The following is a 112,573-nucleotide window of genomic DNA, read 5'->3' as shown; positions in this document are numbered from 1 at the left end:
CCTGGACCAGGGCGGGGCGCCCCACCTCTTCCTGGGCCCCCATGTACCCCACGTACACGGCATCCACCCCGCTGAGTTCGGCCAGCACCTCGTTGACCCCCTTGTTGGACGCCACAATGCGGTACCCGGACTCGGGCTTCAGGGCCTTGTCCAGCTCCGCCTCTTTTTTTTGGATCACATCGACCACCGACGGATCAAAGACGATGCCCACTTCCTCAAAGGAGGTCAGACGGCGAAACAGGAGCAGGTCCTCGGTGATGGAGTGGTTGAAATGGACATAGGTAAGGTTTGCGATGCCGGATCGGTCTTCGTCCCCGTCCCGGACCCCCTGGAGCACCGAATCCATGATGCCCACGGCAATCACGGGCTTGGTGTAGGGACCGGAGTCGGCAACCACCGAGGAACTCACCACCCCGATGGAGACAATGAGGTCCACCTCGGGGTCGGCCACCAGCTCCCGATAAAGCGCGCGCGCCTTATCGGCACTCCAGTCGATGGTCCCGCCCTTGCCCTCCCCAAGGGTGTAGGTGTACCGGGCACCGGCCAGCAGGTCCATTTCCTGGTGAACGAGCTCCAGAAACCGGGCCATGTCGCCGCTCGTATCGTCGGCGATGAGCCCCAGGGTGAGGTGGCGGGGCGCCAAGTAGCCAAACCGCATACCAGAAGCAGCACCACGATGAAAAATCTCTGTTTCACGTTATGGACTCCTTAACTTATCAAAAGACATTCCGATCAGTTATCAACCGCGTCGCAGGATAACCATTGTCCCCGGCCAATTCGCAAGGGTTCTCACTATTGTTATGCATGATCAGGTTACTTAAACGATGGTCATCCTATCTCAACTCACCTCTTGAGGCAACGTCCCCTGACCCGTAAGGCGCAGGCGAACCTCGACAATCCGGCGCATTAAAGATAAAATGACACCGTCATATGCCCGTTTCACACCGCAATGTCAACCGGGAGGAGACATCATGTCCGAAGAACAATGGAATCCGGCCTCACTCATGGAAGCCTCAGGCGCGTACTGGCAGAGCTGCACCATCCACACCGGGGTCAAACTCGGTATCTTCACCCTCATCGGAGGGGAGACCCTTTCGGCCCGGCAAATCGCGGATCGGATCCACGGCGACCCCCGGGGGCTTGGGATCCTTCTCAACGCCCTGTCCGCCATGGGGCTCCTTGCCAAGGCCGGGGAGACCTTCACCAACCCACCCTTTGCCCTGAAATACCTTACCCGGGAATCCCCGGACTACATGGGCCACATCCTCATGCACCACCACCACCTGGTGGCCTCCTGGGAACGGCTGGACGAGGCGGCCCTCACCGGTGGCCCGGTCCGTCACGAGGAGACAAACCGCAGCGATGAAGAGCAGGAGAGTTTTCTGCTGGGGATGTACAACAACGCCTCCCTTTCGGCTCCGGCTGTTGCCGACGCCGTGGACCTCTCCGACTGCGCCACCCTTCTTGATCTGGGGGGAGGCCCCGGCACCTACGCCATCCAGTTCTGCAAAAAGAACCCCCAGCTCAGGGCCTGGGTGTACGATCTGGAAGGCACCGAACCCTTTGCCGTGAGCATCATCGACAAGCACCTCATGGGAGACCGCGTGGGGTTTGTCCCCTTTGATTTCATCCGTCACACCTTTGGCGACGCCGACCGCTTCGACGCGGCCTGGCTCTCCCATATCCTTCACGGTGAAAGCGAAGGCCAGGCCCTCTCCGTCATTGCCAAGGCCTCATCCGCCCTCCACCCCGGCGGCAAGCTCCTCATCCATGAATTCATTCTGGAAGACACCAAGGACAGCCCGCTCTTCCCGGCTCTGTTCAGCCTCAACATGCTGGCCGTCACCGACCACGGAAGGGCCTACAGCTATTCGGAGCTGGGATCGATGATGGAACAAAGCGGGCTCACCGCCATCCGCCGCATCGACTACGGAAGCCCCAAGGGCACCGCCGTCATCGAAGGCATCAAGGCCTGACCGCCCGCAAATCGCCGGACATCAGTCCCCGGTCACAAGTTTCTGGGCAAAAAGCACCGCCAGAATGGCCAGGGACTCGGCATCGAGCCAGGCCGACACATCCGAGGCAAACAAGAGGGTGCATGAGGCTGGGAACTCTTCGTCGGCATCATTGAAACGCAGGCCCAGGGGGATGCGGGGAAGAAGGGAAAAGGTGGCGGCCAGGTCGTAACTTTCTGCCCCGGCGTCCTCCCTGCCGCCGAGCAGGGCGCACGCCTCCCTCAACCCGGGCAGGTGCCCGGCGAATCGGTGTTGAATGGGTTTTAAGGCATTGTCGGAAAAATAGACAGCCAGGGGGCCGGAGCCCTCGACCTCCCGGTAGGTGATCCAGTCACCGCGGACGGGAAGCGCCTCCGGACAGCGGAGGATGTAGTTCATCAGGACGATGCTTTCGGAAAACCCCGGGGCCTTGCCCCCGGGCCCGACGACCCCGATGCGCGAGACCGACATGGAATCGTTGAGGAAAGAAAACACCAGGGAGTCGTCGTGCACCGAGGCACCCAGGCGCTCTGCCCGGCTCAGGTAATCACACGTCGCAAGCTGCTTCAGGTACCAGCCGTAGGTCTTCTCAAACACCGTCAAGGAATCGCTCATTTCGCCTCCTCTCATCGCTGTGGGTGCCCACGGACGTTTTCCTCCGCGAAGAAAATCACCTCCACCATACAGGCCCCTCCCTGGCGCGCACAAGTCACTTTTTTTCCTGGTTCAAAAAGAGGGCACATGAAAAAGCGCAGGATTTTGGAGGGGCGTTCGTTGTATGTATAACCATGGTAGCTTGAAAAACGACCAAGAACCGCATGCCGCCGGCCACTGTTCAGGGCCACGCCCCCTTGCGACGCCAGCAGCCTGCAATACATTGACCTCAATCCGCTGAACCAGGCCAAAGCCCGAGGTGACCGCTATGGAACACCCTTTAGACGAAACCCTCCACGCCTATGTGGACAACGCCCTTGACAGGCAGGGTGAAAAAGCTGTCGAAGCCCATCTCTCCCAGTGCCTGCGCTGCCGCCGGGAAGTTGATGAGCTGGCCCTTCTTTTTGACGACCTCAAGGGCCTGCCCTCCCTCCCGCCGGACAGGAAGATGGTAACCCGGATCCTTCTTGCCCGACGCCGTGAGGAGGCAAGCCGCCCCGTCACCTTCAACCTCATCGGTGCTCTTTTCGGCCGCGTCGGCTGGGCGGCCGTGGCCGTGGGGCTCATGGCCGGAGGGCTCCTTGGGTATGCGTCCCTTACCACCCGGGGCCTTGACCGCCCCGCGTATGAGGCGGCCCAACCCCTGGCCCAGGAGGACCCCTTCCTCGGCTACCTGATCAGCGACAACGGGGATGTCCTATGAACCGACGAATTATTCTCCTTCTCCTGGCCTTCTCCCTCTGCCTCAACGCCGGATTTCTCGTTGCGGCCTTTGTGTGGAGCCCCCCTTCGGAGCACGGGGAGGCAAAGCACCCGTTCCGGGCGTACTCGCGTCACCTGGAGCTGCTGAAAGGCCTCGACCTTCCCGAAGCGACCCTTCGACAAGCCACGGACCTGCTCGAGACCTTCATGGAAAAGCGCACCAGGCTCATCGTGAAAAAACTCGACCACAAACTCGAGACCCTGGCCCGGCTTGAAAAAAACCCCGCCCTTTCCCGGGCGGATTTAAAGACGTTCCACGCGGAAGAAGAGCGCATCGAAGCCGACATCTCCGCCCCAACTATGAATTATTCTTTAAGCATGCGCCGCCTGTTGCCGCCGGACAAAATGGCCATGATGTACGCCAACGCTGCTGAACTGATTCGCCCGCACCGGGAGAGAATGGCCGCCTGGAAAAAGACGGCTCACTAAAGTCTTTGGACACCCCGTACCATGAACCTTGGAACACCGTGGAAAGCACTGGACGATGCCGACCTGATGAGGGCCCTTGCCCTTGAAAAGGAGCGGGCCTTTCGCGAGCTGGTGGAGCGCCATCAGCCCGGTCTCTACAGCTTTGCCCTGCGGTTCTGCAAGGTACGGGAGGAGGCCGAAGATGCCGTCCAGGAGACCTTTTTGCGCCTGTTCAGAAACCGGCACCGCTTCGACACCTCGGGCAGCGTGAAAGCCTATCTGTATAAGGTCTGCCGCAACCTGCTCATCGACGCGGCCCGAAAAAAGCGCCCCGAGCCCCTCAACGGCACCGTGGACATGGACCCCGGCCCTTCGGCCTTCGACACCCTGAGCCGCAAAGAGGGGCAGCACTCCCTCTCCCGTGCCCTGGACAACCTCCCGGAAAACCAGCGCACGGCCATGGTGCTGCGCCACACCCAGGAGCTCAGCTACGCGGAGATCTCAGAGGTCATGGGCCTCTCCCTCTCCGCCGTGGAATCCCTCCTCGTGAGGGCCCGGCGCAGCCTTCGCAAACGACTGCAGGCCTCGGCCGCTTAATTTTTTTCTTTTTTTAAGGATCCGCATGCCCCTTTTGTTTCGACATCTGCATTTCAAGGCCTGGCTGGCCGTCCTTCTCTTGACCGTTGCAGCCTGCACCCCCTTTGCGCCCCAGCAAACGGGCCCGGCTCCCCTTCCCCTTCCGGAGCGCTATACCCTCTACCCCCAGGACTCCCCTGCGGAAGGGAGCCGCTGGTGGCTCTCCTTTGACAATGAGGAGCTCAACGGGCTCATGGACGACGCCCTTTCAGACAGCCTCACCCTCCAGGAGGCCTGGGCCCGCCTGAAGCAGAGTGCGGCCCAGCACAAGGCCAAAGGGGCGGCCCTTTACCCGACCCTTTCCGGAGAAGCCGGGGCCGAAACAACATGGCGGGGAGGAGACGACACCACCGAGGAGAGCACAGATACCGTCTCCCTGGGCCTTGCAGCCTCCTACGAGGTGGACCTCTGGGGCCGCCTGAAGTCCCTGGAAGAGTCCGAACGCCAGCGCCTCCTGGCCAGCCGTGCCGACGTGGAGACCGCGGCGGTCACCCTCACCGGAGAGGTGGCGGAAACCTGGCTGGCGCTGGTGGCCATCCGAAACGAAATCGCCCTGGTGGAAGAACAGATGGATCTCAACAAGACCCTGCTCACCGCCCTGACGTGGCGGTTTGAAAATTCCCTGGTCTCTGCCGTGGATGTGTTGAGGCAAAAAAAGGTGATTGAGCGCCAGCTCTCGGAGCTGCCTTCCCTCAGGCTCCAGGAGAGCCGCCTTGAAAACAGCCTGGCCCTGCTCCTGGGCAAACCACCCGGGGCGGCACCCGCTGTCCGTACCACCTCCCTGCCCGACCTGGGCCCCCTTCCGCCCACGGGGATCCCGGCGGACCTTCTGGCCATGCGGCCCGATGTCCGGGCCGCGGGCCTCAGGCTCAAGGCCGAGGAGTGGGAGATCTCAGCGGCCAGGGCAGACCGCCTCCCCGCCCTCTCCATCACGGGCAGGGCCCGATACACCTCGGACGGGGTGGACACCCTCTTTGACAACTGGCTGGCCAACCTCGCCGCCAACCTCACCGGCCCCATCTTCGATGCGGGCAAACGCAAAGCCGAGGTAGAAAGGGCCCAGGCCCAGGCAGAAGAGCGCCTGGCCACCTACCGCCGCACCGTGCTGACGGCCCTGTCCGAGGTGGAAAACAGCCTCGTGGGCGAGGTGCGACAAAAAGAGACCGTGGCAGCCCTCACCCGGGAGGTGGAAACCGCCCGGATCACCCTGCTTGAAGCAGAGACCCAGTACACCCAGGGGGTCTCCGACTACGTCAACCTCCTCGACGAGCTTAAGGACCTCCAGGAGCTTCAGAGAAAACTGGTCCAGGAAAAAGCCCGCCTTGTCAAAGAACGCGTCGCCTTGCACCGGGCCCTGGGCGGCAGCTGGCCCCAAGTCCTTGCCCCCGAACCGGCCCGTGACACCGCCACCGCCGAAGGTACCAACGAACAGACCAAGGGAGTTCCCACCGAATCATGATCCGCACCCCTCAACCGAACCCAAAGGCCCCGTTGTCCCCTCTCCTTGTGCGTGTGGGCCTGCCCCTTTTCATCCTGGCAGCAGCCTTTCTCTTTGCAAGCCATCTCATGGAGACCAGGCCCAAGGCCGAAAAACGCCCCCGCACCTCCCTGCCTCCCCTGGTGCGCTGGGAAGAGACCCGGCTCAGCGACCACCCGGTGACCGTCACGGCCATGGGAACGGTGCGCGCCTCCTCCCAGATAGACCTCAAGGCCCGTGTCGGCGGCCAGGTGGAGTGGCTCGCCCCCGCCCTCGTGCCCGGGGGACGATTCAAAAAAGGGGACACCCTGGTCAAACTCGACAAGGCCGACCTGGACATCTCCCTGGCCCTGGCCGGGGCAAAGCTCCAGCAGGCCCGAGCAGACCTCTCCCTGGAGCAGGGAAGCCAGGAAGTGGCCCGAAAAGAGCTGGCCCTCATGGAGACCACCATGGGGCACCGGGTAAAAGACCAATCCCTGGCCCTGCGGCTTCCCCAGCTTAAGATTGCCGAAGCAAACCTGGCCCTGGCCGAGGCTGACCTGGACAAGGCCCTCCTGGACCTGGCCCGAAGCGAGATCAAGGCGCCCTTTGATGGCATCGTGCTCTCCCGCAGCGCCTCCATGGGCACCCTGGTCACGGAGGGGCAGACCGTTGCCACCCTGGCCTCGGATGCGGTCTGGTGGGTGGAGGCGACCCTGCCCGTCTCAAACCTGGCCTGGCTGCGCATCCAAAAGGACAACGGCGACCAGGCAAGCCGGGCACGCATCCTGCCCCGCAGCGGCGGGACATTTCAGGGACAGCTGCTGCAGGTCCTGGGCGATTTGAACGACACGAGCCGCATGGCCCGCGTACTCATTGAGGTGGCCGATCCCATGGAACAGGCCGCTGCCACGGGTGCCCCGCCACTGCTGCTCAACAGCTACGTCACCGCGGAGCTGGAGGGCACGCCCCTGCGCGGTATCATCGCCCTGCCCGACCGGGCCCTCCGGGACGGAAACGAGGTGTGGGTGGCCGAAGGGGACACCCTGCGCATCCGCACGGTCCGCATCGCCTGGCGGGAAGGCTCCACGGTCTTCACGGACCGGGGCCTGGCCCCGGGGGAACGCGTCATCCTCTCGGACCTCTCGTCCCCTGCCGACGGCATGAAGATCCGCACCGGAGAAAAAAAGACGCCGGCGGCCCAGCCGGGGGCCAAGCAACTGAAAAGTCCGGCAAACAGCTAAAATAGAAACGTTTCAATGCATGCACTGGGCCATAGCAGGAACCAGCGTTCAAGGTGCCCACCTTGCCGCCGGAGAGACGTGATGGCTTTTCGTCTGTTTTCATTGTCCAACCACCCCCAACGATACGCAGGTTTTTTTCATGACACACGATCCAAACAGAGACCCGGGCCGCGGCCCCATCGCCTGGATGGCGGGCAACGCCGTTGCCTCGAACCTTCTTATGGTGGTCCTGCTTGTGGGCGGCCTCATTGTGGGGGCATCCATCAAGCAGGAGGTCTTCCCCGAGTTTGACCTGGACTTTGTCAACATCAGCGTCCCCTATCCCGGCGCCAGCCCCGAGGAGGTGGAACGCGGGGTCTCCCTGGCCGTGGAAGAGGCGGTCCAGGGTATCGACGGAGCGGCCGAGGTTACCGCCGTCTCATCCGAAGGGGGTGCCACCATCTCTGTGGAGGCCCTGGAAGGGGCCGACATCCAGCAGCTTTACCGGGACATCGAACGGGAGGTGGATGCCATCACCTCCCTTCCCGTGGACGCGGAGAATCCCAAAATCGCCATTGCGGCCCGCCACCGGGAGGTCATTTCCTTTGCCGTCTACGGGGACCAGAAGGACTCGGTGCTCAAAGAACGGGCCGAAGAGTTCCGCGCCCGGCTCTTGGAGTCCCCGGCCATCACCCAGGTGAGCCTTGAAGACATCCGCGACCGGGAGATCCAGGTGGAGGTTTCCGAAGCCGACCTGCGTCGCTACGGCCTCACCCTGGCTGAAGTGGCCCGTCGCATCCGCGACGCCTCCGTGGACCTGCCGGGCGGCAGCCTGAAAACCGACGGGGGCGAGCTCCTGGTCCGCATGAAGGAGAAACGCTACACCAACGAGGCCTATGCCTCCCTGCCCCTCATCACCCTTGCCGACGGTTCCCGCATCACCATAGGGGATGTGGCCACCGTGCGGGACGGGTTCGCCGAGACCACCCGATACGCCACCTTCAACGGCTCTCCGGCCGTCATGGTGGAGGTCTACCGGGTGGGGGAACAGACACCCATCGATGTGGCCGAAGCAGCCAAAGCAACCCTGGAGCAGTTCAGGCAGACCCTGCCCGAGGGGATCTCCGCGGCCATGGTGCGGGACCTCTCCGAGATCTTCAAGCAGCGCGGGGAGCTGCTCATCAAAAATGCCTTCATCGGCCTGGCCCTGGTCTTCATCATCCTGGCCGTCTTCCTTGAGATCCGACTCGCTTTCTGGGTCTCCCTGGGCATCCCCATCTCGTTTCTGGGGGCCTTTCTCGTGCTGCCCTTTTCGGATTTTACCATCAACATCGTCACCATGTTCGCCTTCATCGTCACCCTGGGCATTGTGGTGGACGACGCCATCGTGGTGGGGGAGAACATCTACCACAAACGGCAGCAGGGCATGGGCCTGCTCCCGGCGGCCGTGGAAGGGGCCCGGGAGATTGCCAAACCCGTGGTCTTCAGCGTGCTCACCAACATGGTAGCCTTCATGCCCATCTACTTTGTGCCGGGGTTCCTGGGCAAGATCTTCAAGAGCATCCCCATCGTGGTGATGATCGTTTTTGCCATCTCCCTGGTGGAGAGCCTCTTTATCCTGCCGGCCCACCTGGGCCACAGCCGCAGGGAAGGCTTCGGAGGTTTCCTCAAGCCCCTGTCCGATGCCCAGAGCCGTTTCAGCAGCGCCTTCACCCGCTTTGTGGACCGTCGTTACGGGCCCCTGCTCTCCCTGTGCCTCCGGCATCGCTACGTCACCCTGGCCACGGGGGTTTTCATCCTGGCCGTCACCGGCTCCTGGGCCCTGTCCGGCCGCATGGGCATGGAGCTCTTTCCCCGCATCGAGTCCGACTACGCCTACGCCAACCTCTCCCTGCCCTACGGCACCCCGGCCGCCGAGGTGGACCGCATCGCAAGTCTTGCCGTTTCCGCGGCCAAGGAGGTGGTGGCGGACAACGGCGGGGAAGCTCTCTCCCGGGGGATCCTCACCCGCATCGACGAAGAGGAGATCCGCATCCGGATCCTCCTGACCCCACCGGAAGTCCGCCCCATGAGTACCACCGAGGTAACCCGTGCCTGGCGCGAGCGCGTGGGGACCCTTCCCGGTGTGGAGTCGGGCCTCTTCGAGGCAAACCGGGGAGGACCGGGCTCCGGCAAGGGGCTGACCATCGAGCTGCGGCACCGGGACACCGACACCCTGGAACGGGCCAGCCGTGAGCTGGCCGAGGAGCTGGCCCTGTTCTCCAACGCCCGGGACATCGACGACGGCTCCTCCACCGGCAAGATGCAGTTCGACCTGATCATGCGCCCGGAAGGCGAGCGCATGGGGTTCTCCGCCGAAGAGATCTCGCGGCAGGTGCGAAACGCCTATTACGGTGTTGAAGCCCTGAGGCTCCAGCGAGGCCGGGACGAGGTCAAGGTGATGGTGCGCCTCAAAGGGGAGGAGCGCAAAACCGAAGGGGACCTCTTCAGCCTGACCCTGCGTTCCCCCGAAGGCATGGAAGTGCCCTTGAACGAAGCCGTGGACATGAGCAGGGGGCGGGCCTACACCACCATTTACAGACGGAACCAGAAACGCATCACCGATGTCACCGCCAACATCATCCCCGAGGCCGAGGCCGGACAGGTGGCCAGTGCCCTGGAAGACGGCGGCCTGGCCGACCTTGTGGCCGCCACCCCCGGCCTCACCTACGTCTTCCAGGGCAAACAGGCCGACCTTAAAGAGAGCGTCGAGAGCCTGATCCAGGGCCTGCTCATGTCGCTGATTCTCATCTACGCCCTTCTGGCCGTGCCCTTCAGGAGCTACGCCCAGCCCCTGATCATCATGATCTGCATTCCCTTCGGCATCATCGGAGCGGTAATGGGGCACCTGCTCATGGGCTACTCCCTTTCGGTCATGAGCCTCTTCGGCATCGTGGCCCTGGCAGGGGTGGTGGTCAACGATTCCCTGGTCTTCATTGACTTTTCCAACCGAAAACGCCAAGAAGGGATGGCTGTGGTCGATGCAGTGAAGGCGGCGGGCATCCAGAGGTTCCGGCCCATCCTCCTCACCACCGTCACCACCTTCGGCGGCCTGGCACCCATGATCTTCGAAACGTCCAGACAGGCACGGTTCCTCATCCCCATGGCCATATCCCTGGGGTTCGGAATCGTCTTTGCCACCCTCATCACCCTGCTTCTCGTCCCCAGCCTCTACATGATCCTGGAGGACATCAAAGCACTTGTGGGCCGTGGCAAAGCATCAACAGACACCACCGGCGAAGAAATGCCGAGGTTATAAGAGACCGGCACAGGCCCGTTTTTCCACAACACCACCAGACCAGAGGAATGACCAGACATGCTTACTCGGAAAACTCACCTTTTTACGTTGCTGCGACACCTCCCCCTGACCTGCCTTCTCCTGGCCCTGACGGTCCCCGCTGCCTGGGGGGGGAATCCCATGAAGACACCCACCCCCGGCTTTCAGGGCGACATCACCCTCATGCCCGGAGTGATCCACGCCACCAAAGCCCTCAACGACGTCGGAGACGACAACGAGCGCATCGACAGCCTGGACCAGTCGGCCTCCTCGGAGACGGAGGCGATTCCCATCGTCCTGTGGCACCTCAACTACACCTTTGACAACCTCAAAACAGAGCTTTTCGCCGGTACCCCCACCTCCAATATTGTCAAGGGGACCTACTTCCTTGAAGTGGGCGCCCGGCACCGCCTGGACAACGGCACGGCCTTAAGCCTCGCCTGGATTCCCGAGCTTCCCCTCATTGACGACGAGGTGTGGAAAGATCCCTTCCTCACGGGGGCGGACAGGACAGAGACCGACCGGACCTCCCAGGGTGTCCAGATCAAGGCGGATTCCATCCTGGGGACCCCCTTCTTTGTGAGCTATGCCTTTGCCGTCAACGACATCGATGAAGAGGAGTCGGGCCAGTCCTTCATCACCGAAGGGGGAGACCCCTTAAGCGACGAGGAGCTCTCAAGCCTCAGGCGCTCCAGTGAGGCCCACTTCATCGAAGCAGGGCTGACCCTTCCTGTCACCAGAGCCCTGATCCTGGGCGCCACCGCAGACGCCCTCCGCAACGAGGCCGACGGAAAGGCCCATCAGTTCGACCAGTTCGGGGGAAAACTCTCTGCGATCTTGCGGTTCCCCGCCTGCAAGGCATTTTCCACCGTCTCTTTCCACCAGGCGAACTACGACGGAACCCACCCGGTCTTCGATAAAAAACGGGAAGACACCTCTTACAGCGCCTCTCTGGGCCTTGAAGTGCCCCTGCCCGTGGAGAACCTGGCCTTCTCCCTGCTCATGAGATACGCCCGTACAGACTCCAACATCGACTTTTACGAGGGAGATGCCGTGATGGGTGGCATGGGCGTCAGCTATCGATTTTAGATATGATGCAACGGGGTTGCCCCTGACGGGCCGGAAAAAATCCATTTTGACAGGGCCTGCATTCCTGCTTTAAGATAATGGATTGTATACCCGGCCCGGCTGTTTCCCTTCGCCCTAACCCCTGATCAGGCAGGTGCCATGACTTATGCATACGATCCCATGAACCGATCCTTCTCTGTGATGAGCATCAACCTCCGTTTCGGCCTCGCCGACGACGGAGAAAACTCCTGGGAGCATCGGCGCAGGGCCTACGGCCCTCTGTTTACCGCCACGCGCCCCGATTTCATCGGCATGCAGGAAGCCAACAACTTCCAGACCCGGTACCTCGCCCAGCTCCTGAAGGACTACCGGTTTGTAGGGGTGAGAAACCCGTCGCCCACCACCTGGCAGAACAACCTGATTTTTTATCAGAAAGAGTGGACCTGCCTGAGACACACCCACTGTTTCCTGAGCCACACGCCCCATGAGGAGAGCCAGCTTGAGGGAAGCCAGTGGCCCCGCCAGTGCGTCATCGGAGAGTTTGAACGGGACGACGAACGCGTGGTCTGCGTCACCACCCACTTCGATTTTGACGAGGGGGTCCAGAAACAGAGCGCGGACCTGATCCTGGGGTTCCTGAAAGATTTTCCCGGAGATGTTCCCATGGTCATCACCGGCGACTTCAACGCCCCGCCCGAAAGCCCCGCCCATGAGGCCTTTCAGTCCGGAGGGTTCAAAGACAGCTTTGCAGGCGAGCACTCCTCCACCTTCCACGGCTTCACCGGAAACGACCTGGGAAAACATATTGACTGGATTCTGTACAAGGGAGGATTGAAGGTGGTGGATGCAGAGGTGATCAAGCACCCCTTCGAAGGGATCTACCCTTCGGATCACTACCCCGTGGTGTGCCGGTTTACCTGAGCCGGCAGAAGGCAACTGAATACGAACTGCCAAAAACAAAAAAACCGCCGAAATCGGCGGTTTTTTAATCAGAAAAACGGGAAGAAAGAGGAAGAGCTGATATGATCCGTTCATGGCTCATGGCCATGACCTCTATACGACTCAGTTAGGCAGGATGGACAAGGCAGGACTCTCCCCCCGTCTTCAAAACTTTCCCGTTTTTTATTTTTTATTTCGGGGGAGGGAGTTGCAGGACATCGCGTCTATCCATTCCGCTCAGCTCAGCGTCCAACACCCTGCGAGGTCGGCTCCGAATCCGTTACAGATCCTCCCCCAAGACGGCCACCGGATCGACCGGTTATCTATTTGGTCACATCCATTCTCTGCTCAGCCCCATGCCGCACAACCAAAAAAATCAGTTCAGCACAACAGCGATCAGGCAATCCGGTAAGCATTGCGTCCCCTGAGACATCTCAGCCGGGGAGTAAATCAACAGCAATGTGCCCCCTTTTTCAAATGTGATTTATACAGACTGCCTGACAAAATCAACCCTCGTTGATGAGGTATTTAATGGGTATGATACATACCCACAACCTCGAAACCCCTTGAGTCCCGGGGTCCCCTGAAATTGTAAGGGTTTTCCCATCCCACGGCCCTGCCCCCGCCAAACCCGGAGCATACCCAAAAGTGACCGACGGTTATTCCACGGAAGCCGACGGCAGAGAGGTCGAAAGAAGGGCCCTCAGGTTTGTTTTCGAGTGGGTAAGCCCCAACTTCCGGCGGATATTTTTTCGGTGGGTTTCGATGGTCTTCACGGACAGGGAGAGGATATCGGCAATTTCTTTGTTTGTCTTGCCCTCCCGGATCAGGTTGGTGATCTCAATCTCCGACGGGGTCAGCTGGAGCTGATAAGAGGGAGCCGTCCGCACCAGGGGCCGGGCAATGGTGCTGAGGTTGTTTTCCACCACCTCCAGATAGGCCACCTGGCGTGGCCCCAGCCGGGTGGCTTTGAGTTTCTCGATCCACGGATGGATCATCTCGCGGATGGTGAACAGGATCTCCTCTTCCAGGGCCTGTTTGTCCCCGCTGCGCTTTTTCAGGAGCACCTCCAGGGCGGTGTTCATCTCTTCAAGGCCAGCGCTTTTGCGTTGCAGCTCCTGTTCCCTGTTGCGAAGCGCCTCTTCCACAAGGGCCACGCGGGTGACGTCCCGGACAAAGGCCACCACCCCCTCCCCCCGGCAACAACGCATCATGCGGGCTTCGTAGTACCGCTCTTCCCCCTCCAGCTCCAGGGAATACTCCAGGGTCTGGCGCTCTCCGGTCCGGATGGCTGTTTCGCAGGCGGCGGTGATCTGCCGGGCCAGCTCCCCGGGGAGCACATCAAAGACACTCTTCCCCATGAATCCCTCGGGTGACCGGTACAGGGGAAGTCCCATGGCGGCGTAATCCGTGAACACCCCATCCCGAGACAGGGTAAACATCAAATCGGGCAACCCCTTGATGAGTTGACAGCTCTCTTCAAGCTGCTGTTTCAGGCGCGCGTTCTCCCTTCGGAGCGCATCGAGTTCATTCATGGTCCCTGCCTTGCATGGTCCCCTTGCCCGCAGCCGTCCAAGGCGTCAGGGGAGTATCGGTTCAGAACACGTTCCGTAAACAACCGGGCTTGAGGCACCCCGGCCCGTCCGCCCTTATGTAGGCAAGGCCCTGCGGGCTGTCAAGCAGGACGTGCCGACAAAACACACCATACCTGTGACACGCAAGGTGTTGCCCCAAGGCGCTTCATGGCCCCGCACGAAAAGCCTCCCACAACAAAAACCCGCATCGGCCCTTTGCCGACGCGGGTTTGTCAATGCCAGTTCATCACGGGCAGCATCCCTACCTGGGGTGCCTGAGATTCCTCACACGAAGATCCCAGTTCCAGACGCTCACCATCCCGCCCATCAGCATCTTGTCCACGTTATGGACAAACATCGTATTGCCCCTGACCTTGCCCAGCACCTCCACATCCTGGCTCACCAGAACCTGCTTGGCCCCGCGCCTCATGTTGGAGAGAAAATAGGTGCTGCCGTCTTCGGCAACCAGCACGAAGTCCCGCTCCATGGAGACACGGGGGTCCTTGATGTCTGTGGGACAAACGGTTTCATTCACCACGCAGCTTGCCCCCATGATCTTCCCCTTGACCAGCATTATCTCGGCAAAGGCGGGGGACGTAGAAAAGATGGCCAGAATCGGCAGTACCAGGAAAAGCACATTCACTCGTCGGGTCATGATCTGTCTCCTTAGGTTGTTGGGGGTCTATAAGCCTACATGAGCGGGGCGCCTGAATAGGCGCTGGCCGCAGATGGATCACATCATGGGTTCCCTGAAAAACGCTGAAGAGAGGAATGGGGCCGGGATAAAGTGCAGGAGGCCATCTGAATTACTCCCCATTATCACGAAAAGATCCCGTTATGTCAATTATTCCCGCAGGGTGAACTCACCCCGAAAAAGCTCTGTCCCCGGCTTTTCATTTGCCGGAGATGGTGGTATAGCCCTCTTTTGTAAGGACCGCACGGGACCCTATCGGTGGAGTTCCCGCCACCGGCACTTACGGGCACCATGCGCCTGACTTTTCTTGGTATGTAGGTAGCTTTTTGAGTGTATTTGAAATCGCCATGCTGGTCTGCTTCGGTTTTGCCTGGCCCGCCTCCATCTGGAAGTCCTGGACCTCGCGGAACAACTCTGGAAAAAGCCTTCAGTTTCTCTGCATTGTCCTCGTGGGCTATGCAGCAGGCATCACCCACAAGCTTCTCTACAGCTTTGATGCCGTCATCGTCCTCTACGCCGTCAACGCCCTCATGGTCACCACCGACATTGCCCTGTGGTTCCGCAACGGGCGGCTGATGAAAAGGGACGCTGCCGCGGATTTCTCCGCTCAAGCCCCCCACGCCCATGGGTAAAAGCCCCCTTTACGGCACCCGTCACACCAAATAACGCCTCCCCCACGGTGAGGTCCACAGGATGTCCTGTGCCCGCCCACTGCATTTTTTCTATACATCTTCCTCTTTTTTAGCTATTTACTATCGTTTGTTATATTAACACTGTTCATTAATCAAGAGATTCGTGCTTTATATTGATATTCGCGTCGACAGCAAACCACCTATTCACACCACATAAACGTATCAACATGTCACAGGAGGAAGATGTGAAAACGCAGAATGTTGTGATGGTCAGTGCCTGCCGAACCGCCATCGGCAAATTCCAGGGAGCCCTGAAAAACGTCTCGGCACGGGATCTTGCCGTGCATGTGGGCAAGGAAGCCGTCGCCCGCGCAGGCATCGACGTGGAAACCATCGACGAACTGGTCCTTGCCCAGTGCCTTCCCGGCCTGCAGGGTTCCCTGCCCGCCCGGCAGGTCTCCAAGCGCATCGGGTTCTCCGATGCCAGCAGCGCCGTCTCCATTAACCAGAACTGCGGCTCCGGGATGCGCGCCGTGGAGATTGCCGCCCACAGCATCATGCTCGGCAAGAACGACATTGTCATGGCCGTGGGGGCCGAGAGCATGACAGGCGCCCCGTACATGCTTCCCAAGGCCCGATCCGGGTACCGCATGGGCCCCGGTTCCATTGAGGACTCCATGCTCTTCGACGGGCTGGTGGACGAACTGGCCGGGGGCCACATGGGCACCACCGCCGAAAACGTGGCGGAAAAATACGGGATCACCCGTGAGGAGTGCGACGAGCTGGCCCTCATGAGCCACACCCGTGCCCTGGACGCCATTGCCGCCGGCCATTTCAAGCGGGAGATCGTCCCCTATGAGATCGTCACGCGAAGGGGGACCACGGTCTTCGACACCGACGAGCATCCCATCGCCGGCAGCACCCCCGAGAGCCTGGCCAGACTGAAGCCCGCCTTCAAGAAAGGGGGCGTGGTCACCGCGGCCAATGCCTCGGGCATCAACGACGGAGCCGCCGCCGCCATCTTCATGAGCGAGGCCAAGGCCAAAGAGCTCGGCATCCGCCCCCTGATGAAGCTCATCAACACCGCCTGTGCGGGCGTGGACCCCAAACTCATGGGCCTGGGGCCCGCCGTGGCCATCCCCAAGGTGTTGTCCGGCACGGACATGGGCTTTGAGGACGTGGAGTACTGGGAGATCAACGAGGCCTTTGCCGCCCAGTTCCTCGGCGTGGGCCGCATGCTCCGGGAAGACCACGGCATGGCCCTCTCCATGGACAAAACCAACCACAACGGCTCGGGCATCGCCCTGGGCCACCCCGTGGGCTGTACCGCCCTTCGGATTCTGGTGAGCCTCTACTACGAGATGGAACGCCTGGACCTCACCGTGGGCGGGGCCTCCCTGTGCGTGGGAACGGGCCCTGCCATCGCCTCCCTCTGGACAAGGGAAGTGTAAGGCCGTATAACGGATTCAGAAAGCATACATGAAAGGGCTCGCCGCTCACCCCCGCCTTCACCGCGCCACAGGACCCGGCGACCCCACATGATATCCCCGGCAGCCGCCTTCCCCAGGGGCTGCCGGGGCCACATCATCAACACCCCCTTGCCCATGCATTTCTGGAGCCGCCTGTGAAAACCTTTGCCCTTTGGTTTGCGTCCTTTTTTATTTCTGATCACACCCGCACCACCGACCCGGATGTCCGGTCACGCTACGGGGTCCTGGAAGGGTGGGCGGGTGCACGTTCGTGGGAAATGCCCTCCTGTTCGCCGTCAAGCTGGTCATCGGCCTCTCCGTGGGAAGCGCGGCCCTCATCGCCGACGCCATCCACACCCTCTCGGACTCCGCCACATCGGCCGTTGTCATCGTGGGGTTTACCATGTCCCGGAAGCCCTCGGACAGCGAGCACCCCTTCGGCCACGGCCGCATCGAGCCGGTGGCCACCCTCATCATCGCCATTCTCCTGTTTGTGGCCGGGTTTGAACTCCTCAAACACAGCATCACCGCCACCCTGAACCCCACCGTGGCCAAGGCGAGCTACGGAGCCATCGCCATCGTCGCAGGAACCGCCCTGTTCAAAGAACTCATGGCCCGCTTTTCCTTTGCCCTGGGGGACCTCATCGACTCGGCCACCCTCAAGGCCGACGCCCTGCACCACCGAAGCGACGCCTTCTCCACCCTGCTGGTGGTGGTGGCCCTGGGCGCCTCCCACCTTGGCTATGCCAAGGTGGACGGTATCATGGGCATCGGGGTCTCTCTGGTCATCTTCGCCTCGGCCTGGGGCATTGCCCGGGAAGCGGTGAACCCCCTCATCGGCGAAGCCCCCTCCCAGGCCTTTCTGGATGAAATCGAAGGGGCCTGCCGCAGCGTCACCGATGTGCTGGGGGTCCACGACATCGTCGTCCACAACTACGGAGAAAACCGCATCGTATCCCTGCACATCGAGGTCTCCCACCACCTCTCGGCCCTTGCCATCCATGAGATCGCAGAGGATGTGGAAAAAGCCGTGGGCCGCATCACAGGCGGCATGGTGGTGGTCCACATGGACCCCATCAACCGGGACCACCCCCACTACAACACCGTCCTCACCGAAATCCAAAAGGTGGTGGCCGAAGACGAACGGGTCCTCACCTTTCACGATCTGCGCATCGTGGGTACCACCCTGGACCGCGGCACCATTTTGTTCAACATCACCCTCAACAACAGCGACCGCCCTGGGGATCAGCGCGAGGTCCTCAGGGAGACCCAGGAAAAAATTCAAGCCCGGTTCCCGGGCCTCGATCTCCTCATTAAAATCACCCCCATGTTCAGCTACAACCCCTAAAGGAGACGCTAAAATATGTCCACCATACCCGAACGACACGATATACCCGACGCTCACAAATGGGACCTGTCCCCCATGTTCGCCGACGACGCGGCCTGGGAGACCCTCTTCAGGGAAACCGAGGCCAGGATTTCGGGCTACAAAACCTACCAGGGCCGCCTGGGAGAATCGGCTTCGGTCCTCAAGGAGGCCATCGATTATGACCTTTCCGTCAACCGGTCCCTGGAGCTTCTCTACACCTACGCCCACCTGCGCAACGACGAGGACAAGACCAACCCCGACTACGACGGCCTCTTTCAGAAAGCCGTGAACCTGTACGCCCGCATCGCCCAGGCCTCCAGCTTCTTCACCCCCGAGGTCCAGGCCATCGACAGCGCCACCATGGAAGGGTTCCTTGCCCACAAGGAGCTGGCCGACTACCGGTTCTTCCTGGAGAAGATCCTGCGCTTCAAGCCCCACACCCGAAGCGAAGAGGTGGAGGAGCTGCTGGCCATGTCCGCCGAGGCCATGGCAGCCCCCTCCCGCATCTTCAGCCAACTGGACAACGCGGACCTGCGCTTCGGCACCATCCACGACGAGGCCGGCACCCCCCACGAGCTCTCCCACGGGAATTTCATCGCCTTTCTCATGAACCCGAAGCGCGAGGTGCGTAAAAACGCCTTTGACACCTACTATTCCGCCTACGAGGCCCACAAGCACACCATCGGCGCCTCCCTTTCAGCAGCCATCAAAAAGGACCTGTTCATCTCCAAGGCCAAGCGATTCGACGCCACCCTCTCCCGAGCCCTGTTCACCGACAACGTGGACAAAGAGGTCTACACCGGGCTCATCGACAGCGTGCGTAACGGCTTTGCCCCCCTCTTCGACTACCTGAACCTGAGGAAAAAAGCCCTGGGCGTCGATGACCTTCACATCTACGACACCTATGTGCCCCTGGCCTCGGACGTCACCTTCCACATGGACTACGACGAAGCCGTGGAGGTCACCCTGGCCGCCCTGGCACCCCTGGGCACGGCCTATGTGGACACCTTGAAAAAAGGGCTCACCGGCGGCTGGGTGGACCGGTATGAAAACCGGGGCAAGCGAAGCGGGGCCTACTCGTCTGGCTGCTACGACTCCAACCCCTACATCCTGCTCAACCACGACGCCAACAGCATCAACAGCCTCTTTACCCTGGCCCACGAAGCGGGCCACTCCATGCACTCCCACTACTCCCGCACCACCCAGCCCTACATCTACGGGGACTACACCATCTTTGTGGCCGAGGTGGCCTCCACCTTAAACGAGGCCCTCCTCGGCCGATACCTCCTGGAAAAATACAAGGGGGACAAAAAGATGGAGACCTACATCATCAACCGGGAGATCGACAACATCCGGGGGACCCTCTACCGCCAGACCATGTTTGCCGAGTTCGAGATGCGTATCCACGCCATGGCCGCCGACAACCAGGCCATCACCCTGGAAACCCTCACCGACCTGTACGCAAGCCTCCTTGCCGACTACTTCGGAGACACCCTTGTCGTCGACGAGGCCCTGAAGCTGGAGTGCCTGCGCATCCCCCACTTCTACTCCTCCTTCTACGTCTACAAATACGCCACGGGCATCTCCGCGGCCCTTGACATTGCAGGGCGCATCATCAAAGGAGAAGAGGGGGCGGTCTCCCGATACATGGAGTTCCTCACCCTGGGGGGCAGCATGTTCCCCGTGGATGAGCTTCGCGTGGCCGGTGTGGACATGACCCGCCCTGCCCCGGTGAACAACACCATCGCCCATTTCGGGGGCCTGGTGGAGCGTTTAAAAGCCCTTCTGGCCTGATCCGTGTCACACAATCCGCCCCCGGCCCCCGGGCCGGGGGTATTCCACGTCTCCCTGTTCCATCCATGTGTTCCTTCTCGCATCCATCGGCATTTTCAGGTATAGTGTTTCTAATCATCCCTTTAAAAATCATCAGGGCCCGCCCCGTCACCCGCCACCGGCCAATGCGCCGAATGCCATGGGGGACAGCCCCATACGCCTGCGAAAAAATGCCATACCCAGCCAGGAGGTACCCATGGACGCCATCAAGCAGGAGCGCCGTTTCAACCGATCTGAAACACGCCAGGAATCCCTGACCAATCTTCTCAACTACACCAAAATTTACGGAGGGTTCGCCCACGCCATCATCCTGCGCAAGGGAGAGGTCGTTGCCCGCTCGGACCAGGCAGACCAGACACCGCGCATGAAGGACATCGCCCTGATCCTGGAAAAAACGGCCGGGTACCTCTCCAAGGCGGCCACCTATCCCGACATCCAGACCATCACGGCCCAGACCTCCAGGGGGGACAGCGTGGCCTGCTACTTTTTCAAGGCGGACAACGGGACCCCTTGCGCCATCGTGGTTCTCTCCAAAACCCGCATCCCCCCTTCCGCCGACAAAATCTTCGCCCGGGCCGCCAACGGCTACGAGCGCATCCTGCGGAGCACCACAAGCTGAAAAAAGCCCGTTTGCCGTGCTCCGGCCCGTTGTGCGGGGCCATGGCCGGCCCTCTGTCCCACCGCCTGTTCAGGCAACCTGCCCGTTTTCCCCTCATTTTTTCCAATATTCCCTCTTGAATCAAACCGCCCGAGTATGCTTTAAAGATGAGGCATTTACACGTCATGTTCGGTATCCCGATTCAAACCACCTCGCTCACACCGACCCACAGAGCCGAACCCACGGGACCAGGGAGACTTGTATGATAGAAGTAAACCAGGAACGCCGGATCAAACGCTCAAACAACCAGAAAGAAGCCCTCGACAACCTGCTGGACTACACGCGGCTCAAAGGAGGATTCAGCCACGCCCTTATCGTCGATGACGACGGAGAGCTGGTGGCGGCATCCACTCCCAGGGGCAACGCCGCATCCATCGGCCCCATGGCCTGGGTGCTCCAGCGGACCGCGGCCACCCTTTCAGGCCCTGTGGACTTTACCCAGGCCGAAACGGTGATCATCCAGGTCTCCGAAGGCAACAGCCTGGCCTGCCACTTCATCCGGGGCCGGATCACCGGGGCCATCCTTGCCACAGGCCAGGGAAAGCTCCCCCCCTCCACGGAAAAAATCCTTGCCGGTGCCGCCGAGAGCTACCTCCGCATCATGACAAAACGCTGAAGGGTCGCTGGCCATCGTCTGTCCGTGCGCCGCAAAACATCCGTGTTTAAAGTCCCCGTCCTGTGATATAGGACCGATCAAAACCGTTTTTTCTTGCGACACAACCACCAGCAACCCCAGAGACAGACGCAGCAACCATGGAACAGCCCCCCTTACTGACGCCCATCGGCACCGTGCACTCCTGCTTCACCGAAAAATTCGGCGTTCCCCGGCAACCGGGCATCGTCGCCGAAGCCGTGGGGCACATCGAGCTCATCCCCCCGTACAACCGCGCCGAGGCGGTGCGTGAGCTGGAGGGGTTCTCCCACATCTGGGTAATCTTCCTCTTTGACCGGTCCACCCGGGGAGAGTGGAAGCCCACGTGCGGCCGCCGCGCCTGGGGGGCAACAAAAAGATCGGGGTCTTTGCCTCCCGATCCAATTTTCGCCCCAACCCCGTGGGTCTCTCCGTGGTGCGCCTCCTGTCCGTGGGCGAGGAGAAAGGCAAAATCCTTATCCACGTCAAGGGCCTCGATATCCTGGACGGCACCCCGGTTCTGGACATCAAGCCTTACATCCCTTATGTGGACGCCGTAAGCGATGCCACCGGAGGATTTGCCGCCCACAAGCCCGAACCGAAGCTTTCGGTGAGTTTTTCCCCGGAAGCCGAACAGGCCCTGGCAAGGCTCTCGGAAACCGCCTACCCCAACCTCAAGGGGATCATCACCGGGGTGGTGGAGCAGGACCCCAGACCGGCCTATTACGACGCCCGGAAAAAAGATGCCTCCTTCGGCTTTTGCCTCTGGGACCTGAACATTCGCTGGTGCGCCGAAGGCACCCACGCCACCATCACGGAGATCACCCGATGAGCGATCCTTTCCCATGGGACGATGACCACGACCCGGATGAGTCCCCGAAGCGGCCCCAGAAAATCACCGACATTGACTACAGCGAAAAGCGACCCGGAAAGGCCGACATCTTTCTGAACGGAAAAAAAGCCTTCAGCATGAACGCCTTTGACGCCGCCCTTTTGGAGCGCGGCTCTGTCATGGACCCCGCCGAGGTCAAAAAAAGGGCCTTTGAAGACGAGAAACAGCGTTGCTGGGCCAGCACCCTGCGCCTGTTGGGGGTTCGCTCCCGGAGCCGGGCCGAGCTCATGCGCCGCCTTCGGGAGAAAATTTGCACAGACGAGCAGAGCTCTCCCTTAACCGGGCCGAAAAGGCAGGCTTTATCAATGACGAGGCCTTTGCGCGGGAGTGGATCGACTCCCGCCTGAGAAACCAGCCCAAGGGGCGCTACCTGCTCAAGCAGGAGCTCCGGCTCAAAGGAGTCGATGAAGCCCTCGTCGACCGCCTCCTTGAAGAGGGCCTGGACGAAACCGCAGCCGCCCTCACCCTGCTCCGAAAAAAAGCATGGAAGTGGAAAAAAGCCGAGCCCGCTGTGTTCAAGCAAAAGGCCTATACCTTTCTGGCCGGCAAGGGATTTACCTTCGACATCACACGGGAAGCCGTCGACCAATTCCTCCGGGAGAAGGAAGAGGGAGAGCTGGAATAAGCGCTATTCCTACCCTTACTGTTTCCTCTTTTTGCTTTCAGCCCCACTCGGAATCCATGCCTATTTTCCTTGCTCTTTCACCCCTTGATTGGTATGCATGATGATTTGATCCACACAACGTGATGCGGGGTGGCGCCTTTCGTGCGCCTCAAAAATAGTACGGTCGGTAAAGAGCCAGGTGCCCGACTGGTACGGCAACACGGTTTGACCCCGCGCAGAGCATAAAAGCGATTTTTACGGGCCCGAGTATTTTCCCGGACCCGATTTTCACGGTTCAAGGGGGCAGCAATGGAATTTGAAAGTGTTCTGGAGGTTCAAGAGAGGCTGGAGTCCCAGCGGTATATCTCCTCTCGGGAGATTGCAACGGTGGTCTACCTGGCCGTGGCCATGGAAAAACCCATCCTGGTGGAGGGCCCGGCTGGGGTCGGCAAAACCGAGCTGGCCAAAAGCATCGCCAAGGCCCTTGAGCGGCCCCTGATCCGCATGCAGTGCTACGAGGGCCTGGACGAGTCCAAGTCCCTGTACGAGTGGGAATACGCAAAACAGCTCCTCTACACCCAGATGCTCAAGGACAAGATCAACGACATCGTCTCGGATACCACCAGCCTGGCAGGGGCCGTGGATGAGATCGCCGCCCACGAAGACGCCTTCTTCTCGGAAAAATTCATCCAGACAAGGCCCTTACTCACCGCCATCAAGTCCGAAGATCCCGTGGTGCTCTTGATCGACGAAATCGACAAGTCCGACCCCGAGTTCGAAGCCTTTCTCTTAGAGCTCCTCAGCGATTTCCAGATCTCCATCCCGGAGATCGGCACCATCACCGCCACCACCAAGCCCATCGTTTTTTTGACCTCCAACAACTACCGGGACATGAGCGACGCCCTCAAGCGACGCTGCATCCACCTCTTCATCGACTACCCCAACATCGAAACCGAGATGGACATCGTGCGCATCAAGCTCCCGGACATCGACGAGACGCTCCTTGAAAAAATCGTCACCATCGTCGCCAAAATCCGGGACATGGACTTGAAGAAAAAACCGTGCATCTCCGAGACCATCGACTGGGCCACTGCCCTTCTCACCCTCCAGATCGAAGACCTCTCCCCGGAGATCGTGGCCACCACCCTGAACCCGCTGCTCAAATACAAAGCGGACTACGAGCTGGTGAAACGAAACATCTCCGATCTGTTGCCCAATTAGAAACAGGTGATAGGTAACATAGGTGGCAGACCGGCATTTTCCCTCGCTTCTGCGATGGGTATATCAATGACCGAATCACCGAGACAATAATAACGGGCGCAGCCCGTCAGCGCATGTGACGAACCCGAGGAATGAGGGGGAGGAGCATGTGCGAACCTGAGGTGCAGGGGATGTATCCCCTGCCGCTGGAGGCATCCATGGTCAATCTGACATTACGATTTGTAAACTGTTGCCGGGCAGCGGATTTAAGGGTCTCCACCGCCGAGGTGCTGGATGTGGTCCGGCAGCTGGCCATTGTGGATCCCTTTGACGAGTTTCAGTTCTATACGGTGCTGCGGACCAACTTTGCCAAGAGCCACCGGGACCAGGACCGATTTGACCGGCTCTACAACCTCTTTTTCCATGAGATGCAAAACGACCTCACCGGCGCGGAGGTCACGCCGGAGAGCCAGGGATTCGATGAGGTCGTCGCCCGCCTGGCCGAAGAGATGGAGGCCGACGGAGACGCCATGAGACAGGCCATCCTCGACTTCATGGCCGGAAAGCCCCTGGACTACCTGGACCTCATCAACAAGCTCCACACCCAGGAAGAGCAGGCCGCCACCGGCCTGAAGTCCAACATGACCCAGCTCTCCAGCCGCCTGGAGGTGATGCTCAAGATCAACCAGATGAAGGAGAAGGTGCTCCAGTTCCTCGGGGGCAACCACGCCGTGGTGGACGACTCGGTGAAGGCAAGCATCGAAGAGGAGTTCACCCGCCGCTTAGAGAGCGCCTACGACATCCTCACCAAGGAGCCCAAGACCAAGAACTCCGGCCTCAAGACCGTGGCCCACAACGAGGAGCACTACGACGAAATCGGCCAGGTCCCCTTCTCCTCCCTCTCCGATGACGAGATCGAAGAGGTGCGGGACGTGATCCGACAGCTGGTGAAAAAACTCGAAGAGATCGCCACGCTACGCTACTCCGTGGCCAAGAAAGGGGAGATCGACGTCAAGAAGACCCTGCGCCGGGCTGGAAAATACCTGGGCATCCCCATCGAAATCATCCGAAAGGACAAGCCCCTTCGGAAAGGGAAAATCGTGGTGCTCTGCGACGTGTCGGGCTCGGTGTGGTCCACGGCCCGCTTCATGCTCAACATCCTGTATGCCCTCCAGGAGTGCTTCAGCAAGGTAAAGAGCTTTATCTTTGTCTCGGAGCTGGCCGAGGTCACCGACCACTTCATCGAAAAAGAGGTCAACGACGCCATCGAGGCCATCATGAAGGACGCCCCCATCAACTACTACGCCCAGACCGACTACGGCATGGCCTTCCAGACCTTCAAGAACGACCACCTCCAGGACCTGGACAAAAAAACCACCCTCATCATCATCGGCGACGCCCGCTCCAATTACGAAACGCGACCACATGAGCAACTCCGGGACAAGTGCCACCGCATCATCTGGCTCAACCCCGAACAGGAGAAACCCATCGAGCCGGAGAGGAACTGCAGATGTACACCTACAAAGCCCACTGCCACGAAGTCCGCGCCTGCGGCAATTTGAATCAGCTTGTCGATTTTATTCAGGAGTTGGTGCTTTAAAAAACAGGCAATAGAAGAGAGGGACATAGGTTATAGGAGATAGGTTGTCGGTACGTGCGAATCCGGTCTAACATCCCGACGCCGACCGCCATGCGTCACACGGTAGGGTGCGGCTCCCGCACCGCCTGATACCACGAAGACCAACCGCGCGGCTACGCCCTCACCAAAACCACCGTGATGTTGTCCCGCCCCCCATGCCGGTTAGCAGCAGCCACCAACGCCTCGGCCTTCCACGCCATCTTTTTCTTTTTTCCCAGGATCCCCATGATCTCCTCTTCAGGCACCATGTCCGTCAAGCCGTCGCTGCACAGAAGCAGAAAATCGCCGTCTTCAAGGGATTCGGTATCCATGAAAAGATCGTCCTCAGTGATGCTTTCCGTAACCACCAGGGCCTTTGTGAGGACATGGCTCCGGGGGTGGGTGCGGAGCTCTTCCCTGGTAAGGGAGCCGTTTTTGTAGAGGGGCCAGATCTCGGAGTGGTCTTCGGTGAGCTGGCGCAGGGTACCGTTTCGGAAAAGATAAGCCCGGCTGTCGCCCATGGAGACGAGGCTCAGGAGACCGTCCCGCACGTGGGCGGCCACAAGGGTGGTGCCCATGCCCTTGTAGGCGTCATGGGCTTCAGCCAGGGCGTAAAGCCGTGCGTTGGTCTCGCAGGCCAGCTCCGCCAGGCGCCGAGCCCGCGGGATCTCTTCCTTGGGATCCCCATAAAAATCCCGGGCCAGCCACCCTGACGCCAGGCTGCTTGCCACCTCTCCTGCCTGGCCGCCCCCCATGCCGTCACACAGCAGGTAGAGCCTGCCCCCCGCGTCAATTTTCTCCTCTGTGATCTCCCAGGTGGCATCTGCCTCGGGGAGAAAAAACGAATCCTCGTTGTGGGTGTACTTTTTCCCGATGTCGCTTTTGGCTGCATGGAGAGAAGCCTCTCCCTTCAAAAAAGAAAACATAACGCGTCCATCTCTCTGATCTGCCCACGGCCAAAAAAACCATAGGAAATCCGAACCATTCAGTCCCCGGCAGGGCCGCCCGAGGCAAACGGGTGCTGAACAGCAACAGCCCCTGTCTTCACCAACACCCCACGCCCCTATCTCCTATTACCTATTACCTACTTACTGCCTCACACCTTTTTCCCCCAGATATAGATTCCGTTCAGGGTTTTTTGGTCTGTGACGTACCTGCCTTTTCCCCAGCTGAAGTCGAGCTTGATTTTGATGCTGATGCCGCACGGGGTGGTCTTTGTGCCTTTGAGTTCGGCCCTGAGCCATTTTCGCCCTTTGTAGCTGTCCGTGGTGGGCTTTTTGGCGACGGTGACCTCGAACCCGTTGTCTTTGAGAACCTTTAGCCAGTCGTTGTAGGATTTGTCGTGGTCAAACCCCATGGCCACGAGGCTCTCGTGGAGCATGTCGCCTTTGCTGAAGGGCAGGTAATCCACCACGCCGGAGTCTTTGTCGTACCAAAAGTCGATGCCGTCCACGGTGTAGTAGAGATAAGGCTTGCCCGTGTCGTCGTCGATGCTTTTGCACTGCACACCCGCGGCCCGTAAGTCCCTTACCGTGCTGACGCCCAGGGTGATGCCGTTCATGGGAAAAAGGCAATCGTCCGTGTTTTTCTCCAGGGTCAGGTGAAGCTTGGTGTCGCCCTTTCCATCCAGGGTAACGGATCGTGAGGCAACCCTGTAGGTTTCGGCGCTGGCCACCACCGTGTAGCGCCCCGGTTCCATGCGCATGCCCGGCGTATAGGTCGCCTTGGTTCCCTTGATCCGAATATCGGCATGTTCAGGCGTGGTGGTCACGTAAAGGCGAGGCATGGCAACCAGGTCGATGGAGAGTGCCTCGGCTTTGCCGGCCGTAAGGGTCACCTTGCGCTCCACGGGCATGTGATTCTCAGCGGTCACCAGCACCTTGTAGACCCCGGCCTTGAGCCGGACCCCGGGGCTGTATTTCTCTTTGATCCCCTTCAGGATGACCCGGGCGTCTTCGGGCTGGGTCGTCACGGTGAGGCTGGCGTAAGGCTCCAGGCGAAGACTCACACGCATCTCGCCGCCCCCTTCGGTGATCGCCACCGATGAGGACGCCGGGATATACCCGTCATGTGTCGCACGGATGTCGTAGGTGCCCGGCGTCAACCGGATACCCGAGAAAAAGGCGGGGCGAATATTCGTGATCTTTACCTCTGCGCCCCGGGGCTCGGTCTCCACAAAGAGACGGCACCCATCCAGCAGGGCATCGGTGTCATAGGCCACAATCCCTTCGGCCCTCTCCGGGTACTTGCCGATGAGCTCGTTCCAGGCCGCGGCCTGAAGGCTTCGTCCTTCCTCGGTGGCAACCAGCCCCTTGTAGGTGGCGATGTCGTCTTCCAGGCGTTTTCTGGCCCAGGCCTCCTTTTCCTCAATGAGGGTGGCCATGGCTTCTGTCTTGGCTCTTTTCTCCTTGATCAGGCCCAGCATGGCCTTGGTGCTGTCCCCGTCAAGGGGTTGGCCCGAATCCATGCGGGCCTTCATGTCGCTCACCGCGGACGAAAGACTGGAAATCTCCTCCCGGCAGGCGGCAATCTTCACATCCTGCTGCTCAGGAAAGGAGAGGGGTGCCATGTCCACTGCCCCTTGGGAGTCTTTTTTCTCCGCAACGGGAGCCGACGGATCACCGCCGCCCAGGAGGGCAAATACACCGACGGCAAGGGCAACCACAACGAGAACGGCTGCCACGAGACCGAGGTTTTTCTTGCCTTTGGGTTCCTGAGACCCAGCGGCATCGGCGTCGCGTAAGGGCCCCGATGCCGGTGCAGGAGAGACCTCCTTGCCCTCAAGGGCTGCCAGTACCTCGTCAAAACTCCGAAACCGTTTCGAGTACTCCTTTTCCAGGCACCGTAAGACAAGGGCATTCATGGGCGCACTGGCCCCTTGCAGGGGCGGAACGGGTTCGTTGAGGATCTGATGCTCGATGGCGCCCTTGTGAAAGGGGGGATGGCCGGAGAGAAGCTCGTACAGAAGGGCCCCGAAGCTGTAAATATCGGACTCACGCCCCACGTCCCGTCCCCTCACCTGTTCCGGTGCCATGTAGAGAAGGGTCCCGGACGAGCTGGAGTTGGCGATGCGGCTCATGGAGCTCTTGACGGTTTCTGAGATGCCGAAATCCGTAACCTTGGGGGTGCCGTCCGTGGTGATGAGGATATTCTGGGGTTTGATGTCCTTGTGGATCACCCCCTTTTCGTGGGCGTAGGCAAGGCCCCGAGCAATGCCCTCGGCAACCTTTGCCACCTCGGCTTCCGGGAGCGTTTTGTCCGGGGCATCCATCTTCACCTCGGTGAGGCTCTTGCCGTCCACGAACTCCATGTCGATGTAGGTAACGGCCCCCCGGTCCTGGAACTCAAAAATACGCACAATGTTGGGGTGGTTGAGCTTGGCCATGGTCACGGCTTCCTTGCGGATGCTCTCCATGGCCTCGATGTCCGAGGCCACGGCCTCGGGCAGCACCTTCAGGGCCTTGTCGCACTCCATCTTCCGGTCATGGACCCGGTACACCGCCCCAAAGCCCCCCTGACCGAGCTTTGCCTTGACTTCATAGCGATCATCGATCATGTGCCCTTCAGGCAGCTGCTCCAGGTTCACCACGCCGTAGGCAGGGGCCCCTTTCACCACCGTCTTGTACGGATCCACCGCCCCGGTTCCGCCGCCGTCTCCCCCTGCCGCCGTGGATCCCACCGGCGTACCACAATGGATGCAAAACTTTCCCCCAGCATCCAATTCCTTGCCACACGAAGCACAAAACGCCATCACCCCTCCAGTATCCCATATAAAGTTGACGCATCACTAGTACAAAAGAGCCTCCGGCGGCCCTGCCGGGGGCCAAACTTTTGAAAAGTTTGACAAACAGGCCTTGATAGCTTTGGCATGAATTCCAGCGATTTTGACTGTTCTAATTTTTCTGCTCACTCTCTTCGTTTTCTGCCCCTGCGGGGCAGAAAACGAAGAGAGTGAGCACCCGGAAAGTTTTTTGCGGAGCTTTTTTTCAAAAAAGCGACCCGCCGGAGGCGGCTTTTTGGTACCAACGAGCCATAGAAGGTAAACTGTTGAGCCCCAGATGGATGCCCTATCCCCCCGCTGTGATCACCCAGTTTACCGGCCAGTTGCCCCTGTTTTTTTTGAGGAGCACCCCGTTTATCCCCCGTTTTTCGTCGGTGTAATGATAACAGCCGTCTGCCACCTCGACCTTGTAGTGATCGTAGGCCGGGTCCGGTGCAAGGGTCAGGAGTCCGTCGAGTTTTCGGATATAAAGGACCTGGTCCCCCTCATAAAGAATGGTGTACTGATTCCGAAGGGACTCAAAAGAGGCCGGATCGCCGTTCTTAAGGCACTCCTCCTCGTCCAGGATGGCCGTGAGGCGAAAGGCAAAAAGGCCCGGGCCTTTTTCCAGGGTAAAGGTGAAACTGCCCGCGATGTTGAACTCCCGGACGTCGTACAGGGGCACCTTGCCGATGCGATCGGGGCTGCGGTTGATGTAGGTGCCGTTGGAACTGGAAAGATCCTCCAGAGATCCTTTTGGGCCGTCGATGCGTCCATGGCGAGAGGAGACCCAGGCACAGGTGATGGGAATATCGTTGTCCGGCGCCCGTCCGATGGTGACCCCTTTTCCGGGCCGGAAACGGTAAGTGAGACCTGTCATCTTCTCCTTGATCACCAGCTCTCCGCTGTATCCCAGATCCCGGGCCACGGCCCCTTTCATGGCAAACCACTCATCCATGGAGCCGCCGCAGGACGAACAGATTTTCGCCTCGGCTCCGAGCTGCTGTCCGCACCAGGGACAAAAAAACAAAGCGCCCCTCTCTTTTTTGTAAAGGTCGCCCCCGCACCAGCCGCAAAATGCCGATTCTTTTGCCGCGGGCTTGCCGCAGCCGCAGCAGTACACCGGGTTCTCACAGACCGGCTCGGCAAAGCTCCCCACAATGGTCTTCATGGGTGCCTGGGCTCCGCAGGCCGTACAATACAGGTGAAGCGCCTCGACCTTTTCACCGCATGTCTCACAAAATTGACTCATGATATCCCTTATGAAAAATCCCCCGGCGGCCCTGCCGGGGACAACATTCCTGAAAAATTTGACAATCAGATTGGGGTGGTTTTATGAACATCTTCGCGGATGTTTATCCCCGGGAAACGAAGGGAAGCATCCGCAACCTGGGGCCCTGGCCGCCGGAGGCCTGTATTTTCCACCTGCTATTGAATCCCTTTCATCATCGTTCCCGCAGCCTTGACAATGGGCTCACGGCTTTTGCCGAAGGCATCCCACACGGCGCTTTCCGCTGTCACGCCAAACCCCTCCTGTGGGGAAAGCGTCTCTTTCCGGGTGAGGCTCTTGGCGGGAAGGGTGTAAAGCGAAAGGCCTGCACCGCACCTGGCCGCGTGCATGTTGGCATAGCTGCCCACGGTGCCGCCGCCGCTGGGGTCCACCTCCACGGTCAGGAGGTAATCGGCGTTGAGGGCGTCCCCGTTAACGGAAGCGGGGGTCAGGCCCTGGTCCACGGGAACAACGGTGAGTTTGCGGTTCAGAAGCAGGGAGGTGACGGCGTCGGTGAGGCCGCTCACGTTCAGCCCTTTGTCCGCGTGTTTGCAACGCACCAGAAGGGCCACGGCCCGTTTCCGGGTGAGGTCCACCTTCAGGGGGCGCATGGGGGAGAGGTCGTAGGCTGAAAAATCGCCCAGGGCGGAAAAGTCGGGGGTCACCTTGAGAACCGCGGTTTTCAGGCTGGGGTCCACACTTCCCACGGCCAGTTCGGCCTGGCCGTAGACTCCGGTGACGCCGGGGGCCACCTGCCCTTGTCCCTCGGCAAAGGAGACAGCCAGGGGAAGGTTGGTCACTGGCTGCCCGGAACCCGTGGCCCCTAAGTACCGCGCCATGATCCGGGGCTGTTTTTCCAGGCGGCCTTCGGGGTCATAGAGAAAGGTGTCGTTGAGCAGACTCAGCTGGATGCGCCCGGTGATGCCTGCCACCCGGAAGGCCACGTGGTTGGACAACTCGTCGCGCAGGCCGTCGCCGTCGATCTCGGCATAGACCGGTACCCGCCCGAAAAAGGCCTTCTGCATGGATCCGGCTTCAAGGAACTGCTTGAGGGCCCGCACGTGCTCCCCGTTTTTCAGGGCTTTTTCCGCCTGCCTCACCGCCTCCACCACCATCTCTTTTTTCTGGTTCAGGTCCTCTTTAACCTGCACCTCGTAGGCTTCCTTGGGGATAAACACCAGCACGGTGACGGTGCCGGTTTTGGGGTAATCGATGAAAAAGTCGCTCTCCCGGACATTGGTGAGGACCTGGCTGGTGTAGGTCTCCAGGCGCTGGGTGATCTCCTGCTGCACCGCAGCCGAGGCCCCGGCCCCGCGTTTTTCGGTGATGAGCTGGAAATCAGACTCCACCTTCACGCGGATCTGCCGCGCCAGTTCCTCTCTGGCGCGGTTTTTCGCTTCAAGCTTTCCCTTGCCCAAGTCCGCCCCGATGTTGGCCGTGCCCTCACCGATATAAAGGGATGGGTCCTTTCTCTTTTCCGCGATGAACGCCCTGGCTTCAGCCCGCATGGCCTTGAGGCGGATGCGTTCCGCCGCGGCTTCGGCTGGGGGAACGTTATCCACCGCCCCCTTTTCCGGTGTCGGCTTTGCCCCGAGGCAACCCGCCAGAAGAAGCGCCATCATCACCATTGCCGTCATCCTGAATCCGGTCTTCATGCCGTCACCTCCTTGATCTCCAGGGTGTCCTCCACCCGGTACACGCTTTGTTCTGCGGGGAACACAAGGGAGGTCGGGGTGGCCACCCACACGGTCTCCCCTGATCGCCAGACCGTCATGCTGCCTTCTTTGCACCCTGCGCCGCTATCTGAAAACGAAAGGGCCAGCTTGCTCCGCACCAGGCAGAGGAAAGAATCATCTCCCTGGAGCAGGGCGCCGGTGACACCGTCCCCGTTTGCCTGAACGCACGACACGTCAAAATTGATCACCCGGGAGAGGGTCAGCAGGTCTCCCTCGCTCAGGGTGGCCCCGCCTTCAATGGCATCGCCGTTGAGGTAGGTGCCCCCTGCGCTGCCCAGATCCGATGCCGTAAGCGTCCCCGTGTCCAGGGCCAGGGAAAGATGCTGCCTGCTGACCCTGCGATCGGAAAGTACCACGTCAGGGGCAGTCCCTTCATCACCGCGCCCCAGGGTCAACCGGTCACCGGCCACCACCGTCACCTCGGCACCTTGAGCTGTTTTTAAGGTAAAGTGCCGCCCGCGAGGTGCCGCCAGCGCCCCGTTCATGGAGACGGCTTCGGGATACTGGGGTCAGCCGCCAGAAAAAGAATGCCCAAAAGAGAACGCCCTCTGTCCAGGTCCCCTTGCCGGAAAGCCTCCCGAACCTCGACAAACCGGCCGTCGGCTGCTGCCGCCCGCTCCTGTTCTTCGGCGGGAATAGTTAATGGCCAGGAGCCGGTCAAAGGAATTTTTCAGCTCCGCATGGTAGGGAAGCAGGCCTGCGATGTCGCGCTTTTCATCGGGCAGAAGGTACCTGCCGTTCTCCAGGGGCGCGGCAGAGGCCAGGCGCTGGGCCAGCTTTTTGGCCTCCACCCAGGCAAGCTGGGCCTTTTTGGGATCCCCCCCCGTAAAGTCCACCAGCCTCTCCCTGAAGGCCTTGACGTCCGTGTCTTTGGAGAACACGGCCAGGTACTCGTCGGCAAGGTCCAGGGCAGCCACGTAATGGCCGTTTCGGATCAGCTCTTCCCGTTTTTCGATCTCGTCGATGAGGTATGCGTGGTAGGCCGCCTTTTTCTTTTTTGCCCCGCGGGCATAGAGCCCCCAGCCCAGAAGGTAGATAAGCAGCGCCACACCCAGCAGGACGGTGAGCTGCCGTGCGGCCCGCGCCTTTTCCTCTGCCAGACCGGCAAGGGCCGTGTCCCTTAGTCGCGATGTGAGGGGTCGTCAAGGTATCCGGCGCCATAAAGGAGACCGACACGTCAAAAAGCTTGCTCTGGAGTTTTTCATCGTTGACCGTCACCACCACCCGCCGATCGTTGCCGCCTCCTGTCAGCACCTGGACCGTGCAGAGGGCCGAATACCGGATTTTCATGGCCGCGTCTTTCTGGCTCCGTACGTGGGCGATCATCTCCCGGCCGGTGCCCATGGCACCCCAGAGTTTAAAGCGTTCGTCCCAGCGCTTGATCATGGCCTCTTTTACGCCGTCATCCACGCAGAGCTGCCACCCGGTATGGCCCCCCAGGGCCATGCGCACATCCATGAGAAGATGGGGCAATCCCCGGGCATCCCCAGTCACGGCCTTGGGCAGTCGGAAAACCCCGGCACTCCCGGCCCTCGGCCATAGCCCCTCTCCGGGAGAAGCTCCTCCATGGATTTGCGGTAGGAGGTGTGGTCCGGAATCGGGGCCACCTCTTTGTTCGTCAGAAAATGGTACCGCACCGGCTGCACCGACACGGCTGCCATGGCGGAAAGAAACAAAAGAGCAACTGCCCATCGAACGGTTTTCATGCCCTACTCCACATCATCGTAAAATGAAGGATCACACCCCAAGCCCTATAATTACATTGAACGGACTACGAGCAAACCAATAAAATATCATTACAAACAGTTACCAAGAAATCCTTGGACATTTCACAAATACAAACTGTAATTCACTGTTTACCGCTCGATTTTCTAACCCTTTGGGCAAGCATCATTTCTTCTAAATTCGACCTTTACCCAGACAATTTTTTTGTTCAAGAAGCATAAATAAAGCGAATTTTCATTACCGCGTCAACACCGGAGATTAGCGTATCTCACCGTTTTTGATCGTCAGAACGTCGGCCCGGGCCCCTGAAACCTCAGGCAGGGTCACCACCCGATCCAGCTTGCCGTTGGCGTAAACGCTCACGCGGGCCCCTGCCAGGGAACCTTCACCGGAATAATTGTGAACAAAAAGGCGATAGGAGGCGCCTTTGTCGATGCGGTCCAGGGTGAGGGTCTCGGGACCGAGGCCGTCCATGTCGTCCCGGTCGAGGCGGGCAAGGTCCGGGACGGAGCGCATGTGCCTGTAGGAGATATGGAGGCTGGTGTCTTTGAGAAGATGAAGGTCTAAGTCTTTGGGTCTTTCATCCCACTGGAGCACAAAACGGACACTCGAAAGGGGGATCTTTCTGGAAACCAGAAACCGCCGGTGGCGAATGGTGCCGGCCTCCACAGGAAGCAAGGCCTGAAAAGGGATGTAGCCGTCCTTGGAGAGGGCAACGCCGATGGACCCTTCGTCCATGGCCTCCACCACCTCTTCCGGCATGACGATGTAGCCTTTGGGGCCGGTGCGGAGGGTTCGTGCCTTATCGGGAAAAGAGAGGACCACTTCGGCCCCTGAAAGGGGACGGCAGCTCACGGCGTCTTTAAAGGAGAGGACCACGGCCCCTTCAATTTCGGAGAAGCCCTCCACCTCATGGCGTTCGCGGTCATCCCAGCAGGAGCATTCAGCGGCAAAAGAAATCGCCGCAGTCATCCATAATGAACACAGAAATGCCATCCAGCCCATTGTCCGACTCATTGTCCCCCCTTCATTTTTAGAGTGTCTGCGTGTGCGCATCACGTATCCTGAGAATCAAAACCAACCCACCCATTTCCCTTACACCACAATGGGTCCCATTTACAGTGATTCCTGTCACATCACGCCCGGGTCACCCCCTCCCGGGGAACACCAGGCTTTTTTTTCTCGGGCCGCCCCTTGGGCCGCGGCTGGTTTCCCACCTTTTTCAACCAGTTTGACCCGGCTGTTCAGCCTGTGTTCATTCGCCTGTCCCCAGGGCCTATATTGGTATTGAGGAACCCATAAAATAGGTGTATATTGCCTTCCCATGTATACGTATCAAAAACAGAATCTCTATTATGCACAGGTACTTCCCGGTATTGAAGAGGAGCTGACGCGCGAGCTCTCGTGGCTTGGCGCCGAGGTGATCAAAACCGAATTCGGAATTCTGACCTTCACGACCGACAAGGCAGGGCTCTATCGCATCAACCTCCGGTCACGTCTCGCCACCCGCATCCTGGCCCCCCTGATCTCGTTCCGGTGCCCGGACGCCGATAAACTCTACCGGGCGACACGGACCATGGAGTGGCGCGATTTCCTCCGCCCCACCGGGTCTTTTGCCATTGTGGCCAACGTTTCGGAAACCGAGGCGTTCAATAACTCCCATTTTGCGGCACTCAAGCTCAAAGACGCCATCTGCGACTATTTCCGCGCACGCACCGGGGTTCGCCCGGATGTGGACAAAAAAGCACCGGATGTCATCTTTCACCTTCATATCCGCAAGGGCCGTGCCAGCATCAGCGTGGACACCTCCGGCGGCTCCCTGCACCGGCGCGGATACCGCACCCAGGGTGTGGAAGCGCCCATGCAGGAGACCCTGGCGGCCGCCATCCTCTCCATGACCGAATGGGACCTGGAGACCCCGCTGGTGGACCCCATGTGCGGTTCCGGCACCATCCTGTCCGAAGCCCACATGTTCGCCTGCGGCATCCCGGCAGGCTACCTGCGGAAGCACTTCGGCCTCTCCCGCCTTCCCAACTTCAACAAGAAGCTGTGGGAAGCCGAGCGCCAGAAGGCCACCCGGCGCATCCAGCCCCCGGAAGAGGGCCTGATCATGGGCAGCGATATCTGCAAAAACACGGTGGCCTCGGCCCGGGAGAACATGTCCAACCTTCCCGGCGGCGACCAGGTGCCCATCATCGCCAAGGACTTCCGGAAGCTTGAAATCCAGGAAGAGAGCCTCATCGTCTGCAACCCGCCCTACGGCATCCGGCTCGGCAGGGAAGAGGACATGAAACAGTTTTACAAAGAGTTCGGTGATTTTCTGAAAAACGAATGCAAGGGATCCACCGCCTTCATCTACTTCGGAAACCGGGAGCTCATCGGGAGCCTGGGCCTCAAAGCCGAGTGGAAGCGTCCGCTCATGAACGGCGGCCTGGACGGAAGGCTCTGCAAATACAACCTGTATTGATGGATCGGAAGGTATGGCCAAGAAAAAACTGATGCGTTACGAGGAGATCCACAATTTTCCCAACGTCATCTACACGGAAATCGTGGACGCGGAAAACCGCATTGTCAATCGAAGCTGGGACGATCACGCCTTTGCAAAGGCGCAGGAGACCGTGGTGGAGATCGGCTGCGGAAGGGGCGAGTACTGCATCGACCTGGCCCGGCGCAACCCCCACAAAAACTATGTGGGGGTCGATCTGAAGGCGGACCGCCTTTACATCGGAGCCCTGAAAGCCCAAGAGGAAGGACTCACCAACGTCATGTTCGTGAGGATCCGGGTGGAGTACCTCATCCCCTTTCTGGGGGACCAGAAGCTCTCCGAAGCCTGGATTACCTTTCCCGATCCGTACAACCGCACCGTCAACGGCCGAAAACGCCTGACGGCCGGATCGTTTCTGGACGTATACAGACACATCGTGGAGCCCGGAGCCCTGCTCCACCTGAAAACCGACGACCCCACCCTCTATGAGTTCTCCCTGGAGAGCCTCAGAACAAGTAACACTCCTCTTTCACACCAACGACCTTTACAGCGTAAGCGAGGACCTGGGCGACGCCACCGCCGTCCAGACCACCTACGAGAAGCGCTACATCAAGGAAGGTCGCCTCATCAAGTACATCCGATTCTGCCTGAATTAAACAAATGCCTCCGGCGGGCAGGGGATGATCCCCTGCACCCCAGGTGGCATCCCATAACAGGCGCTCCTGCGGAGCGCCTGTTATGGGATGCAAAACGTGTAAAATCTTTCACCGTTACCGATTATTCTCAGAATCTCGCGTTGCATTGTTACGGCGTTGACCACGGGCGTAGCCCGTCAGCAAATGTGAAGTACCTGAGGAACGAAGGTACGGAGCATTTGCAAACCTGGGGTGCAGGGGCTGTAGCCCCTGCCCGCCGGAGGCACGCTTTTTGGTTTCCCTACGCAGGCATATCGAGAAGCACGCCGGTAAGGGCAGAAATGCTGGAGGTCGAGAGCGGGATTCTCTTGTTGTGCTTGGAGCAGAGTTTCTTCACGCTTCGGCAGGCGTTGTGGCTGTTGCAGGTCACAGGGCAGACCACCATGTCGCAACGGCTCACCTGCTTTTCAAGGCACTTTCTCCCACCGCTCATGGTGCCGTCGTGGTACTCGAACCCCAGGCCCTTGGCTTCGGCCACCCGCCTGTAGTGGGGCTCCATGCGGGAAAGGCCTCCCACCATCAAAATCCTTCGACTGCAGGTCTCCATCTCCGGGCAGGTGCTGCACCCCCGGCCTTCACAGGGCAACGGCGCAGGCCGTCCAATGGCAAGGCTCATCACCTCATCGGCCAGGGCCTTGTTTTCGCTTTCAATCTCCAAAACCCGGGTCTTGAGTTTGCGCTTTTCCCGCTCAAGCTTACGGGCTTCACGGGCCAGGGCGTCCCGCTCCCGCTCCCGCTCTTTCCGCTTGTCCCTCTCCTGCTTCAGCGCATCGGGATCCACAGAAACGGCTTTGGGTTCCGACCGGATCTCAGGGACCACCACTGGCGCTTCGGCCTGTTTTGAAAGGGCCTGGCGAAGCTCCCGCACTTCATCGACCATCGCCTGCAGTTCGCGGCCCAGGCGTCGCCGTTCGCGCCTCTCGGTATCCAGGCTCTCCGTGAGTTCCTTGACCTTTCCCGCGCTTTTCACCTCTTTTTTCCGCGCCTCCAGAAGATCCGTTGCGGTGGTGTGCCCCATCATGTGGGCCTCCCCCACCACGGACACCAGCACATCCACGGCAAGGTTCTTTCGCATGGACACGCAATACAGCGCCTCGGCGGCCTCCCCGTTGGCAATGGCGGCCTTGAGAAGGGGCAGGAGCTCTTTTTCGGGAAGGGCCTTTACCTTGTCCAGAGCGTCGGCGAACTTGCGCTTTAATACAGCGTCCACGCGCCGGGCCACGGCCGTACCCGAGCCCACCTCCTCCATGATATCCCGGTGCACCTCCCAGGGTGCCAGGGCCTTGATCCGGCGACCGCATTTTTTCAGAATGCGCCGCCCCTCCTCGTCGCTGATTCCCAGCCCAACCACCGGGCATTTCAAGGACGTCGGTATATCCCAAAAGGATTGAAAAAGCACAGAGTCCTCGGTCTCCTTTGCCGCAGGTTCCATTCCAATTCCTTCCAGCAGGCCCTCAAACATTTTTTACCTCCTAATAGTTTTAGGCAAACCAAACATTATATACAAAAAAAAGGGAGCAGTCCCCTACTCCCGACCCCGGTCCGTTGCTGCCCTCGACCTGAAGGCAGCAACGACTCTCACGGCATCGTTTATGCTAAAACATTTTTACGACGACCTTTTCGGCATCTTCCTTCCGCAGGTCCAGATGATATCCCATCACCTTGGCCCGGATCACCTCACCGGAATCGTCAACGGCTTCCACTTCAATGATGTTCCCCACGTCCGCCCCGGACTCCTTGAGCTGCCGGGCCACGTTGCCTTTGCCGGCAATTTTGACGATAAGGCCCCGCTCTCCGCTGCCAAGGGAAGACAGGCTCTGGGTCACCCCGGAGTCAGGATCCAGCCCGCCCAGGTCCCTGAGTCCGCCGATGCACTGCTCCAGGCAGCCCTTGCACTCATCAAGGGGAGACTCTTTCTCACAGCGGGCGGCAAACTGGCCGAGCCACTCGGTACCGGCCCGGGGACACAGGTCAATGAACTCCATCAGGGAGATAATGCGGTCCAGGACAGAGCGAGAGACGGTGTGTTCCATCTTACACGCAGTTTCTTCGGCTTCAATGGGCTCGATAAACAGAACCCGGATGAAAAAATCTTTCAGGGCCTCATGGCGCCGAACCACGTCCCGTGCGTGTTTCTGACCTTTGGGTGTCAGGGTGATCAGGTCGTAGGGGGCGTAGTTGATATACCCTTTTTCAGCCAAAGCCCTCAGGGCGCCGGTGACCGACGAGCTGTTCACCCCGGTCTTTTTGGCAATATCTTTGGCACGGGCGGCCTGCTTTTCCGAGACAACGTGATAGATCGCCTCAAGGTAGTCTTCCAGGCTTGCACTGAGTTCTTCAATCTGCGACATCAGAGATTTAACCCCATCTGTATGGTTGATGCGTTTGTAAACAGTATTTTTTACAATAGGCATTTTTTTTCGTCTACCCGAATATAAATCAGGAGTCCCCAGGGCTGTCAAGGGGATTTTCCAGAATTTCCACCACGTGCAGCACCCGGATCCCGGATCCGGCCCCCCTGAGAAGGGCTTCGATCTGGGCCATGCACCCCGGGCAGGAGGTGACCACCACGTCGGCTCCGGTGGCCTCGATGCGTGCAAGGCACCCCTCTCCGATGGCAAGGGAAAGGTCGCGGTTCTTCATGCCGAAGCTTCCGCCCAGCCCGCAACACCCCTGCTCCATCTCCACCAGGGTATGGCCCGCCTGTTTCAAGAGCGACCGTGTATTTTCCGTATTTTTAAGGCTATGGCGCCCATGGCAGGGGTCGTGAACAGTGACGGTGAGCCCGCCTGCCTCTTTTTCAAGCCCGGGGCCTTCCCCAAGCTGTGCCAGCAGGTCACTGCCGTCGCACACCGCCTCTGCGATGCGGTCCACCAGAGCAGCTTCGGCATCGGAGAGCTGCTCCTTTACTTTGGGCCAGAGATGCTTGATGGCGAGGGTACAGGTGGCGCACGGAGTCACCACATGGGTAAAATCCAGAGCAGAAAAAAGGTCGAGATGCCGCTTCACGGCCTGGAGAAAGGCCTCTTCATCCCCTTCGGTGAGAAAGGGGATCCCGCAGCATCCCTGCTCTTTGGGCACGTGAACCCGGGCCCCGGCATCGGTGAGCAGCCCCGCAAGGCCCTCCCCCACAAAGGGGTAAACCTTGTCCACCAGGCACCCGGCAAAGAGAACCACCTCCGCTTTCGGGGCGCCGGCCTCTTTGGCTGCAGGAGCACCGCTCTCGTTCGGGGTGTAGGTATCGGTGAAAAAGGGGCGCGTGATCTTCGGTACCGGATAGCGACCGGCAAGGGCCACCCGTGCATCCTCCGGCGAGGTGATCATGCGCCGCTGCACGGCCGCAAACCGTGCGGCAAGGGTGGCGGTGCGCTTCGGGTCGGCAAAGGCCTGACGAAGCAGGGCGCGCCTGGCGCCGGACAGCCGTGCGGCCTCGGCCAGGGCCTTTCTTGCCAGGAGAAAGGCATCCACCGTGGCCACCCCCCGGGGACAGGTGGCCTTGCAGCCGCCGCAGAGGGTGCACCGGTTCAGACGGGCCAGGGTTTCGGCCGGAGCATCAGTGAGATTTTCGTGAAGGGCCGTGATAAGGGCCAGCTTTCCCCGTGCCGAATCCCCTTCAAGGCCGGTGCGTTTGTAGACAGGACAGACCGCCTGACACAGGCCGCATCGGTTGCACAGGGACGCCATCTTCTCAGCGGCATCGGCAAGGGAGACCAGATCAATGCTCATGGGGCTTATTTTCCTGCAGGGTCCCGATGATGCGGGGAATGTATTTATCGGCCAGAGACGCGTCAAAGGTGCAGGCCGCAGCCCCGAAGTGACCGCCTCCGTTGAACTTCGACAGAAGGTGCCCGGCATGGACGTTGCACCCAACGTTGAAGATGCTGTGCCCCACGCTGAGCACCACACGGGTCCTGGCCCGGTCCACGTAGCGTATCTTCACGCTGACAACGGCGTCGGGGAACATGGCATAGACCAGAAAGCGGTTTCCCTCCGGTGCCTCTTCATAGCCCCTGAAATCGGTAATGGAGACCCCCTCTTTCACATGGGTGCAGGAGTTCAGATGCTCCCGGTACTCCTTGTTCTGGGCCACCACCGCTTCACAGCGACGCTTGACCTCAGGGTCGGCCATGACCTCATGGATGGGCCGTGACCGCAGCAGGCCCACCAGACGATCCCAGTAGGGGGCATCCTTCTGCTTGCGACCGAAGATGGTCATGGAGAGCAGCACGTACGGGTTGGACTCCGGAGTCTCCACCTCGTCCCGGGTCAGGTCCGCCGAGTCGATGCGGTCCGTCTCGCGGATGAGCTCGGAAAGGTCCGCGGACAGGCCGCGACGGTAGTAGTCCCAGACCAGGCCCGCTGCCGAGGGCACCACATCAAAGGAGCCTTCAAAGGGAGCTGTCACGCGGTTGGTGGCATGGTGATCAAACCAGAGGCTGCACCGGGGGTCAAAGGGCAGGTTGGCGATGACATCGCCGTGGCGGACCTCAACCTTGCCCTGCTGCATGTCGTTGGGTTCGACCCAGAGGGTCGGTTCGGTCAGGGCCAGGGCTTCTTCCAGCACGACGGCGCAAACCACCCCGTCAAAATCGGGTCGTGTAACGATTCGCATGGTGTTGTTTCCTGTTATGTTGTGGTGGCAGATCGTATCAGGTTTTCAGAAATTGCGGCCGCAAGGGTCCGGGGGCATCGCGTATTGCCGGGCAGATGGGCCCGGGTGCTGGACTGCACGTATCATTCCGTAGGCGGCCGGTCGGGCACCCTTCGTTCGTCACGCACCCAGACGATAAGGTAAAGGGCAATTCCCAGTACGACACCCACAATATCGCATAAAAAATCCACTCGGTCCATGGACCGCCGCGGGACAAAAAGCTGGTGCACCTCGTCGGCCATGCCGATAAGCACGGCCACCAGAAAGGCAAAGCACACGGCTCTGCGCCATGGGCAGGCAACGAACGCCCCTTAACACAAGGTACCCGGCCGCTGTGTACACAAGGAGGTGGGCAACCTTGTCGTTGAAGGGGCCCCTGGGCATGGGCAGGTGAACCAGGGAAGGAAGAAATATCAGCGCACAGAGAAGAAGCACGGCAAACCAGTTGCGTACCCCTTTTGACTCTGAAATCCTCATCGCTATCTCCCTTCCCATCATCCCAGTACAGGGAGCCCGGTGTCCGGTGACATCACCGCCATCGGGCCGCCCCACAGCTTAGCCGAATACAGGAACGCTTTCGTTTTTCCTGGCACGGATATCCGCTTTCACCACAGAGAGGAAGGCCTCACGGGAAACCCCGTAGGTGACCTTGCCGTCCAGGGTACGGACGGAGAAGACCCCGCCTTCCCGCTCTTTCTCGCCGATGGTGACAATGACCGGAACCTGTTCCAGCTGGGCATCGCGCACCTTGCGCTTGAGGCTCTCGCCCCGGGCGTCCACTTCCACGCGGAGCCCTTCGGCTTCCAGCTCTTTTTTCACCTGACGGGTGTAGTCCAGAAGGTCGTCGTTCATGGGCAGAAGGACCACCTGGACCGGTGCCAGCCACAGGGGGAACCGTCCGGCGTAGTGTTCCACCAGAATCCCGAAGAACCGCTCGATGGACCCGAAGGCCACGCGATGGATCATCACGGGGCGGTGCTTTTCGTTGTCCGCACCGATGTAGGAGAGATCGAACCGCTCAGGCAGGCTCATGTCCAGCTGGATGGTGCCGCACTGCCAGGTTCGCCCGATGGCGTCCTTGATGTGGATGTCGATCTTGGGCCCGTAAAAAGCGCCGTCCCCTTCGTTGATGACATACCCTTTGCCGTAAGCGTCCAGTGCGGACCTCAGGCCTTCGGTGGCCTTTTCCCACTGCTCGTCCGAGCCGATGGACTTTTCCGGACGCGTGGAGAGCTCCAGGTGGAAATCAAGGCCGAAGGTGCCGTAGATCCGCTCGTCGAGCTTCAGGACCCCCAGGATCTCATCGTGGATCTGCTCCGGGGTCATGAAGATGTGGGCGTCGTCCTGGTGGAAGGCCCGCACGCGGAAGAGCCCGGAAAGGGCCCCGGAGAGCTCGTGGCGATGCACCAGGCCGATCTCGCCGGCGCGGTAGGGGAGTTCCCTGTAGGAGGGGCTCTTCATGCGGAAAAGGAGCATGCCGCCAGGGCAGTTCATGGGCTTGATGGCGTAATCGAAGCCGTCCACGCTGGAGGTGTACATGTTTTCCCGATAGTTCTCCCAGTGCCCGCTGCGCTCCCAGAGGGCGCGGTTGAGCATGATGGGGGTCTTGGTCTCCACGTACTCGTCCTTGGCGTGTTCTTCGCGCCAGTAGTCCAGAAGGGCGTTCCACATGGCCATGCCCCGGGCGTGGAAAAAGGGCATGCCCGGCGCTTCGTCATGGAAGCTGAAAAGGTCCAGCTGGGTGCCGAGCTTGCGGTGGTCCCTCTTCTTGGCCTCTTCGATCATGTGCAGGTGAGCCTTGAGCTCCTTTTTGTCGAAGAAGGCCGTGCCGTAGACCCGCTGGAGCTGGGCCCTGGTCTGGTCGGCGCGCCAGTAAGCGCCGGAAACGCGCATGAGCTTGACAGCCTTGACCATCCCGGTGTGAGGAACATGGGGTCCCCGGCACAGGTCCGTGAAGTCGCCCTGCTCGTACAGGGAGATGGTGCCCTCAAGGTCCTCGATGAGTTCGAGCTTATAGGGTTCGTCCTTGAAACGCTCCAGGGCCTCCTCTTTGGAGATCTCCTTGCGCGTAAAGGGGAGCTTGGCCTTGACCAGGCGGTTGATCTCCTGCTCGATGGCGGGGAACGCCTCTTCGCCGATGGGCTCCATGTCGATATCGTAGTAAAAGCCCCCCTCCACCACGGGTCCGATGGTGAGGTGGGCATCTTTATAGAGGTTCGTGATGGCCTGGGCCATGACGTGGGCGGCGCTGTGCCGCATGATCTCGAGGGCTTCCGAATCCTTGGTGGTGATAAGACGGACCGCAGCGCCGTCCGCGACCTTTTCCGACAGGTCCAAAAGGTCCCCGTCGATCTCCATGGCCACGCAGGAGCGCGCAAAGCCTTCGGAGATTGAAAGGGCTATATCGCCCCCTGAGGGGGCCTCATTAAACTCTCGTTTGCTTCCATCCGGTAGAGTGATCTTAACCATATCCGTATCCGTATCGCCTCGAATTATAAAAGGAACCGCGCAACAGGCGATGCCTTGCCAATACCTTTAAATCCAGTGGGGTGCACGCACCACACTGAAAACAGGACTAATCTGTGAATTTAGGGCAATTCCCCGGGAGGGTCAAGACAAAAGCTCTTTCCCTCTCCCGGAAAGTGTATGGTCTTCCTTGGAAAAAAATGATACACAAACATAAATCAAACTCACTCGCACCGTCGGTGGGCCGGCGGTTGTGCTCAAGGTACCATGGCCTCCAAAACGTCTCGGGTTTTTGTCCGGGATCCATGCCGCGCAGCGCACCTTTTTGCCAAGCCGGTTCGGCATCACACCGAGGCCTGATGTGCCTGGATTTTTTTTCGCATGCCCAGCGCATGGAATGGCCGTCGAAACGAGCCCCGATTTTCCCATGACCAATATGATAGACAACCTCCATTACGTGGAGACCGCAGATGCCCTCAAGGAGGTCGCCGATGTGTTCCTGAACGCCGATTGTATCGGCGTGGACCTCGAAGCCGACTCCATGTTCCATTTCCGAGAAAAAGTGTGCCTCATCCAGATGGCTGTCGGTGATTTCATCGCCGTCATCGACCCCTTGAGCATCGAAGACATGGGACCCATTGTCCCTGTTTTTGAGCGCCCCGAGATCCGCAAGATCTTCCACGGAAGCGACTACGATGTCCGTTCCCTTAACCGGGACTTCGGCATCACCATCCGCAACCTTTTCGACACGGAGCTGGCCTCCCGGTTTCTCGGCATCCCCGAAACCGGCCTCGGCTCGGTCATGAAACAGCGATTCGGCGTGGAGCTGGACAAGACCTACCAGAAAAAGGACTGGTCCAAACGCCCCCTCACCGAGGGCATGATCAAGTACGGTGCCGGCGACGTCATCTACCTGCCCCGACTTGCCGCCATCCTCGACCGTGAGCTCGAAGAGAAGGGCCGCACCGAATGGGTGGAAGAGGAGTGCCTCCTGCTGTCCGGCGTCCGCCACCAGGACAACGGCGACGCCCCCCTGTTTACTAAGGTAAAGGGCGCGGGCAAACTCGACAGGCGCAGCCTGGCCGTCCTGGAAGAGCTGCTGAAACTTCGCCTTACCCTTTCCGAAAAGAAAGACCGCCCTCCGTTCAAGGTGTTCAGCAACGCCTCCCTGCACACCCTGGCCAAGGAAAAGCCCACATCCACAAGGCGACTCAAGGCCTGCGGAGCGCTGTCCCCGAGGCAGACCGCAGCCCACGGTGCCCAGATCATCAAGGCGGTGGAACAGGGCATCGCCCTGCCCGAAGAGGAGCTGCCCAGGTACCCCAGGGGCAAACGACCCAGCTTCAACCCTGAGATCCCCAAACGCATGGACGCCATCAAAACCTACCGGGACGACATGGCCCACAGACTGGCCCTGGATCCTCCCATCCTGATCAACAAAGCACTGATGACCGCCATTGCCGTGCGTAACCCCGACACCGTGGATGAGCTTGATTCCATCGACGGACTGCGCCAGTGGCAGATCAGCACCCTGGGCCAGGGCATCATCACCGCCCTGCGCCAGGAAGCTTAAAAAGGCGGAGCCCGTCGCCGTCGGCTGCCGACCGGCGGGCCACCGGAGTAAACGTCACCCCACGACCCGATCACAGGGCGATGCCCGACATCGCCCGCATGAGGAACCCCATGGAACATCGCATCACCTTCACGTCTGAAGGCACCATCCTTGAAGGCATGCTCGAAACCCCCGGCACCAAACGCGGGGTCGTCATCACCCATCCGCACCCCCTCTACGGAGGCGACATGGACAACCCCGTGGTCCTTGCCATCACCGAGAGCTATCGGAAAGCCGGGTTTGCCACCCTGCGGTTCAACTTTCGGGGCGCAGGCAACAGCGAGGGGGACTTCGACGAGGGCCACGGCGCAGTCCGCGACCTCCTGGCCGCTGTCTATCGCCTGAAGTCCGAGGGCATTGAGGACGTCACCTGCGCCGGCTATTCCTTCGGAACCTGGATCTGCCTCTCCGCCTCCCTGGCCCACCCCGTCACCACCGACGTGATGGTGGCCCCCCCGGTCACCTTCCTCGATTTCCAGGCGACACCGTGCCACCGGGGCCCCAACCTTGTCATCTCAGGCACCCAGGACAGCTTTGCCGATTTCGAAACCGTCAAGGGCATGGTCCCTGCCTGGAACCCCGACGCCCGGCTCCACGTCATCGAGAGCGCCGACCACTTCTTCTCCATCCATTTAAATGAGGTGAGCCGCGCCATCGACGAGCACCTTTCGGGCGCATAAAAAGCTCCTTTTCTGCCCTTTGCGGGGCGGCCGTCGGACCGGCGCCCCGCAAGACATTTAATACACAACAAAAAGCCCTCCTTATGTTGCCCAGCCACGGGCCACCTCGCCTTTCGTATTGTTCCCTCACAAAACACACTTTCTATTGACAAACACTGTTCCACACCCTTACACAACATAGTACCCCACAAACATCACCCAACGAGCCACACTCTCACACCTCATTCATACATCGCCGCAGGTCCGCCGAAGACTCCCAGACCCAACGCAGCCCCACCCCTGAGCGGAGCCCCCTGGCCGACCCGCGCCAATCCCAAAGGAGAGCGGCATGACCACCCGCAAGGAGACCGCCCTGCCCTGGAGCAGGGAGTACCGCATCCTGGGCATCCCGGAAACACTGGAGCCCTACCCCGACGCACCGGCATACGCCATCCTCGATCAAGCGGCCCGGCGCTTTCCAAAACGAGGCCTGATCCAGGTGGGTTCCCTGGTCACCTACCCCCGGGTCCGCGAAATGGCCCATCGCCTGGCCACGGCCCTGGCCGGGTTCGGCCTTACCAAAGGCGACCGCGTGGCCACCCTGCTGCCCACCTCCGTCCAGTTTGTGGTGGCAGATTACGCCATCAGCCGTGCCGGCCTGGTCCACGTCCCCTGCTCCACCCTGGAACCCGTGCCCCATCTTCAACAGAAATTCGACGCATGCACGCCGCGGGCCCTCATCACCCTGGACGACGCCCTGCCCCACGCCCGTGCCCTTGCCGAAACAACCGCACTGGAGCAGGTGATCGTCTCCAGACTGTCAGACTACTCCGCCCACCCCGCCCCTCCGGAACCACTGCCCGGGCTCCCGTGCCAGGGCCACTGGCTGACGCAGCTCATCGCAGAGACCCCCTGCGCCCCACCGGACCGGCCCATTGACCCGGAAAAAGACCTGGAGATGATCCTCTTCACCGGCGGGACCACCGGCGTCCCCAAGGGATGCATGCTTACCCACCGCAACATCTACTGCAACTCCCTGCAGAACAGCTGGGCCTTCGGACGCGTCAAAACGCTGCTCCGGGGCAACATCACCGCCCTTATCGGCCTGCCCCTCTTTCACTCATACGGCCATGTCATCATGCACACCATGACCCTGGAGGGCTACAACCAGATCCTCCTCCCCGACGCCAGGGACACCGAGGCCATGGTGAACATGATCCGCGCCCACCGCCCCCTGCTGCAACTCGGGGTCCCGGCCCAGTTCATGAAAATGGCGGAAAAAGAGCTGAAAGGATTTGCCGTCCTGGGGGTTTCCGGCTCGGCGCCCCTGCCCCCGAGCACCCAGAAGCAATTTGAAACCAAGGGCAAGGGAGCCATCATGGAAGGCTACGGCCTGTCGGAGATGTCCCCCAGCACCCACCTGAACCCCTCCCTTCTCCTGCGCATCGCAGGCGGGAGACTGCCCCAGCGTATTCTCACCGCCGTCCTGGGAATCCCGGGCCTCTGCCCTGTGCTCAACCGCGGCCTTGGGCTGCTGGGGCCCAGGGCTATCGGCACCATCGTCACCCGGGCCATCGCCCTTCTCCTCAAATTCTCCCGACCGTCCGACACCGAAAAACCCGCCGTGGAAAAACCGGGGGCTACGGGCATCCCCCTGCCCGACACACGCGTACGCATCACCGACACGGCAACAGGAGAGCCCCTTGCCGATATGGAGAAATTCCCCTCCGGGGCCCGTGGGGAGATGCTCCTTAAAGGCCCCCAGCGCATGAAAGGCTACTGGCCCGACTCGGGAAGCGGCATCGACGAGGCAGGCTATGTCCACACCGGCGATGTGGTCACTGTGGACCCCCAGGGCTACTTCCGCATCGTGGACCGCACCAAGGACATGATCAATGTCTCGGGTTACAAAGTCTACTCCCGGGAAGTGGACGACATCCTCTACAGCCACCCGGCCACAGAACACGCGGCAACCGTCGGGGTCCCGGACGGCAACCGGGAGGGGAGCGAACGGGTGATCATCTGCGTTCAACCCAAGCCTGGGTACAAGGGGCGGGTCACCCCGGAAGACTTCATCGCCTTCCTCAAAGAGCGCGTGGCCCGCTACGCGGTTCCCCGATCCGTCTTTTTTGTGGACGAAATGCCCCTGACCCCCGTGCAGAAACTGGACAAGAAAAAGATACGGGAGCTGGCGCGCGCCCACGCCCTGCGCATCACCCCTTGACATCTTTTTGGAAAGGGTGTTAATAAGGGTAGTTTTTTCGAGGCCGACACCGGCCTACCGATCCTTGCTCTGTCTTAAATTACAGGGCTTTACATCCATAAGGAGGTTACATGAGACGTTACGAAACCGTATTCATCCTCGATCCCGATCTGGGCGAGGAGGTCCGCAACCAGCGTTACGACAAGGTCAAAGAGATCATCGCTGCCTACAAAGGCGTCCTGATCGAGTTCGATGACTGGGGCGTACGCAAGCTGGCTTACGACATCCGCAAAAAAGCCCGTGGACAGTATGTCCGCGTTGATTTCTGCGGCGACGGCACCCTCATTTCCGAGCTGGAACGAAACTTCCGTCTTGACGACAAATTCCTCAAGTTCATGACCATCATCCTCGGCGACGACGTCAACCCCGACGACGTCCTCGCAGAAAAAGAGCAGGCTGAAGCCGCTGCCGCTGAGGCAGAAGCTGCACCTGAAGCTGAAGCAGAAAAAGCCGAAGAAGCTCCCGCTGCCGACGCACCTGCCGAAGAGGAAAAAGCTGAGGAACCTGCAGAACCTGAGACCAAAGAGGAGGACTAAGATGGCCGCACCAGCACGAGGAAAAGGAAAAGGGAAACCCGGACGCAAGGGAGGCCGTAAAAGGACTTACCACCGCAGGAAGGTCTGCCGTTTCTGTGCCGACTCCAGCATCGTCATCGACTACAAGGAAACCCGCGTACTCAAGTACTTCATCTCTGAGCGCGGTAAGATTATTCCCCGTCGCATTACCGGCACCTGTGCCAAGCACCAGCGAATCCTTACCCGTGAGATCAAGCGCGCACGTACCATCGCACTGCTTCCTTACGTCGGAAACCTGGAATCATAATGCGAAGTCGGCCATGCGCCGCTTCGATGACCAACTGAACAACGCCGGAAATCCGGACACGGTTCCGGGTTCACTTTGAAGGGGTGCCCCCCTTCAGCGGAGGATAATATGGCAACGAAAGTTATTTTAACGGAAACCATCGACACTCTGGGCATCATCGGCACCGAGGCTACCGTTGCGGACGGCTACGCACGCAACTACCTCCTCCCCCGCGGGAAAGCCGTTCTTGCCACGCCCCAGAACAGAAAGCTTCTGGAGCAGCAGAAAGCTCGATTTGAACTCCAGATCGCCAAAGAGCGCGAGCAGGCTGAAGAGCTGGCCAAAAAAGTACAGGAGATTTCCTGCACTCTCATGGCCAAGGTCAGCCAGGAAGAGCGTCTCTACGGTTCCATCACTGCCCAGGACATCCTGGAAGCCCTCAAGGGCCAGGAAGTCACCATCGAGAAGCGCATGCTGCTTCTGGCCGCTCCCATCAAGGAGCTGGGCACCTACAAGATTCCCGTCCGTCTCTACAAGGACGTGGAGCCTGAAATCACCGTTGAGGTGAAGGCGGAAGCCAAGGAAGGCGAAGAGGAGTAATCACCTCTCCGTTCCACCAGTGAAAAGCCGCAAAGGGGGGCAGCCGAAGACCGGCAGCCCCCCTTTTTTCGTTTGGCGCCGACCCTGGGAAGCCGCCCCTTACGGACCTTCCCGCCGGGTTGCGCCACAGGCATGAGCAAAAACATTGCCAACACCCCGGGGACCTGATAGCTCTTAACCAGCGCATGTCCACCCCGAAACCCGACAGACCCAAAGACGATAAAAAAGAGACCAGCGCACCATGCTCACGAACTTTGCCCCACCCAAGCCCAGGAAGAAATCCACCGGCAACCGCCCCATGGACGGCTACCCTTCAAGCGACGAAGGCGGCACCCGGGGAAAACTGCCGCCCCACGCCCTGGACGCGGAAGAATCCATCCTGAGCTCTATTCTCATCGACAACGACACCCTGGTGGATGTCATTGAGATGCTTACCCCCCCGGACTTTTACAAGCCGGCCCACGAAAAGATCTTCGAGTCCATGGCCGAACTCTTTGCCCGGTCCGAGCCGGTGGATATCGTGACCCTGGCCAACCGGCTCAAGGAAAAAGGGCAACTCGACGAGGTGGGCGGTGCCGCCTATCTCTCCCAGCTGGTGGACCGCGCCCCCTACTCGGTCAACGCGGTAAAACACGCGGAGATCATCCGGGACAAATCCTCCCTGCGGCGCATGATAGAGACCTGCTCTCACATCATCAACGAGCTGCATGGAAGAGCAGGGAGCCGTGGAGTCCATCATCGACACGGCCGAAGGATCCATCTACGAGATCTCAAACTCGAAGATCAAACCCTCCTTCTCCCATATCAACGATCTCATCAACAGCAACATCACCACCCTGGAGGAGCGCCAGAACAGCGGCAGCGATTTCACCGGAGTTCCCACGGGCTATACCCAGGTGGACAAGCTCACCTCGGGCCTTCAGAAAACCGACCTCATCATCCTGGCGGCCCGACCCAGTATGGGCAAAACCGCCTTTGTTCTCAACCTGGCACGGAACGTGGCGGTCCTCGAAGAGAAGCTGGTGGCCATCTTCTCCCTTGAAATGGGCTGTGAGCAGCTCTCCATGCGACTGCTCACCGCCGAGGCAAGGGTCAACTCCGAAAAACTCAAAAGCGGCACCATCGGCGCCGAAGACTGGGAGCGTGTCACGGAAGCGGCCGGCGTCATCAGCCAGGCCCCCCTCTACATCGACGACACCCCCAACATCAGCGTCATGGAGATCCGGGCCAAGTGCCGTCGCCTCAAAGCCGACCGCGAGCTGGGCCTCATCATCGTGGACTACCTCCAGCTCATGCGGGGATCCGGTACCACCGGTGACCGCCGTGACCTTGAAATTGCGGAGATTTCCCGATCCCTCAAGGGACTTGCCAAGGAGATGGATGTACCGGTTATCGCCCTGTCCCAGCTGAACCGTATGCTGGAGCAGCGTGCGGAAAAACGCCCCCTGCTCTCGGACTTGAGGGAATCGGGCTCCCTGGAGCAGGACGCCGACATCGTCGCCTTCATCTACCGCGACGAGGTCTATAATAAGGAAGAGAACAACCCCAACAAAGGCAAGGCCGAAATCATCGTCGCCAAAAACCGTAACGGTGCCGTGGGCACGGCCCACCTCACCTTTATCGGCAAATACACCCGATTTGAAAACGCCGCCATCGGCGACTACGCCCTTCCGGACAGCGAATGAAAAAAGTACACGGTCACACCGACGGCCTGAAGGCCAACCAGAAAAAACGACTCGAATCCCTCTACCGACGCAGACTCCCCCAGGGCTATGCGGTGAACGCCGAGCTGGCCCACGAGCTGGCAGCCATCAGCCACGACATCCGCAGGCAGGTGGCCGTCCTTGTGAGCCGCGCAGGCAAGGTGGAGTTTGTTATCGCAGGGACCCCGGACCAGATCTACATCCCGGAGCTTAAAGGGTACAGCCCCCTGCCCGGCCGCCTGTCGGGCCTGCGCTACATCCACACCCACCTCCGGGAGAACGAGGGGCTTACCCGGGACGACCACACCGACCTGGCCCTGTTGCGCTTCGACCTCATGGCCGCCGTCACCCTCACCGCAGACGGCTCGGTCCACCGGGTGCACACCGCCCATGTCACCACCGGCGCCACCGGTGAGCCCACCCGGGACTCTCCCCATGGCCCCGGGCCACCTCCGGGACGACCTCGACGTCATCGTCCGCGAAGTGGAAGAGGAGCTCTCCCGCAAAGAGCGGGTCCTCTCCGCCGGAGACGCCGAAGAGCGCGCCATCCTGGTAAGCGTCACCACCCGCCCCAGAAAAGAGGCCATGGCCTCCCTCCGGGAACTGGACGAACTGGCCCGCTCCTGCAACATCGACATCCTGGAGACGGTGCTCCAGATCCGCAAAAAAAGCGACCCCAAGCACCTTCTGGGTCGCGGCAAGCTCAGCGAGATCACCATTGCCGCCATGCAGAAAGGGGCCACCATCCTCATCTTCGATCAGGAGCTCTCCCCGGCGCAGATCCGGTCCATCACCGACCAGGTGGAGATCAAGGTCATCGACAGAACCCAGATGATCCTGGACATCTTTGCCCGGCGCGCCCAGACCCGGGAGGGCAAGCTCCAGGTGGAGCTGGCACAGCTCAAGTACATGCTGCCCCGGCTCATCACCTTGAACACCGCCATGAGCCGCCTCACCGGCGGCATCGGCGGCAGGGGCCCCGGTGAAACCAAGCTGGAGCTCAACCGGCGGCGGGTCAGGGACCGCATCACCACCCTGACCAAGCAGATCGAAAACGTCAAGAAACAGCGCGGCCAGCAGAGGGCCAGAAGAAACCGCAAAGGGGTACCCGTGGTCTCCATCGTGGGCTACACCAACGCAGGGAAATCAACCCTCTTGAACACCCTCACCCAGAGCAAGGTCCTGGCCGAAGACCGCCTCTTTGCCACCCTGGACCCGTCCAGTCGGCGCTTAAGGTTCCCCAAGGACATCGAGGTGATCATTACCGACACCGTGGGGTTTATCCGGGACCTGCCCAAAGAGCTCATGGTCTCCTTCCGGGCCACCCTGGAGGAGCTGGAGTCGGCGGACCTCCTGCTTCACATCATTGATGCCTCCAACCCCCAGTGTGAAAAACAGATCGACTCCGTGGAAAAAATCCTCTCGGACCTGAAACTCGATTCCATCCCGGTCCTCAAGATCTTCAACAAAATGGACCAGACCGATGAAGAGCGGCGTGAAGCGCTTTCACGGGAACACGGTGGCCTGTTCATCTCCGCCCTCAACCGGGCCACACTGACCCCGCTGCTCCACCGCATCGAAGACCAGATTGAGACCCTCATCACCGACCAGCTCCCGGAGGATGACCCGGGCCTTGAGGAGTAGACCGCAACACAAGATGTGCTGTCATGCACCGTGTGCCATCATAGATGTTGACTCGCCGGGACAAAAAGGATACATGTGGTACCCATGAAGATGGAAGCAATTAAAAATACGGCCCTTTCCGCTGTTTTCAAAGGGGGGAAAATCCTCGCCGACATGGTGAACGGCTCCTTCCGCATCGACCGCAAAGGGCGCATCGACCTGGTCACCGAAGCGGACACAGCCTCGGAAAAGGCCATCATCGAGACCTTGACCCGGGCTTTTCCCGACCACGACATCCTGGCCGAGGAGAGCGGGGCAACCGAGAAAAAAAGCCCGTACCGCTGGGTCATCGATCCATTGGACGGCACCACAAACTTTGCCCACGGCCTGCCGCTCTTCTCCATCTCCATTGCCTTCCAGGCCCACGGCGAGACCTGCTTCGGGGTGGTTTTCAACCCCGTCACCAACGAACTCTTCACGGCAACCAAAGGCGAAGGCGCCTTTCTCTGCGGACGCTCCATCTCTGTGAGCGATTCCCCGAGCCTGGAGGAGAGCCTTCTGGTCACCGGGTTTCCCTACAACGCCCGAGAGATCCTGCCCGGACTCATGGCACGGTTCGAGGCCTGCCTGGACGCCGCCCAGGGGGTTCGCCGCCTGGGATCCGCCGCCCTGGATCTCTGCTACCTGGCCGCCGGACGCTTCGACGGCTTCTGGGAAGAGAACCTCAAAGCCTGGGACACGGCCGCCGGGGTCCTCATCGCCCAGGAGGCAGGGGCACGCGTCACCGGCTTCAGCGGCGAGGCCTTTACGCCCGGGGACGCAGAAATGCTTGCCACCAACGGCAAGATTCACAACGACATGATGACACTGCTGACGACATCAACGGCCTGAGGCACCAACAGGGTACCGAAACGCCATTAAACCATAAGGGGACCTATGCATAACGATATTGTCTTCGTCCAGAAATCGGAAGCCTACCTCGACTGCTTCGGCAACTTCGACATCAACGACAAGGTGTGCACCAAACACTGCGCCCTTTGCCTGAAATGCATCATCGAGCGGGACCAGAACGATCGCATGGAGCTCATCGAGGACCTCATGAACACCGAGGCCATGCCCGCACGGCTCCAGTAAGCACCACACGACACACCATCAAAAAAACCCGACAGGACCTCACCCCATATCGAGGTGCCCTGGCGGGTTTTTGTTTTTTCATACGACGCCTCAGCCATACAAAACAAAGTAACGCGCAAAAAGCGTGCCTCCGACGGCGAGGTGAGCCACCTCGAAAGCTATTAACCGCTGAGGGCTTGTACGGGCTGGCTCACAAGCTTCGACGTAACAGGATAGGTTGTCGCTACGTGTCCATTATGGATTTAACCGCGCTGCCTCCGGTGGAACGTTGCGCCTCCTGAAAGCAGATTGGGAATACGTGTTTTAATAATCGAGAAACCTTGGCCAATGGCCTGTCCCCGAGGAACGTGGGAGGCCATCGGCAACCTGGGGTCCAGGGGATTATCCCCTGGCCGCCGGAGGCGAGGCATTTACGCGTCAAAAAATCTTGGACGGATTGAGGATGCCCTTGGGATCGAAGAGTTTTTTGATGCCCCTCATGATCTCCAGCTCTTTCTCCCCGATCTCTCTTCCGATGTACTCCCGTTTGGTGATCCCCACCCCGTGCTCGCCGGAGAGGGTCCCCCCCAGGGCCAGGGTGTGGTCGAAGATCTCGTCGATGACGGCATCGGCCCCCTGGCCCTGTTGGGCTGCTCGTCCTTTTTATCGATCATGACGTTGAAGTGGATGTTGCCGTCCCCGGCGTGGCCAAAGCTCACCATGGGAAGGCCGTACTCTTTTTTGAGGGCTTCGATCTTTTTGACCATCTTGGGAATGGCGCTTCGGGGCACCACGATGTCTTCGTTGATCTTGTCCGGCCCGAAGAGGTAGAGGGCAGGCGACACCTTCTTGCGCACCGTCCAGAGGCGCTTGGCCTCTTCGGCGTCCCGGGCCTCCTCCACGGCCATGGCTCCCGCTGCCTTGACGATCGTTACCACCTCTTCCATGGAAGTGGCCACCTCCGATGCAGAGCCGTCCACCTCGATGAGCAAAATGGAACGGCACCCTTCAGGAAGCTCCAGGTCGGCAATGGACTGGGCGCAGACAATGGAGGCTTCGTCCATGTACTCCACACAGCGGGGCAGGGTCCCTGAAGCGATGATATTTGAGACGGCCTCGGCCGCCTCCTCCATACTTTCAAAGGACACCTTGAGGGTGGCGGTGGCTGCAGGCAGGGGCAAGAGCTTGAGCAGAATCCGGGTGATGACGGCCAGGGTCCCCTCGGACCCCACCAGAAGGCGGGTCAGGTCAGTCTATCCACCACACCCTTGGCGGTTCGCACGCCGGTATGGACGATCTCCCCTGTGGGCAGGACCGCCTCCACGCCCAGGACATAGTCCCGGGTCACGCCGTACTTCACGGCCCGGGGACCGCCCGCGCACTCGGCCACGTTCCCACCCAGGGTGGAGATCCCTGCGCTGGAAGGATCCGGCAGCCGGGGTTGACCTTGGCCTCCACGGCCCTGTGAAAATCGCCGGTGATCACTCCGGGCTCCACTTCGGCGGTAAAATTGTCCGTATCGATCTCGACGATGCGGTTCATGAGGGTGGTCACAAGAACCACGCCACCTTCAACGGCCACCGAGCCCCCGGTGGTTCCCGTCCCGCTTCCCCTGGGTACCACCGGAAACCCCAGCTCAGAGGCCAGGGCCAGGGTGCGGGAGATCTCCTCGGCACTTTCGGGAAACACCACCGCATCGGGGATGCATCGCGCATTTCGCGCATCGTACGCGTAGCAGACGCAGTCTTCCTTTGATGTCTTCAGACGCTCCTTCCCGTATATTTTCGCAAGGGCGGAACGCGCCTTTCTCCTTAATTCCATGTTGTCCCCACTACCAGTGTTTCTGGCGGTCCAACTCACGAAGCCCCTCCTCTTTGAGGCGGATAATTTCGTGAGGTTCAATACCCAGGCCGCGGGCGATGACCTCGGCCCGATTCAACTTTTCCAGGATCTCCTGGATGCGACGTTTCTTTTTATTGTCAGATCCCCAGACGGGTTCATTCGATGAAATCATAAGACCCTCCAGCTGAAGGTGAAAGAAAAAAACCACTCGCTTACACGCGATCATTGTTTACGTGAGAGCACAAAAACAACACGCCTTCAAACGGTCTTCGTCGCAGCAATGCCTCTGGTTGCTTCTTCAGAAAACCGTCCTAAAAATCGCCGTTTTCAATCTTTCTGGAAAGATACTCGATCTGATTTCGCATCTGGACTTCCTGACGGATGTCCTTTTCAATGGTTCCCACGGCATGCATAACCGTTGCGTGGTACCGATTGAAATTTTTCCCAATGGCCTGAAGGGGCTGGTCGGTGTATCGGCGTGAGAGGTAGATGGCCACCTGGCGGGGTTTCACGATGGTCTTTTTTCGTGACTTGGATACAATGTCGGTGGGTGTAATATTGATCCCACAACAAGCTTTTTGATCACATCAATGGTAACGCGCTTCTTCTTGGTGGCGATGTTCTTCACCACGCTTTCCGCCAGATCAAGATCCAGGGGAACACCCATGAGGGAAGACTTGGCCGTCACGGACACCAGGCCGCTTTCCAGCTGCCGAATGTTGTCGGTGAGTTCACCGGCCAGGTACTCAATGATATCCATGGGGAGCTGGTGCCCTTTTTTGGCGGCCTTCTTTTTCAGGATCCGAACACGGGTCCTGAAGTTGGGGTCCTCGATGGGAGAGATCAGCCCGGAGGTAAACCGGGATGCCAGCTGCTCGTTCATCTTGGGAATGTCATTGGGCAGATAGCAGCTGGAGAACATGATCTTCTTGCCGGACTCCATAAGGTAATCCAGGGTCATGGCCAGTTCGATCTGGGTGCGCTCTTTGCCGCCCAGAAAATGGACGTCTTCCAACAGCAATACATCGCACTGGGAACGGTACTTCTCCTTGAACTGACCGGCGGTGTCGTTTTTAAACGAACCGATCATCTCGTTGGTGAAGTCTTCTGCCGTGATGTAGTAGACACGCTCCCCGGGCTTCTTCCGGTTGATGTGGTGACCGATGGCCTGGGTCAGGTGACTCTTGCCCATCCCCGTATCGGAGAGCAGAAACAGAGAGCTGTTCTGTGCCTGGGTGGACGAGGCAAGGGAAAGGGCCGCTGAGTAAGCAAAATCGTTGTTCCCGGAGACCACAAAGTCGTCCAGGGTGAAGTCGGGCCTCAGCATGCGACCGCTGTGCATCACCGGGTTGGCCACGTTGGGAATGACCAGCTGGGTCTCCACCTTCTTCAACCCCTTTTTAACCACGGGGCCGCGGCTTACGCCGTTTGTTCCCTTGCGAACATCAAAACAGAGGCTGATATCTGACCCGAGAAGGGTCCGGACTTCATTCTGAATCATGGAACCGTAGTGATCCTGAACCCGCTTCTTTGAAAACAGGTTGGGGCACGAGACCCGAAAGTCATTCCCGCTCCTGTCCTCGAACTTTACAGGTTCAATCCACATTCGGAAACTGTGTCCGGGCAGTCTTTCCGCCAGCACAGCTTTAACATTATTCCAAACCGATTCCATACAGTATGCTCACCAATAAAAAACAATAAGAGGCTATTCCCTTTACAGGGCTCGTTAGAAAACCACCAAAATTTCTGATTATTCCCGATACATTGTAGAATACCAAGGATAGAAACAGAGGACGGGATCCCCCATAGTGATGTAAAATGGTATTAATCCAACGTGATGACCCCGTCAACCCGAATATCTTCGATTTTCAGGATCCACCGCCCCGCCTTCACACCACGCCACAAGATATTGTTATAACTCACAATACAGCCAACAGATCTCGCAACCCCCCATAAATATTCCCAATTCTTCAACACAGATTTATCTAACTATATTCGAATGATCCACGGTTTCCTTTCCAAAGACGACAAACACAAAAACTCTCGTTTTCTCTGCATTGCTCTGATTTGCTCCATTTTTCAGCATACCCACTCTGCCCCCCCATCTGATCACCCCAAATACTGCACCATTTAGCCCCCTTAGGTGAGTTCCCCTTTTTTCTCCTGCCCCCCCCTGGGGTGTTACCCCCAAGGGCCCCATAAAACACCCCTTTCCCGGCCTCCCCCCAACCTGTTGCCCCATACCCGACACCTACCACAACATAGGGGATGCCCCTGGGAGTTCCTCCCGAGGCAACATATTTCCGCCCCACCCATTGGTCCCTTTCATTCTCTTTTTTGCATTCCCCTGAACCAGCGCTGCTGGTATATATAGATGGAAGAAGCCCGGTATCCGGTCGTTCGCATGCTATCATCACGTATATCGCAGAATTCCGGAATCATACGGCAGAACCCCCAGGGTGTCGGTGCCCCACCATCCGGGCACCCCCCTATATAATAAAGGAGTACACATGACCCAGCCTCCCCTGCTGGCCCTGACCATGGGCGATCCCTGCGGGATCGGCCCGGAAATCGCCGCCAAGGCTTTTCACTCCCCCAAAGCCCATGAAAACATACGGCCCCTGCTTGTGGGTGATGAAGCGACCATGACAAGAGCCATTGAGACCACCGGCGTGCCCTTGACGATCCGGACCGTCAACTCGGTCAGCGAGGCCCGTTTTACCCCGGGCACCATCGACCTTCTCCCTGCGCTTTCCTGGCCCCCGACGAGGTGGTCCCCGGTGCCCCCACAGCCCGCACCGGTCAGGCCATGATCGACGCCATCACCCGCTCCGTGGACCTGGCCCTTTGCGGGGAGTGCGACGCCATGGTCACCGGCCCCATCCACAAGGTGGCCATGAAACTGGCCGGATCCGAATTTCACGGGCACACCGAGCTCATCGCCTCCCGCACCCGGGCCACGGAATTCGCCATGATGATGGCCGGAGACCGCCTGAAGGTGGTGCTGGTCACCATCCACATCCCCCTGCAGGAGGTGGTCCGCCAACTCACACCCGCCAAGATCACTGATCTGATAAGCCTTACGGCCCGGTCCCTCACCGAACGATTCGGGGTGGAGAAACCGCGCATCGGTGTGGCAGGCCTGAACCCCCATGCCGGGGAAGAGGGCCTCTTCGGCGACGAGGAGAGCCGACTCATTGCCCCGGCCGTGGAAGCAGCACGGGCCCTGCATCCGGAATGCACCATCAGCGAGCCCCTGCCCCCGGACACGGTTTTTTTCAAGGCCGCCGAAGGGCACTACGACGCCGTGGTCTGCATGTACCATGACCAGGGCCTCATCCCGTTTAAGATGGTTCACTTCCATGACGGGGTAAACACCACCCTGGGGCTTCCCATCATCCGCACCTCCGTGGACCACGGCACCGCCTACGACATCGCATGGAAAAACATCGCCTCGGAAGGCAGCCTCCTTTCCGCCATGCACATGGCCGCCATGCAGGCACGAAACCGAATCCGCAGATAGCACGCGCAGCGGAAACCATGCGCCGCCCCTTAGGCGGCGCACCATGCCCTTCATCAGGAATCAAACACACCATGGTTCAACCTGAGATCACAATATCCGGAGCCCGGCAGCACAACCTGAAAAACATCGACGTCTCGTTTCCCAAAAACGCCCTGGTGGTGGTCACCGGGCTTTCGGGGTCGGGCAAATCCTCCCTGGCCTTCGATACCCTCTACGCAGAAGGCCAGAGGCGATACGTGGAGTCCCTTTCCACCTATGCCCGCCAGTTTTTAGGGCAGATGGAAAAGCCCGATGTCGACTTTATCGACGGGCTCTCACCGGCCATCGCCATCGAGCAGAAGAGCTCCTCCCACAACCCCCGTTCCACGGTGGGAACCGTCACCGAAATTTACGATTTCCTGCGACTTCTCTTCGCACGTTCGGGCACGCCCCATTGCCCCTCATGCGGCAAGGAGGTGGGCTTCCGGTCCCTGGATGAGATCATCGGCGAGGTCCTTGACGAGCCCGAAGGCACACGTATCCTGATCACGGCCCCCCTTCCGGCCATGGCGCCCGATGCCGCGGCAGCCATGCTCAGGCGCCTCAGGCGAGAAGGGTATTCACGGGTCCGCGTGGGCAGCCGTCTCTACGAACTCGACGATCTCCCCGAGGGCTTTCGTGTGGATGACCACCCCTTTGACGTCATCATCGACCGCATCGTCATCAAAGAGGGCATGCGAAACCGCCTGGCCGACTCCCTGGAACTTGCCGCCCGCACCGCAGACGGCAAGGCGGGTATTGACCTTCTTGCAGAGGGGAGCACGGAGATCCGCCACACCATCCTTTACTCCGAAGAAAAAGGATGCAGCGAATGCGGCATCACCCTGCCGGACTACACGCCGGCGTCCTTCTCCTTCAACTCCCCACAAGGGGCCTGTCAGCGCTGCGGCGGCCTGGGTACCACAGAAGGCTTCGACCCGGGACTCATTGTCCCGGACCCGGACCTCTCCCTTCGGGAAGGGGCCGTGGCACCCTGGGCCTCGCGAAGCTCCGTTCAATTCGCCGAATTCCTGGATGCCCTGACCCATCATTACGGCGCCTCCATCTACACACCGTTTCGAGATCTCTCCGCCTCCTTTAAAAAGGTGGTCCTGAAAGGATCGGGAAAGGAGGCCATCCCGTTTTATTTTGAGAAAAAAGGACGCAAGGTCACCTATGAGACCCCCTTTGAAGGGGTGATCCCCGCCCTTCAGAAGCGGCTGGACGACGCCACCACCGCATCGGAAAAAGAGGACGTGCGCCGGTTCATGACCCAACACCCCTGCCCTGCATGCAGGGGCTCGCGCCTCAACGACCTGGCCCGGGCCGTGCGCATCGACGGCCATTCCATCTCCGACATCACCGCCATGTCCGTAGAAAAGGCCCTTGCCACCCTCTCGGAGTTCTCCTTTTCCGGGAAAACAGCCCTGGTGGCAGCCCCCATCCTTCGGGAGCTCACCAGCCGCCTCACCTTTCTCACCGATGTGGGCCTCTCCTACCTCACCCTCTCCCGGGGCGCCTCCACCCTCTCCGGCGGGGAGAGTCAGCGCATCCGCCTGGCCACCCAGATCGGCTCCAAGCTCTCCGGGGTTCTCTACGTGCTGGACGAACCCAGCATCGGACTGCACCAACGTGACAACCGGCGCCTCATCGACACCCTGAAAAAGATCCGGGACCTGGGCAACACCGTTCTGGTGGTGGAACACGACACCGACACCATCTACGCAGCAGACCACCTCATCGACATGGGGCCTGCCGCCGGCATCCGGGGCGGGCAGGTGGTCTACTCCGGCCCCCCTTCGGGCATCACTGCCTGCGAAGAGTCCCTCACCGGCCTCTATTTTTCCGGCCGCCGGGGCATCGAGCCACCCTTGAAGCGACGTCCCCACGACAAAGGGTGCCTGACCCTCATGGGAGCTCGGGCCAACAACCTGAAAGAGGTCACCGTGGACTTTCCCCTGGGGACCCTCACCTGTGTCACCGGTGTCTCGGGTTCGGGCAAATCCACCCTGGTGCTCACCACCCTGAAGCGGGTCCTCTCCCAGAAGCTTTCGAGCGCCAAGGAGCGTCCCGGCGATTACACACGCCTTGAGGGCCTCTCCCTGGTAGACCGCGTCATCGGCATCGACCAATCCCCCATCGGCAAAACCCCGCGATCCAACCCGGCGACCTATACTGGGCTTTTCAACGCCATTCGCGATATTTTCGCAAAAACCAAGGAGGCCAGGGAACGAGGGTACAAACAGGGACGGTTCAGTTTCAACATGAAGGGGGGGCGCTGCGAAGCGTGCCAGGGAGACGGCATCGTCAAAATCGAGATGCACTTCTTGCCTGACGTCTATGTGCCCTGCGACGTCTGCGGTGGAAAGCGCTACAACCGCGACACCCTCGACGTCCGCTACCGGGGTAAAAACATCGCCGACGTGCTGGACATGACGGTAAACCAGGCCTTTGAATTCTTCAAAAGCTATCCGGTGCTGCGGGCCAAGCTGGAAACCCTCATCGAGGTGGGCATGGGCTACATCCACCTGGGCCAGGCCGCCACCACCCTGTCGGGCGGCGAGGCCCAGCGCATCAAGCTGGCCAGGGAGCTCTCCAAAAAGGGAGGCGGTCACACCGTCTACATCCTTGACGAGCCCACCACCGGCCTGCACCTGGAGGACATCCGAAAGCTCATGCTGGTCCTCAACCGCCTGGTGGACGCGGGAAACACCATCCTCATCATCGAGCACAACCTGGATGTCATCAAGTGTGCCGACCACGTCATCGACCTGGGGCCGGAAGGGGGAGAGGGCGGCGGCAATATCGTGGCCGTCGGCACCCCCGAGGAGATCGCGGCCGACCCGCGATCCGTAACCGGCCGCTACCTCAAGGAGACCCTTCCCAACACCGTGCCTCAGGAGCCGCCTCTCCCACGTGGGGAGGGGCGGCTTAAAAGGCGATACCGCAATGGCGCCTGGCGATCAGGCCCGGGAAACCGATGCATCCAGGGCGTCGTCGTCACCTGGACCATCCACCTTTCGCATGCGCACCTTGGAGAGAAACCGCAAATTGGATTGCCCGAGGGAGACCGTATCTCCGTGGGTCAGTTTCACGGGCTCCTTGCCCACCTTCACCCCGTTGAGCCTGGGCTTGATGAGGCCGGAAACGTGGTTCAGGTAATACCCGTCGTCACGTCGAACCACGGTGGCCGCACGCTTTCCCACGAAAAACCCTTTGACCACCACCTCGTTTGATCGGGCATTTCCCATGCGGGTATAGCGTCCCTCCAGCTCGATGCGTCCCTTGCCTCCCTTCTTAAACACCAGGATGGGCAGGGGCTTTGCCGAAACACCCTTCAACTCCTTTTGCCTGCCATTTTTCAGCTCCGAGGTGTCGATGGCCATGGTCACATCAAGGCTGCCTGCCTTGGTGGCCGTCAGGGGTGTCTCCTGAAAGGTAACATCGGCCCGGTGTTCGGAAAAGAGGAGCTGGTGCTTACCCACCCCCAACTCATCGCCGTTTGTCAACACCGCCTTTTTGATGCGATTTCCGTTGACGTATGTTCCGTTCTTGCTCTCAAGGTCCGATACGACCACGTTGTTCTCACGGAACTCCACACGGGCATGAAAGCCGGAGACGGCCAGGTTGCCGATGATGACATCGTTCTTCTCATTGCGACCGATGGATAAGGGGCGACCATACTCCACGGTATATTGCCGGATCATTTTTCCCTGGTATTTCAATATCAGGAACGGCATGGGCCAGAACTCCAGAGTAACAACACCGCTTCGCCGGAACACGGGTTGCGATGGAATGGTTGGATAGCAGGACGATCAAAAAACAGATGAGCCCGATAAAAAAGGGAGCATGCCCGGAAGGCTCCGTGACCTTACCGATACCATGCCCTTAACTTTCATACTATATATGATTGGCTTTCTGAGGGTCAAGGGATCTTTCCGAGACAATCAAAGCGCCTGTTTTCAATAGCAAAGCGCAAGCAGCCATTGAATTCATGGTTGACTCAGGCGTCCTTGCCGGGGGCCAACCTTTTCCCGATTTTATGGTTTGGATCTGACAAACATCCGGTTGCGCCACTGAGATTGGTGCATCCACTGCTTTGGACGTAACGAGCCAACCAAAACGCTTTTGGCCCAGCTTTTATCAAAAAACCTGGCCGCCGGAGGCAAGCTGACTCGTTCCACCGGCAAAAAACAATAAAAAAAGGGCCGGATCGTTGTATCAACGATCCGGCCCTGAATGTACTCAGAGACAACGAGGTTGCCCGGAATTATCCGAGGAGACCTGCGATGGCTGCAGCCTGGGGATGCGCGTAGATAAGGATCAGCGCGATAACCAGAGCGTAGATACAGAGTGATTCGATCATGGCAAGACCGATGAGCATGGTTACAGTTACTTTACCGGAAGATTCGGGGTTTCTTGCGATCCCTTCAACGGCGGCTTTGAGACCCATACCCTGGCCGATGCCACATCCGAAAGCTGCGATGGCAATGGCAAGTGCTGCAGAAAAAGAGCTGACCACGAAGAACTGTAATGCTTCCATTTGTTTCTCCTTAATGTAGAGTGTATTGATATTCGGCTTCTTCCATTATCCCAATGTGTAAGCCGTGTAATCCCAAAACAGTGTGCGATGCCGATCAGTGTGCGTGTTCCAGAGAGCCCTGAAAGTAAATAATGGAGAGCAGGAAAAACACGAAGGCCTGAACAAAGGCAACAAAGATCCCCAGGGCCATGATGGGCAGCGGGGCAAAGTAAAGACCGGCCAGCATAAAGAGGATCCCCAGGACCAGCTCGTGACCCATCATGTTGCCGAAAAGACGGAACGAGAGGGAGAGCACCCTGGCCAGGTGGCCGATGATCTCAATGGGCATGATGAGGGGAACCATCCACCAGACCGGGCCCATGAAGTGCTTCACGTACTTGGCACCGTGATACTTCACGCCGATGAAGTGGGTGAAGCAGAACACCACCAGGGCACAGGCGCCGGTTGTGTTCAGGGTCGCCGTGGGCGGGAAGAAACCCGGCACCAGACCGATGAGGTTGGAGACAAAAATAAAAATGAAAATGGTGGCTGCAAGGGGGGTAAACCAGCGGCCCTCCTCCCCCACCGTCTCGACGAGGAAATCTTCCAGTCCGCCGATGACGATTTCGAAGAAGTTCTGCCCCTTGGTGGGGATCAGGGCGGGCTTGCGAGCCGCAACAAAACCGATCCCCGCAAGCAGGAGCATCACCAGCCACGTGTACATCACATGGGGATACTTGTGAGCAAAATGATAAAGAGCCCCATTGACGTCAAAGAAATCAACCAGGAACAAAAAGGGATGTGCCATCCTTACACCGCCTCCTTAAAGATGAGTTTCATCAGTTCGCACACCGTTGCCAGGGTGACACTCACCACGACCACAGAGAGTCCGAGAATGAGCCCCAGCGGATCCACAAGGTGCTTTGAAATGAGAAAAAAGATTAGTACCGCACTTATCAAAAACCTGACATAGTACTTTGCCAGGATCACATTCCTCGACGCAAGTTTCCTGGGCCTGAGCCCCTTTTCCAGGGTACGGGCAAGGAGATGGAAATTGACTGTTACGATGAGGGCGCCGCAGGTGAGGCCCATGGCCACGTCAGCAGAAAAAAAAATGGGTCCCATCACAGCAGCCAGGGCAAGAAGCACCCAATTGGCCCGTGTAACGAACCCCAGTATTTTCTGCTGCACCCCCATGTAGATCTCCCATTCGCCTACAGTTTTTTGCTTCTTTTGACCGCAAGAAGAAGATTCCGAAATGCGGCAGCAATACCCAAAACGAGGAAGACAAGCATCAGCACGGGGGTCGTTCCGAAAAAGCGATCCAGAAAAATCCCTACGCCGACACCCAGCAGTATCGAAATGGCAACCTGAAGCCCCAGACTGCTGTAATACGATAACTCCTTGAGGATCTGAGCAATCTCTTTGTTCACAGTGTTCCTTCCTCGAACCCGCAACACAAGGCATTACGGAAGTCAACTCAGCCTTGACTCACCTATCATGCGAATTGCTGAAAGTCAATTCCAAAGAGCACTGAACATCATAGTTTTTAAAGACTTATATCACGCAACCCATGAGACATTCAGGCACATCCGCAACACACCGCCTACCGGTAAACGCACCAAATCAGGGGGCCACAGGGGATTCCTTCTCTCCCTTGCCACCCCGATTCCTCAAATGCACTCCACCGATCCACAGCTCGACTCACCGGCCACCTCACCCACAACGGCAGCCTCCATACCCAGCCCTTTCATGACGGAAAGGCAGGGTTCGGCCTCGGATGCCGGCAGGGCCACCAGAAGCCCCCCGGAGGTCTGGGGGTCAAAGATCAGGTCCGCAAGACTGCGGGGCACCGAAGGAAAGACCTCCACCGACATGCCGCAGAACTCTCTGTTCCGGTATGCTCCGGCAGGCAGGAGACCCATCTCCGCATACTCCAGAGCCCCGTCCATCACCGGAAGGGAAGAGACAGACACCACCAACCGTTTTTTCGCTCCCCGTGCCATCTCCAGGGCGTGCCCTGCAAAGCCAAACCCTGTCACATCGGTGCAGGCCGTAGGGTGAAAGGTGTCAAGGGCCTCGGCCGCCGACTTGTTCAAGGCGGCACACACCTCCACGAGACGGCGCGACGCCTCGGCTCCGGCCACCTGCCCCTTGATGGCCGTGGACAGCAAGCCGCTACCCAGGGGCTTGGTGAGGATAAGGGCATCTCCGGTGCGCGCCCCGCCATTGGTCAGAAGGCGTTTGGGGTGCACCACGCCGGTGACGGACAGGCCGTATTTGAACTCGGCGTCGTCCACACTGTGTCCGCCCACCAGGCAGGCCCCGGATTCATGGATGGTCTCAAGGCCCCCTGCAAGGGTCTCAGCCAGCACCTCTTCGGGCAGGGAGTCCGTGGGAAAACAGACGATGTTCATGGCCGTCAGCGGCCTTCCCCCCATGGCGTACACGTCGCTCAGGGAGTTGGCCGCTGCAATGCGGCCAAAGTCGTAAGGGGAATCGGTGACCGGTGTCAGAAAATCTAGGGTCTGGATCAGCGCCGTTTCCTCGCTGAGTTGATACACGCCGGCGTCATCGGCCCCGTCCACCCCCACGAGAAGCTCGGGGGGACGGGTCACCTTCAACCCTTTGACCACGCGATCCAGGACCCCTGGATCCACCTTGGCCGCTCAACCGGCCGCCTTCACCTTTTCGGTGAGGCGTATGTTCTGCAATCTGTCCGTCACAACCCCTCCTTGCCTACACCTTGATGGTGCGGGCATCAAACACCGGCCCGTCGATACAGACATGGCGGTACGGCGCGTCCTCGTCGCTGGATTCCACCACGCAGCCCATGCAGGCCCCCATGCCGCAGGCCATGATGATCTCCAGGGAGAGTTCGCACAGAGCGTCGTGACCGTCCATGAGATCCGCAACCCCCACCAGCATGGGATGGGGCCCGCAGGCATAGACCTTGGCCGGATTTTTTTCACTCAAGAGACGGGCCATGGGCGCTGTAATCCGCCCTTTTTCTCCAGCCGAACCGTCGTCTGTGGTCACCACAACAGGGAACCCGAGCTCACGGAAGGCCTCTTCAGCCAGGACATCCTCCCGGCTGCGCCCACCGATAAAAACGGTGTGGTCCGAAGGGGAGCCCCCCTTTGCAAGAATGCGCCTGGCCAACAGCAGCATGGGCGCAATGCCGATGCCGCCCCCGGCAAGAAAGGTGGTCTCCCCGGCCTGGGGCTCGGTGAACCTGTTGCCCAGGGGACCGAGCATGCTGAGGACGTCCCCGTCCTTCATCCCGGCGTAGACCCGGGTGTTGGGGCCCACCACTTTGTAAAGGAGGGTGACAACGGTCTTGTCCCCTTGTGTTGTGACGTCATGGATGGAAAAAGGCCGTCGCAGCAGGGTGCCGCCCTTTTCCGCCTTGAGCATCACGAACTGTCCGGGCGCGGCTTCGGTGTAGCGCGCCGGGGCCTCAAGGCCCATGTGATAGTATCCGGGGCTTACCTCCCGGTTCCATAGCAGGGTGCAATCGCTAAGTTTCATCATGATTCCATTAATTGTCGATCGTCTTTATGGGGCCGACGGTTTGATGCCGATCACCGTGGCCATCCGGCCGGTTGTATGATTCCGCCGGTACGAATAGTAATGTTCCTCGTCGCATCGGGTGCAACACTGGGCAGCGGCTATGTTCGACGCCGAAAGGCCGGCATCGCAGAGCTGGTCCCGGCTGATGGCCCAGAAATCAAAATGGTTGAACCCCACCCGATGGGTGCAAAAGGACCGCGGCAGCTCTGTTTTGTAATGGACGAACTCTGCACAGCAGGGCCCCAGAGACGGCCCGATGCCTGCCAGCAAGTCTTCCGGGCGGCACCCGAACCGGTCTGTCATCACTGAGACAGTGGCGGCGAGTACCCCTGCCACGCTGCCGCGCCATCCCGCATGGGCATTGGCCACCACCTTCCTGACAGGATCAGCAAGGACCACGGCCTGGCAGTCGGCGGTGAGGATGGTGAGCATGGCACCTGGGCGGTCCGTCACCACGGCGTCGGCCTCCACCGGGCCGAGCTCCGGCCCGGCGTGAACATGAACGGCGTTTCCGTGGACCTGGGAGAGCACCACCAGCTCGCTGCCGCCACTCTCCTGCAGAATCGCCTGGCGGTTGGCGGCCACAGCCTCACCGTCATCACCGGAGGAAACCCCGGCGTTGAGACCCTGAAAGGGGCCGGTACTCACCCCGCCCTTGCGCATCAGCCATCTGAAAAAGCCAGGACACCCTGGAAAGGGCGGGAAAACAATCGTATACCAGTTCGCCTGAACACCTTCGCTCCATGGAGACCTCCCCTGTATCGACGGGGGTTTGTCACATGCCGGCGTGCGGAGACCCCGTCGCTGAAAACCCATGCCCCGCACCATCATGCTCTTTCTGTCAATCGCCTGCTGTAACACATGGGGCGCCGTTCTTCAAGACAAGGGACGTGCTCCCGGGCAGAGACCATGACCTTCCGGTCCATAAGCGCCACCACCTCGCCGTCCGCACTCCCCCCGTGGGCCAGTTCATCCCCCAGGGGCGACACCACCTGAGAGGCACCTTTGTAAATGAGGTTTCCGGAGCGCCCCACCCGGTTGGCCCCCACCACGAAGCATTGGTTCTCCATGGCCCGGGCCTTGAGGAGCGTCTCCCAGTGCACAAGGCGCGCCGCCGGCCACTGGGCCGGGACCACGAGGATCTCGGCGCCATCCAGAACCAACCCCCGCGCCAGTTCAGGAAACCGCAGGTCATAACAGACCATGAGCCCCAGCCGACCGATAGAGGTCTCGGCCACCACAGCCTCGCTGCCGGCGGCAAAGTGGAGATCCTCCGGGTGGGAGAAAAAGATGAAGTTACAATCACCCCCCTTTATCTCCCCGTCCCGATCCACCGCGTACAGGGTGTTCACCACCGCTCCGTCCGCCTCTTCGGGCAGAGAGCCTGCCACCACCATGTTCTCCCGTGCGGCAAAGGCTTGGAGCCGGGCCAGGATCTCCGGGGTCTCACTGGCCATGGTCCCCAAGTTTTCGTTGTCGAATCCGTTTACCCACATCTCAGGAAGCACCGCCAGGTGGCACCCAGCCTCGGCCAGTTTCATCAGTCCCTGAAAGGCCCGCGTGAGGTTGGCCTCAAGCCCCCCTTCCACCACATCAAACTGCACAACCCCGACCACAACCGATGGGTTCATCTCAATCGCTCCTTAAACCGTTAACGTGTCATGTCCCGCCTGGCAAAAACCAGGCTCTCCTAGGCGGCCCCGTGCTTTTTTGACGGGCGGCGCAGGCTGTCAGGGTGGAGCCGGTGGTGAAGACATCATCCACCAGAAGCACCCTCTTGCCCCTGGCCGATGCACCGGATGCCAGCTCAAAGGCCCCCCTCACATTGGACAGACGAGCCCTTCGGGACAACCCGGCCTGGGACACCGTGGGCCGCCTGCGGCGCAGCAGGCGATGGCAGACCCGAATGCCGTCCCTGCCTTCAAAAGGATCCACAAGAAGGGACGACTGATTGAACCCGCGTTTTCTCAGGCGTTTCCCATGCAGGGGCACAGGAACCACAAGATCAATATCCCACCTTTTTAAGTCCCCGTCCAGATACGTACAAAGGGCCCGGGCAAAAAGAAGGCGCCCCATGGGGGGCGCCAATGCTCGCTTGTTTTTGTACTTCAAGGCCTGAACAGCCAGGGCCGGGCCACCGTCGTAAAGATACGGGCCGTCATACGCGTCAGGGGACGGCTCGGGTCCATGCAGGCCCCGCACAAGGGAGGATCGGCCACGACCCCTGGAAGGGGCTCCCCACAGGCCGAGCACCGCTGCCCCGAGGGTTCCTGGGCTCCCGCTCTGCAGGCCGCACACATCACACTGGACATCACTCCGTTGAACACGTCGGCCAGGTCGTCTTCCCCAGGGACTGGGGTAATTGCAGGCGCCTCCCAGGGAAGCAGCACCCCGCAGACCCGACACCGGGGAGGGTCGCCGGGGAAGCCGCCGACAGCGCCACTGCCGAAACCCACCGCAACCTCATCCAGCCCCCCTGAAACGTGACGTCTATGGTTAAAGTCGAATCAACCACGCTCCCCAAAAAAACAAAACCGCTGCCTCCGGCGGCGAGGTGTCCACCTCGAAAGCAGATTGCGAATGCGCTTTCCCCTCGGTTGCCTGGGGAAAATCGCATTCGCCTTTGATTCTGACAGGCCTGAGTCTGTTTATTCAAGCCTGTTTGTAAAGCCCGTCATCACGATTCAGTTGCCTTCCTGCTCAGCCTCGCTGGCGTACCACCTCGTACATCACGAGGGAGGCTGCCACCGAGGCGTTGAGGGAGTCCACCTCCCCTTTCAGGGGAATGGAGACGATAAAATCACACCCTTTTCTCACAAGGGGACGAAGCCCCTTGCCTTCGCTGCCCACAACAATGCCCAGGGGCGCTGAAAAATCTCCGCCGAAAAGGGTGCTGTCCCCGTCGGCATCGAGCCCTGCGAACCAGAGCCCTTCGGCCTTGAGTTCCTCCATGGCCTTGGCCAGGTTGGTCACCACGGCCACCGGCATATGCTCCAGGGCCCCTGCCGATGCCTTGGACACAAGGGCGGTGAGCTGAGCCGAGCGATCTTTGGGCACCACCACCCCGTGGGCCCCAGCGCAATGGGCTGTACACACAATGACCCAGTTGGGGATCCTCAATGCTGTCCAGCAGCACGAGAAAGGGGACCTCCCCTTTTTTTTCCGCAATGCGAACCAGGTCGTCCGGGGCCATACCCGGAAGGGCACCGGCGTCAAGGGCCGCCCCCTGATGCTGGCGGGTTCCGCACAGCCCCTCCAGGGTCTCGGCGTCCACCCGCTCCACCGGTACGCCCGCGTCACGGGCAAGGGACTCCAGGGCATCCACCCGCCGGTCCCGCCGACCCGAAGCCAGGATCAGCCGTCGAACCTGGCGCCTGCCGGCCTTCAAGGCCTCCATGACCGGGTTGATACCGTACAGCAAATCAGCCGAGGGTTTCCGCACCTTGCCCTGCTTCGTCTGTTTCCCGTGCTTCATCAGGAGGCCACCCCTTCACGACAACTCTTCACCACGGAAACAAAGGCGGCCACGGCTTCATTCAGATCGTCGTTAACGATCACGTGGCTGTAAAAGTCGCGCTGATCCATCTCGCCCACGGCATTTTTCATGCGCTTTTCGATGGTCTGGCGATAGACTTGCGCGTTTTTCAAGGCGCGCCCGAAGCTCGTCCACAGACGGAGGCATGATAAAAATGGTCACGCACTCAGGGAGCGATTCACACATCTGCCTTGCCCCCTGCACGTCAATGTCCAGAAGCACATCAACGCCTTTGGCCACCGTGTCCTCCAGGGTCTCCAGGGAGGTGCCGTAGTAGTTGCCGTGCACCTCGGCCCACTCGGCCATAAGCCCTTTTTCGATGCGCTCTTCAAAGGCCTCACGGGTGATGAAGTGGTAATCTTTCCCATTCTCCTCGCCCCCGCGGGGAGCCCGGGTGGTGTGGGAAATGGAGTAGGTGATGTCGGGGTAGGCCTTGAGGAGCTCCCGGCACAAAGTGGACTTTCCGGCACCCGAGGGCGCCGATACGATATAGATATTGCCTCGTCGTTTCAAAATCTCTCCTGAGAGGTGGGCAGGTATCCTCTTTCCCACCGTCCCTGAGCTGGGCGTAGCGCTGGGAGATGGTTTCCGCCTGAATGGCCGAAAGGATAACGTGGTTGCTGTCCATCACGATGATGGAACGGGTCCGCCTGCCGTGGGTGGCGTCCACCAGCCGCTTGTCATCCTTGGCATCGTCCTTCAACCGCTTCATGGGGGCTGAGTTGGGAGAGACGATGGCGATGACGCGTTCTGCCACCACGCTGCTCCCGAAACCGATATTCAATAACGCCTGCTGTTCCATAATCATTTCCAAAGGGTATAAGGGTTGCGGGCGCCAGGGCCTTCATACCCCGGGCCACCCGCCAACACGTTGTCAACCGACGCCGCTCGGCCCTACTCGATGTTCTGGACCTGCTCGCGCATCTTTTCAAGCTCGGACTTCACCTTTACAATGATATGGGCAATCTCGGCCTTGCCGATCTTTGAGCCCATGGTGTTGAACTCCCGGTTGAACTCCTGAAGAAGGAAGTTGAGCTTCCGGCCCGCCTCTTCGTCCCCGGCCATGATGGAGCGAAACTGCACGATGTGGCTCCGGGACCGGGTGATCTCCTCGGAAATATCGCTTCGATCAGCCAGAAGGGCTGCCTCCTGGGCAATGCGCGCCTCGTCCACTTCCACAGCACCGCCGCAGAGGGTTGCGATGCGGTCCATAAGGCGCTCCCGATAGATGGCAGGCAGGGCACCGGCACCCTCTTCGATGGTGTCCAGGGAACCCTCCACGGTATTCAGGCGCTCTTTCAAGTCGTCGGCCAGAAAGTCCCCCTCCTTGGCCCGCATGGCATCCAGCCCGGACAGGGCTTCCGTCAGGCACGCCTCCACCACCTGCCAGTGATGATCGTAGTCGGTCTCCATCTCCTTGGGCACCACCAGGCCGTTGATGTGCAGAAGCTGGTCCAGGGTAACGGTCGCCTCAATGCCGGCGGCCTCGGCCGCCTCCTTCAGGGCCAGGCCATAAGCGCGGGCCTTGGCCGTGTCCGCTTCAAAGGCGATGGCGTCATCGGCTTCATTTCGGATCGTCACACGGGCTTCCACCCGGCCTCGCTCCAGGCGAGACGCGATCACCCCGCGCACCTTCTCTTCAAACCGGCTGTAGCCGTGGGGAACTTTGATATGGGTATCCAGAAAACGGCTGTTGTAACTGCGAAGTTCCACTTCAGCGGTCACACTGCCGTCCATTTTTTCCGCCCGGGCATAGGCGGTCATGCTTTTAACCATGGGGCATTCATTCCTTAAGTGTGTGATGAAGCAAGGCGTCGTAGCGCCTGCGGACATCCGTCAGAAAATCAATCATCAGCGGCTCGGTGTAGTCGGGAAATGTCCAGGGCAGCGGGCGAAACGCACCGTCCCTGTATACCAGGGTCAGATCCGCATAGATTCCCTTGCCGATGCAGACCCTGTGGGCATGATCCTTGGCCGTGGCCAGCAGGAACCGGGCGTTTAAAAGAAGCCCGGGATCGATATTGACTCTCCGCCTTGCATGAATTGAAAAATCGTCTTCCAGGGCATTGGTGAGGCCCTTGATCTCGGCCAGGGTATCCTGGCCCACGGGCCGGGCAAAGGAGAAAACCCGCCGGAAAAGGGGCCCTCCCATCTCGGCTTTGTAGTAGGAGGTGCTGCTGAACGGCATCCACGGGCTCACCATATCCACAGGACCGAACCGATCCACCAGGGCCGAAGCGACATGGAGCAACAAGCCGCTCTCCTCCGTCAGCACGCCGATCACCAGCTTTGCGGGCAACATCTCTGTGGGCCGCATGACCTATGAAAGGGGCTTGGCCTCTTCGGCCAGCATCACGGGGATGCCGTCCCGGATTTCATACACGAGCTTGCAGGCCCCGCACACCAGGCCGTCTCCGGCCTCATTGAGTTCCACCTTCTCTTTGCACTTCGGGCATGCCAGAATGTCGATCAGTTCCTGAGAAATCGTCATGTGATTATCCAATCCAAATGTGTCTATTTTTATTGATGCCCACAAAAAACCGCTCAGCACACGGCCTGTGGAACACAAGGCTTAATGGCTCGTATCTGGGAAGATCCGGGTGGTACAAAAACAGGCCCCGAGCAAATTTCAGGCCGAGGCGCCCACCCTTTTCCTACAAATGTCTATCTATATCAGATGGGTCAACCCCATGCAATTCCCATTTAAATTGACACACCCGGGCGCATCTCCTATCATGACTGGTTTGTTATGTCCTTAAAACCCCTTTTCCGGTGAGCGCAGCCCCCTGCTGCCGCCACCCCGGAGTCGGCTCCATATGACCCTCTCTCGATTCACCACAGGCCTTGTCCTTTCGGCATACAACCTCCTCTGGAAGGCTGTCGTGCCCCTGACCCGAAACCACAAGCGCCTCAAAGAGGGCCACCCCCAGCGGACCCTCTCTGAAAACCGACTCACGCCCTCGGATATCTGGATGCATGCGGCATCCGCTGGAGAATCCTACATTGCCGCTGAACTGGCAACCGAGCTGTCCGGAGACAAGGCCCCCCGCATCCTCATCACCACCCACACCCGACAGGGCCTGGAGGTCCTTGAAAAGGAGCTGACGAGGGCCAACGCTACACATGTCACCGCATGCTATGCCCCCTTGGACGCACCAAGCCTTATGAACAAAGCGTTTCAACAGGTAGCACCGCGCCTCCTCGTCCTTGTGGAACTGGAACTTTGGCCGGGCATGCTGGCCGCAGCCAAACACACCGGCACAACCATTGCCGTTATTAACGGGCGCCTCACCCCCTCAAGCTTCAAGGGGTATGCCCGATTCAAAGGTCTTTTGGCTCCACTTGCCCCCGATTTCATCTCGGCCATCTCAGACGGAGACGCAGACAGGCTGGAAGCGCTTTTTCCAGCCACCCCGGTGGAGGTAATCCCCAACATCAAATTCGACAGAATACCTGAAGCGGGTTCCCCCGCATCCCCGGTCCCCAACCTGTTTCCCGGGGCCGAAGGGCGCACCATCTACCTTCTGGCCTCGGTTCGGGAAGAAGAAGAGCAGGTGGTTGCAGACATGTGCCGGGGACTCCTTGAGCGTGACAAAAGTGCCCTTATTGCCTGGTTCCCACGCCATATGGAGAGGGTGGAGCCCTTATGCCGCGACCTGGAAAGCGCTCACCTTGCGCCCGTCAAGCGCTCTTGCTGCCCGTCTTTGGATGCGGACACCCGTCTCGTTGTCTGGGACCGGTTCGGTGAGATGGGGGCGGCCTTTGCCTCGGCCCACAGCGCTTTTGTGGGCGGCAGCTTTGCCGACCTGGGCGGGCAGAACATGCTGGAACCCCTTGCCGCAGGCCTCATCCCCGTCATGGGACCATCTTTCAGCAACTTCTCGTGGGTGGGGGACGACCTCAAACAGGCGGGCCTTTTGATCACCTGCGAGACCGCCGACGAGGCCGCAACACAGCTGGTGCGCCTTGCCGGGCTCTGCCAGGAGCGCAAAAAAACCTTAGAACGCTTTCAGGAGCTCATCGCCGGCCGCCGAGGGGGCACCAGGGCCACCTGCAGACACCTCATCCGACTGGCTGCTATGTAAAGCGCATGCCCCTTCACCTGGTCACGCATGGGTGATATACTGTCGCCCACCAAATATGTCACAGCAGCCAAGGCGGCATCCGTGCAGAAGCCACGACAAGCAAAAAACGCCGGGTGACACTGCAACACGCGGCAAATGTGCCTTTATCCACGGGCGCAACCGCGGCGGCCACGTCACCATGTTAACCTTTGAATAAAAGAGTCCTCCATGCCCTCATCCATCCCCTGTATCGGCATCATTCCGGCACGCTACGACTCCTCCCGGTTCCCAGGCAAACCCCTGGCCCCCATCGCCGGAAAACCCATGTTCCAGCGCGTCTACGAACGGGCCTCAAGCTGCCCGTCCATCAGCCGTGTTCTCTTGGCCACCGACGACAACCGTATATATGACGCGGCCAAAACAGCCGGCGTGCCCGTGGTAATGACCTCGTCAGCCCACCGAAGCGGAACCGATCGCGTCCTTGAGGCGGCCAGGATCATCAACGCCCCCGAGCACGCCGTCATCGTCAATATCCAGGGTGACGAGCCAGCCCTTGCACCGGACATGCTCACTGAGCTCACGGCGCCCTTTTTCACAGACCCCGCCATCCGGGTCACCACCCTGGCCACGCCCATCTCACCGGAGGAGGCAACAAACCCCAACCGCGTCAAGGTGGTCACCGATGAAGCGCACCGCGCCCTCTACTTCTCAAGGTCACCCATCCCCTATCCCCGTGACGACGCCTTTGACGGGTACCTGGGACACGTTGGACTCTACGCCTTCCGTATGAAGACCCTGGAGCTATTCGCAACCCTTCCCCAGGGGACCCTGGAACAGGTGGAAAAGCTCGAACAGCTCCGGCTCCTTGAAAACGGCATCCCCATGCACGTGGGTATCACCCGCCACCAGAGCGTGGGCGTGGATCATCCAGACGATATCCCCATCGTGGAGCAGCTCCTCGCACACACACCAGATCAATAAGAACCCGATAGATCGACAGCAAAGGGCAACCTCACCGAGGGTTGCGCCATTCAATTTGAACCGAGCACACAAAGTGAAATCACCACATGCCTGAACAATCCCGAACAACCCCTACCCTTGCCGTTGCGGTCATCGTTAAAAATGAAGCGGACAACCTGTCCGCCTGCCTGAAAACCGTTGAGGGATGGGTCGATGAAATCGTCATCCTCGACTCGGGCAGCACCGATACCACCGAGGAGGTGGCCAGGCAGTTTACCGACCGATTCTTTGTCAACGCCCAGTGGCCCGGCTTCGGCCCACAGCGCCGCATAGCCCAGAGCCAGGTCAAATCAGACTATGTCCTCTGGCTGGATGCGGACGAACGGGTCACCCCGGAACTTCGCGCCAGCATCCAGGCGGCCGTTGCGGCCAACGACCCTGCAAAGGTCTTTCGCATCTCCCGCCTGAGCTGGGTGTTCAGCCAGTCATCCGGCATTGCGGCTGGTACCCGGACCGGGCGGCGGCTGACCCCACCGGCCTCACTCGCTATGACGATTCCCTGGTCCATGAGCAGCGGTGGATGCTACTGATGATATGGCTGTGGAGGACCTGTCGGGGGATGCCATTCACTACACTTACAAGGACCTGCACCACTATCTGGTCAAATCGGCGGGATACGCAAAGGCGTGGGCTGAGCAGCGGGAATCGCGAGGAAAAAAGGGAAGCATCTCACAGGGCATCCTGCACGCCCTGGGCTGTTTTTTAAAGATGTACGTTCTCAAGGTAGGATTTCTGGATGGAAAGCAGGGATTTTTGCTCTCCCTGCTGTCGGCGCATTCCACCTTCGTGAAATACGCCCATTTGTGGATCATGCGACAAAATCAGATGCCCATGGATTGATCGTCAACAGGGCCTCAGAAATATCAATGCGGCCCATGTCCGTCTCCCCGTCCGCACCGCCGCCTTCGGGCGGACAAAAGGCCAGGTGCCGCCCCTCCGAGTTGAGGGGCATCCATCGCAAAGGGGTTGAGGAGCGACGCCGGGGGAAAAATCCCACAGTGGGAACATCCAGGGCCCCTGCAATGTGAAGGGGCCCCGTGGACCCGGCAAGAAAGAGTGCCGCACAGGCGATGGACGTCGTAAAATCCACCAACCCCTCGTTTTTGTCATACAACACAGCGCGCCGTCCACGTTCTTCAACCATGGCAAGCAACCTCCGGGCATTGTCCTCTTCCCCCGGCCCTGCCGTCAACACCACCTCGCAATGGGAAGGAAGCCCGCAGATCAACTCCGCATACTGACCCAAAGAAAGATTGTTGGCAGACCCGCCGGACCCTGCATGCACAAACACCCACGGTTTTTCCAGTGAAATAGCAAGCTGCTCGGCAAGCACCCCGCGCTGCAAAGCGACCTGCTCTCCGGGCAACGCCACATAAGGAGGCCGGACCTCCACGGCGGGTTGCCCCAAATCGGCAAGAAAGCGGCGAATCAAATCCAGATTGTACTGAAATTCAGGTTTTTCCGATCGGGATCGGCGCTGCCTCAGGCGATGGGTATAGAGAATCTGGGCCAGCTTGGTGGCCGGCGCCAGGCGATACGGGATACCCGCCTTCCGCACGAGAAGGGCATTGTAGGTCGTGGAAAACAGGTTGATGGATGCGTCGAACCGGTGGCCCTTAAGCTCTTTGACTACCTTCGCCCGGTCAGCGTTGCTTCCCTTTTTGGTGGGGTCAATGATTACATCATCGATCCACGGACACAATCGCGCCAGGTCCGCCGTGTACCTTGGCACCAGCGCTGCGATCCGGCACTCCGGAAGGGATGCTTTAAGCATGGCAAAACTCGGCCACGCCAGCATAAAATCACCAATTTTGTCATTGCGTACCACAAGGATTTTTTTCATGTACAATTCCGGACACCTGACAGGTATAAATTTTGAGCAGCCACTTAACCATCTATAATTAAACAGTCAGTCAACGTCTCTTGTAATGCGCTGCGATACGTTTTCTGGATTCATCGGCTTCTTGTTTTTTTTCCAGAACCCAAAACGTATGCTTGTTCAGCAATGTCTTGGGTGACAGGTTAAGGGCGTATTGATTCCAGAACAGCTTGAGGGCAGACTTGTCGTGCTTCCACCTAAAACAGTTCCTGACAAAAGCATAGGTCGAAAGAAGGTAAACAAATGGCCCAACCAAGGGCAAAAGAGCCATGGACGACTTGCTCTTCTGGCATGGAACCCGTTCAACAATATCAAAACCATTCAGTGAAGAGATGGTCCTCAGGCTGTGGGCGGTGGGCGTAAAGAGGTGACCGTAGTAAATCTGGTCGCTCCCTTCCGAGTGCCAGATGCTGTCCACTTCGGACGGCGGCATGTTTCGCAAGGTCTCCCCTTCATGGACAAGGGACGTGAAGCGCCCCACCAGACATGACTTGTTCGGCACGGTAAGAACCAATAGCCCCCCGGGTTTCAACAACCTGTTGAATTCTCGAAACAGCTTCATGTGATCTGGAATATGCTCAATTCCCTCCTGACAGAGAACCAGATCCGCTTCGTGGTCGCCAAGGGGAATTCCATCCGACATGTCCGCAAACTCTGTTTTGATGCCCTCCGCTTCCATGAATGACGGAAAAAGATCAAATGCCAGGACCGTGGCCCCTTTTTGCTTCATGATCGCGCTGGACCGCCCGTCACCCGCCGGAACATCCAAAACAACGGCATTCTTCAATTTATCCAACGTATTAAGGTAATCCGCCACATATCGACTGATGCCTTCATAAACCATACGTTTCATGCTTCATCTCCACATACCACCACAATAGTAAGTTAGCGCATAAGAGACTCAATCAACGAAGATCTTACAAGGCAACCATCCATACCAAACAAAAAAGACCGATTGCCTTATCGTTGGTGAACGACCTGAAAAACCTCGCCCAACGTTTGGTTACACATCCTATGTCAACTCTTCACACCACGTGACTCCATCCTTGATTTCAACCGCAGGGTTTCCCACCGCGACTTTATGTGACCCTATGACCCGTGTGACCACGGAATGCAGTCCGATGATCGAATGATCCCCGACCCCCCCCCCTTTCAACACCGTACCCCCGTCGGCAATCCAGACATGTTCTCCGATAGCGATGCTTTTGGCAGGATTGACTCGTCGGCTGTCTTGAATAACATTGTGCCCGTCACTTGTCATGATTTTTACATTGCGTGACAACGATGTATTTTTATCGACTGTAATGGAGATACCATTCTCCTTGGCGGACAGGTAGCACTTATGGCCGATTCGGCAATTTTCACCGATCACGATGGAACAATCATTTCCGACAATCTCCAAAAACGTATCACGGATACTGGCCCCTTTGTGGATGACCAGCCTGTTGTTCTGCCCCTTGATAGAAATAAAGCACCGCCTGACGCGAGCCGCCCTGTCGATGCGTACAACGTGATTTCCCCTGATCCGCACTTTGTTTCGAACGTAGAACAAAATCTTATTCAACATCATCTTTCATGCTCCACAAGCTTGAATTGAAAGGCAACCCAGATGCCCTGTCGATCAAACCACAATAATTGATCCGAAGGAAAACCACCTGCAGCATGGAGACAGGCTATGGCAACTCTCTTTTTTTTATCCCATTGGCGCACCAGTGGGAATTCTGTTTCAACTTTCCTGAGTAAACACCAAAGCTCTTGCTATAGGATTCGTTTCTATCCGTCATTGGATGGTGAAGGTGATACTGAACGGTGTTGAACTTGGTGGACTCAAAGCGAACCCCCATTAGCCTCAACCGGCGCTCGATATCGGTATCCTCCCCGATACACGCGCTTTCAAAGTCCTCATCGAACCCATTGATTTGAAGCAGCTTTTCCCTTGAGACACAAAAATTGGATCCCACAATACCATGCTTCCGAATGGACAGCCGAAACGGCAGCCAGATTGCGTTTTCCTTTCGCTTGCTGTCGGAACATACAATGGACGGCAGGTTCACCTGCCCGATGCCCAAAGTCCCATTCAGGAGCCTGTCCGTAAATGACTTGCCCAGCATCACCCGGCGGCCGAACAGGCAGACATCTTTTTTGCAGCGCTTTGCATACTCCGAAATAAACCGGGGGTGCAATGCGCAATCCCCGTCGATAAACACCAGGAATTTCCCTGTTGCCACGGCCACCGCTTTGTTGAGAATCCTGCACTTTCGAAACCCGTGATCCCCTTGGGTAAGATGCGTTATTGAAACCGATGATCGCACCCTGTAAGAATCCACGACCTCTTTGATGGCGGCGTTGCTTCCGTCTTCAGCCACAACAACTTCAAAATTTGTATCCCTTTGCCGCATCACAGACGACAGAACTATGTCGAGAAAATCAGCTCGGTTGTAAACAGAAATTATCAATGTAATATTCATTGTTTTTCCACAACATAAAAAACGTATTTTGCCTAAGGTCGGGACCCTCCGAAGTATATCTTCCGACCGGCCGACGTCACAGCGAGGTCAAAACCCCCAGCATTTCCTGAAATTGAGTCTGCTCGTCAAAACAATCACAGGCCCGCTGCCGGCCCTCCTGGGCGATCTGTCCCCTCTCCTCACCATGGGTGTAAAGATACCCGATCTTGTCGGCCAGGTCCCGGCTGTCCAGACTCTCGAATAACAGTCCGGACCGGCGATCCTCAATGATCTCAAGGGGACCTCCGCGATTACTCCCGATGACGGCAACACCGCACTTCATGGCTTCAATGAGAACCATCCCGAAGGTCTCCTCCTCCGGAGGCAACACCACCACATCACAGGTCTGCATAAGTTCCTGCACATTGGTCACAAACCCGGTAAACACGATATTCGACTCCAGTTCGTCACGCTTCAAGCCTGCCTTGAGGTCTTCAAGATACGACTCTTCCATGGCGTCCCCCACAAGAAGGGCCTTGATCTCCACCCCCTGTTGCTTCAACCGTTTTACGGCATCAATAAGAAGATACTGTCCCTTGCCCTCCTCGATCCGGGCAACCACCCCCACGGTAAACGAAGCCCCTAAGGCATACTGCGCACGCAGCGCCTGTTTCCGGTCTTCATCAATGGGCTGAGGTGTTTTGGCCCCAATATAATGAGTCTCCACCGCGGGCCTCACGCCAGAGGGGACATACGCCTCGATCTGCTTCTGGACCTGCCGGGTAACTGCAATCATCATGTCCATGTGCTTGTACAAAAACTTATGGTACATATCCCCTTTAAAGCGGGTCATGGTCATGTGCCGGGACTGCACCAGCTTTGGTTTTTTCCGGGAAAAAAGCTTGGCCAACACGGCAATGGGGATATCCTTTGTCCAGTGGATATGGATGACGTCAATATCCTCTGCGTCGATGATACCCGCAATTTTCCTGGCAGTGCGAAACGGCAGGAGCTTGGGCGGCTTCCGAAGGGAAATACACGGCACCCCCGCTTTGTCAAAGGCCCCTTTCAACCGCCCCGCCTCCGACACAATGCAGGTCAGATTCACCTCGGGAGCAAGGAAAGTGGAAAGCCTCAAGGCATAAAGTTCAAGGCCTCCCAAATCTGGAGACAGGCACAACTGAAGAATATGTTGGTTCATACGAAACACTCCGTATCCTTAAATCCATTACGATGAACGCATCACCCGACAGGCCGCCCGAAAATACGCTACCCGCCATGGTATACCGCCATCTTATGTGGCCGAATTCACCCGGTGCTCCGTATTCCGGGCAACCATCAATCCACCGAAAAGAACCAAGACAAGCAAAATCCCGCCGTACGAAACAAGCTCACCATGGAAAAACTGGCTCGCCAAAAAACCCGCCCCCCCGGAAATAGCTGCCTGCACATACACGGCCTGTTCTGGGGGAACCCAGGCCAGGCCCCGGATAAGCTGATAGAATATCAAAACACCACACACAGAAAAAACAAAAAAAAAGAGCAACCCACATTCAGCCAACAGCTGGATGTAGCTGTTGTGGAAATTTCCAGGATACGTATTGCTCCAAGGATACTTCTTTTGATAGGCCTCGGACTGTGAGGCGTAAAAGGCCTTAAACTGTTCGTCGATCTTCTCCCGGCCGGCCCCCAGGAACAGATGCTGTGTGGAAAAATCCAGCCCAGCACGCCACAGCTGGAGCCTGGCAAGGTTCGAATGGTTGGAGGTGGTATCCCCGATGGACTTGAACTCCGTAATCACCTTACCTGCAGGGCCGATGCTGCAGGCGATCACCACCAAGACAACACCTGCAATAAGGCACTTGCGATTAAACAGCAAAGCATACACCCCAAGTCCCAAGATGACACCCAGCCAGGCCCCCCGAATGGCGGTCATGATCATCCCCCAGAAAAGCAGCCCCGCGATGCAGACCAAAACAGCAACCCACACCGGGCCTATCTTTCGCCTGAAGGAACCGTTTCCAAGATAGACCACAATGCCCAGGATAGTAACCATCAGCATGTCTGCGGTACGCCCGACGGCATGCCTGCCATGAAACAACCCTAACACACGCTGTCCTGGGTCTGCCATCCCCCAAGAAACAGCCACCACACCCGAAAGAAGCACCGCCCCCAAAAGCCATCCAAATCTCTTTTCATCCCGGATCGCACTGGCAAGAACAATGGGAAGAAAAAAGAATTTCATGTCGTTTAAAAACGAAGCCACGGAAGCCAGTCCGCCTGAAACTGAAAACAGGGCCGTGACGGCCCCTACCCCAATGGGGACAAGGAAAAAGGAAAGGTACTTATTTTCTGTTAAAAGAGGCTGCCTGTTTATCCCTGCAGAGACAAGCCCCATCAAAAGCAGCAGCCCTCCCAAAGAGTTCATGGCAGCCTTGGAGACGAACACAAAGAGACAAAAAAGAATGGCAAGCCCGAATGTCGCCTTGTCCAAATAGCCGCCCCATATTTCTCGTCGATTTACTACGATAGAGTCCTGTTCTTCCACACACCGCTCCTGAAGAATCATCAAAACATGCCATCAGAAAAGCCTGAACGCATGACATTGTTTTTTTGTATTGCGAAAACATAAGGTTATTGTCAGCACATCATGGCAGGGCATGGCAGGGCATATGAAAAGGGGCTTCGCGAAAACGAGGCAACGCTGATTTTTGAAACATTCTGGTCCCGTGGAGCGATCTCTTTCGTCCTTGATATCCGATCCAAACAGCCCCAACCAAACCCAGGTGGTCACCAAAGCTGCGTCAACCCGCCCGAAACCGCAATGTACGGATAAAAATCACCGCTACGTGCGAGCCATGACGTTCCTCAGAAATGAAAACAAGATGCATCCATCGCCCCCCTGAATCGCCATACAGCCCAGGGTAGTATTTTTGAAAAGTGATATCACAACCTGGAGGCTGTCACAACGCCATAAACAGAACGTCTTAAAACATAACAAGAGAACGGATGTTTGAAGATCCTTCCCGCCTGCCTGATACGGTCATGGGATATCGCCTCATTGCTCTCATTCCGGGTATCCCGTTTACCGAAGGCCACCGGCAAGATCACGATATTGCCTTCGCTCACGATAAATCATACGTATATTCAATGGACTTTTTCCCACAATGTTTATATATTCAGCTCGAAAATTATAGCAATCTTCCGTAATCGACACTTACGCGCTTGCGCGAAAAAAAGCGACCATAATGAAAAAATTCTCACACGTTAAAAATTTCACGGGGTACATGGCCAAGGTGTACCATGAAGTCGTCAAACGACCTGAAAAGCAGGATATCCTCGATATTCCTGCGGGAAATGGCCTTCTGTCCCAGAAGCTCGCCCAAGCAGGCCACAACGTCGTCTGTGCCGATATCAACGCCGAAAAACCGGACTATGTATACGCCGACATGGAAGCGAGCCTCCCTTTTGAGGATGAACGTTTCGATACCATCCTCTGCTTAGAAGGGGTCGAACATGTGATCGAACCGAACAGGCTCATTGCCGAGCTGTGCAGAATCTGCCGGTCAAGCGGACGCGTGATCATCTCCCTGCCCAATATCCACAACCTGTACAGCAGGTTCCAGTTCCTCTTTACCGGGACGTTTTTCCAGTTTGAGCCCTACGCCAACCAGCCCGCCCTTAAGGATGAAAAAATCGACAGGGGTCATATTTCATCCTTGAGTATCGTTCAGCTAAAATACCTGTTCGCATGCCACGGAGCTGAGCTCATTGGTATAGATGGAGACAAGTTCAAGCGAAAAATCCTGATTCCCCTGCTCTCTCCGATTCTGCTCCTGGGATTTGCGTGGCTCCAGATGCCGAAATTCCGGAACACGTGGAGCGGTGGCAAGGCCCTAAAAGCCCCCAACTGGATGTTCCACCACAACCTGCTGTTCAGCCGGTCGCTCATTCTGGTTTTCGAAAAAAAAGAGGACGGAACAACCTCACCCAAATGACCTACGCGGGACACCACTGAAACAGACCTTATATGAAAATACTGATTGTCCAGACCAGTTTTTTGGGAGACACCATCCTCTCAACGCCCGTCATCGAAGGCATTAAAAGCCTCCATCCCGATGCCGAGCTTTGGATGATGGCCACCCCCTTGTCCAGCCATCTTGTGGCCCACGACCCACTGCTCTCCGGGGTCATTCCCTATGACAAACGAGGGAGCGCCAAAGGAATCAAGGGACTTCGGGCCATGGCAGCACAGGTGAAAGCCATGGGTTTCGACCGGGTCTACTCACTTCACCGATCCATCCGCACCAGTGTGATGCTCGCCCTTGCAGGGATCCCGGAGCGCATCGGCTTTTCCAATGCCAAAGGGCGCTTTCTCTATCATCGGACCTTTCGACGGGACCCGTCGGTCCATGACGTACTGAGAAACCTTGCCATCCTTGAAGGCGAAGCCGACATCACCACCTTGAAGGCCGACATGCGCCTTTTTCCGCCCCCTGATGCCGACATCTCCGAGGACCTCAAACAGGCCATGCCCCCGGGCTCTTTTGCCCTCATGGTTCCGGGAAGCGCCTGGGAGACCAAAATGTGGCACTCCGAAGGCTACCGTGCGGTTGCCAAGGCTCTCTTGGACAAAGGGCTCTCCGTTGTGGTGGCTGGCGGACCAGCCGAAGCCGAGGCCTGCAGCCAGGCATCCCAAGGGATCCCGGCCATAAACCTTGCAGGAAAGACGGGCATCGGTGAGATGATCTGGGTTGCCAGCCGGGCGACAGTAATCATCTGCAACGACAGCATGGCCCTTCATATGGCCTCGGCCCTCAAGGTGCCCAACGTGGCAATCTTCTGCTCCACCACCCCTGCCTTCGGCTTCGGGCCCTGGAAAAACAGAGCCATTGTGGTGGAAAAAGAGCTTCCATGCCGCCCCTGCGGCCGACACGGGAAACGGGAGTGCCCCAACGGCACCGAAGCGTGCATGCGGGAAATCACCCCGCAGCAGGTGCTCTCCGCCGTGGAGACCCTCCTGGCAGAGGAGCACTCATGAAGATCGGCCCTTATACTGTCACAAGCCACCTTGCCCTCACACACGACGAAGCGGCCCGCCTTATACAGCACCTGCCCCACACCCTGGCGCAGACCACCAAGACCTTGGGGGGACGGGGTTCCCTGCAGTTCATTGACGGCATCGCCGGAAAGCATGTGGCCATCAAGCCTTTCCTGAGGGGAGGACTCCTGGGCAAGGTCAACCGAAAATTCTACATGGGATGCGGACAGAGCAGGGCCGCTCGGGAATGTGAACTTCTGGCAAGGTTCGCAGGAACGGCCGTCAAGGCCCCTGTTCCCCTGGGCACCATTGAATCGGGCAAAATCCTTCGATGCTGCTGGCTTCTCATGGAGACCGTACCCCACGATCACACACTGGCCACAGCCCATCTCCCGGAAGACCGGCTGGAGCCCCTCTTTGTTCGCCTTGCCCCCCAGATGAAGGCCCTGCTCGATATGGGAATCCACCATGTGGACCTGCACCCGGGCAACATCATCGTCACTGAAGGGGACCTGCCCGTTCTCATTGACTTCGACAAGGCCCGGGAAGGGGTCGGTCCCAGGCAGGAGCTTGCTGAACTCTACGTCAAAAGGTGGCTCCGGGCCGTGAAAAAGCACAACCTGCCCGAAACCCTCAGCCATCATTTCATACGTATCATGGACGGTCTGTAGCCGATCCGGCATAGCGTTCAAGGGCCAGATCGATCTTTTCCGTGACATCGGATACGGAGATGTACTCCATGCGCCCTGTCTTAAAATAACGCCTGGCCCCGTTCTCTTCCGCAGATTCCGTGAACCGGTCGATGAGAAGCTCCTGAAAGCGCCGGTAGGGTCCGCAACGCCTGGGATTGGAATACCCGAACAGACTCACGGTGGGTACGTTGAGAGCCACGGCCATGTGCAGGGGTCCCGTGTCCGGAGAGACCACAACCGTGGAGCCCGACAGCACCACGAGAAGATCCCGAATACCGTTTTGAAGGGCAATAACGGGCTTTGTTTCGGCCAGGCGGCTGATCTCATCTGCCAGGGCTTTCTCCCGCGAACTCGGGCCACCTGTAAGAACCGGAACCATGCCTTTTCGAGCCACATGATCCACAGCCTCAGCGTAGCGGTCCGCAGGCCAGTCTTTGTCGGGGCTGGAAGAAGCCACCACAAAGGTAACGGCCGGAGCCGCCAGGCCGTCAAAAAAAGCGGACCGCTTGTCCTGCTCGGCGTCGGTAAACCCGAAATTCCACGCCACAGGGTAACCCGTTACACCCAGGTACTCCGCAAACTCAAAAAACTGGTCCTGAACGTGGCCCGGGGTCTTCTTGGGAATGCGCCGGTTGGAAAAGAGCCACTGGCACTCCCGGGACCGGGCCATATCAAAGCCCAGCTTGAGCCGCCCCTTGATCAGGGTGGAGATGGCGCTGGCCTTGATGCTCACCTGGAGCATGAGGACCACGTCATACACCTCGCCCTTGAACCGTTTCCGCAACGCCTGCCAGTGCTTACGCCCACCTTTGCGATCAAAGAGCACATAGTGATCTGCCGCACCTTGATGCTTGACCATCTCATAGGCCAGGGGCTGGAGCACCCAGGTGATCTCCGCGTCCGGATATCCGTGACGCAGGGCCTCCACCAGGGCCATGGCATGGACCACATCCCCCAGGGCCGAAGTTCGAATCACACATATCTTTTTAGCCGGAATTTTATCCATTCCCACATCCTTCCCACGTTTTAACTCGCCGGTTCAAAAGGCCGTGTTGCCCTTGCCGCAAGGCCATGTTTTCGGTAACCATGGGAGAGGGAAAATCCCCTTCCACTGCCGGGCAACGCTGTGATATGACTTGATGCACAAAAAAGCCACCTCACACGAAGCCCAACACCAGCCGTCCCGTGTGTCCATAACCCAAACAACGACTCTGTGATACCATGACCCGATACAAAGAGATAGACATAACCAAGGTCCGGACCTACTCCGCCACCCAACGCCCTTCCAAAGTAACCACCTCCCTTGAGGGCACCCCTTGCGAGGCGGGAACCTCCATGGCCCGATTCTTCCAAAACCTTCCCGGGATATTAAAGGCAGGCGACCTCCTGGCCGTGGCCCGTGCCGTGGTGGAAGCCAAAGCCAAGGGCAAGCCCGTCATGGCCATGATCGGCGGGCACGTTATCAAGACAGGTTGCTCACCCATCCTGGCCGACCTTGCACGGCAGGGATTCATCACCCACTTTGCCTCCAACGGCGCGGCAGGGATCCACGACACCGAGCTGGCCCGCTTTGGCCACACCTCGGAAGACGTGGCCGCCCAGCTGGAAGACGGCTCCTTCGGCATGGCCGAAGACACGGCCGCCCTGGTCAACAACGCCGCGGAACGGGCAGCTGAAGGCACCGAAGGGTTCGGCCAGGCCGTAGGCGCCATGCTCATCGAAGAGGACGCCCCCCACAGGGGCCGGGCGCTTTTGGCCAGGACCCACGAGCTGGGGATCCCATACACTCTCCACGTGGCCCTGGGCACCGACATTGTCCACCAGCACCCTACGGCCAAGGGAGCCGCCATCGGCGAAGCCTCCTTAAGGGACTTTCGCATCTTTGCCCACAGCGTCTCCAACCTTGGAGACGGCGGGGTGGTCCTCAACTTCGGCAGCGCCGTCATCATGCCCGAAGTGTTCCTCAAAGCCCTGGCCGTGGCCCGAAACCTGGGACACAAGGTCACCCACTTCACCACGGCAAACTTCGACATGATCCAACATTACCGGCCCCACGTCAACGTGGTCTCCCGCCCCGTCATGCCGGGCGGCAAAGGCTATGCCATCACAGGGCACCACGAGATCATGATCCCCCTGCTGGCCTCTGCCATCATGGAGATCGAAGCCGGTAGCCTGTAGCGCCCGAGCACGTACACCCAAACGAAGGAAACCTGACACACCATGCACATCAACACCGATACCTTCAGCACCACACGCGTCCTTGTGGTGGGCGACGTCATGCTGGACCGATACATCTGGGGCGAGGTGGAACGCATCTCACCCGAGGCCCCGGTCCCCGTGGTCAAAACCGGTGAGACCACCGAAATTTTAGGCGGCGCAGGCAATGTGGCCGCCAACCTGGCCGGATTGGGATGCCAGGTCACCCTGGTGGGCCTCCTGGGAGACGACGAAACAGGCAGGCGCGTCACCTGGCTTGCACGAGACATGGGCATCGCAACGGACGGCCTTGTGGCTTCCAAAGAGCGTCCCACCACAACAAAAACGCGCATCATGGCTCAAAAGCAGCAACTCTTCCGACTGGACAGCGAGGTTGCCGCCATCCTCTCCGAAACCGATGAAGCGCAGCTCCTGGCAACCTGCAGCTCAACCCTGGAATCTGCCGACGCCCTGATCCTCTCGGACTACGGCAAAGGGATGATGCAGACCGAGGGCGTCTGCCAGGCCCTGATCCGTATGGCCACAGACAAAGGGATTCCTGTGTTTGTGGACCCCAAGGGAAGCGACTGGGACCGCTACCACGGCGCCACCTGCGTCACCCCCAACACCAGCGAGCTTGAGCTGGTCGTGGGCCACCGCCTCACCCCAAGCGAAGCGGCCGTCACCGATCAGGTGGAAGAGACCCGCACCACCTACGGCCTTGCCAACCTTCTCCTCACCCGAGGGGCTGACGGGATGTGCCTCAAAGCAGGGGCTGAAGACGCCCTGTTCATCCCCACCGAAGCCAGAGAGGTCTTTGATGTCTCCGGCGCCGGGGACACGGTCATCGCCACCCTGGCCGCAGCCGTTGCCGCAGGACTCCCCTTTGACGCATCCGCTCGCCTGGCCAACGCGGCCGCAGGCATTGTGGTGGGTAAGCTGGGAACCCGGCCTGTCACCATCGGCGAACTCAAACAGGATGAAGGGACAGAAAAATGGGAGCCGGCTCGACGCTGCAACCGTCCAGACACCACCCACGCCGTGCCTGGCAGGACAACGGCCAACGGCGGCGGTCTCCGACCAGCTCGACCTGTCCCCTTCCCACCACGGCCACGTGGACATTCTCCACAAGTCCCGGAATCTGGGGGATCGTCTGGTGGTGGGACTCAACAGCGACGCGTCCGTACGCAGGCTCAAGGGAAGCCGTCGCCCCATCGTGGGTGAGGAGGACCGCGGCGCCATCTTGAGCGCCCTCTCCTCCGTGGACCTTGTTGTGATCTTTGACGAAGACACCCCCATTGAACTGATCCGGGCGTTAAAGCCCGATATCCTGGTCAAAGGAGCGGACTACAAGCCCCACGAGGTGGTGGGCAAAGAGGTGGTAGAGAGCTACGGAGGCCGCGTGGAACTCGTTCCCCTCATGGAGGGCCGCAGCACCACGGGGATTGAGCAGCGTATTTTAGACAAGCAGTAAAAATCTTTAGCCATCACGGTCAACACACGGCGTAAAAAAAGGCGACACGGTCATCCGTGTCGCCTTTTGTGTTCTCATGTCACCATGATCAGGGCGCCAGCCCGACCATGGTGTTGGCCTTTGCCGGAAGGGCATCCCCTTTCATGATCCGCCACCACCCCAGGGCACGCCAGCTCTGCACAAGCCGTGACACCTCGCCGGTGTCCGGAACCTCGGCCTCCTCGGCGTAGGGCAGATGCTCCACACGGCTGCCGGAGATCATGTACCCGGGGGTCACCATCATGCCCCGTCCGATGCCCACCTGCCTGCGATCCGGGTCCAGCATGCTGGTGCCCAGGCTATGATAGGCATGACCCTTTGGGGCCGCCAGGTCGAGCAGGGTCGGCATGATATCCAGGTGACTCCCTGCCACCTGCTTGGGGATGGGAACCCCGCTGAGAACCTCTTTTCCGTACAGCACAAAGGGGACACTGCGGCTCTCGTAAAGGGATGGGTGTTCGTTCAAAAATTTCCGTGACCAGTGGTCCCCTGTAATGGCGAACAGGGCCTGGGGAAACCTCTTTTCCGCTGCCCGGACAAACCGCCCCAGCTCATGGTCCGCGTACCACAGGTGACCAAAGGTGGCCAGGGGGATCTTTCCATCGTACACCTCCGAAAGTTCAGGGGGAATCGCCTTTAAAGGAAAGCCCTTGCCGTACACGTCTATATCGTAAGGCGGATGGTAGGAGGTGGAGAGGATCAGGTTAAAGGATGGTGTCTCTTTATCAAGCTGTTTCAAGATAAAATCGAAGAGGTCCCCGTCATCCACGCCCCACTCGTTGCCCTTGAGCCAATCGCCCATGTGGTTGCCGCCGTAGCACGCATCAAACCCCTGGTTCAGGGCGAAGTCCTCAAGGCGCTGCCAGGAGAGATAGCCTCCGTAAAACAGGTTGGTCTCATATCCCAAATCTTTGAACTGAGGAGCCATGGAGGTGGGAAACGGTTTCTGGGCTGCGGGCTGGTAATTGGTGATAACCCCCACATCGGGGAGCCCCGTCATGATGGCGGACAGGGAGACCATGGTCCCGCTGCTCGCGGAAATAAAGGATCGTACCTGCATCCCCTCTTTCCCCAGTCGTGCCAGCTCAGGCATAAGGTTCAGGGAGCGGTACCGCTCAAGGGTGGACCAGCTGTCCATACTCTCCATGACAAAATAAAAAATATGCTTAGGCCGCTGTGCTGCCGCCCCCCGGCTGGTCCGGGCCATGGCAGCGCCCAGGGAATTTCCGGGGACTTCGCCAAAGAGGGAGCTCACAGCCCCTTGCATATCTCCGTCCGGCAAAATGCTCTCAAGGCCTGCCGCGCTTGCCACCTTCTTATGGTGCTTTACGGTGTAGCGAAGGGCGGACCAGGGGTTCAGCACCATGCGGTTCAAAAAGGAATCCCGGGTGACGGAAGCATCCTTCAGCTGCACCGGCCTGCTCACAACCGAGCCCCGTCCGCAGAAGGTCACGATGCAGAGCATACAGGCCACGGTCACCGCTTTCATGGGCAGAGATTTGCCAAGATAAGAGAACCAGGCATCCGGAAAGACAGGTGTCTTGATAAACCTTAAGGCACATTTCAGGGCCAAGAAATAAAAAAGAACCGTTGCCACGGCAATGGTCACCACAGGGTAGCTGGTCCACGCCGACTTGATCACAGCACCAAAATCATCGTACACCGCCCCGAAAATCCACTGGTTAAAGGTGTCCTTGTATTCGGTGACGAACATGAAGTTCACCGAAAAGACAACGGCGTTCAACAGCAGGGCGATGCGGGCCATCCATGCCCGCACCACGGCAGCGCCCCTTGAGACATCCGCAAACGCACACAAAATCGAGGTAAGAAAGGTGGGAATCAGAATCAACACGGACACGCGGCCGTCAAACCGGAGGCCACTGAAAAAAGCAAGGATATAGTCTGTCAGGCCGATGCTTCCAGTCACGGCATCGTGAAACATCACAAGGACAAACAGACGATAAAGTTGCAAGGTAAGGATCAACAAGAAAAGCAGCTTCATATCCTTCTGCAACTCAACACAAAACGCCTTCCACGACAGGCGCAACTTCCTGGGGTACTGCATACAACGTCTCCTGCAACACACCGATACACATTTCCATGCTCCGCTCTTATTTGTAAGAAGCGGCAGCAGACTTCGGTTATCTCGGCGCGATTTCTTTGTATGATCCTGCCCAAAGCCCTGGGACAGGATCATCATTCGGAGGCCTATTTAATACATTTACCCGCAGAATTAAAGCCATTTCTCCGTTGTCAGTTCCCATCGACCACCTGCGACTGGGTTGATAAAGCCACAATGCCTCCTGCCGAACAGATATGCTGCGCAGGGTCCACATAAACGCTATGACACCCTTGGGGATGATGGAAAGGCCGTACGGATGGGTCATGGGATGAATTAAAAAAGGAGGGGGGAAAGACAGGAAAAACCGGGAAAGATGCCGAAGGGGAGCCGCTCCCACACGAACTCCCCTCCGGCGTTGACATAGAATCGTCAACTAGGTCCATAGCACACAACAAGGGGTTTTCACAGCATGAAAGCGTATTCGCCATGCGATTACCCCCGGATAGACCTGTGCGAAGAGAACCCCAAAAGAAAGAGAGGCGACCGGAAACAGCAACATCGAACCGTTGTAAGCATCCGGCCCCCGTGCCGATTCAGGTCTCCCTCAGCGGGGCGCTTTTTGAAAAATCATGGCCTGGATGCGGGGCAAAAGAATTTCCCAACAAAGCCGGAGCCAAAAAAGCGCTACCCGTATTTATTGACGAATCAGGGATTCTAAAAGGGCGGTGACGGCAGGAAGGTCCTGATTGAATTCGATGGAAACCATGATGGTGGCAAGGGGCATGGAAGCCATGGTTCGCACCTTGACCCTGTCCTTGTCCGTGGTAAGCAGAACGGAGGCACCACAGGATCTGGCTCGGGCCTCCAGGGCGGCGACCTCCGCCTCGGTGTAGGAGTGATGATCGCCAAAAAAACAGCGTCCGGCAATGGTCACACCGAGCCTTTCGGCCCCCTCTTCCACGGCATGGTTCTTGGCGATGCCGGAAAAGAGAAATACCGGCCCCAGTTCATCCGGGCTAACGGGACGTCCCGTGCCGTCCACAAGGGAGGCCCGGTGGGAGGACGAAAGCACGGGCAGAGAAGCGACCATGCCCCTCAACTCCTTGGGCAGATGGCCTGAAAATCCATGGACATCCCCTTGGCCTGCGCGGGTTAACACAACAGCGTCGGCCCAGGAAAGGGCGGACAGTGGTTCACGCAAGGGTCCCCTCGGCAGGACATGGCCGTTTCCAAAGGGGCGGCTGCCATCGGCAAGGAGGATATTCAGGTCCCGGGCCAGGCGGATATGCTGGTAGGCATCGTCCAGGATCACCACATCGGGCCGAAACCGATCGCAGGCTTCCATGCCTGCCGCGACCCGATCGCTGCCGATGACCACGGGCACACCGGGAAGCTGCTCGGCCATCATCACCGGCTCATCACCGGCCTCATGGGGGGAGAGAAACACAGCGTCTCCGTCGGAAACCACGGCCCCCCTTTTGGAAAGGCTCCCGCCATACCCACGGCTCACGATGACCACCCCGGCCCCTTTCTGTTGAAACCACCGGGCCGCAAAAAGGGTCATGGGTGTCTTACCCGTGCCCCCGGCGGTGAGGTTGCCGATGGCCACCACCTTTGCAGGCAGGCGTTTTTCCTCCAGTAGCCCCTTTTCATAGGCCGCCCGCTTGACCCGCCCCAGGGCGCCGTACACCTTGGAAAGCCCCAGAAGGGCAAACTTGGGTGAAAACGGTGAGGTCCGCCCATCGTCTTCAAAGGCACGTTCAATGTAATCCATCATAGTCCCCATACAATCACTCGTTTCCCTTTACGAAACCCAGGTGCCCGTCACTCCACGTCCTGCAGCAGGAGTCCGCCCCCGCAGAGGAACACCACATCGGCGGCCCATGCTGCAACAAAGGGTGGCAGCATTTCGCCGTACCCCAGGGAGAGGCAGAGGCTGTAGAAGACCCAGAAGAGAAAGGCGGCGCATATGCCGATGCCCACGGACACAGGGATCCCTTCATGACGCTCCCGCGTGAGGGCAATGCCTGAGCCGATCATCACCATCATGAGGCAAAGCAGGGGGAAGGCCATCTTGGCGTGAAAATCCACCCGGTAACGGGTGACATCGTACCCCTCTTTTTCCATCTTCCGAATATACTCCCAGAGGTCGAAAAAACTCATCTCCCGGGCCTGTTTGACCACGCTGCCCAGGTCCTCGGGCATCACCCCCACCATGTCGATGGCGGCCGACACATACTGTGACCGCTGACCGCCGGACTTCACGGGTTCCTGGACAATGGCATCCTTAAGGGACCAGCCCCTGCCCGTATACACCCCGGAGGCGGCGTCCACCCGGGCGCATGGTACAAGCGCGCCTCATCGGCAAACCGGGTGATGGAGACCCCGGACAGGGTCTTGGTGGCGATGGTGTAATGCTTAATGTAGATGATCTCCCGACCGTGCCGCAACCAGATGTTGTTTCCGTGGGTGGTCTGGATATTGCGTTTTTTGATCTCCACCATGCGGATATAGGTGGCCTTGTTCAAGGCCACGGGGACCAGGGTTTCCGCCAGGATAAACACGAGGAGGGTCAGGATGATACCCGCCCACGCCAGGGGCTTCACCAGCTTCCAGGCGCTGATCCCACCCCCCATGAGGGCCACCACCTCATTGTTTCTCCGCATGAGCCCGAAGAGCACCACGCTGGACAACAGGGCACACACCGGGGTCATCATCACGATGATCCCCAGGTTCCTCATCACCACGAACCCCACCCCGTCCAGGAGGTTGTAGTTCGCCCTGAGGAACTTTGAGATCCACGAAAGGTAATCAATGGCCACCACCAGAAAGAAGACCACCACCTGGATCATGGCAAAATACTTGAAAAACTGTTTCAGAACATACCGCTGGATGATGTTCATGATTGCCCTCCTTTCCGGAAGGGCCCGATAACCCGGCGTACACACGACAGAATCAACCCGCCCAGCACATCAAACCCCAGGGTCTTCTCCCGGGAGACCCGCACCAGAAACACCAGGCCCGCACTTCCCATGACCACGTTGCCCATCCAGAGGGCCAGTTCCGGCGGAACCGCCCCGGACTTGCCCAGGGACCATCCCGATGCATGCATCACATAATAAAGAAGAAAACAGACAAGGCCCAGCCCCATGCCCGAGCCCTTGCGGGAAAAAGCACTCCGAAGCCCTAAGGGAATGGAGAGGATTCCCAGGGTCAGGGCCGCCAGGGCCAGGGCAAATTTTTCGTTGAGCTCCATGATGGCCGTATCGGGATTGCGCCCCGCCTTCTTCTCCGATGCGATATGGGCGGAAAGCTCCGACAGGCTCATTTCGTCCCGGGCCTTGCTTCCCAGCTTCTTCTTGGAGCTGAGCTTGCCGAAATTCACCCGGATGTCGTAGGTGGAAAAGGCAATGGCATTGACCGACCGGTTCTTCAGATTCACCTGCTTGTACCCCACCAAGGCGCAGGGTCAGTGTTTCAGCCTCTTTGGAGAAAAACCTCACCCCCCTGGGGGCAGATATGGCCACCTCACTTTCGGGGTTCCGGGTGTCCCGGATAAACACACCGTGGAGGCTCTTGTCCTCAGGGTTGATGCGCTCCACATAGAGCATCACTCCGTCAAAGTTGGTGTTGAAGGTGCCCTCTTTCAAGGAGGCGTCCACACCGGCGGAGGCGATGTTCACCACCATTTTTTTATAGGAGTAGTTCCCCCAGGGGACACCGTAAACCGTCACGCCCAGGGTCAGCAGAGGGCTAATTGCCACAAAAAGGCCCCCACCGGGTACAGGATGGCGGAAAGCCCGGCGCCGCCTGCCTTGATGGCGACAATCTCCCGGTCGGCGGACATGCGTAAGAGGGTCAGCAGCACCGCCATCATCACGGACATGGGCAGGGTGTACTGCATCATTACAGGAAGGGTGTAGCCCACCATGGCAAGAACCGTGGAAAGACTCGCCCGGTAATTCACCACCAGGTCGGTGATGTCGATGATTTTGGTCAGGAGAAAGACAAGGCTGAGAAAGCCCAGGCACAGTAAAAAAGGCTGCAGCAGCTCTTTCAGAATGTAGCGATTGATAATGGTAATGGAGGTCACCTATCACTGGTATAAAAAGACAAAAAAGCGCCTCCGGCGGCCCTGCCGGAGGCCAAACTTTTAAAAAGTTTGATAAACAGGTTTCAAAGGCTCATTCGGTTTATTGAAGCGGATTCGGCTGTGAAGCCAAAGGCGGAAGCTTTGTGATAGATCAATTCATGCCGGAGGCGGGCTGCTGTTCATGACGCGTGCATGCCCAAAAGATCCCGGGCCACCCAGACCACCTCCCCGATCACTTCAAAACCGGTCAGATCGGCCAGATAGTCCACGGCTTCGGCCTTGTTGTCGGAGAGCACGCGCACGGCAGCCCCTTCCGTATAAAGTCGCTTGACCTTAATGGCGTCGCCTTCGCGAAAGGCAAAAATGCCCCCTTTAAACCGGCCCTCCTCCCCTGTTCGGGAACGGTCCACCATGACGGTATCCCCGCTTAAAATCATGGGGGCCATGGAATCACCGGCCACATCAAACAGCACCAGGGACGACGGGTTGCCCTTTTTCCGAAGCCAGATTTCGCCAAAGGGACAGGTCTCAAGCACCTCGGCCGTGGTCTCAAAGGAGCCGCCGCCACCGGACAAGGTGGCACGGTACTTGGGAATGTAGACCAGGGCGTTGACCATGCCGGCGCCCTCTCCCCCGGTGTACCCATTCAAAAGCCAGGTGATATCGCAGTCCAAGGCCTGGCAGATCCTGAAAATGGCATCAATGGTGGGGGATGTGCCGCTTTTCCATGATTCAAAGGCACCGGTCAGGCCCACGGTGCGATCCAGCTCCCCCAGGCGCCCGCCCCACTCCCGCGCAACCAGTTCCTCCAGATTATGGAGAAACACGTCTCTGTTCCACTTCATAACCCCACTCTTTCACCGCCCGGGGCGCCCTTGCACCCCGCCGGTCCAAGGACCATTGCCGACGCACGGCCCCGGGGCTTCCCAAAGCCTGCACGTGTGACGTAAGAATGCCCGAATCATAGCCAGAGGATGACGGGTTGTAAAGGGTTTCAGGGCTCACATTTTCGTGCCAGAACAGCGCAGGATCCCGACGGCAGGGCAAGGTCCCCGGCAAAAACAAGCCCGGCCGCCTCGACCATGGCCCGCATCTCACCGGTGGTGTACACTTTCCCGTTGTAGGTGTTCAGCATCATGTGAAGGTCGTACATGCCTCCTGCCTCGCCTCGGTCCCGGTAAAAATCATGGACCACCAGGGTGCCGCCCTGGGCCAGGAGCCCGGCAGCACGCCGAACGATCCCCAGGGTCTCCTCGTCCCCCTGGCAGTGCACCAGGTTGGAGAGCAGAAGAAGATCGGCCCCTTCACAGGCGGAAAGGTCCCAGCTCTCATCCAGCAGGTTGACGCTGGAAAGGGTCACTCGGTCAAAGGCTGAATGACTCGCCTTGGTCTCGCCAAAAATCCCCACCACATCATCCAGGTCGGCAAGGGAGCCTCTCCAGCCGGGATGCCGTTCCAAAAAGGCAAGACTGTAAGCCCCGGAGCCAAAACCCAGCTCCACAAAGAGGCCCTGCTCGTTGTCCGGCCTCACCACCTGCCAGAGCTCAGCCGCCCGGATGCGGGCTGCCTCATCCATGGCCTCGATGTACTGGGCCAGGTCTTTTTTGTACTCTGCCTCGCTCTTCTCCGATGCGGCGTAGACACGTTCGCCTTGCTCCAGGGTCTTTCCCAGGAGAGCCCAGGAGTCGTAGAGCCGTTTTTCAAAGGCCAGGGTACCGGCCATGGGATGGGGCGCATCTGCCCCGAAGAAAAGCGCCCCTTCCTCGGAGACCCTGATCCCCCGCGGGGTCTCTTCCAGAAGCCCCAATACACACAAGACCGCAAGGGCACGGGCCCCGAAGGATGGGTCCCACCCCACCTTGCGGCAGAGTTCCTCTGCCGTCACAGGTTCAGCGCCCACGATCTCGAACACCCCGGCGTCAAAGGCTGCCTCAAGCAACCGATACTGGCGATACCCCGTGAGCACGTTTTTGAACTTCAAATACGGTGTCATCTCACCCATCCATTTTCCAAAAATCACATACAAAAATACCCCTGCATGGCGTCATGCAGGGGCATCGTATCACAACCGGTTACAAAAATAACATTACCCTTTGGTATGGGGATCCTTGATGGCCACCTCGTCAAAGGTGAGGACATCGGCCAGGATGCGGGTGGAGGCGTCCAGGAGCTCCATGGTCAGGGCCGCCCCTGTGCCCTCGCCCAGGCGAAAGCCCAGGTCCAGGAGGGGATCCACGCACAGGTGATCATGCATGAAGGTGTGCCCCACTTCCACGGAACGATGGCTGGCAAAGAGGTACTCCTTGGCCGTAGGGGCCAGATCCCCTGCAATCAGGGCCCCTGCCGTGGAGATGAACCCGTCGCACACCACCGGGACGCCGTGGGCCGCAGCCCCCAGGACAAGCCCTGCCAGGGCGCCGATTTCGTAGCCGCCCACCTTGGCCAACACATCCACGGGATCCTTGGGGTCGGGCTTGTTCACCTCAATCCCTTTTTTGATCACGTCGATTTTGCGCTGAAGGGCTTCATCGTTGATGCCCGTGCCCCGCCCGGTAAGGTCTTCCACCTTTTCCCCGGAGAGCACGGCGATAATGGCCGTGGAGGGGGTGGTGTTGCCGATCCCCATGTCCCCGGTGCCGAGCATGTCCAGCCCGCCTTCGGCCACGAGTTCGTCCACAATCTCAATGCCGGCCTCAATGGCTGCCACAGCCTGCTCACGGGTCATGGCCGGCCCTTTGGTAAAGTTCTCGGTGCCCCTGGCCACCTTTTTATGGATGATGGGAAGAGACGGATCAAAATCGGCCTTGACGCCGATGTCGGCCGCCAGGGACTCGGCCCCGGCGTGCTTGGCCAGCACGTTGATGGAGGCGCCCTTGATCACGAAGTTGTGGACCATCTGCTCGGTGACCTCCTGGGGAAACAGGCTCACACCCTCCTCCACCACGCCGTGGTCTCCGGCACAGGTCACCACCACCTTCTTTTCGAGCTTCACATCGATTTTACCGGCAATGGCTGCAAGGCGGGCGGACAGGGGTTCCAGCACCCCAAGACTCCCCTGGGGCCGCGCCTGGTCGGCCAGGCGGGCAAGGGCAAGCGTCTCAATCCCGCGATCGATCCCCACAATGGAACCGATGGTCTTTTCGAGCAATGTCATTCAGAACCCCTCCTCAATCAATCCAATCAAAACATGCGCCCCCATGATGCCAGTGGTTGGAGACATGGCACCATGGGGACCAAATGGTCGTTCGTAACAAATCGTCTTTGTAGCGATTCAACTTGCCTCCGGCGGGACCACCGGAGGCATTGTAAGCTGAATGGCTACACGTCAATAACCCGTACCGTTGATCACGGGCGCAGCCCGTCAGCGAATGCGACAACCCGAGGTACGAGGGCTGGAGCATTCGCGAACCTGGGTTACCCCTTGTAGATCTTGTCGCCTTTGATGTCGGGCTGGAAAACCTCCATCCCTTTTTTCATGGCGCAGAAGTCGCCGCACATGGTGCAGGTGTCTTCCTGCTCGGGGGTGCGCTCTGCACGGATGGACTTGGCCACCTCCGGGAAGAGCAGGTGTTTTTCCAGATCGTCCCAGCGCATCTCGCGACGGGCCATGGCAGCCAGCTTCTCGGTTTCGCGGCGGTTGGGGTACTTGGCGATATCTCCGATGCGGGTGGCAAGGCGGGTGGCGCGCACACCCTCACGCACATCCTGAACCGTGGGCAGGGCGGATCCTGGCGGGGGTGATGTAGGTCAGGGTCTGCGCCGAAGCGGGCGGAGCTGGCCGCGCCGATGGCCGCCGTGATGTGATCGTACCCGGCGCCGGTGTCGCAGGGGATGGGGCCGAGGACGTAGTAGGGGGCGTTGCCGCTCATGCGCTTTTCAAGCATGATGTTGCCCTCGATCTCATCCAGGGGCACATGGCCGGGGCCTTCCACCATCATCTGGCAGCCCATCTCGCGACCCAGCTCGGCCAGCTCGCAGTTGATGATCATCTCGGCCATCTGGGCGCGGTCGTGGCTGTCGTGGATGGCACCTGCACGGATGCCGTTGCCAAGGGAAAGCACGGCGTCGTATTTTTTCATGAGGGCACAGACGCGGTCGAACTGCTCGTAAAGGGGGTTTTCACGCTTGGTGGCGTCCATCCAGGCCACCATGAAGGTACCGCCCTTGGAGGCAAGACCACCGTACCGGAAGCCCTGGGCGCGGAGGCGCTCAATGGTGTACTGGTTGATGCCGCAGTGGATGGCCATGAAGGAGAGGCCGTCGTCGAGCTGCTGCTCAATGAGGTCGAAAAGGTATTCGGGGTCGAGCTTGGAGGGATCCTGATACTTGCGCCCGGTCTCCTTGAAGGCCTGATAAAGGGGCACGTTGCCCAGGGGAAGGTTGGTGGCTGCCAGCACCTCGCGGCGGACAAGGTCCAGGTCCCCCCCGGCGGAGAGTTCCATGAGGGTATCGGCGCCCTCTTCCTCTGCGGCCAGGGCTTTTTCAATCTCGCTCTTGATGTCGCAGATATCGGAGCTGGTCCCGATGGAGGCGTTTACCTTGGTACGGAGGCCGGTACCGATGCCCACGGCAGGGCCTTTGTGCTTGGGGTTGTTGGGGATAACGATCTCCCCTTTGGCCACCAGGTCACGGATGACCTCGGGGGCATGCCCCTCTTTTTCGGCAACCTGCTGCATCTGGGGGGAAACCACGCCCTCCCGGGCCAATTCAATCTGGGTCTTGTCTACAGCCATTGTATCTCTTCTCCTTACAAGCATATCGGCGGACTCATAAAATAAAGTACCGCCACCATGATTCGTTCGGCCACCGACTCCGACGGCGCCCCGGTTCCACCCGGGAGATCACCCGATGCCGCCATGAAATCCGTCTGTCGAAAGAAAGCAAGGAGTACGAACAGACAGCGCCGGAATTTCATGATCATTCCCACCGGCACCAACCCGTGCCGGTGAAACGCACCGATTTCAGGCAATAAAAAAAGGGCTCTGAGGTACATAGATATACCTCAGAGCCCTTTGCCATCGAACTCGGTCACGTGAGTCTCATGCACGTCTTCTGACTTCCGGGGTAAGAGCTCCCGCCGCGCCTTCCCGCCCCCCTTCAGGAGAGGCAGTGACCGCTGGCATCTCTTCACATGATGAGGAGAAACCAACCTGCGCCGGGCCACCCGGTTACAGCGGCGGGACCGTCACGGATTTTCACCGTAGTTCCGTTTGCATGACACCGTATGACAAATTGAATGTGTACCCTGTTACCGGGTACTGTCCATCCTCTACACGAAACCGGCAAAGGGCGTCAAGGGGAAAAAACTCCGACGTCAAGGGTAGCGAAAAACACCTTGAGGGCGGTGTGAAGATGCGCTTTGCCCATCAAGGCCTTAAAAAAAGCATTCATTCAAAGAGAACGCTCAAGAAACGTTCTCCAAGATTTCAAATAGTTGGCACAACTGTTTTTACGCGTTCTTTCACTTTATTCGAGCACCTTGGTGTACCGGCTGTTTCAGGGCATACCAATAGGCTTCCCAAATTTTACGACTCCCCCAAAAGGGATTCCAGTCTCACCGCCCCATGTTCCCTCACAGCTCCATTTGGCCTTTATTTTACAATGTTGAAGCTCCTCCTACCTACATTTCGGCCTCAGATTCATGAATGCGTAAAAACATAACGCCCTCGTTACGAATAAGCCTATATGGAAATAAAATATTGACATATAAGCGATATTTCCCCTATGAAATGGTGATAGTGGAATTAAGGAATATTTAACCAACTTTGGGGGAAATTCATGAATCAAGTGACAGGGATTTTTAAAAAAATCGCTTCGGGAAGCCTGGTACTGCAGATTGTGATCGGGATCATTGCAGGTGTCATCCTTGCTCAGGTATCACCGGATACGGCAAACTCCGCAGGCCTGTTCGGCAGCTTGTTCGTCAAAGCGCTTAAAGCCGTTGCACCCATCCTCGTTTTTGTCATCGTCGCCTCTTCCATTGCCAACCAGAAGCGCGGCACCCACACCAACATGCGCTCCATCATCGGTCTCTACCTGGTGGGAACCTTTATGGCGGCACTCGTGGCCGTCACCTTGAGTTTTCTCTTCCCCACCAACATGACCCTGGTGGCCACAGACACGGCAGCCACACCGCCCAACGGTATCGGGGAGGTTCTCAACACCCTTCTCTTCAAAATCGTGGACAACCCCATCAACGCCCTGGCTACGGGGAACTTCATCGGCATCCTTGCCTGGGCCATTGCCCTGGGCATCGCCTTCCAGCATACGGGTGAAGCAACCAAGACTTTCCTGCACGACGTCTCCAACGGCGTCTCCAGCATCGTCAAGCTGGTTATCCGGTTTGCCCCCCTGGGCATCTTCGGCCTGGTCTCACAGACCATCGCCACCACCGGCTTTGAAGCCCTTTCCGGCTACACCCACCTGCTTCAGGTTCTTTTGGGTGCCATGCTCATCATCGCCCTCATCGTCAACCCGGCCATCGTCTTCTTCATGACCCGGCGCAACCCCTATCCTCTCGTGTTCACCTGCCTGCGTGAAAGCGGCGTCACCGCCTTCTTCACCCGCAGCTCCGCGGCCAACATCCCCGTGAACATGGACCTGTGCAAGCGTCTCGACCTCAACGAAGACACCTACTCCGTCTCCATTCCGCTGGGTGCCACCGTCAACATGGCCGGCGCCGCCATCACCATCACCGTGATGACCCTGGCTGCCGTCCACACCCTGAACATTCAGGTCGACATGGCAACGGCGCTTCTGCTGAGCATCATCGCCTCCGTCTCCGCCTGCGGGGCCTCCGGTGTGGCCGGTGGCTCGCTCCTCCTGATCCCCCTTGCCTGCAGCCTCTTCGGTGTTCCCAATGAGATCTCCATGCAGGTCGTGGCCGCCGGTTTCATCATCGGCGTCATCCAAGACTCCGCTGAAACCGCGCTGAACAGCTCCACCGACGTGCTGTTTACTGCTGCAGCGGATCTTAACGCCCGAGGCACCGCCGCAACTGAAACCGAAACCGAAACGGTTGCAGCCGCATAAGCTTCCGCACTTAAAAAGACAACACAAAGGGCCCCATGGGAATCGTTCCCGTGGGGCCCTTTTTTTGGCGGCTCATTTTTGATCGGACCCGGCTCAGCGGGGTACCAGGGGACCGTTAAAGGCTCGACGACTCAACCAGTTCAGGATCTCCGGGCTTCCAGGTTTTGTCGTAAAACGACTCCAGGGGGCCGTAGAGACGCAAAATCGTGTTCCACCCCTTGCCCGGCACGGTCTGGATCCAGTTATTCTCCTGGCCTTTGGGCGGCTTCGGGCTGAAGTAGATATCGTATGATCCGTCCTTGCGCTGCTTCAGGCCCTTCCGAAGGTTGTCGATGCCGGGAAAACGCTGGTCGGTCTGCAGCATGGCGCGGGTCTGGTTGTCATAGAGGGTAAAGGACCAGAAATTCTTGGCCGGTACGTCTTTGGGAAGGTTGATCTTGTAGGTCTTGCTTCCGTCAAGGGCGTTGCCATCCTTGTCGAGATAGGCAATGGCGTACTGCGAGCCCTTGCCCACGTTCTTTTTTGCCATGGCAGGGGTGATCCCCGTGGCATAAAAATGCATGTACACCCGGGAATCCAGCAACCGGGCACCATCCAAAAGAAAATCGTAGCGCCCCTTGATAAAGGGGTTTGTCCAGACACGCTCTCCCGGATAAAGGTAATGGCGTTGATCCCGGGGCACGGCCGTCAGGGCCCGTGCCGTCACCGAACCGATCTTGGCGGCATCGGTGAGAATGTTCTTCATGCGCTCGTCCGGTGCGAACTCTTTTCCCTTTTTAAGGCCGATGGAGGCAAGGAGCCCACGGATTTCAGGGTCAAGCCCTTGCACGGGTTCGGCCTGGATCTGCGCGTCGATCTCCTCCCAGAAATGAAAATCCATGCTGTGGATGGTGTTGTGGTAGGTACCGGATACATTCACGAATGCCATCTCCGGAGGGTTGCCCTTTTTTGACAGGGGGTAGATCCGAAACGCCTTTCTGGTTGCATCCACAGCCGGTTTGGGCGAGCCATCCACCTGAAATCCCCGCCAGATCACCCAATGCCCGTATGTGTCTGACCTTACCACATGGTACCCGTTCGGCACGTCCTTCCTGTAACCGGGCGGTACGATGAGCAGTTTCCCCCCCTCACCCTTGTCCGGGCCCGCGTTGCCGAAATCCACGACATAGTGAAACCAGGCATCGTTGATGAACCCCAGCACATTGGGCGGAGTCTCAATGACCATGGGCTCCTCACCAAGCTCCATCCAGGCCGCCATATATACCGACACGGTGTTCGGGGTCAGCCAGAGCGCTTTGGAGTCCATGAGATCTTCGAAGAGAAGGGCCGTGCTGTTTGCCGGTCCAAATGCCAGAAGCCCTTTTTCCATGGCATACATCGAGGCAATGGGAATGGTGGCCAGAAAGGCCTGGGTCGCACGCTGGAGATCAAGCTGGTCGTAGACCTTTTGGATCGTGGGCGCATCGGGAACCCCATCAAAACCGGTGAGCACCCCGATGGAGGTCTCCAGCTTGTCCGGCGTGGAAATGCCTGCGGGCACCTCGGTGGTCATCTTCATGGCAGCCTGCCCGTCCGAGGGCAGCCCAACCATGGTACAAACAAACAACAAGGCGAAAACCGGCAACTTCGTGCTCATGACGTTTCTCCTTGATTCATGGGGTTATGGGTCGTTTTTTCCTTTCCCGTCGCCCTTGGGGACACGGTCATACCAGTGAGGTTAAGCATGATAAGGCGAGGTTGTGACGGGCGGCATGGGGGAGACAAACTCAGAAGGGTTTATCATTAATTCAAGGCATATACACTCAGCAAGTATCTCACAGGCGCATTCACAGAGTCCAGCGCAATCTGTCCCTTCGTTATAGGGAAACACTGGCCATAAAAAGCGTGTCCCCTGTTATATGATGCTGTTTCCTGCCCCTCGGGTTTTCGGTGTACCCATGGCTGCTCCCCCCCACCTTTTTCAAAAATACTCTCCACTTATCCTTGACTCTCAGCAAACCACCATGCAAACATACCATACCGTATGGTATCAAATAAAAGGAGAGCGGCTTTGAGCAACCCACAGAACAACGAGAAGAAAAAGGCCAGGCGCAGCGCCGTTGAGTTGCTGGACGCCGGACTTAACCTCCTTGCGGAGCACAGTATTCAGCAATTGACCATTGATGCCCTGTGCAACACCCTGCATGTCACCAAGGGGTCGTTTTATCACCACTTTAAAGGCCGAAGCGACTACCTGGAGCGCATGCTGGAGCATTGGGTGGAAAACTGGACGGTGGAGAATATGCGACTGGCAAACACCGCGGGCAACGCGGTTGCGCGCTTCGATGCCATTGTGGAAAGCTCCAACAACCTGCCCCATGGCCCTGAAACAAGCATTCGGGCATGGGCACAGCGGGATGCCCTGGCCCTGCGATTTCTGGAGCGGGTCGATGCCATGCGCATGGATTACCTGTTCAACATCTTTTTGGAAGTCTCCGGTGATGCCGACAGGGCGCGCCTCCTGTCCCGTATCGGGTATTCCCTTTTTGTGGGCACGCGCATGGTGGCGCCTGCCATTGCCGGAGACGAGCGGGACGCACTCATCAACCTGGTGAAAAACGAACTGTACCACCTGCCAGCAACCGGCACCTGAAAACGGAGGAAACCATGAAACCTGAAATCCCCTGGTCGGACGTCGTATCCCTTTTCGGCAAAGTCACCCACACAGCCATCGCAACGGTGGACCCGGACGGCAGTCCCCGCGTCTCTCCCATCGGGTCCGTTCTTTTCACCGGAGAAAAGCAAGGGTACTACTTCGAAAAATTCCCCGAAAGCATGAGGCGAAACCTGGATCAGGACCCGCGCATGAGCATCTTGGCTGTTGCCCCGGGTTTCGGATTCTGGTTGAGCGCTTTGTGGAGAGGACGTTTTAAGAGTCAGCCCGCCATACGCCTGGTCTGCGAAGCCGGAGCACGCCGCGCGGCAACAGATGAAGAGCGCCAGGCCTGGCTGGATAAAGTTCGCCGGTTTCGGCACCTCAAAGGGCATGACATCCTGTGGAAACACATGAGTGAGCTGCGGGAGTTTACCGTGGTGCGTATCGAACCTGTGGAGCTGGGAAAAATGAACCCATTATAAGACCGAGCTGCCGGGACCGGTGAATCGCCCCCCCTTTCACCTTGAGGCATGGTTCACATAAATCAGCTCATCCGTGTTGAAGCCGAGGGCCTTTGACGTTGACACAAACGCATTCAGCACCTCCTCATCGACCGTCGGGTGTCGAGAGAGCAGCCAGAGGTACGAGGTATCAGGGCCGCAGACAAAGGCATACCCGTAATTGTCTTTGTCCAGGTGAAAGATCACGTAGGACCCGTAGAACGGTCCGAAAAACGAAACCTTCAAATACCCTTCGCTGGGCCTGCCCACCAAAAAAGCCTTGCCCTCGGCTTCCTTCCACTGATTTTTCTCCGGTAAAAAACCGCGATTTATGACCTGTACGCCGCCATCTTCACGCATGGCATACTCTGCTGTGACCTGCTCCATTCCCCGCTCAAAGGAGTGGTCCAGCCGGGCAATCTCATACCATGTCCCCAGATACCTCTGGAGATCAAATCCCTGGACAGGCACCACCGGATCAGGGACACCCAGGCACCCGGTAAGAGTAAACAACAGAGCACACACCCAACCAAGCTTTTTCATGTCGATTCCTTTCCCCTGAGGGTCCATGGATTGGCCTTGACAGATCCCTTTCACATGGCTAAACTCTGCTCCATTCAAAAAAAGTTAGTCTAATACAATTTAATTTGGCAATACACGATGACAAGCAGTAACACCCACATCTCCCTGTCCCCACCGGAACAACACCATACCTCGGAAAAGGAACCGGCCCTTCCCGAAGGCATGACCCTTCAACGCGTTGAGTTACGCCGGGGCCTTGACCTCATCCTTGTGGAAGGAAAACCCCTTCAGCCCGGCTCCCTTACCATGGAGACCGGTGAGGTGCCCTTTGAATTTTCCTTTCATCTTTCCGGCCACACGCACTACACAGTCAACCATGACAAAGGAGAACTCTGTTTCACTGGGCATCCGGGCCTGGGAGTCGCCTCTGCCTTCCCCCGCTCACACGCCACCATGGCGTTTGCGGCAGATCTTCCCATTCGCATGGTAGCCCTTCACATGACCCCCGCTTTTTTCCGAGACTACCTTGAAACACCCAGGGAGACACCGGGATACCCTGAATTTGACCAGGCCATGGATCAGGGCTCTTTTCCCCATTGTTTCAAAACCATCCCCGCAGACCCCGCCATGACCGTTGCCGCATCCCAACTCCTCCATTGCCCTTACAAGGGCATGGGCAGAAAAATGTTCTACGAAAGCCGGGCCCTTGATCTCATTGCCATGCAACTTGACGCCTCAGCCCCCCCTTCCTTTGGCAAAGGCTTGGCACCGTTCACCCCCCAGGAACTCGACCGGATCCAAAAAGCCCAAGCCCACCTGTCCCGCAATCTTGAAAACCCTCCCACCCTGGCAGAACTGGCCAAAACAGCCGGAATGAATCACACAAAGCTGAACCGCGGGTTCAAGGAGGTATACGGCACAACCGTATTCGGATACCTGCGAAGGTACCGCTTGAGCCGCAGCCGCACCCTCATCGAATCCGGAGAGATGAACCTCTGTGAAATTGCCTATGCCACAGGGTTCAGCAGTCCCAGCCACTTTGCCAAAGCGTTTCTCAGCCATTTCGGCATCCAGCCCAGCCTTTACCTCAAGCAGGTCATGGCCCGGCAGACCATCTCCCTTCCCCAAGGCCCTCTGCCATAAAGCCTCTGACTCTCCATCCCTCAACGCCCCATACATGATCGTGAACTCCGACAAATTCAGCAAATGACACCATACGTTCCGGAGATGTTAGTCTGCACGCAATTTTCTCGGCAGAATAAAAACAAAATCTCACTCGTATCATTGATGAAAGGAATCACATGGAGTCTCTTCCAAACACAGATGTAAGCTATCGTCCCCTCTACAACCTTGCCATGGGTCCCCTTAAGGCAGCCTTCCTCAACATGGCCCTTGAGCTCTCTATCTTTGATGTGCTGAGTGCTCCCGCATCACCGGAATCCGTTGCCCATCAGCTGAACACCCATTCCACCAACACACGCAGGCTCTTGGATGGCCTTACCATCCTGGAGCTTCTGGAGAAAAAAGAGGGGACTTACCGAAACACCCCCTTGGCGAACACCTTTCTGGTCAGCCACTCGCCCCAGTTTATCGGCCCCCTTCTCACACAGACACAAAACCCCGACATGAACCCCTTAGAAGCATTGAAAGCACTTGTTGCCAAAGGGCCGGAAGCCCACCCATCCCCCATGGACATGACCGATGAAGCCCTCTGGGCCGAAGAGGTCAAGGCGTCCTCCGGATGGGTTTTGGGTGGTGTGGGAAGCAGGATTGCAACCCGCATTGCCGACCTGCCCGGCTTTGAGGACCTGAAAACCTTCATGGACATGGGGTGCGGCCACGGCGTCTTTTCCCTCTATCTCCTGGAACATATCCTGGCAAATGCCACGGGGGTACTCATGGACCGCAAGGCCGTCCTTGAAGCGGCAAAGCCCCTCATCGAATCATTTGACGCCCAGGACAGGATCTCTTATCGGCCCGGGGATTATCTCACCGACGACCTTGGCCGGGGCTACGATCTCATCTTCGCCAGTGCCACCCTGAACTTTGCCCGGGGACGCATGGACCACATGCTCACAAAAATCCACCAGTCCCTGAACCCGGGCGGATATTTCGTCAGCTTTCAGGATGGCCTCACCCACGAGCAGACCCGGCCCGATACCATGCTCGGGGCCATTATTCCCTGCATGATGATGGGTCTGGATTACTGCTTCGACCAGGGAGAGATCGCCGATGCCGCCCTTCGGGCCGGTTTCCGCCATGTTCGGTCCCAAACCATGGAAACCCCCATCGGCAAGATGGAACTTGATATTGCCCGAAAAGCGTAGCCCGAGGAGACACAGATGAAGCATTCGTTAAAATATGCCCTTCACGCCCTGGTGATCCTGGCTCTGACCTGCCAGGCAGGAACGGTCATGGCCCAGGCCGAAAGTGGCGCTGAAGAAAAAACGCACCTTGAAGCCATGGTGGTAACCGCCGAAAAGCGCCGGGAAAACGTTCAGGATATTCCGGTCAGCATCACGGCCCTGTCCGGAAATGAGATTCAAGACGCAGGTCTTTCCGACATCCAGGGAATGTCCCGGCTGGTCCCCAACCTCTACATCGCCAACTGGGGAATCCGGGGTACCTCCTATGCCTTTATCCGGGGCATCGGATCGGTGAACAACGAGCCCGCCCTGGGGTTTTACGTGGACGATGTGGGCTACATGGATGCCCGAAGTTTTGATACCCAGCTCTTTGACATTGAGCGCATCGAAGTGCTTCGTGGCCCCCAGGGGACCCTCTACGGACGCAACTCCCTGGCCGGTGTCATCAACATCATCACCCGAAAGCCGGATAACGAAACCCACGCAGGCCTGGAATACACCCTGGGCAATTACAACCTGAATCGGGGTCATGCTTATCTGCGGACACCGCTGGTAAAAGATCGACTGTTTCTGGGGCTGAGCGCAGGGGGCGAGTCACGTGACGGTTACTTTGAAAACAGTTATCTCGGAAAGGATGTGGACAGCCGCAGGTCGCTCAACGGCAGGGGATTTCTTCGCTGGCTGCCCAGCGACACCCTGGATGTCTCCCTGGGTTTCAACGCGGAGCAGCTTCGGGACGGGGCCTTCCCTCTGGCCAAGCTCAAGGACCTTGACACCGACTCCTCCAAGGTGGCCTTTGACAATGAGGGCACGTACAACCGGGACAGCACCGCCACCCACCTGAAGGTGGCCTGGCAGCTGCCCTGGTTTGACCTTACGTCCGTCTCGGCGTATCGAGACTACGAGGACGAGGCATCAAACGATCAGGACTTCACGACCTACCCCATGATCACGTCCCATGAAACCATCGACGACAAGGAGTTCTCCCAGGAACTCCGACTGGCATCCAGGGATGAAGAAAACGCACGTGTGAAATGGCTGGCTGGTTTTTACGGATACAAAAAAGACAAAGACCACCTGATGGCCCTCGATTTTGCCCCGGGCATGTACCCTGTCCCCGGAGCTGTCCGTCGGCTCACGGACTCCAATGTCACCACAACGGGCACCGATCTCTTTGGCCAGGCCACACTCCGGGCAACAGAGCACCTTTCCGTCACGGCGGGCCTTCGGTATGACCACGAGTAGCCAAATAGACCACACCATGGATACCACCTCAGGTGGCACCACCCTGATGCACAGCAGCGTCGATGCGTCGGACACGCAGGATGCATGGCTGCCAAAGCTGCAGCTTGATTACCGATGGACACCGGGTCTCATGACCTATGTCGGCGTATCAAAGGGCTATCGAAGCGGAGGGTTCAACACCTCCCACCTTGACCCCAAGGACCTTACCTTTGACAGCGAGTTCAGCTGGAACTACGAGACCGGCGTCAAATCCAGCTGGTTTGATAACCGGCTCACCGTTAACGCGTCCCTTTTTTACATTGAGTTGAAGGATCAGCAGGTGGTCCAGCTCCTGCCTTCGGCCGACACGGTGATCCGAAATGTGGGTGAGTCACGGAGCATGGGGGTTGAGGTGGAATCCAGTGCCCTGCTGGCCCCGGGCCTGACCCTGGACGCCGGCTTCGGGTATACCGATGCCGAATTCAAGGACTACAAAGACAATGTCTCCGGTGCCGACTATACGGGAAACGAAGCCATGATGGCCCCCTCGTACACCTACAACCTGGCCCTCACCTACAGGTGCCCCATCAACCACACCTGGGACGCCTTTACGCGTCTTCGACGCATGCATGTCTTTTACTGGGACACCGCCAACACCATCAAAGAGGAGGACTATGAACTCGTCAACCTCAGCATGGGCTTGGAAAGCGAGCGGTACGACATTGTCCTCTGGGCGAAGAACCTTCTGGATACCGACTACCGCGTGGTCGCCTTTGAGTTTCCCGGATCTGACCCCGTGGGACAGTCCGGCGATCCCCTCACCGCAGGGGTCACCTTCAGGGCTCGATTTTAAGTTGCGGCCCGCCGCTTTCAAGGTGAGCCGCCTTGAAAGCGGGTTCACCCGACGGCTACCACTCCAGAATGACCTTCCCGGATTCCCCCGAGCGCATGACATCAAAGCCTTTCTGGAAGTCGTCGATGCCAAAGCGGTGGGTGATCACAGGGGAGATATCCAGGCCGCTCTGGAGCATGCTGCTCATCTTGTACCAGGTCTCAAACATCTCCCGGCCGTAGATGCCTTTGAGCTTGAGGCCTTTGAAGATAATCTGGGACCAGTCCACGGCGGTCTCCGGGGGCTGGATGCCCAGAAGGGCGATGTTGCCGCCAAAATTCAGGGCGTCGAGCATGTCACGGAAGGCCTGGGGACTTCCCGACATTTCAAGACCCACGTCAAAGCCCTCGCTCATGCCCAGCTCGGTGATGGTACCCGGGATGGAGCCATTGCTCCCGGAGACGTTCACGGCCCGTGTGGCTCCCATCTTCCGGGCCAGGTCCAGGCGATAGTCGTTCACGTCGCTGATGACCACATGGCGTGCCCCGGCGTGCCGGGCGATGGCAACGGCCATGATGCCGATGGGCCCGGCCCCGGTGATGAGCACATCCTCGCCCACCAGGTCAAAGGAGAGAGCCGTGTGGGTGGCG

111 protein-coding genes, 11 pseudogenes and 1 riboswitch (2 of these 123 only partly in view) are annotated in these 112,573 nt (G+C 58.8%); of the genes and pseudogenes, 54 read left to right on the top strand and 68 right to left on the bottom strand.

From position 1 onward, the window contains the following. Positions 1–658, bottom strand: partial view of a hypothetical protein gene (locus ACOYW1_RS02990; RefSeq protein WP_482421598.1) — the 5' portion only. The gene continues 449 nt to the left of window position 1, outside the view; the window shows 658 of its 1,107 coding nt (coding positions 1–658); the start codon lies at positions 656–658; the stop codon falls past the left edge of the window. Between the two features lie 313 nt (positions 659–971). Here ACOYW1_RS02990 and ACOYW1_RS02985 point away from each other — a divergent pair, with 313 nt between their 5' ends. Further along, the gene (locus ACOYW1_RS02985; RefSeq protein WP_482415112.1) at positions 972–1,976 is read left to right on the top strand and encodes a methyltransferase; all 1,005 of its coding nucleotides are present in this window, start codon (positions 972–974) and stop codon (positions 1,974–1,976) included. A 21-nt stretch (positions 1,977–1,997) separates the two neighbouring features. Here ACOYW1_RS02985 and ACOYW1_RS02980 read toward each other — a convergent pair whose 3' ends face one another. Then, positions 1,998–2,609, bottom strand: a complete 612-nt coding sequence (locus ACOYW1_RS02980) for a DUF3786 domain-containing protein (RefSeq protein WP_482421597.1) — start codon at positions 2,607–2,609, stop codon at positions 1,998–2,000. A gap of 307 nt (positions 2,610–2,916) precedes the next feature. Here ACOYW1_RS02980 and ACOYW1_RS02975 point away from each other — a divergent pair, with 307 nt between their 5' ends. The 8 genes from ACOYW1_RS02975 (at position 2,917) to ACOYW1_RS02940 (ending at position 12,438) form a co-directional block, all read left to right on the top strand. Beyond that, positions 2,917–3,351, top strand: a complete 435-nt coding sequence (locus tag ACOYW1_RS02975; RefSeq protein WP_482421596.1) for an anti-sigma factor family protein — start codon at positions 2,917–2,919, stop codon at positions 3,349–3,351. After that, positions 3,348–3,839 (top strand): hypothetical protein, encoded by a 492-nt coding sequence (locus tag ACOYW1_RS02970; protein WP_482421595.1) that lies wholly within the window; start codon positions 3,348–3,350, stop codon positions 3,837–3,839. Before ACOYW1_RS02975 ends, ACOYW1_RS02970 begins: the two co-directional genes overlap by 4 nt. Before the next feature lie 21 nt (positions 3,840–3,860). Continuing rightward, a complete protein-coding gene (locus ACOYW1_RS02965; RefSeq protein WP_180136770.1) occupies positions 3,861–4,415 on the top strand; it encodes an RNA polymerase sigma factor in 555 nt (184 codons plus the stop codon). A 25-nt stretch (positions 4,416–4,440) separates the two neighbouring features. After that, positions 4,441–5,913: an efflux transporter outer membrane subunit gene (locus tag ACOYW1_RS02960; protein ID WP_482421594.1), complete on the top strand. Its 1,473-nt coding sequence runs from the start codon at positions 4,441–4,443 to the stop codon at positions 5,911–5,913. After that, the gene (locus tag ACOYW1_RS02955) at positions 5,910–7,154 is read left to right on the top strand and encodes an efflux RND transporter periplasmic adaptor subunit (RefSeq protein ID WP_482421593.1); all 1,245 of its coding nucleotides are present in this window, start codon (positions 5,910–5,912) and stop codon (positions 7,152–7,154) included. The genes ACOYW1_RS02960 and ACOYW1_RS02955 overlap by 4 nt, the downstream gene beginning before the upstream one ends. Positions 7,155–7,293: 139 nt before the next feature. Then, on the top strand, positions 7,294–10,431 hold the full coding sequence (locus tag ACOYW1_RS02950; protein ID WP_482421592.1) for an efflux RND transporter permease subunit: 3,138 nt from the start codon (positions 7,294–7,296) through the stop codon (positions 10,429–10,431). A gap of 57 nt (positions 10,432–10,488) precedes the next feature. Next, entirely contained in the window at positions 10,489–11,538 is a 1,050-nt protein-coding gene (locus ACOYW1_RS02945) for a DUF2860 family protein (RefSeq protein ID WP_482415104.1), read from the top strand. A gap of 138 nt (positions 11,539–11,676) precedes the next feature. Beyond that, positions 11,677–12,438 (top strand): endonuclease/exonuclease/phosphatase family protein, encoded by a 762-nt coding sequence (locus ACOYW1_RS02940; protein ID WP_482415103.1) that lies wholly within the window; start codon positions 11,677–11,679, stop codon positions 12,436–12,438. A 677-nt stretch (positions 12,439–13,115) separates the two neighbouring features. Here the strand turns inward: ACOYW1_RS02940 and ACOYW1_RS02935 are convergent. Next, positions 13,116–13,991 (bottom strand): LuxR C-terminal-related transcriptional regulator, encoded by an 876-nt coding sequence (locus tag ACOYW1_RS02935; RefSeq protein WP_482415102.1) that lies wholly within the window; start codon positions 13,989–13,991, stop codon positions 13,116–13,118. A 301-nt stretch (positions 13,992–14,292) separates the two neighbouring features. Continuing rightward, positions 14,293–14,685 (bottom strand): hypothetical protein, encoded by a 393-nt coding sequence (locus tag ACOYW1_RS02930; protein WP_482421591.1) that lies wholly within the window; start codon positions 14,683–14,685, stop codon positions 14,293–14,295. Between the two features lie 365 nt (positions 14,686–15,050). On the opposite strand from ACOYW1_RS02930, the gene ACOYW1_RS02925 reads away from it, so the two are divergent. The 6 genes from ACOYW1_RS02925 (at position 15,051) to ACOYW1_RS02900 (ending at position 21,301) form a co-directional block, all read left to right on the top strand. Beyond that, on the top strand, positions 15,051–15,356 hold the full coding sequence (locus ACOYW1_RS02925; RefSeq protein WP_482421590.1) for a hypothetical protein: 306 nt from the start codon (positions 15,051–15,053) through the stop codon (positions 15,354–15,356). A 245-nt stretch (positions 15,357–15,601) separates the two neighbouring features. Then, entirely contained in the window at positions 15,602–16,807 is a 1,206-nt protein-coding gene (locus tag ACOYW1_RS02920; RefSeq protein ID WP_482415099.1) for a thiolase family protein, read from the top strand. 289 nt (positions 16,808–17,096) lie between these two features. Further along, complete coding sequence (locus ACOYW1_RS02915) at positions 17,097–18,173, top strand: cation diffusion facilitator family transporter (RefSeq protein WP_482421589.1); 1,077 nt, start codon at positions 17,097–17,099, stop codon at positions 18,171–18,173. Positions 18,174–18,188: 15 nt separating this feature from the next. After that, complete coding sequence (gene pepF / locus ACOYW1_RS02910; protein WP_482421588.1) at positions 18,189–19,988, top strand: oligoendopeptidase F; 1,800 nt, start codon at positions 18,189–18,191, stop codon at positions 19,986–19,988. A gap of 235 nt (positions 19,989–20,223) precedes the next feature. Continuing rightward, entirely contained in the window at positions 20,224–20,646 is a 423-nt protein-coding gene (locus ACOYW1_RS02905) for a hypothetical protein (RefSeq protein ID WP_482415096.1), read from the top strand. Positions 20,647–20,887: 241 nt separating this feature from the next. Next, a complete protein-coding gene (locus tag ACOYW1_RS02900) occupies positions 20,888–21,301 on the top strand; it encodes a hypothetical protein (RefSeq protein WP_482421587.1) in 414 nt (137 codons plus the stop codon). Between the two features lie 152 nt (positions 21,302–21,453). On the opposite strand, the gene ACOYW1_RS02895 is transcribed toward ACOYW1_RS02900, so the two are convergent. Further along, positions 21,454–21,609 (bottom strand): hypothetical protein, encoded by a 156-nt coding sequence (locus ACOYW1_RS02895; protein ID WP_482423889.1) that lies wholly within the window; start codon positions 21,607–21,609, stop codon positions 21,454–21,456. On the opposite strand from ACOYW1_RS02895, the pseudogene ACOYW1_RS02890 reads away from it, so the two are divergent. From ACOYW1_RS02890 to ACOYW1_RS02870, 5 genes and pseudogenes are all read left to right on the top strand, one after another. Further along, positions 21,538–21,809: pseudogene (locus ACOYW1_RS02890) on the top strand (TrmO family methyltransferase domain-containing protein); the annotation flags it as partial. The gene ACOYW1_RS02895 and the pseudogene ACOYW1_RS02890 overlap by 72 nt on opposite strands. 54 nt (positions 21,810–21,863) lie before the next feature. Then, on the top strand, positions 21,864–22,148 hold the full coding sequence (locus ACOYW1_RS02885; RefSeq protein WP_482423644.1) for a hypothetical protein: 285 nt from the start codon (positions 21,864–21,866) through the stop codon (positions 22,146–22,148). Between the two features lie 310 nt (positions 22,149–22,458). Next, positions 22,459–22,833, top strand: a complete 375-nt coding sequence (locus ACOYW1_RS02880; RefSeq protein ID WP_482421586.1) for a regulatory protein RecX — start codon at positions 22,459–22,461, stop codon at positions 22,831–22,833. A gap of 288 nt (positions 22,834–23,121) precedes the next feature. Then, positions 23,122–24,033: an AAA family ATPase gene (locus tag ACOYW1_RS02875; protein WP_180136785.1), complete on the top strand. Its 912-nt coding sequence runs from the start codon at positions 23,122–23,124 to the stop codon at positions 24,031–24,033. 146 nt (positions 24,034–24,179) lie between these two features. Beyond that, entirely contained in the window at positions 24,180–25,574 is a 1,395-nt protein-coding gene (locus tag ACOYW1_RS02870; RefSeq protein ID WP_482421585.1) for a vWA domain-containing protein, read from the top strand. 190 nt (positions 25,575–25,764) lie between these two features. On the opposite strand, the gene ACOYW1_RS02865 is transcribed toward ACOYW1_RS02870, so the two are convergent. From ACOYW1_RS02865 to ACOYW1_RS02830, 8 genes are all read right to left on the bottom strand, one after another. Further along, positions 25,765–26,556, bottom strand: a complete 792-nt coding sequence (locus tag ACOYW1_RS02865) for a protein phosphatase 2C domain-containing protein (protein ID WP_482421584.1) — start codon at positions 26,554–26,556, stop codon at positions 25,765–25,767. Positions 26,557–26,726: 170 nt separating this feature from the next. After that, positions 26,727–29,309, bottom strand: coding sequence for a protein kinase domain-containing protein (locus tag ACOYW1_RS02860; RefSeq protein ID WP_482421583.1), 2,583 nt, complete (start codon positions 29,307–29,309; stop codon positions 26,727–26,729). A 388-nt stretch (positions 29,310–29,697) separates the two neighbouring features. Next, positions 29,698–30,642 carry an FHA domain-containing protein gene (locus tag ACOYW1_RS02855; RefSeq protein WP_482415088.1) on the bottom strand — a complete coding sequence of 315 codons (945 nt, stop codon included), beginning with the start codon at positions 30,640–30,642 and terminating at the stop codon, positions 29,698–29,700. Between the two features lie 176 nt (positions 30,643–30,818). Further along, positions 30,819–32,315: a hypothetical protein gene (locus ACOYW1_RS02850; protein WP_482421582.1), complete on the bottom strand. Its 1,497-nt coding sequence runs from the start codon at positions 32,313–32,315 to the stop codon at positions 30,819–30,821. Beyond that, positions 32,312–32,881 carry an FHA domain-containing protein gene (locus ACOYW1_RS02845; RefSeq protein ID WP_482421581.1) on the bottom strand — a complete coding sequence of 190 codons (570 nt, stop codon included), beginning with the start codon at positions 32,879–32,881 and terminating at the stop codon, positions 32,312–32,314. The genes ACOYW1_RS02850 and ACOYW1_RS02845 overlap by 4 nt, the downstream gene beginning before the upstream one ends. Positions 32,882–32,905: 24 nt before the next feature. Beyond that, positions 32,906–33,445, bottom strand: a complete 540-nt coding sequence (locus tag ACOYW1_RS02840; RefSeq protein WP_482421580.1) for a hypothetical protein — start codon at positions 33,443–33,445, stop codon at positions 32,906–32,908. 441 nt (positions 33,446–33,886) lie between these two features. Beyond that, positions 33,887–34,102, bottom strand: a complete 216-nt coding sequence (locus ACOYW1_RS02835; protein WP_482421579.1) for a hypothetical protein — start codon at positions 34,100–34,102, stop codon at positions 33,887–33,889. 277 nt (positions 34,103–34,379) lie between these two features. Then, positions 34,380–35,093 carry a YfaP family protein gene (locus ACOYW1_RS02830; RefSeq protein WP_482421578.1) on the bottom strand — a complete coding sequence of 238 codons (714 nt, stop codon included), beginning with the start codon at positions 35,091–35,093 and terminating at the stop codon, positions 34,380–34,382. 352 nt (positions 35,094–35,445) lie between these two features. Here ACOYW1_RS02830 and ACOYW1_RS02825 point away from each other — a divergent pair, with 352 nt between their 5' ends. From ACOYW1_RS02825 to ACOYW1_RS02815, 3 genes and pseudogenes are all read left to right on the top strand, one after another. Next, positions 35,446–36,588, top strand: coding sequence for a THUMP domain-containing class I SAM-dependent RNA methyltransferase (locus ACOYW1_RS02825; RefSeq protein ID WP_482415084.1), 1,143 nt, complete (start codon positions 35,446–35,448; stop codon positions 36,586–36,588). Positions 36,589–36,601: 13 nt separating this feature from the next. Beyond that, positions 36,602–37,075, top strand: a pseudogene (gene trmB, locus ACOYW1_RS02820) (tRNA (guanosine(46)-N7)-methyltransferase TrmB); the annotation flags it as partial. 16 nt (positions 37,076–37,091) lie between these two features. Next, positions 37,092–37,262, top strand: a complete 171-nt coding sequence (locus ACOYW1_RS02815) for a hypothetical protein (RefSeq protein ID WP_482423888.1) — start codon at positions 37,092–37,094, stop codon at positions 37,260–37,262. A gap of 280 nt (positions 37,263–37,542) precedes the next feature. Here the strand turns inward: ACOYW1_RS02815 and ACOYW1_RS02810 are convergent, their stop codons facing one another. The 6 genes and pseudogenes from ACOYW1_RS02810 to thrS form a co-directional block, all read right to left on the bottom strand. Continuing rightward, on the bottom strand, positions 37,543–38,763 hold the full coding sequence (locus tag ACOYW1_RS02810) for a DUF2325 domain-containing protein (protein WP_482421577.1): 1,221 nt from the start codon (positions 38,761–38,763) through the stop codon (positions 37,543–37,545). 133 nt (positions 38,764–38,896) lie between these two features. After that, a complete protein-coding gene (locus tag ACOYW1_RS02805) occupies positions 38,897–39,652 on the bottom strand; it encodes a metal-dependent transcriptional regulator (RefSeq protein ID WP_482415081.1) in 756 nt (251 codons plus the stop codon). Positions 39,653–39,740: 88 nt separating this feature from the next. Beyond that, complete coding sequence (locus ACOYW1_RS02800; RefSeq protein WP_482421576.1) at positions 39,741–41,027, bottom strand: (Fe-S)-binding protein; 1,287 nt, start codon at positions 41,025–41,027, stop codon at positions 39,741–39,743. Further along, positions 41,017–41,913 carry an exopolyphosphatase gene (locus tag ACOYW1_RS02795; RefSeq protein ID WP_482415079.1) on the bottom strand — a complete coding sequence of 299 codons (897 nt, stop codon included), beginning with the start codon at positions 41,911–41,913 and terminating at the stop codon, positions 41,017–41,019. The genes ACOYW1_RS02800 and ACOYW1_RS02795 overlap by 11 nt, the downstream gene beginning before the upstream one ends. Before the next feature lie 122 nt (positions 41,914–42,035). Next, positions 42,036–42,242: pseudogene (locus tag ACOYW1_RS02790) on the bottom strand (VanZ family protein); the annotation flags it as partial. A 265-nt stretch (positions 42,243–42,507) separates the two neighbouring features. Then, complete coding sequence (thrS, locus tag ACOYW1_RS02785) at positions 42,508–44,421, bottom strand: threonine--tRNA ligase (RefSeq protein WP_482421575.1); 1,914 nt, start codon at positions 44,419–44,421, stop codon at positions 42,508–42,510. A 424-nt stretch (positions 44,422–44,845) separates the two neighbouring features. Between thrS and ACOYW1_RS02780 the strand changes: the two genes are divergently transcribed. The 8 genes and pseudogenes from ACOYW1_RS02780 to dnaB all read left to right on the top strand — a co-directional run bounded on the left by ACOYW1_RS02780 (position 44,846) and on the right by dnaB (position 52,038). Beyond that, positions 44,846–45,991, top strand: coding sequence for a ribonuclease D (locus ACOYW1_RS02780; RefSeq protein WP_482421574.1), 1,146 nt, complete (start codon positions 44,846–44,848; stop codon positions 45,989–45,991). 110 nt (positions 45,992–46,101) lie between these two features. Next, positions 46,102–46,710, top strand: coding sequence for an alpha/beta hydrolase (locus ACOYW1_RS02775; RefSeq protein ID WP_482415075.1), 609 nt, complete (start codon positions 46,102–46,104; stop codon positions 46,708–46,710). Between the two features lie 328 nt (positions 46,711–47,038). Then, positions 47,039–48,913: an AMP-binding protein gene (locus ACOYW1_RS02770; protein WP_482421573.1), complete on the top strand. Its 1,875-nt coding sequence runs from the start codon at positions 47,039–47,041 to the stop codon at positions 48,911–48,913. A gap of 110 nt (positions 48,914–49,023) precedes the next feature. Beyond that, a complete protein-coding gene (gene rpsF, locus ACOYW1_RS02765; protein WP_482415073.1) occupies positions 49,024–49,488 on the top strand; it encodes a 30S ribosomal protein S6 in 465 nt (154 codons plus the stop codon). Position 49,489: 1 nt separating this feature from the next. Next, complete coding sequence (gene rpsR, locus ACOYW1_RS02760) at positions 49,490–49,774, top strand: 30S ribosomal protein S18 (RefSeq protein ID WP_180136805.1); 285 nt, start codon at positions 49,490–49,492, stop codon at positions 49,772–49,774. 108 nt (positions 49,775–49,882) lie between these two features. Then, complete coding sequence (gene rplI / locus ACOYW1_RS02755; protein WP_180136806.1) at positions 49,883–50,353, top strand: 50S ribosomal protein L9; 471 nt, start codon at positions 49,883–49,885, stop codon at positions 50,351–50,353. A gap of 241 nt (positions 50,354–50,594) precedes the next feature. After that, a pseudogene (locus ACOYW1_RS02750) lies at positions 50,595–50,945 on the top strand (DnaB-like helicase N-terminal domain-containing protein); the annotation flags it as partial. A gap of 115 nt (positions 50,946–51,060) precedes the next feature. After that, positions 51,061–52,038 (top strand): replicative DNA helicase, encoded by a 978-nt coding sequence (gene dnaB, locus ACOYW1_RS02745; RefSeq protein WP_482421572.1) that lies wholly within the window; start codon positions 51,061–51,063, stop codon positions 52,036–52,038. Here dnaB and ACOYW1_RS02740 read toward each other — a convergent pair. Continuing rightward, on the bottom strand, positions 52,014–52,493 hold the full coding sequence (locus tag ACOYW1_RS02740; RefSeq protein WP_482421571.1) for a hypothetical protein: 480 nt from the start codon (positions 52,491–52,493) through the stop codon (positions 52,014–52,016). The genes dnaB and ACOYW1_RS02740 overlap by 25 nt on opposite strands. On the opposite strand from ACOYW1_RS02740, the gene hflX reads away from it, so the two are divergent. The 3 genes from hflX to ACOYW1_RS02725 all read left to right on the top strand — a co-directional run bounded on the left by hflX (position 52,492) and on the right by ACOYW1_RS02725 (position 54,813). Further along, the gene (hflX, locus tag ACOYW1_RS02735) at positions 52,492–53,700 is read left to right on the top strand and encodes a GTPase HflX (protein ID WP_482421570.1); all 1,209 of its coding nucleotides are present in this window, start codon (positions 52,492–52,494) and stop codon (positions 53,698–53,700) included. The genes ACOYW1_RS02740 and hflX overlap by 2 nt on opposite strands. 84 nt (positions 53,701–53,784) lie before the next feature. Beyond that, the gene (locus tag ACOYW1_RS02730) at positions 53,785–54,570 is read left to right on the top strand and encodes an inositol monophosphatase family protein (protein ID WP_482421569.1); all 786 of its coding nucleotides are present in this window, start codon (positions 53,785–53,787) and stop codon (positions 54,568–54,570) included. A gap of 45 nt (positions 54,571–54,615) precedes the next feature. After that, positions 54,616–54,813, top strand: coding sequence for a hypothetical protein (locus ACOYW1_RS02725; RefSeq protein ID WP_092207334.1), 198 nt, complete (start codon positions 54,616–54,618; stop codon positions 54,811–54,813). 417 nt (positions 54,814–55,230) lie between these two features. Here the strand turns inward: ACOYW1_RS02725 and ACOYW1_RS02720 are convergent, their stop codons facing one another. From ACOYW1_RS02720 to ACOYW1_RS02685, 8 genes and pseudogenes are all read right to left on the bottom strand, one after another. Further along, positions 55,231–55,383, bottom strand: coding sequence for an FAD-linked oxidase C-terminal domain-containing protein (locus tag ACOYW1_RS02720; RefSeq protein ID WP_482423643.1), 153 nt, complete (start codon positions 55,381–55,383; stop codon positions 55,231–55,233). Between the two features lie 128 nt (positions 55,384–55,511). Continuing rightward, positions 55,512–55,925: pseudogene (locus ACOYW1_RS02715) on the bottom strand (FAD-binding oxidoreductase); the annotation flags it as partial. Positions 55,926–56,035: 110 nt separating this feature from the next. Continuing rightward, on the bottom strand, positions 56,036–56,182 hold the full coding sequence (locus tag ACOYW1_RS02710; RefSeq protein ID WP_482421568.1) for an FAD-binding protein: 147 nt from the start codon (positions 56,180–56,182) through the stop codon (positions 56,036–56,038). After that, a complete protein-coding gene (locus ACOYW1_RS02705; RefSeq protein ID WP_482421567.1) occupies positions 56,149–56,613 on the bottom strand; it encodes an FAD-binding oxidoreductase in 465 nt (154 codons plus the stop codon). Before ACOYW1_RS02705 ends, ACOYW1_RS02710 begins: the two co-directional genes overlap by 34 nt. Before the next feature lie 10 nt (positions 56,614–56,623). Next, the gene (locus ACOYW1_RS02700; protein ID WP_180136810.1) at positions 56,624–56,806 is read right to left on the bottom strand and encodes a hypothetical protein; all 183 of its coding nucleotides are present in this window, start codon (positions 56,804–56,806) and stop codon (positions 56,624–56,626) included. A 139-nt stretch (positions 56,807–56,945) separates the two neighbouring features. Then, the gene (locus ACOYW1_RS02695) at positions 56,946–57,146 is read right to left on the bottom strand and encodes a helix-turn-helix domain-containing protein (protein WP_482421566.1); all 201 of its coding nucleotides are present in this window, start codon (positions 57,144–57,146) and stop codon (positions 56,946–56,948) included. Next, on the bottom strand, positions 57,143–58,135 hold the full coding sequence (locus tag ACOYW1_RS02690; RefSeq protein WP_482423642.1) for a chromosomal replication initiator protein DnaA: 993 nt from the start codon (positions 58,133–58,135) through the stop codon (positions 57,143–57,145). The genes ACOYW1_RS02695 and ACOYW1_RS02690 overlap by 4 nt, the downstream gene beginning before the upstream one ends. Positions 58,136–58,183: 48 nt before the next feature. After that, a pseudogene (locus ACOYW1_RS02685) lies at positions 58,184–58,306 on the bottom strand (DnaA N-terminal domain-containing protein); the annotation flags it as partial. 838 nt (positions 58,307–59,144) lie between these two features. Between ACOYW1_RS02685 and ACOYW1_RS02680 the strand changes: the two are divergent. The 3 genes from ACOYW1_RS02680 to uvrA all read left to right on the top strand — a co-directional run bounded on the left by ACOYW1_RS02680 (position 59,145) and on the right by uvrA (position 63,411). Further along, positions 59,145–59,447 carry a hypothetical protein gene (locus tag ACOYW1_RS02680; RefSeq protein WP_482421565.1) on the top strand — a complete coding sequence of 101 codons (303 nt, stop codon included), beginning with the start codon at positions 59,145–59,147 and terminating at the stop codon, positions 59,445–59,447. Further along, positions 59,444–60,157, top strand: coding sequence for a 4-hydroxythreonine-4-phosphate dehydrogenase PdxA (gene pdxA / locus ACOYW1_RS02675; RefSeq protein ID WP_482421564.1), 714 nt, complete (start codon positions 59,444–59,446; stop codon positions 60,155–60,157). The genes ACOYW1_RS02680 and pdxA overlap by 4 nt, the downstream gene beginning before the upstream one ends. Positions 60,158–60,228: 71 nt before the next feature. Beyond that, entirely contained in the window at positions 60,229–63,411 is a 3,183-nt protein-coding gene (gene uvrA / locus ACOYW1_RS02670; RefSeq protein WP_482421563.1) for an excinuclease ABC subunit UvrA, read from the top strand. Here the strand turns inward: uvrA and ACOYW1_RS02665 are convergent. The 18 genes and pseudogenes from ACOYW1_RS02665 to ACOYW1_RS02580 all read right to left on the bottom strand — a co-directional run. Next, positions 63,295–63,882 (bottom strand): annotated as a pseudogene (locus ACOYW1_RS02665) (FHA domain-containing protein); the annotation flags it as partial. The gene uvrA and the pseudogene ACOYW1_RS02665 overlap by 117 nt on opposite strands. A 563-nt stretch (positions 63,883–64,445) precedes the next feature. Next, positions 64,446–64,718, bottom strand: a complete 273-nt coding sequence (gene atpE, locus ACOYW1_RS02660; protein ID WP_092207350.1) for an ATP synthase F0 subunit C — start codon at positions 64,716–64,718, stop codon at positions 64,446–64,448. 94 nt (positions 64,719–64,812) lie between these two features. After that, entirely contained in the window at positions 64,813–65,505 is a 693-nt protein-coding gene (atpB, locus tag ACOYW1_RS02655) for a F0F1 ATP synthase subunit A (RefSeq protein WP_482415065.1), read from the bottom strand. A gap of 2 nt (positions 65,506–65,507) precedes the next feature. After that, positions 65,508–65,894, bottom strand: a complete 387-nt coding sequence (locus ACOYW1_RS02650; protein ID WP_482415064.1) for an ATP synthase subunit I — start codon at positions 65,892–65,894, stop codon at positions 65,508–65,510. 17 nt (positions 65,895–65,911) lie between these two features. Then, entirely contained in the window at positions 65,912–66,130 is a 219-nt protein-coding gene (locus ACOYW1_RS02645) for an AtpZ/AtpI family protein (RefSeq protein ID WP_180136817.1), read from the bottom strand. 240 nt (positions 66,131–66,370) lie between these two features. Continuing rightward, entirely contained in the window at positions 66,371–67,459 is a 1,089-nt protein-coding gene (gene selD, locus ACOYW1_RS02640) for a selenide, water dikinase SelD (protein ID WP_482423641.1), read from the bottom strand. Continuing rightward, positions 67,437–68,231 (bottom strand): dihydroorotate dehydrogenase electron transfer subunit, encoded by a 795-nt coding sequence (locus ACOYW1_RS02635; protein WP_482421562.1) that lies wholly within the window; start codon positions 68,229–68,231, stop codon positions 67,437–67,439. Before ACOYW1_RS02635 ends, selD begins: the two co-directional genes overlap by 23 nt. A gap of 24 nt (positions 68,232–68,255) precedes the next feature. Further along, positions 68,256–68,933, bottom strand: a complete 678-nt coding sequence (gene pgeF, locus ACOYW1_RS02630) for a peptidoglycan editing factor PgeF (RefSeq protein ID WP_482421561.1) — start codon at positions 68,931–68,933, stop codon at positions 68,256–68,258. A 164-nt stretch (positions 68,934–69,097) separates the two neighbouring features. Further along, entirely contained in the window at positions 69,098–69,901 is an 804-nt protein-coding gene (locus ACOYW1_RS02625) for a nitrilase-related carbon-nitrogen hydrolase (RefSeq protein ID WP_482421560.1), read from the bottom strand. Positions 69,902–69,929: 28 nt separating this feature from the next. Next, positions 69,930–70,346 (bottom strand): ComF family protein, encoded by a 417-nt coding sequence (locus ACOYW1_RS02620; protein ID WP_482421559.1) that lies wholly within the window; start codon positions 70,344–70,346, stop codon positions 69,930–69,932. A gap of 32 nt (positions 70,347–70,378) precedes the next feature. Further along, the gene (locus tag ACOYW1_RS02615) at positions 70,379–70,726 is read right to left on the bottom strand and encodes a hypothetical protein (RefSeq protein ID WP_482421558.1); all 348 of its coding nucleotides are present in this window, start codon (positions 70,724–70,726) and stop codon (positions 70,379–70,381) included. A 244-nt stretch (positions 70,727–70,970) separates the two neighbouring features. Continuing rightward, positions 70,971–71,366, bottom strand: a complete 396-nt coding sequence (locus ACOYW1_RS02610) for a 23S rRNA (guanosine(2251)-2'-O)-methyltransferase RlmB (protein ID WP_482421557.1) — start codon at positions 71,364–71,366, stop codon at positions 70,971–70,973. 175 nt (positions 71,367–71,541) lie between these two features. Beyond that, positions 71,542–71,667, bottom strand: a pseudogene (locus tag ACOYW1_RS02605) (RNA methyltransferase substrate-binding domain-containing protein); the annotation flags it as partial. Between the two features lie 150 nt (positions 71,668–71,817). Next, positions 71,818–72,318, bottom strand: a complete 501-nt coding sequence (gene gmk / locus ACOYW1_RS02600; protein ID WP_482421556.1) for a guanylate kinase — start codon at positions 72,316–72,318, stop codon at positions 71,818–71,820. Between the two features lie 49 nt (positions 72,319–72,367). Then, positions 72,368–72,607, bottom strand: a pseudogene (locus ACOYW1_RS02595) (extracellular matrix/biofilm biosynthesis regulator RemA family protein); the annotation flags it as partial. Positions 72,608–72,699: 92 nt separating this feature from the next. Next, a complete protein-coding gene (locus ACOYW1_RS02590) occupies positions 72,700–73,581 on the bottom strand; it encodes a YicC/YloC family endoribonuclease (protein ID WP_482415056.1) in 882 nt (293 codons plus the stop codon). Positions 73,582–73,588: 7 nt separating this feature from the next. Beyond that, positions 73,589–74,107 (bottom strand): DUF4416 family protein, encoded by a 519-nt coding sequence (locus ACOYW1_RS02585; protein ID WP_482421555.1) that lies wholly within the window; start codon positions 74,105–74,107, stop codon positions 73,589–73,591. Between the two features lie 18 nt (positions 74,108–74,125). Next, positions 74,126–74,296: a Trm112 family protein gene (locus ACOYW1_RS02580; protein ID WP_092207376.1), complete on the bottom strand. Its 171-nt coding sequence runs from the start codon at positions 74,294–74,296 to the stop codon at positions 74,126–74,128. Between the two features lie 325 nt (positions 74,297–74,621). On the opposite strand from ACOYW1_RS02580, the gene ACOYW1_RS02575 reads away from it, so the two are divergent. The 4 genes from ACOYW1_RS02575 (at position 74,622) to ACOYW1_RS02560 (ending at position 77,729) form a co-directional block, all read left to right on the top strand. Next, a complete protein-coding gene (locus tag ACOYW1_RS02575; protein ID WP_482421554.1) occupies positions 74,622–75,890 on the top strand; it encodes a 3-deoxy-D-manno-octulosonic acid transferase in 1,269 nt (422 codons plus the stop codon). A gap of 207 nt (positions 75,891–76,097) precedes the next feature. Continuing rightward, positions 76,098–76,850 carry a 3-deoxy-manno-octulosonate cytidylyltransferase gene (kdsB, locus tag ACOYW1_RS02570; RefSeq protein ID WP_482421553.1) on the top strand — a complete coding sequence of 251 codons (753 nt, stop codon included), beginning with the start codon at positions 76,098–76,100 and terminating at the stop codon, positions 76,848–76,850. 86 nt (positions 76,851–76,936) lie between these two features. After that, positions 76,937–77,419, top strand: a complete 483-nt coding sequence (locus ACOYW1_RS02565) for a glycosyltransferase family 2 protein (protein ID WP_482421552.1) — start codon at positions 76,937–76,939, stop codon at positions 77,417–77,419. Positions 77,420–77,423: 4 nt separating this feature from the next. After that, complete coding sequence (locus tag ACOYW1_RS02560) at positions 77,424–77,729, top strand: hypothetical protein (protein ID WP_482421551.1); 306 nt, start codon at positions 77,424–77,426, stop codon at positions 77,727–77,729. On the opposite strand, the gene ACOYW1_RS02555 is transcribed toward ACOYW1_RS02560, so the two are convergent. From ACOYW1_RS02555 to ACOYW1_RS02530, 6 genes are all read right to left on the bottom strand, one after another. Beyond that, positions 77,698–78,732: a glycosyltransferase family 9 protein gene (locus ACOYW1_RS02555; RefSeq protein ID WP_482421550.1), complete on the bottom strand. Its 1,035-nt coding sequence runs from the start codon at positions 78,730–78,732 to the stop codon at positions 77,698–77,700. The genes ACOYW1_RS02560 and ACOYW1_RS02555 overlap by 32 nt on opposite strands. A 70-nt stretch (positions 78,733–78,802) precedes the next feature. Further along, positions 78,803–79,621, bottom strand: coding sequence for a class I SAM-dependent methyltransferase (locus ACOYW1_RS02550; RefSeq protein WP_482421549.1), 819 nt, complete (start codon positions 79,619–79,621; stop codon positions 78,803–78,805). Between the two features lie 159 nt (positions 79,622–79,780). Beyond that, positions 79,781–80,338: an acyltransferase gene (locus tag ACOYW1_RS02545; protein ID WP_482421548.1), complete on the bottom strand. Its 558-nt coding sequence runs from the start codon at positions 80,336–80,338 to the stop codon at positions 79,781–79,783. Between the two features lie 103 nt (positions 80,339–80,441). Next, entirely contained in the window at positions 80,442–81,236 is a 795-nt protein-coding gene (locus ACOYW1_RS02540; protein ID WP_482421547.1) for a glycosyltransferase, read from the bottom strand. Between the two features lie 76 nt (positions 81,237–81,312). Continuing rightward, positions 81,313–82,416 carry a glycosyltransferase family 4 protein gene (locus ACOYW1_RS02535; RefSeq protein WP_482421546.1) on the bottom strand — a complete coding sequence of 368 codons (1,104 nt, stop codon included), beginning with the start codon at positions 82,414–82,416 and terminating at the stop codon, positions 81,313–81,315. Between the two features lie 93 nt (positions 82,417–82,509). Continuing rightward, the gene (locus ACOYW1_RS02530; protein ID WP_482421545.1) at positions 82,510–83,763 is read right to left on the bottom strand and encodes an O-antigen ligase family protein; all 1,254 of its coding nucleotides are present in this window, start codon (positions 83,761–83,763) and stop codon (positions 82,510–82,512) included. Positions 83,764–84,463: 700 nt separating this feature from the next. On the opposite strand from ACOYW1_RS02530, the gene ACOYW1_RS02525 reads away from it, so the two are divergent. Genes ACOYW1_RS02525 through ACOYW1_RS02515 form a run of 3 tightly spaced genes read left to right on the top strand, consistent with a single transcriptional unit; the run spans position 84,464 to position 86,927 of the window. Continuing rightward, entirely contained in the window at positions 84,464–85,213 is a 750-nt protein-coding gene (locus ACOYW1_RS02525) for a class I SAM-dependent methyltransferase (RefSeq protein WP_482421544.1), read from the top strand. A 32-nt stretch (positions 85,214–85,245) separates the two neighbouring features. Further along, positions 85,246–86,256 (top strand): glycosyltransferase family 9 protein, encoded by a 1,011-nt coding sequence (locus ACOYW1_RS02520; protein ID WP_482421543.1) that lies wholly within the window; start codon positions 85,246–85,248, stop codon positions 86,254–86,256. Next, positions 86,253–86,927 (top strand): lipopolysaccharide kinase InaA family protein, encoded by a 675-nt coding sequence (locus ACOYW1_RS02515; RefSeq protein ID WP_482421542.1) that lies wholly within the window; start codon positions 86,253–86,255, stop codon positions 86,925–86,927. The genes ACOYW1_RS02520 and ACOYW1_RS02515 overlap by 4 nt, the downstream gene beginning before the upstream one ends. On the opposite strand, the gene ACOYW1_RS02510 is transcribed toward ACOYW1_RS02515, so the two are convergent. Continuing rightward, the gene (locus tag ACOYW1_RS02510; RefSeq protein ID WP_482421541.1) at positions 86,911–87,954 is read right to left on the bottom strand and encodes a glycosyltransferase family 9 protein; all 1,044 of its coding nucleotides are present in this window, start codon (positions 87,952–87,954) and stop codon (positions 86,911–86,913) included. The two genes, ACOYW1_RS02515 and ACOYW1_RS02510, sit on opposite strands and share 17 nt — an antisense overlap. Before the next feature lie 215 nt (positions 87,955–88,169). Here ACOYW1_RS02510 and ACOYW1_RS02505 point away from each other — a divergent pair, with 215 nt between their 5' ends. The 3 genes from ACOYW1_RS02505 to ACOYW1_RS02495 are packed head-to-tail and all read left to right on the top strand — an operon-like array spanning position 88,170 to position 90,618. Continuing rightward, complete coding sequence (locus ACOYW1_RS02505; protein WP_482415040.1) at positions 88,170–89,126, top strand: GSU2086 family protein; 957 nt, start codon at positions 88,170–88,172, stop codon at positions 89,124–89,126. A 42-nt stretch (positions 89,127–89,168) separates the two neighbouring features. After that, entirely contained in the window at positions 89,169–90,368 is a 1,200-nt protein-coding gene (rfaE1, locus tag ACOYW1_RS02500; protein ID WP_482421540.1) for a D-glycero-beta-D-manno-heptose-7-phosphate kinase, read from the top strand. Beyond that, positions 90,301–90,618 (top strand): nucleotidyl transferase family protein, encoded by a 318-nt coding sequence (locus ACOYW1_RS02495; RefSeq protein WP_482421539.1) that lies wholly within the window; start codon positions 90,301–90,303, stop codon positions 90,616–90,618. Before rfaE1 ends, ACOYW1_RS02495 begins: the two co-directional genes overlap by 68 nt. A gap of 88 nt (positions 90,619–90,706) precedes the next feature. Here the strand turns inward: ACOYW1_RS02495 and ACOYW1_RS02490 are convergent, their stop codons facing one another. The 12 genes and pseudogenes from ACOYW1_RS02490 to ACOYW1_RS02435 form a co-directional block, all read right to left on the bottom strand. Continuing rightward, positions 90,707–92,722 carry an LTA synthase family protein gene (locus ACOYW1_RS02490; protein WP_482421538.1) on the bottom strand — a complete coding sequence of 672 codons (2,016 nt, stop codon included), beginning with the start codon at positions 92,720–92,722 and terminating at the stop codon, positions 90,707–90,709. A 691-nt stretch (positions 92,723–93,413) separates the two neighbouring features. Continuing rightward, positions 93,414–94,505, bottom strand: a complete 1,092-nt coding sequence (gene lpxK, locus ACOYW1_RS02485; protein WP_482421537.1) for a tetraacyldisaccharide 4'-kinase — start codon at positions 94,503–94,505, stop codon at positions 93,414–93,416. A 38-nt stretch (positions 94,506–94,543) separates the two neighbouring features. Next, a complete protein-coding gene (locus ACOYW1_RS02480; protein WP_482421536.1) occupies positions 94,544–95,035 on the bottom strand; it encodes an LptF/LptG family permease in 492 nt (163 codons plus the stop codon). Further along, positions 94,981–95,622, bottom strand: a complete 642-nt coding sequence (locus ACOYW1_RS02475; RefSeq protein WP_482421535.1) for an LptF/LptG family permease — start codon at positions 95,620–95,622, stop codon at positions 94,981–94,983. The genes ACOYW1_RS02480 and ACOYW1_RS02475 overlap by 55 nt, the downstream gene beginning before the upstream one ends. Beyond that, positions 95,619–96,161 carry an LptF/LptG family permease gene (locus ACOYW1_RS02470; protein WP_482421534.1) on the bottom strand — a complete coding sequence of 181 codons (543 nt, stop codon included), beginning with the start codon at positions 96,159–96,161 and terminating at the stop codon, positions 95,619–95,621. Before ACOYW1_RS02470 ends, ACOYW1_RS02475 begins: the two co-directional genes overlap by 4 nt. Positions 96,162–96,225: 64 nt before the next feature. Further along, a pseudogene (locus ACOYW1_RS02465) lies at positions 96,226–96,453 on the bottom strand (LptF/LptG family permease); the annotation flags it as partial. Positions 96,454–96,461: 8 nt separating this feature from the next. Beyond that, positions 96,462–96,812: an LptF/LptG family permease gene (locus ACOYW1_RS02460; RefSeq protein ID WP_482421533.1), complete on the bottom strand. Its 351-nt coding sequence runs from the start codon at positions 96,810–96,812 to the stop codon at positions 96,462–96,464. Positions 96,813–96,991: 179 nt separating this feature from the next. Then, a complete protein-coding gene (locus ACOYW1_RS02455; protein ID WP_482421532.1) occupies positions 96,992–97,657 on the bottom strand; it encodes a S24 family peptidase in 666 nt (221 codons plus the stop codon). A 149-nt stretch (positions 97,658–97,806) separates the two neighbouring features. Next, positions 97,807–98,805 carry a methyltransferase gene (locus tag ACOYW1_RS02450; RefSeq protein ID WP_482421531.1) on the bottom strand — a complete coding sequence of 333 codons (999 nt, stop codon included), beginning with the start codon at positions 98,803–98,805 and terminating at the stop codon, positions 97,807–97,809. Positions 98,806–98,898: 93 nt separating this feature from the next. Continuing rightward, positions 98,899–99,966, bottom strand: a complete 1,068-nt coding sequence (gene cobT / locus ACOYW1_RS02445; RefSeq protein WP_482421530.1) for a nicotinate-nucleotide--dimethylbenzimidazole phosphoribosyltransferase — start codon at positions 99,964–99,966, stop codon at positions 98,899–98,901. Between the two features lie 260 nt (positions 99,967–100,226). Next, positions 100,227–100,502, bottom strand: a complete 276-nt coding sequence (locus ACOYW1_RS02440) for a phosphomethylpyrimidine synthase ThiC (RefSeq protein WP_482421529.1) — start codon at positions 100,500–100,502, stop codon at positions 100,227–100,229. Between the two features lie 122 nt (positions 100,503–100,624). Further along, positions 100,625–101,488, bottom strand: a pseudogene (locus tag ACOYW1_RS02435) (phosphomethylpyrimidine synthase ThiC); the annotation flags it as partial. Positions 101,489–101,837: 349 nt separating this feature from the next. After that, positions 101,838–102,063: riboswitch (cobalamin riboswitch) on the bottom strand. A 527-nt stretch (positions 102,064–102,590) separates the two neighbouring features. On the opposite strand from ACOYW1_RS02435, the gene sstT reads away from it, so the two are divergent. Continuing rightward, positions 102,591–103,844, top strand: coding sequence for a serine/threonine transporter SstT (gene sstT / locus ACOYW1_RS02430; protein WP_482421528.1), 1,254 nt, complete (start codon positions 102,591–102,593; stop codon positions 103,842–103,844). A 115-nt stretch (positions 103,845–103,959) separates the two neighbouring features. On the opposite strand, the gene ACOYW1_RS02425 is transcribed toward sstT, so the two are convergent. After that, positions 103,960–105,480, bottom strand: coding sequence for a DUF1254 domain-containing protein (locus ACOYW1_RS02425; RefSeq protein ID WP_482421527.1), 1,521 nt, complete (start codon positions 105,478–105,480; stop codon positions 103,960–103,962). 414 nt (positions 105,481–105,894) lie between these two features. Between ACOYW1_RS02425 and ACOYW1_RS02420 the strand changes: the two genes are divergently transcribed. Continuing rightward, complete coding sequence (locus tag ACOYW1_RS02420; protein ID WP_482421526.1) at positions 105,895–106,476, top strand: TetR/AcrR family transcriptional regulator; 582 nt, start codon at positions 105,895–105,897, stop codon at positions 106,474–106,476. A gap of 14 nt (positions 106,477–106,490) precedes the next feature. Then, complete coding sequence (locus tag ACOYW1_RS02415) at positions 106,491–106,961, top strand: pyridoxamine 5'-phosphate oxidase family protein (protein ID WP_482421525.1); 471 nt, start codon at positions 106,491–106,493, stop codon at positions 106,959–106,961. Between the two features lie 36 nt (positions 106,962–106,997). Here the strand turns inward: ACOYW1_RS02415 and ACOYW1_RS02410 are convergent, their stop codons facing one another. After that, on the bottom strand, positions 106,998–107,522 hold the full coding sequence (locus tag ACOYW1_RS02410; protein ID WP_482421524.1) for a lipocalin family protein: 525 nt from the start codon (positions 107,520–107,522) through the stop codon (positions 106,998–107,000). 117 nt (positions 107,523–107,639) lie between these two features. Here ACOYW1_RS02410 and ACOYW1_RS02405 point away from each other — a divergent pair, with 117 nt between their 5' ends. The 4 genes from ACOYW1_RS02405 to ACOYW1_RS02390 all read left to right on the top strand — a co-directional run bounded on the left by ACOYW1_RS02405 (position 107,640) and on the right by ACOYW1_RS02390 (position 111,944). Continuing rightward, entirely contained in the window at positions 107,640–108,644 is a 1,005-nt protein-coding gene (locus tag ACOYW1_RS02405) for a helix-turn-helix transcriptional regulator (protein WP_482415025.1), read from the top strand. A gap of 158 nt (positions 108,645–108,802) precedes the next feature. Continuing rightward, positions 108,803–109,828 carry a methyltransferase family protein gene (locus ACOYW1_RS02400; RefSeq protein WP_482421523.1) on the top strand — a complete coding sequence of 342 codons (1,026 nt, stop codon included), beginning with the start codon at positions 108,803–108,805 and terminating at the stop codon, positions 109,826–109,828. Between the two features lie 15 nt (positions 109,829–109,843). Further along, a complete protein-coding gene (locus ACOYW1_RS02395; protein WP_482421522.1) occupies positions 109,844–111,112 on the top strand; it encodes a TonB-dependent receptor in 1,269 nt (422 codons plus the stop codon). A 16-nt stretch (positions 111,113–111,128) separates the two neighbouring features. Beyond that, positions 111,129–111,944 (top strand): TonB-dependent receptor, encoded by an 816-nt coding sequence (locus ACOYW1_RS02390; protein WP_482421521.1) that lies wholly within the window; start codon positions 111,129–111,131, stop codon positions 111,942–111,944. Between the two features lie 55 nt (positions 111,945–111,999). Here the strand turns inward: ACOYW1_RS02390 and tdh are convergent, their stop codons facing one another. Continuing rightward, positions 112,000–112,573, bottom strand: the 3' portion of a protein-coding gene (gene tdh / locus ACOYW1_RS02385) for an L-threonine 3-dehydrogenase (RefSeq protein WP_482421520.1). Its footprint extends 464 nt past the window's final position; the window shows 574 of its 1,038 coding nt (coding positions 465–1,038); its start codon lies off the right edge, out of view — the gene reads right to left on this strand; its stop codon occupies positions 112,000–112,002.

This window comes from Desulfoluna sp. CYM3A, from assembly GCF_056829965.1.
Note: the sequence above shows the minus strand (reverse complement) of the source record. Positions and strands in the feature narration are given on the sequence as shown.

What these genes read in the sequence shown, in the direction of transcription:
- pepF (WP_482421588.1), top strand. Translation starts at nt 18,189, where the DNA reads ATGTCCACCATACCCGAACGACACGATATACCCGACGCTCACAAATGG.
- rpsF (WP_482415073.1), top strand. Translation starts at nt 49,024, where the DNA reads ATGAGACGTTACGAAACCGTATTCATCCTCGATCCCGATCTGGGCGAG.
- ACOYW1_RS02945 (WP_482415104.1), top strand. Translation starts at nt 10,489, where the DNA reads ATGCTTACTCGGAAAACTCACCTTTTTACGTTGCTGCGACACCTCCCC.
- ACOYW1_RS02575 (WP_482421554.1), top strand. Translation starts at nt 74,622, where the DNA reads ATGACCCTCTCTCGATTCACCACAGGCCTTGTCCTTTCGGCATACAAC.
- rfaE1 (WP_482421540.1), top strand. Translation starts at nt 89,169, where the DNA reads ATGCACATCAACACCGATACCTTCAGCACCACACGCGTCCTTGTGGTG.
- ACOYW1_RS02875 (WP_180136785.1), top strand. Translation starts at nt 23,122, where the DNA reads ATGGAATTTGAAAGTGTTCTGGAGGTTCAAGAGAGGCTGGAGTCCCAG.
- ACOYW1_RS02525 (WP_482421544.1), top strand. Translation starts at nt 84,464, where the DNA reads ATGAAAAAATTCTCACACGTTAAAAATTTCACGGGGTACATGGCCAAG.
- ACOYW1_RS02985 (WP_482415112.1), top strand. Translation starts at nt 972, where the DNA reads ATGTCCGAAGAACAATGGAATCCGGCCTCACTCATGGAAGCCTCAGGC.
- ACOYW1_RS02635 (WP_482421562.1), bottom strand. Translation starts at nt 68,231, where the DNA reads ATGATGAAACTTAGCGATTGCACCCTGCTATGGAACCGGGAGGTAAGC.
- ACOYW1_RS02540 (WP_482421547.1), bottom strand. Translation starts at nt 81,236, where the DNA reads ATGAATATTACATTGATAATTTCTGTTTACAACCGAGCTGATTTTCTC.
- lpxK (WP_482421537.1), bottom strand. Translation starts at nt 94,505, where the DNA reads ATGGGGACTATGATGGATTACATTGAACGTGCCTTTGAAGACGATGGG.
- ACOYW1_RS02810 (WP_482421577.1), bottom strand. Translation starts at nt 38,763, where the DNA reads ATGTTTGAGGGCCTGCTGGAAGGAATTGGAATGGAACCTGCGGCAAAG.
- ACOYW1_RS02545 (WP_482421548.1), bottom strand. Translation starts at nt 80,338, where the DNA reads ATGATGTTGAATAAGATTTTGTTCTACGTTCGAAACAAAGTGCGGATC.
- ACOYW1_RS02865 (WP_482421584.1), bottom strand. Translation starts at nt 26,556, where the DNA reads ATGTTTTCTTTTTTGAAGGGAGAGGCTTCTCTCCATGCAGCCAAAAGC.
- ACOYW1_RS02590 (WP_482415056.1), bottom strand. Translation starts at nt 73,581, where the DNA reads ATGGTTAAAAGCATGACCGCCTATGCCCGGGCGGAAAAAATGGACGGC.
- ACOYW1_RS02845 (WP_482421581.1), bottom strand. Translation starts at nt 32,881, where the DNA reads ATGAACGGGGCGCTGGCGGCACCTCGCGGGCGGCACTTTACCTTAAAA.
- rplI (WP_180136806.1), top strand. Translation starts at nt 49,883, where the DNA reads ATGGCAACGAAAGTTATTTTAACGGAAACCATCGACACTCTGGGCATC.
- ACOYW1_RS02390 (WP_482421521.1), top strand. Translation starts at nt 111,129, where the DNA reads ATGGATACCACCTCAGGTGGCACCACCCTGATGCACAGCAGCGTCGAT.
- ACOYW1_RS02550 (WP_482421549.1), bottom strand. Translation starts at nt 79,621, where the DNA reads ATGAAACGTATGGTTTATGAAGGCATCAGTCGATATGTGGCGGATTAC.
- pgeF (WP_482421561.1), bottom strand. Translation starts at nt 68,933, where the DNA reads ATGCGCAAGGGCGGGGTGAGTACCGGCCCCTTTCAGGGTCTCAACGCC.
- ACOYW1_RS02740 (WP_482421571.1), bottom strand. Translation starts at nt 52,493, where the DNA reads ATGGGGAGAGTCCCGGGTGGGCTCACCGGTGGCGCCGGTGGTGACATG.
- atpE (WP_092207350.1), bottom strand. Translation starts at nt 64,718, where the DNA reads ATGGAAGCATTACAGTTCTTCGTGGTCAGCTCTTTTTCTGCAGCACTT.
- ACOYW1_RS02425 (WP_482421527.1), bottom strand. Translation starts at nt 105,480, where the DNA reads ATGAGCACGAAGTTGCCGGTTTTCGCCTTGTTGTTTGTTTGTACCATG.
- ACOYW1_RS02475 (WP_482421535.1), bottom strand. Translation starts at nt 95,622, where the DNA reads ATGAACATCATCCAGCGGTATGTTCTGAAACAGTTTTTCAAGTATTTT.
- ACOYW1_RS02795 (WP_482415079.1), bottom strand. Translation starts at nt 41,913, where the DNA reads ATGCGAATCGTTACACGACCCGATTTTGACGGGGTGGTTTGCGCCGTC.
- ACOYW1_RS02730 (WP_482421569.1), top strand. Translation starts at nt 53,785, where the DNA reads ATGAAGATGGAAGCAATTAAAAATACGGCCCTTTCCGCTGTTTTCAAA.
- ACOYW1_RS02620 (WP_482421559.1), bottom strand. Translation starts at nt 70,346, where the DNA reads ATGGGGCGCCTTCTTTTTGCCCGGGCCCTTTGTACGTATCTGGACGGG.
- ACOYW1_RS02705 (WP_482421567.1), bottom strand. Translation starts at nt 56,613, where the DNA reads ATGGAATTAAGGAGAAAGGCGCGTTCCGCCCTTGCGAAAATATACGGG.
- ACOYW1_RS02775 (WP_482415075.1), top strand. Translation starts at nt 46,102, where the DNA reads ATGGAACATCGCATCACCTTCACGTCTGAAGGCACCATCCTTGAAGGC.
- ACOYW1_RS02400 (WP_482421523.1), top strand. Translation starts at nt 108,803, where the DNA reads ATGGAGTCTCTTCCAAACACAGATGTAAGCTATCGTCCCCTCTACAAC.
- ACOYW1_RS02700 (WP_180136810.1), bottom strand. Translation starts at nt 56,806, where the DNA reads ATGATTTCATCGAATGAACCCGTCTGGGGATCTGACAATAAAAAGAAA.
- ACOYW1_RS02780 (WP_482421574.1), top strand. Translation starts at nt 44,846, where the DNA reads ATGACCAATATGATAGACAACCTCCATTACGTGGAGACCGCAGATGCC.
- ACOYW1_RS02770 (WP_482421573.1), top strand. Translation starts at nt 47,039, where the DNA reads ATGACCACCCGCAAGGAGACCGCCCTGCCCTGGAGCAGGGAGTACCGC.
- ACOYW1_RS02690 (WP_482423642.1), bottom strand. Translation starts at nt 58,135, where the DNA reads ATGATTCAGAATGAAGTCCGGACCCTTCTCGGGTCAGATATCAGCCTC.
- cobT (WP_482421530.1), bottom strand. Translation starts at nt 99,966, where the DNA reads ATGACATTGCTCGAAAAGACCATCGGTTCCATTGTGGGGATCGATCGC.
- ACOYW1_RS02940 (WP_482415103.1), top strand. Translation starts at nt 11,677, where the DNA reads ATGACTTATGCATACGATCCCATGAACCGATCCTTCTCTGTGATGAGC.
- ACOYW1_RS02510 (WP_482421541.1), bottom strand. Translation starts at nt 87,954, where the DNA reads ATGGATAAAATTCCGGCTAAAAAGATATGTGTGATTCGAACTTCGGCC.
- ACOYW1_RS02415 (WP_482421525.1), top strand. Translation starts at nt 106,491, where the DNA reads ATGAAACCTGAAATCCCCTGGTCGGACGTCGTATCCCTTTTCGGCAAA.
- ACOYW1_RS02490 (WP_482421538.1), bottom strand. Translation starts at nt 92,722, where the DNA reads ATGCAGTACCCCAGGAAGTTGCGCCTGTCGTGGAAGGCGTTTTGTGTT.
- rpsR (WP_180136805.1), top strand. Translation starts at nt 49,490, where the DNA reads ATGGCCGCACCAGCACGAGGAAAAGGAAAAGGGAAACCCGGACGCAAG.
- ACOYW1_RS02905 (WP_482415096.1), top strand. Translation starts at nt 20,224, where the DNA reads ATGGACGCCATCAAGCAGGAGCGCCGTTTCAACCGATCTGAAACACGC.
- ACOYW1_RS02975 (WP_482421596.1), top strand. Translation starts at nt 2,917, where the DNA reads ATGGAACACCCTTTAGACGAAACCCTCCACGCCTATGTGGACAACGCC.
- ACOYW1_RS02870 (WP_482421585.1), top strand. Translation starts at nt 24,180, where the DNA reads ATGTGCGAACCTGAGGTGCAGGGGATGTATCCCCTGCCGCTGGAGGCA.
- ACOYW1_RS02830 (WP_482421578.1), bottom strand. Translation starts at nt 35,093, where the DNA reads ATGACTGCGGCGATTTCTTTTGCCGCTGAATGCTCCTGCTGGGATGAC.
- ACOYW1_RS02555 (WP_482421550.1), bottom strand. Translation starts at nt 78,732, where the DNA reads ATGAAAAAAATCCTTGTGGTACGCAATGACAAAATTGGTGATTTTATG.
- ACOYW1_RS02965 (WP_180136770.1), top strand. Translation starts at nt 3,861, where the DNA reads ATGAACCTTGGAACACCGTGGAAAGCACTGGACGATGCCGACCTGATG.
- ACOYW1_RS02960 (WP_482421594.1), top strand. Translation starts at nt 4,441, where the DNA reads ATGCCCCTTTTGTTTCGACATCTGCATTTCAAGGCCTGGCTGGCCGTC.
- ACOYW1_RS02680 (WP_482421565.1), top strand. Translation starts at nt 59,145, where the DNA reads ATGACCCAGCCTCCCCTGCTGGCCCTGACCATGGGCGATCCCTGCGGG.
- ACOYW1_RS02850 (WP_482421582.1), bottom strand. Translation starts at nt 32,315, where the DNA reads ATGAAGACCGGATTCAGGATGACGGCAATGGTGATGATGGCGCTTCTT.
- ACOYW1_RS02515 (WP_482421542.1), top strand. Translation starts at nt 86,253, where the DNA reads ATGAAGATCGGCCCTTATACTGTCACAAGCCACCTTGCCCTCACACAC.
- ACOYW1_RS02835 (WP_482421579.1), bottom strand. Translation starts at nt 34,102, where the DNA reads ATGAAAACCGTTCGATGGGCAGTTGCTCTTTTGTTTCTTTCCGCCATG.
- thrS (WP_482421575.1), bottom strand. Translation starts at nt 44,421, where the DNA reads ATGGTTAAGATCACTCTACCGGATGGAAGCAAACGAGAGTTTAATGAG.
- uvrA (WP_482421563.1), top strand. Translation starts at nt 60,229, where the DNA reads ATGGTTCAACCTGAGATCACAATATCCGGAGCCCGGCAGCACAACCTG.
- dnaB (WP_482421572.1), top strand. Translation starts at nt 51,061, where the DNA reads ATGGAAGAGCAGGGAGCCGTGGAGTCCATCATCGACACGGCCGAAGGA.
- hflX (WP_482421570.1), top strand. Translation starts at nt 52,492, where the DNA reads ATGGCCCCGGGCCACCTCCGGGACGACCTCGACGTCATCGTCCGCGAA.
- kdsB (WP_482421553.1), top strand. Translation starts at nt 76,098, where the DNA reads ATGCCCTCATCCATCCCCTGTATCGGCATCATTCCGGCACGCTACGAC.
- ACOYW1_RS02650 (WP_482415064.1), bottom strand. Translation starts at nt 65,894, where the DNA reads ATGGGGGTGCAGCAGAAAATACTGGGGTTCGTTACACGGGCCAATTGG.
- ACOYW1_RS02725 (WP_092207334.1), top strand. Translation starts at nt 54,616, where the DNA reads ATGCATAACGATATTGTCTTCGTCCAGAAATCGGAAGCCTACCTCGAC.
- ACOYW1_RS02565 (WP_482421552.1), top strand. Translation starts at nt 76,937, where the DNA reads ATGCCTGAACAATCCCGAACAACCCCTACCCTTGCCGTTGCGGTCATC.
- pdxA (WP_482421564.1), top strand. Translation starts at nt 59,444, where the DNA reads ATGATCGACGCCATCACCCGCTCCGTGGACCTGGCCCTTTGCGGGGAG.
- ACOYW1_RS02410 (WP_482421524.1), bottom strand. Translation starts at nt 107,522, where the DNA reads ATGAAAAAGCTTGGTTGGGTGTGTGCTCTGTTGTTTACTCTTACCGGG.
- ACOYW1_RS02900 (WP_482421587.1), top strand. Translation starts at nt 20,888, where the DNA reads ATGATAGAAGTAAACCAGGAACGCCGGATCAAACGCTCAAACAACCAG.
- ACOYW1_RS02395 (WP_482421522.1), top strand. Translation starts at nt 109,844, where the DNA reads ATGAAGCATTCGTTAAAATATGCCCTTCACGCCCTGGTGATCCTGGCT.
- ACOYW1_RS02805 (WP_482415081.1), bottom strand. Translation starts at nt 39,652, where the DNA reads ATGTCGCAGATTGAAGAACTCAGTGCAAGCCTGGAAGACTACCTTGAG.
- ACOYW1_RS02825 (WP_482415084.1), top strand. Translation starts at nt 35,446, where the DNA reads ATGTATACGTATCAAAAACAGAATCTCTATTATGCACAGGTACTTCCC.
- ACOYW1_RS02455 (WP_482421532.1), bottom strand. Translation starts at nt 97,657, where the DNA reads ATGAAGTGGAACAGAGACGTGTTTCTCCATAATCTGGAGGAACTGGTT.
- atpB (WP_482415065.1), bottom strand. Translation starts at nt 65,505, where the DNA reads ATGGCACATCCCTTTTTGTTCCTGGTTGATTTCTTTGACGTCAATGGG.
- ACOYW1_RS02505 (WP_482415040.1), top strand. Translation starts at nt 88,170, where the DNA reads ATGACCCGATACAAAGAGATAGACATAACCAAGGTCCGGACCTACTCC.
- ACOYW1_RS02930 (WP_482421591.1), bottom strand. Translation starts at nt 14,685, where the DNA reads ATGACCCGACGAGTGAATGTGCTTTTCCTGGTACTGCCGATTCTGGCC.
- ACOYW1_RS02855 (WP_482415088.1), bottom strand. Translation starts at nt 30,642, where the DNA reads ATGAGTCAATTTTGTGAGACATGCGGTGAAAAGGTCGAGGCGCTTCAC.
- ACOYW1_RS02935 (WP_482415102.1), bottom strand. Translation starts at nt 13,991, where the DNA reads ATGAATGAACTCGATGCGCTCCGAAGGGAGAACGCGCGCCTGAAACAG.
- ACOYW1_RS02980 (WP_482421597.1), bottom strand. Translation starts at nt 2,609, where the DNA reads ATGAGCGATTCCTTGACGGTGTTTGAGAAGACCTACGGCTGGTACCTG.
- ACOYW1_RS02625 (WP_482421560.1), bottom strand. Translation starts at nt 69,901, where the DNA reads ATGAACCCATCGGTTGTGGTCGGGGTTGTGCAGTTTGATGTGGTGGAA.
- ACOYW1_RS02535 (WP_482421546.1), bottom strand. Translation starts at nt 82,416, where the DNA reads ATGAACCAACATATTCTTCAGTTGTGCCTGTCTCCAGATTTGGGAGGC.
- ACOYW1_RS02815 (WP_482423888.1), top strand. Translation starts at nt 37,092, where the DNA reads ATGAGTTCTCCCTGGAGAGCCTCAGAACAAGTAACACTCCTCTTTCAC.
- ACOYW1_RS02520 (WP_482421543.1), top strand. Translation starts at nt 85,246, where the DNA reads ATGAAAATACTGATTGTCCAGACCAGTTTTTTGGGAGACACCATCCTC.
- ACOYW1_RS02950 (WP_482421592.1), top strand. Translation starts at nt 7,294, where the DNA reads ATGACACACGATCCAAACAGAGACCCGGGCCGCGGCCCCATCGCCTGG.
- ACOYW1_RS02560 (WP_482421551.1), top strand. Translation starts at nt 77,424, where the DNA reads ATGGCTGTGGAGGACCTGTCGGGGGATGCCATTCACTACACTTACAAG.
- ACOYW1_RS02450 (WP_482421531.1), bottom strand. Translation starts at nt 98,805, where the DNA reads ATGACACCGTATTTGAAGTTCAAAAACGTGCTCACGGGGTATCGCCAG.
- ACOYW1_RS02405 (WP_482415025.1), top strand. Translation starts at nt 107,640, where the DNA reads ATGACAAGCAGTAACACCCACATCTCCCTGTCCCCACCGGAACAACAC.
- ACOYW1_RS02970 (WP_482421595.1), top strand. Translation starts at nt 3,348, where the DNA reads ATGAACCGACGAATTATTCTCCTTCTCCTGGCCTTCTCCCTCTGCCTC.
- ACOYW1_RS02580 (WP_092207376.1), bottom strand. Translation starts at nt 74,296, where the DNA reads ATGACGATTTCTCAGGAACTGATCGACATTCTGGCATGCCCGAAGTGC.
- ACOYW1_RS02800 (WP_482421576.1), bottom strand. Translation starts at nt 41,027, where the DNA reads ATGAGCATTGATCTGGTCTCCCTTGCCGATGCCGCTGAGAAGATGGCG.
- sstT (WP_482421528.1), top strand. Translation starts at nt 102,591, where the DNA reads ATGAATCAAGTGACAGGGATTTTTAAAAAAATCGCTTCGGGAAGCCTG.
- ACOYW1_RS02955 (WP_482421593.1), top strand. Translation starts at nt 5,910, where the DNA reads ATGATCCGCACCCCTCAACCGAACCCAAAGGCCCCGTTGTCCCCTCTC.
- ACOYW1_RS02585 (WP_482421555.1), bottom strand. Translation starts at nt 74,107, where the DNA reads ATGTTGCCCGCAAAGCTGGTGATCGGCGTGCTGACGGAGGAGAGCGGC.